Source organism: Gordonia liuliyuniae (genome assembly GCF_021739025.1).
GTDB lineage: Bacteria > Actinomycetota > Actinomycetes > Mycobacteriales > Mycobacteriaceae > Gordonia > Gordonia liuliyuniae.
This window is the reverse complement of sequence record NZ_JAKKOT010000003.1, coordinates 56,717-172,059: the sequence shown is the minus strand read 5'-3', so window position 1 is coordinate 172,059 and position 115,343 is coordinate 56,717. Positions and strand designations below refer to the sequence as shown.

At 67.9% G+C, this 115,343-nt stretch carries 95 protein-coding genes and 1 tRNA gene (2 of these 96 running past the window's edge); 45 read left to right on the top strand and 51 right to left on the bottom strand.

Features of this window, described 5'->3' with window-relative positions:
- The 5 genes from L5G28_RS05645 to purL all read right to left on the bottom strand — a co-directional run.
- Window positions 1-641, bottom strand: the 5' portion of a protein-coding gene (locus L5G28_RS05645) for a CD225/dispanin family protein (protein WP_237000682.1). Its footprint begins 49 nt before the window's first position; only the first 641 of its 690 coding nucleotides appear in the window; it begins with the start codon at window positions 639-641; the stop codon falls past the left edge of the window.
- Between the two features lie 6 nt (window positions 642-647).
- Window positions 648-1,106 (bottom strand): DUF2752 domain-containing protein, encoded by a 459-nt coding sequence (locus L5G28_RS05640; RefSeq protein WP_237000681.1) that lies wholly within the window; start codon window positions 1,104-1,106, stop codon window positions 648-650.
- Between the two features lie 4 nt (window positions 1,107-1,110).
- Window positions 1,111-1,536, bottom strand: a complete 426-nt coding sequence (locus tag L5G28_RS05635) for a CD225/dispanin family protein (protein ID WP_237000680.1) — start codon at window positions 1,534-1,536, stop codon at window positions 1,111-1,113.
- 56 nt (window positions 1,537-1,592) lie between these two features.
- Window positions 1,593-2,195, bottom strand: coding sequence for a CD225/dispanin family protein (locus L5G28_RS05630; protein ID WP_237000679.1), 603 nt, complete (start codon window positions 2,193-2,195; stop codon window positions 1,593-1,595).
- Between the two features lie 133 nt (window positions 2,196-2,328).
- Window positions 2,329-4,614 (bottom strand): phosphoribosylformylglycinamidine synthase subunit PurL, encoded by a 2,286-nt coding sequence (purL, locus tag L5G28_RS05625; RefSeq protein WP_237000678.1) that lies wholly within the window; start codon window positions 4,612-4,614, stop codon window positions 2,329-2,331.
- Window positions 4,615-4,751: 137 nt separating this feature from the next.
- Between purL and eccA the strand changes: the two genes are divergently transcribed.
- Window positions 4,752-6,449, top strand: coding sequence for a type VII secretion AAA-ATPase EccA (gene eccA, locus L5G28_RS05620; protein WP_237000677.1), 1,698 nt, complete (start codon window positions 4,752-4,754; stop codon window positions 6,447-6,449).
- 51 nt (window positions 6,450-6,500) lie between these two features.
- Here eccA and cysC read toward each other — a convergent pair whose 3' ends face one another.
- Both cysC and cysD read right to left on the bottom strand, forming a co-directional pair.
- Window positions 6,501-8,339: an adenylyl-sulfate kinase gene (cysC, locus tag L5G28_RS05615; RefSeq protein ID WP_237000676.1), complete on the bottom strand. Its 1,839-nt coding sequence runs from the start codon at window positions 8,337-8,339 to the stop codon at window positions 6,501-6,503.
- On the bottom strand, window positions 8,339-9,256 hold the full coding sequence (cysD, locus tag L5G28_RS05610) for a sulfate adenylyltransferase subunit CysD (RefSeq protein WP_308191960.1): 918 nt from the start codon (window positions 9,254-9,256) through the stop codon (window positions 8,339-8,341). The genes cysC and cysD overlap by 1 nt, the downstream gene beginning before the upstream one ends.
- A 21-nt stretch (window positions 9,257-9,277) precedes the next feature.
- Here cysD and L5G28_RS19395 point away from each other — a divergent pair, with 21 nt between their 5' ends.
- The 8 genes from L5G28_RS19395 to L5G28_RS05570 all read left to right on the top strand — a co-directional run bounded on the left by L5G28_RS19395 (window position 9,278) and on the right by L5G28_RS05570 (window position 16,047).
- Entirely contained in the window at window positions 9,278-10,171 is an 894-nt protein-coding gene (locus L5G28_RS19395; protein WP_237000674.1) for an IclR family transcriptional regulator, read from the top strand.
- Window positions 10,172-10,304: 133 nt separating this feature from the next.
- Window positions 10,305-10,913 (top strand): DUF2249 domain-containing protein, encoded by a 609-nt coding sequence (locus tag L5G28_RS05600; RefSeq protein ID WP_237000673.1) that lies wholly within the window; start codon window positions 10,305-10,307, stop codon window positions 10,911-10,913.
- On the top strand, window positions 10,910-11,257 hold the full coding sequence (gene fdxA / locus L5G28_RS05595) for a ferredoxin (RefSeq protein WP_237000672.1): 348 nt from the start codon (window positions 10,910-10,912) through the stop codon (window positions 11,255-11,257). Before L5G28_RS05600 ends, fdxA begins: the two co-directional genes overlap by 4 nt.
- Window positions 11,254-11,862, top strand: a complete 609-nt coding sequence (locus L5G28_RS05590; RefSeq protein ID WP_237000671.1) for a helix-turn-helix transcriptional regulator — start codon at window positions 11,254-11,256, stop codon at window positions 11,860-11,862. Before fdxA ends, L5G28_RS05590 begins: the two co-directional genes overlap by 4 nt.
- Before the next feature lie 57 nt (window positions 11,863-11,919).
- Entirely contained in the window at window positions 11,920-12,837 is a 918-nt protein-coding gene (locus L5G28_RS05585) for an enoyl-CoA hydratase (protein ID WP_237000670.1), read from the top strand.
- Entirely contained in the window at window positions 12,837-13,994 is a 1,158-nt protein-coding gene (locus L5G28_RS05580) for an acyl-CoA dehydrogenase family protein (RefSeq protein WP_237000669.1), read from the top strand. The genes L5G28_RS05585 and L5G28_RS05580 overlap by 1 nt, the downstream gene beginning before the upstream one ends.
- Before the next feature lie 2 nt (window positions 13,995-13,996).
- Window positions 13,997-14,965 (top strand): acyl-CoA dehydrogenase family protein, encoded by a 969-nt coding sequence (locus L5G28_RS05575; protein WP_237000668.1) that lies wholly within the window; start codon window positions 13,997-13,999, stop codon window positions 14,963-14,965.
- Window positions 14,962-16,047 carry an acyl-CoA dehydrogenase family protein gene (locus L5G28_RS05570; RefSeq protein ID WP_237000666.1) on the top strand — a complete coding sequence of 362 codons (1,086 nt, stop codon included), beginning with the start codon at window positions 14,962-14,964 and terminating at the stop codon, window positions 16,045-16,047. The genes L5G28_RS05575 and L5G28_RS05570 overlap by 4 nt, the downstream gene beginning before the upstream one ends.
- A gap of 30 nt (window positions 16,048-16,077) precedes the next feature.
- On the opposite strand, the gene L5G28_RS05565 is transcribed toward L5G28_RS05570, so the two are convergent.
- The 7 genes from L5G28_RS05565 to hsaA form a co-directional block, all read right to left on the bottom strand.
- Window positions 16,078-17,313 carry an Nramp family divalent metal transporter gene (locus tag L5G28_RS05565; RefSeq protein WP_265743843.1) on the bottom strand — a complete coding sequence of 412 codons (1,236 nt, stop codon included), beginning with the start codon at window positions 17,311-17,313 and terminating at the stop codon, window positions 16,078-16,080.
- 125 nt (window positions 17,314-17,438) lie between these two features.
- Window positions 17,439-18,578, bottom strand: coding sequence for a sulfotransferase family protein (locus L5G28_RS05560; protein WP_237000664.1), 1,140 nt, complete (start codon window positions 18,576-18,578; stop codon window positions 17,439-17,441).
- Window positions 18,571-19,350, bottom strand: a complete 780-nt coding sequence (locus tag L5G28_RS05555; protein ID WP_237000663.1) for an SDR family oxidoreductase — start codon at window positions 19,348-19,350, stop codon at window positions 18,571-18,573. Before L5G28_RS05555 ends, L5G28_RS05560 begins: the two co-directional genes overlap by 8 nt.
- 57 nt (window positions 19,351-19,407) lie before the next feature.
- Window positions 19,408-20,685, bottom strand: coding sequence for a hypothetical protein (locus L5G28_RS05550; protein WP_237000662.1), 1,278 nt, complete (start codon window positions 20,683-20,685; stop codon window positions 19,408-19,410).
- A complete protein-coding gene (gene hsaB, locus L5G28_RS05545; RefSeq protein WP_237001262.1) occupies window positions 20,676-21,191 on the bottom strand; it encodes a 3-hydroxy-9,10-secoandrosta-1,3,5(10)-triene-9,17-dione monooxygenase reductase subunit in 516 nt (171 codons plus the stop codon). Before hsaB ends, L5G28_RS05550 begins: the two co-directional genes overlap by 10 nt.
- Window positions 21,192-21,255: 64 nt before the next feature.
- Window positions 21,256-22,173, bottom strand: a complete 918-nt coding sequence (gene hsaC, locus L5G28_RS05540; protein ID WP_237000661.1) for an iron-dependent extradiol dioxygenase HsaC — start codon at window positions 22,171-22,173, stop codon at window positions 21,256-21,258.
- 48 nt (window positions 22,174-22,221) lie between these two features.
- Entirely contained in the window at window positions 22,222-23,406 is a 1,185-nt protein-coding gene (gene hsaA, locus L5G28_RS05535) for a 3-hydroxy-9,10-secoandrosta-1,3,5(10)-triene-9,17-dione monooxygenase oxygenase subunit (protein WP_236997730.1), read from the bottom strand.
- 142 nt (window positions 23,407-23,548) lie between these two features.
- On the opposite strand from hsaA, the gene L5G28_RS05530 reads away from it, so the two are divergent.
- The 11 genes from L5G28_RS05530 to L5G28_RS05480 all read left to right on the top strand — a co-directional run bounded on the left by L5G28_RS05530 (window position 23,549) and on the right by L5G28_RS05480 (window position 45,946).
- On the top strand, window positions 23,549-24,712 hold the full coding sequence (locus L5G28_RS05530) for a 3-ketosteroid-9-alpha-monooxygenase, oxygenase component (RefSeq protein ID WP_237000660.1): 1,164 nt from the start codon (window positions 23,549-23,551) through the stop codon (window positions 24,710-24,712).
- The gene (locus tag L5G28_RS05525; protein ID WP_372477178.1) at window positions 24,712-25,089 is read left to right on the top strand and encodes a hypothetical protein; all 378 of its coding nucleotides are present in this window, start codon (window positions 24,712-24,714) and stop codon (window positions 25,087-25,089) included. Before L5G28_RS05530 ends, L5G28_RS05525 begins: the two co-directional genes overlap by 1 nt.
- Before the next feature lie 434 nt (window positions 25,090-25,523).
- Window positions 25,524-39,212, top strand: coding sequence for a non-ribosomal peptide synthetase (locus tag L5G28_RS05520; protein ID WP_237000658.1), 13,689 nt, complete (start codon window positions 25,524-25,526; stop codon window positions 39,210-39,212).
- Entirely contained in the window at window positions 39,212-39,457 is a 246-nt protein-coding gene (locus tag L5G28_RS05515) for an MbtH family protein (RefSeq protein WP_236997735.1), read from the top strand. Before L5G28_RS05520 ends, L5G28_RS05515 begins: the two co-directional genes overlap by 1 nt.
- Window positions 39,458-39,563: 106 nt before the next feature.
- A complete protein-coding gene (locus L5G28_RS05510) occupies window positions 39,564-40,670 on the top strand; it encodes an ABC transporter ATP-binding protein (RefSeq protein WP_372477200.1) in 1,107 nt (368 codons plus the stop codon).
- Entirely contained in the window at window positions 40,660-41,442 is a 783-nt protein-coding gene (locus tag L5G28_RS05505; RefSeq protein WP_237000657.1) for an ABC transporter permease, read from the top strand. The genes L5G28_RS05510 and L5G28_RS05505 overlap by 11 nt, the downstream gene beginning before the upstream one ends.
- 13 nt (window positions 41,443-41,455) lie before the next feature.
- The gene (locus L5G28_RS05500; protein ID WP_237000656.1) at window positions 41,456-42,025 is read left to right on the top strand and encodes a sigma-70 family RNA polymerase sigma factor; all 570 of its coding nucleotides are present in this window, start codon (window positions 41,456-41,458) and stop codon (window positions 42,023-42,025) included.
- A gap of 12 nt (window positions 42,026-42,037) precedes the next feature.
- Complete coding sequence (locus L5G28_RS05495) at window positions 42,038-42,796, top strand: anti-sigma factor (RefSeq protein ID WP_237000655.1); 759 nt, start codon at window positions 42,038-42,040, stop codon at window positions 42,794-42,796.
- Window positions 42,797-42,940: 144 nt separating this feature from the next.
- Window positions 42,941-44,638: a 3-oxosteroid 1-dehydrogenase gene (kstD, locus tag L5G28_RS05490; RefSeq protein ID WP_237001260.1), complete on the top strand. Its 1,698-nt coding sequence runs from the start codon at window positions 42,941-42,943 to the stop codon at window positions 44,636-44,638.
- A 1-nt stretch (window position 44,639) separates the two neighbouring features.
- A complete protein-coding gene (gene chsH3 / locus L5G28_RS05485) occupies window positions 44,640-45,500 on the top strand; it encodes an enoyl-CoA hydratase ChsH3 (RefSeq protein ID WP_237000654.1) in 861 nt (286 codons plus the stop codon).
- 14 nt (window positions 45,501-45,514) lie between these two features.
- Complete coding sequence (locus L5G28_RS05480; RefSeq protein ID WP_237000653.1) at window positions 45,515-45,946, top strand: DUF6918 family protein; 432 nt, start codon at window positions 45,515-45,517, stop codon at window positions 45,944-45,946.
- A 102-nt stretch (window positions 45,947-46,048) separates the two neighbouring features.
- Here L5G28_RS05480 and L5G28_RS19285 read toward each other — a convergent pair whose 3' ends face one another.
- On the bottom strand, window positions 46,049-46,183 hold the full coding sequence (locus tag L5G28_RS19285) for a hypothetical protein (RefSeq protein ID WP_265743841.1): 135 nt from the start codon (window positions 46,181-46,183) through the stop codon (window positions 46,049-46,051).
- 86 nt (window positions 46,184-46,269) lie between these two features.
- Here L5G28_RS19285 and L5G28_RS05475 point away from each other — a divergent pair, with 86 nt between their 5' ends.
- From L5G28_RS05475 to L5G28_RS05465, 3 genes are all read left to right on the top strand, one after another.
- Window positions 46,270-47,859, top strand: a complete 1,590-nt coding sequence (locus tag L5G28_RS05475; protein WP_237000652.1) for an MFS transporter — start codon at window positions 46,270-46,272, stop codon at window positions 47,857-47,859.
- An 83-nt stretch (window positions 47,860-47,942) separates the two neighbouring features.
- On the top strand, window positions 47,943-48,803 hold the full coding sequence (locus L5G28_RS05470; RefSeq protein ID WP_237000651.1) for an SDR family oxidoreductase: 861 nt from the start codon (window positions 47,943-47,945) through the stop codon (window positions 48,801-48,803).
- Window positions 48,804-48,955: 152 nt separating this feature from the next.
- Window positions 48,956-50,566, top strand: coding sequence for a VWA domain-containing protein (locus L5G28_RS05465; RefSeq protein WP_237000650.1), 1,611 nt, complete (start codon window positions 48,956-48,958; stop codon window positions 50,564-50,566).
- Between the two features lie 87 nt (window positions 50,567-50,653).
- On the opposite strand, the gene L5G28_RS05460 is transcribed toward L5G28_RS05465, so the two are convergent.
- Complete coding sequence (locus L5G28_RS05460; RefSeq protein ID WP_237000649.1) at window positions 50,654-51,781, bottom strand: serine hydrolase domain-containing protein; 1,128 nt, start codon at window positions 51,779-51,781, stop codon at window positions 50,654-50,656.
- Window positions 51,778-53,106: a flavin-containing monooxygenase gene (locus tag L5G28_RS05455; protein WP_237000648.1), complete on the bottom strand. Its 1,329-nt coding sequence runs from the start codon at window positions 53,104-53,106 to the stop codon at window positions 51,778-51,780. The genes L5G28_RS05460 and L5G28_RS05455 overlap by 4 nt, the downstream gene beginning before the upstream one ends.
- Window positions 53,107-53,288: 182 nt before the next feature.
- Between L5G28_RS05455 and L5G28_RS05450 the strand changes: the two genes are divergently transcribed.
- On the top strand, window positions 53,289-54,896 hold the full coding sequence (locus L5G28_RS05450) for an ABC-F family ATP-binding cassette domain-containing protein (RefSeq protein WP_237000647.1): 1,608 nt from the start codon (window positions 53,289-53,291) through the stop codon (window positions 54,894-54,896).
- 116 nt (window positions 54,897-55,012) lie between these two features.
- Here L5G28_RS05450 and L5G28_RS05445 read toward each other — a convergent pair whose 3' ends face one another.
- From L5G28_RS05445 to L5G28_RS05405, 9 genes are all read right to left on the bottom strand, one after another.
- Entirely contained in the window at window positions 55,013-55,393 is a 381-nt protein-coding gene (locus L5G28_RS05445; protein ID WP_236997747.1) for a DUF732 domain-containing protein, read from the bottom strand.
- Between the two features lie 61 nt (window positions 55,394-55,454).
- Complete coding sequence (locus tag L5G28_RS05440) at window positions 55,455-55,955, bottom strand: DUF732 domain-containing protein (protein WP_237000646.1); 501 nt, start codon at window positions 55,953-55,955, stop codon at window positions 55,455-55,457.
- Window positions 55,956-56,059: 104 nt separating this feature from the next.
- On the bottom strand, window positions 56,060-57,688 hold the full coding sequence (locus L5G28_RS05435; protein WP_237000645.1) for an AMP-binding protein: 1,629 nt from the start codon (window positions 57,686-57,688) through the stop codon (window positions 56,060-56,062).
- Window positions 57,689-57,738: 50 nt separating this feature from the next.
- Entirely contained in the window at window positions 57,739-58,917 is a 1,179-nt protein-coding gene (locus tag L5G28_RS05430; protein WP_237000644.1) for a lipid-transfer protein, read from the bottom strand.
- The gene (locus tag L5G28_RS05425) at window positions 58,917-59,336 is read right to left on the bottom strand and encodes a MaoC family dehydratase (RefSeq protein ID WP_308191553.1); all 420 of its coding nucleotides are present in this window, start codon (window positions 59,334-59,336) and stop codon (window positions 58,917-58,919) included. Before L5G28_RS05425 ends, L5G28_RS05430 begins: the two co-directional genes overlap by 1 nt.
- The gene (locus L5G28_RS05420) at window positions 59,333-60,397 is read right to left on the bottom strand and encodes a bifunctional MaoC family dehydratase N-terminal/OB-fold nucleic acid binding domain-containing protein (RefSeq protein ID WP_237000642.1); all 1,065 of its coding nucleotides are present in this window, start codon (window positions 60,395-60,397) and stop codon (window positions 59,333-59,335) included. The genes L5G28_RS05425 and L5G28_RS05420 overlap by 4 nt, the downstream gene beginning before the upstream one ends.
- A gap of 4 nt (window positions 60,398-60,401) precedes the next feature.
- A complete protein-coding gene (locus L5G28_RS05415) occupies window positions 60,402-61,553 on the bottom strand; it encodes an acyl-CoA dehydrogenase family protein (RefSeq protein WP_236997751.1) in 1,152 nt (383 codons plus the stop codon).
- Window positions 61,544-62,539: an acyl-CoA dehydrogenase family protein gene (locus L5G28_RS05410; protein WP_237000641.1), complete on the bottom strand. Its 996-nt coding sequence runs from the start codon at window positions 62,537-62,539 to the stop codon at window positions 61,544-61,546. Before L5G28_RS05410 ends, L5G28_RS05415 begins: the two co-directional genes overlap by 10 nt.
- A 71-nt stretch (window positions 62,540-62,610) precedes the next feature.
- On the bottom strand, window positions 62,611-64,755 hold the full coding sequence (locus L5G28_RS05405; RefSeq protein WP_237000640.1) for an acyl-CoA dehydrogenase family protein: 2,145 nt from the start codon (window positions 64,753-64,755) through the stop codon (window positions 62,611-62,613).
- 126 nt (window positions 64,756-64,881) lie between these two features.
- Here L5G28_RS05405 and kstR point away from each other — a divergent pair, with 126 nt between their 5' ends.
- The gene (gene kstR / locus L5G28_RS05400; RefSeq protein WP_237000639.1) at window positions 64,882-65,541 is read left to right on the top strand and encodes a cholesterol catabolism transcriptional regulator KstR; all 660 of its coding nucleotides are present in this window, start codon (window positions 64,882-64,884) and stop codon (window positions 65,539-65,541) included.
- A 73-nt stretch (window positions 65,542-65,614) separates the two neighbouring features.
- Here the strand turns inward: kstR and L5G28_RS05395 are convergent, their stop codons facing one another.
- On the bottom strand, window positions 65,615-66,658 hold the full coding sequence (locus L5G28_RS05395) for an alpha/beta hydrolase (protein ID WP_237000638.1): 1,044 nt from the start codon (window positions 66,656-66,658) through the stop codon (window positions 65,615-65,617).
- Window positions 66,659-66,867: 209 nt separating this feature from the next.
- On the opposite strand from L5G28_RS05395, the gene L5G28_RS05390 reads away from it, so the two are divergent.
- A complete protein-coding gene (locus tag L5G28_RS05390; RefSeq protein ID WP_237000637.1) occupies window positions 66,868-68,403 on the top strand; it encodes an acyltransferase in 1,536 nt (511 codons plus the stop codon).
- Window positions 68,404-68,487: 84 nt separating this feature from the next.
- On the opposite strand, the gene L5G28_RS05385 is transcribed toward L5G28_RS05390, so the two are convergent.
- The 3 genes from L5G28_RS05385 to L5G28_RS05375 all read right to left on the bottom strand — a co-directional run bounded on the left by L5G28_RS05385 (window position 68,488) and on the right by L5G28_RS05375 (window position 73,228).
- A complete protein-coding gene (locus tag L5G28_RS05385; RefSeq protein WP_237000636.1) occupies window positions 68,488-69,393 on the bottom strand; it encodes an SGNH/GDSL hydrolase family protein in 906 nt (301 codons plus the stop codon).
- A gap of 170 nt (window positions 69,394-69,563) precedes the next feature.
- Entirely contained in the window at window positions 69,564-70,481 is a 918-nt protein-coding gene (locus L5G28_RS05380) for a hypothetical protein (protein ID WP_237001287.1), read from the bottom strand.
- A 203-nt stretch (window positions 70,482-70,684) separates the two neighbouring features.
- The gene (locus L5G28_RS05375) at window positions 70,685-73,228 is read right to left on the bottom strand and encodes an ATP-dependent Clp protease ATP-binding subunit (protein ID WP_237000635.1); all 2,544 of its coding nucleotides are present in this window, start codon (window positions 73,226-73,228) and stop codon (window positions 70,685-70,687) included.
- Between the two features lie 321 nt (window positions 73,229-73,549).
- Between L5G28_RS05375 and L5G28_RS05370 the strand changes: the two genes are divergently transcribed.
- The 3 genes from L5G28_RS05370 to L5G28_RS05360 are packed head-to-tail and all read left to right on the top strand — an operon-like array spanning window position 73,550 to window position 77,040.
- Entirely contained in the window at window positions 73,550-75,103 is a 1,554-nt protein-coding gene (locus tag L5G28_RS05370) for an LVIVD repeat-containing protein (RefSeq protein ID WP_237000634.1), read from the top strand.
- A complete protein-coding gene (locus tag L5G28_RS05365) occupies window positions 75,100-75,735 on the top strand; it encodes a DUF305 domain-containing protein (RefSeq protein ID WP_237000633.1) in 636 nt (211 codons plus the stop codon). The genes L5G28_RS05370 and L5G28_RS05365 overlap by 4 nt, the downstream gene beginning before the upstream one ends.
- A gap of 12 nt (window positions 75,736-75,747) precedes the next feature.
- Window positions 75,748-77,040 carry an outer membrane protein assembly factor BamB family protein gene (locus L5G28_RS05360; protein WP_237000632.1) on the top strand — a complete coding sequence of 431 codons (1,293 nt, stop codon included), beginning with the start codon at window positions 75,748-75,750 and terminating at the stop codon, window positions 77,038-77,040.
- Here L5G28_RS05360 and L5G28_RS05355 read toward each other — a convergent pair.
- Complete coding sequence (locus tag L5G28_RS05355) at window positions 77,033-77,896, bottom strand: NAD(P)H-binding protein (protein WP_237000631.1); 864 nt, start codon at window positions 77,894-77,896, stop codon at window positions 77,033-77,035. The genes L5G28_RS05360 and L5G28_RS05355 overlap by 8 nt on opposite strands.
- A 109-nt stretch (window positions 77,897-78,005) precedes the next feature.
- Here L5G28_RS05355 and L5G28_RS05350 point away from each other — a divergent pair, with 109 nt between their 5' ends.
- Entirely contained in the window at window positions 78,006-78,398 is a 393-nt protein-coding gene (locus L5G28_RS05350; RefSeq protein WP_372476875.1) for a winged helix-turn-helix transcriptional regulator, read from the top strand.
- A gap of 19 nt (window positions 78,399-78,417) precedes the next feature.
- Here the strand turns inward: L5G28_RS05350 and L5G28_RS05345 are convergent, their stop codons facing one another.
- The 4 genes from L5G28_RS05345 to L5G28_RS05330 form a co-directional block, all read right to left on the bottom strand.
- Entirely contained in the window at window positions 78,418-79,704 is a 1,287-nt protein-coding gene (locus L5G28_RS05345; RefSeq protein WP_237000630.1) for a M18 family aminopeptidase, read from the bottom strand.
- Window positions 79,705-79,709: 5 nt separating this feature from the next.
- Complete coding sequence (gene purQ / locus L5G28_RS05340; RefSeq protein ID WP_237000629.1) at window positions 79,710-80,390, bottom strand: phosphoribosylformylglycinamidine synthase subunit PurQ; 681 nt, start codon at window positions 80,388-80,390, stop codon at window positions 79,710-79,712.
- 8 nt (window positions 80,391-80,398) lie between these two features.
- Window positions 80,399-80,638: a phosphoribosylformylglycinamidine synthase subunit PurS gene (gene purS, locus L5G28_RS05335; RefSeq protein WP_237000628.1), complete on the bottom strand. Its 240-nt coding sequence runs from the start codon at window positions 80,636-80,638 to the stop codon at window positions 80,399-80,401.
- A gap of 82 nt (window positions 80,639-80,720) precedes the next feature.
- Window positions 80,721-81,209 (bottom strand): glutathione peroxidase, encoded by a 489-nt coding sequence (locus tag L5G28_RS05330; RefSeq protein ID WP_237000627.1) that lies wholly within the window; start codon window positions 81,207-81,209, stop codon window positions 80,721-80,723.
- Window positions 81,210-81,289: 80 nt separating this feature from the next.
- Here L5G28_RS05330 and L5G28_RS05325 point away from each other — a divergent pair, with 80 nt between their 5' ends.
- The 4 genes from L5G28_RS05325 to L5G28_RS05310 all read left to right on the top strand — a co-directional run bounded on the left by L5G28_RS05325 (window position 81,290) and on the right by L5G28_RS05310 (window position 87,312).
- Window positions 81,290-81,763, top strand: a complete 474-nt coding sequence (locus L5G28_RS05325; RefSeq protein WP_237000626.1) for a MarR family winged helix-turn-helix transcriptional regulator — start codon at window positions 81,290-81,292, stop codon at window positions 81,761-81,763.
- Window positions 81,760-83,295 carry a DHA2 family efflux MFS transporter permease subunit gene (locus L5G28_RS05320; protein ID WP_237000625.1) on the top strand — a complete coding sequence of 512 codons (1,536 nt, stop codon included), beginning with the start codon at window positions 81,760-81,762 and terminating at the stop codon, window positions 83,293-83,295. The genes L5G28_RS05325 and L5G28_RS05320 overlap by 4 nt, the downstream gene beginning before the upstream one ends.
- A gap of 134 nt (window positions 83,296-83,429) precedes the next feature.
- Window positions 83,430-84,806, top strand: coding sequence for a 3' terminal RNA ribose 2'-O-methyltransferase Hen1 (locus L5G28_RS05315; RefSeq protein ID WP_237000624.1), 1,377 nt, complete (start codon window positions 83,430-83,432; stop codon window positions 84,804-84,806).
- On the top strand, window positions 84,799-87,312 hold the full coding sequence (locus tag L5G28_RS05310) for a polynucleotide kinase-phosphatase (RefSeq protein ID WP_237000623.1): 2,514 nt from the start codon (window positions 84,799-84,801) through the stop codon (window positions 87,310-87,312). The genes L5G28_RS05315 and L5G28_RS05310 overlap by 8 nt, the downstream gene beginning before the upstream one ends.
- A 96-nt stretch (window positions 87,313-87,408) precedes the next feature.
- Here the strand turns inward: L5G28_RS05310 and L5G28_RS05305 are convergent, their stop codons facing one another.
- Genes L5G28_RS05305 through purB form a run of 3 tightly spaced genes read right to left on the bottom strand, consistent with a single transcriptional unit; the run spans window position 87,409 to window position 91,905 of the window.
- Window positions 87,409-89,535 (bottom strand): S9 family peptidase, encoded by a 2,127-nt coding sequence (locus L5G28_RS05305; RefSeq protein ID WP_237000622.1) that lies wholly within the window; start codon window positions 89,533-89,535, stop codon window positions 87,409-87,411.
- On the bottom strand, window positions 89,535-90,425 hold the full coding sequence (locus L5G28_RS05300) for a phosphoribosylaminoimidazolesuccinocarboxamide synthase (RefSeq protein ID WP_237000621.1): 891 nt from the start codon (window positions 90,423-90,425) through the stop codon (window positions 89,535-89,537). The genes L5G28_RS05305 and L5G28_RS05300 overlap by 1 nt, the downstream gene beginning before the upstream one ends.
- 52 nt (window positions 90,426-90,477) lie before the next feature.
- The gene (gene purB, locus L5G28_RS05295) at window positions 90,478-91,905 is read right to left on the bottom strand and encodes an adenylosuccinate lyase (protein WP_237000620.1); all 1,428 of its coding nucleotides are present in this window, start codon (window positions 91,903-91,905) and stop codon (window positions 90,478-90,480) included.
- Between the two features lie 117 nt (window positions 91,906-92,022).
- Between purB and L5G28_RS19570 the strand changes: the two genes are divergently transcribed.
- Window positions 92,023-92,142, top strand: a complete 120-nt coding sequence (locus tag L5G28_RS19570; protein ID WP_504864848.1) for a DUF8730 family Cys-rich protein — start codon at window positions 92,023-92,025, stop codon at window positions 92,140-92,142.
- Window positions 92,143-92,184: 42 nt separating this feature from the next.
- A complete protein-coding gene (locus tag L5G28_RS05290; protein WP_237000619.1) occupies window positions 92,185-93,162 on the top strand; it encodes an alpha/beta hydrolase in 978 nt (325 codons plus the stop codon).
- Between the two features lie 108 nt (window positions 93,163-93,270).
- Here the strand turns inward: L5G28_RS05290 and purD are convergent, their stop codons facing one another.
- Together purD and L5G28_RS05280 are read right to left on the bottom strand one after the other, a co-directional pair.
- The gene (purD, locus tag L5G28_RS05285) at window positions 93,271-94,524 is read right to left on the bottom strand and encodes a phosphoribosylamine--glycine ligase (RefSeq protein WP_237000618.1); all 1,254 of its coding nucleotides are present in this window, start codon (window positions 94,522-94,524) and stop codon (window positions 93,271-93,273) included.
- 3 nt (window positions 94,525-94,527) lie between these two features.
- Window positions 94,528-95,730, bottom strand: coding sequence for a low temperature requirement protein A (locus L5G28_RS05280; RefSeq protein WP_237001259.1), 1,203 nt, complete (start codon window positions 95,728-95,730; stop codon window positions 94,528-94,530).
- A gap of 241 nt (window positions 95,731-95,971) precedes the next feature.
- Here L5G28_RS05280 and L5G28_RS05275 point away from each other — a divergent pair, with 241 nt between their 5' ends.
- Window positions 95,972-98,107 (top strand): RecQ family ATP-dependent DNA helicase, encoded by a 2,136-nt coding sequence (locus L5G28_RS05275; protein WP_237000617.1) that lies wholly within the window; start codon window positions 95,972-95,974, stop codon window positions 98,105-98,107.
- A 14-nt stretch (window positions 98,108-98,121) separates the two neighbouring features.
- Here L5G28_RS05275 and L5G28_RS05270 read toward each other — a convergent pair whose 3' ends face one another.
- From L5G28_RS05270 to L5G28_RS05245, 6 genes are read right to left on the bottom strand one after another with little or no spacing between them, the layout of a single operon-like run.
- The gene (locus tag L5G28_RS05270) at window positions 98,122-98,547 is read right to left on the bottom strand and encodes an HIT family protein (protein ID WP_236997781.1); all 426 of its coding nucleotides are present in this window, start codon (window positions 98,545-98,547) and stop codon (window positions 98,122-98,124) included.
- Between the two features lie 9 nt (window positions 98,548-98,556).
- Window positions 98,557-99,984 carry a sensor histidine kinase gene (locus tag L5G28_RS05265; protein WP_237001258.1) on the bottom strand — a complete coding sequence of 476 codons (1,428 nt, stop codon included), beginning with the start codon at window positions 99,982-99,984 and terminating at the stop codon, window positions 98,557-98,559.
- 26 nt (window positions 99,985-100,010) lie between these two features.
- A complete protein-coding gene (locus L5G28_RS05260; RefSeq protein ID WP_237000616.1) occupies window positions 100,011-100,715 on the bottom strand; it encodes a response regulator transcription factor in 705 nt (234 codons plus the stop codon).
- A 24-nt stretch (window positions 100,716-100,739) separates the two neighbouring features.
- On the bottom strand, window positions 100,740-101,978 hold the full coding sequence (locus tag L5G28_RS05255; protein ID WP_237000615.1) for a winged helix DNA-binding domain-containing protein: 1,239 nt from the start codon (window positions 101,976-101,978) through the stop codon (window positions 100,740-100,742).
- Window positions 101,975-102,376, bottom strand: a complete 402-nt coding sequence (locus L5G28_RS05250; protein WP_237000614.1) for a RidA family protein — start codon at window positions 102,374-102,376, stop codon at window positions 101,975-101,977. The genes L5G28_RS05255 and L5G28_RS05250 overlap by 4 nt, the downstream gene beginning before the upstream one ends.
- Window positions 102,373-103,944: a carboxylesterase/lipase family protein gene (locus tag L5G28_RS05245; RefSeq protein WP_237000613.1), complete on the bottom strand. Its 1,572-nt coding sequence runs from the start codon at window positions 103,942-103,944 to the stop codon at window positions 102,373-102,375. The genes L5G28_RS05250 and L5G28_RS05245 overlap by 4 nt, the downstream gene beginning before the upstream one ends.
- Before the next feature lie 71 nt (window positions 103,945-104,015).
- On the opposite strand from L5G28_RS05245, the gene L5G28_RS05240 reads away from it, so the two are divergent.
- Complete coding sequence (locus tag L5G28_RS05240) at window positions 104,016-104,513, top strand: GyrI-like domain-containing protein (RefSeq protein ID WP_236997786.1); 498 nt, start codon at window positions 104,016-104,018, stop codon at window positions 104,511-104,513.
- Window positions 104,514-104,622: 109 nt separating this feature from the next.
- Here L5G28_RS05240 and dprE1 read toward each other — a convergent pair whose 3' ends face one another.
- Together dprE1 and L5G28_RS05230 are read right to left on the bottom strand one after the other, a co-directional pair.
- Window positions 104,623-106,041, bottom strand: coding sequence for a decaprenylphosphoryl-beta-D-ribose oxidase (dprE1, locus tag L5G28_RS05235; protein WP_237000612.1), 1,419 nt, complete (start codon window positions 106,039-106,041; stop codon window positions 104,623-104,625).
- Between the two features lie 149 nt (window positions 106,042-106,190).
- A tRNA-Thr gene (locus L5G28_RS05230) sits at window positions 106,191-106,265 on the bottom strand.
- A gap of 116 nt (window positions 106,266-106,381) precedes the next feature.
- On the opposite strand from L5G28_RS05230, the gene L5G28_RS05225 reads away from it, so the two are divergent.
- From L5G28_RS05225 to otsB, 5 genes are read left to right on the top strand one after another with little or no spacing between them, the layout of a single operon-like run.
- Window positions 106,382-107,848 carry a threonine/serine exporter family protein gene (locus L5G28_RS05225; RefSeq protein ID WP_237000611.1) on the top strand — a complete coding sequence of 489 codons (1,467 nt, stop codon included), beginning with the start codon at window positions 106,382-106,384 and terminating at the stop codon, window positions 107,846-107,848.
- A gap of 40 nt (window positions 107,849-107,888) precedes the next feature.
- Entirely contained in the window at window positions 107,889-108,659 is a 771-nt protein-coding gene (locus L5G28_RS05220) for a MerR family transcriptional regulator (protein ID WP_237000610.1), read from the top strand.
- Window positions 108,660-108,683: 24 nt separating this feature from the next.
- Window positions 108,684-108,851, top strand: a complete 168-nt coding sequence (locus tag L5G28_RS05215; protein WP_236997790.1) for a hypothetical protein — start codon at window positions 108,684-108,686, stop codon at window positions 108,849-108,851.
- A gap of 6 nt (window positions 108,852-108,857) precedes the next feature.
- Window positions 108,858-110,279 carry an alpha,alpha-trehalose-phosphate synthase (UDP-forming) gene (locus L5G28_RS05210; protein WP_237000609.1) on the top strand — a complete coding sequence of 474 codons (1,422 nt, stop codon included), beginning with the start codon at window positions 108,858-108,860 and terminating at the stop codon, window positions 110,277-110,279.
- Window positions 110,276-111,058: a trehalose-phosphatase gene (gene otsB / locus L5G28_RS05205; RefSeq protein ID WP_237000608.1), complete on the top strand. Its 783-nt coding sequence runs from the start codon at window positions 110,276-110,278 to the stop codon at window positions 111,056-111,058. Before L5G28_RS05210 ends, otsB begins: the two co-directional genes overlap by 4 nt.
- A 46-nt stretch (window positions 111,059-111,104) precedes the next feature.
- Here otsB and L5G28_RS05200 read toward each other — a convergent pair whose 3' ends face one another.
- Window positions 111,105-111,869 (bottom strand): SDR family oxidoreductase, encoded by a 765-nt coding sequence (locus tag L5G28_RS05200; RefSeq protein WP_237000607.1) that lies wholly within the window; start codon window positions 111,867-111,869, stop codon window positions 111,105-111,107.
- A gap of 56 nt (window positions 111,870-111,925) precedes the next feature.
- On the opposite strand from L5G28_RS05200, the gene L5G28_RS05195 reads away from it, so the two are divergent.
- A complete protein-coding gene (locus tag L5G28_RS05195) occupies window positions 111,926-113,026 on the top strand; it encodes an ROK family transcriptional regulator (RefSeq protein WP_237000606.1) in 1,101 nt (366 codons plus the stop codon).
- Between the two features lie 30 nt (window positions 113,027-113,056).
- Here the strand turns inward: L5G28_RS05195 and deoC are convergent, their stop codons facing one another.
- Window positions 113,057-113,755 carry a deoxyribose-phosphate aldolase gene (gene deoC, locus L5G28_RS05190; RefSeq protein WP_237000605.1) on the bottom strand — a complete coding sequence of 233 codons (699 nt, stop codon included), beginning with the start codon at window positions 113,753-113,755 and terminating at the stop codon, window positions 113,057-113,059.
- 28 nt (window positions 113,756-113,783) lie between these two features.
- Between deoC and purU the strand changes: the two genes are divergently transcribed.
- Window positions 113,784-114,701: a formyltetrahydrofolate deformylase gene (purU, locus tag L5G28_RS05185; protein ID WP_308191554.1), complete on the top strand. Its 918-nt coding sequence runs from the start codon at window positions 113,784-113,786 to the stop codon at window positions 114,699-114,701.
- 55 nt (window positions 114,702-114,756) lie between these two features.
- On the opposite strand, the gene L5G28_RS05180 is transcribed toward purU, so the two are convergent.
- A protein-coding gene (locus L5G28_RS05180; protein ID WP_237000604.1) for an LmeA family phospholipid-binding protein crosses the window boundary here: on the bottom strand, window positions 114,757-115,343 show its 3' portion. It continues 559 nt past the right edge of the window; only the last 587 of its 1,146 coding nucleotides appear in the window; its start codon lies beyond the right edge, outside the window; the stop codon is at window positions 114,757-114,759.

The window sequence follows — 115,343 nt, the reverse complement described above, 5'->3', positions numbered from 1 at the left end:
GCCCACACGACGAGAATGATGACCACGATGATCGCGAGGACCACGCCGATGCCCAGGCTGATCCACGCCCACATCGCGGCCTTCTTCGACGACTCCGCGGCCTGCGACGCTTCGGCAGTCTGCCCCGCGAACCAGAGACGACCGACGGAGTTCGCTTTCGTCAGGCCGATGATGCCCAGCACGAGAGGTGCGATACCGATCAGCGTGCCGTAACAGCTGACGGTCAGAAGGCCGCCGAACACGAGCGCGACGATCGACGAGATCTGCCCGGTCTGCGGCGCGGGCCCCGGCTGGCCAGCCCCGAACTGCTGTCCTGGATACGGGTACGCCGCACCGTACGGCCCCGGCGCGACAACCGGCGGCAACGGCGGCTGAGCATAAGCCTGCTCCGAGTACCCCGGCTGGGCATATCCTGACTGGGCATACCCTGACTGGGCATACCCTGGCTCGGGCAGCGGCGGCGGCGTCGGAGTGGTCTGCGTCGGCTCGTACGCGGGCGGTCCGTTCGTCGCCGGATCGGTGGACGTCGGAACGTCGCGCTTGGTCAGATCGGGTTTCGGGGTGCCGACCTGTGTCGGCTCGTACGCGGTCCAGTCGTCGTCGTTCGACGGCTGGCCGGACGGATCATCAGGGGTAGTCAAGACGGGTCACACTTTCAGACTGTCGAACGGTGAGATCGGAATATTTCGGATGAGGAACCAGACGAGCGTCACCACGAGCACTGTCACCGGCGTGTATCGCCACTGCTGCCAGCCGCGGACCCGGCGTCCACGCCACAGCCCGACGGTGTACGTGACGAAAGCGACGGCCAGGAACGCGAGGGCGACGACGCCGACCGCGTTGTAGTGCAATGCGCCGCCGAGATCGCCGTGCAGCAGGCAGTACACCGCGCGCGAGGCCCCGCACCCCGGACAGTTGATGTGCAGCAGTGCGTTCGTCGGACACGGCGGAATGATGCCGCCCGGCGTGGTCGGATCAGCGAACCAGACGAGGGTCCCCGCCGCCGCCACGCCGACGAAAACCGACGCGGGACCGGCGACCCGGTGCCGGGAGACCGTTTGCACGGTTCCCAGCACACGGTCGGCGGTCCCTACGGCGACGCTCATGTCGCTACGCAGTGTTCGAGACAGCAGCTGCGATGACCACGGCGTAGAAGATCACGAAGATCACCCACCACGCGACGGCGGCGATCGCACTCCACATGGCGAACTTCTTGGCGTCGTCGGCCGCCTGCTGGGCGCCGGCGTAGTCGCCCATCGCCCACAATTTGCCGACGGACGTCGACTTGACGATCGAGACGATGCCCAACGGCAAGCAGCACAGCACGGTGCTCAGGATGGCCCACACCAGGTTGTTGTCGGGCTCCATACCGGGGGCTCCACCCTGATACGGGTTCTGCCCGTACTGGGGTTGGCCGTATTGGGGCTGACCGTATTGGGGCTGACCGTATTGGGGTTGGCCGTATTGGGGCTGGCCCGAGTCGGACTTGTTGAACGGGTCCTGCCCGAAACCGTCCGGGTTCTGCGGGGTGGTCATAGGAGTCTTTCGTCGTGCGCCGAGTGCGGCGAGGTCGTTAGATGGTCGGTCCGCGATCAGCTGAAGTCGTAGTAGCCGGCAGAAGTGTGGGTGGCCATCAACACGATCATCATGATGACCCAGAGCGCGATGGACACGCCGATCGCGATCCACCCATAGGTCGAGTACTTCTTCGCTTCGTCGGCCGACCGCTGAGCGCCGAGCGTGTCACCCCGCTGCCATTGACCGGCCACCGCATTGGCCTTCACGATTGCGACGATGCCGAAGATGCCGGCCACCAGACTCAAGCAGGTGAAACAGGTTCCGACGAAACCGATGACGGTCACGAGGATCGCCGAGACGAGACTGTTCGCCGGCGCCGGTCCCGCGTTGCCCGTCGGGCCGGCCGGATACGGGTTCGTCGGATACGGGTTCGTCGGATAGGGATTACCCGGGGTTTGAGACGCTGCATCGAAATGCTGCTGCCCGGGCTCCGACTGTCCGAAGCCCGGCTGCGGTGTCTCCGGCTGCGGTGTCTCCGGCTGCTGTGTCTCCGGCTCCTGGGGCTCCTTCTTGAAGTTGGGCGTCTGCCCGAACTGCGTCTCGGCAAACGGGTCCGGCTCGGCGTTCGGGTCGTCCCCCGATGTGGGGTCGCCGTGGTCTCCGGGCGGGTTCGTCATGTCTTCCCCTCGTCGTCTGACCACCGGGTGCGGTCAACGTCGACTGATCGTAACCGCCGACACCACCCACGATCGAGAGCCGTACGTTCGAACGACAGACGTGTCGACTGCCCGGCCCTCGATCGTCGTCGGATCAGCCGAATAGTCTCGGCAGCGTCCCCTCGTGGACGTCGCGGATCTCGTCGAGCTTCACCGCGAACTGGTCCTGGACCTCGAGCTCGTCGCTGCCCTGGTCGACGACGCCGATACGGGTCCACGGCATCGAACGCGCGGTCAGCATGCCGGTGAACCGCGACTCCTCGGTCCGCGGCACCGCGACGAGGACGCGTCCCGTCGACTCGGAGAACAGCCACACGAACGGGTCGACCCCCTCGGGCAACAGGATCCGGCAGCCGGTCTCGCCCGCGAGCGCCGCTTCGGCGACGGCCTGGATCAGACCACCCTCGGAGAGATCGTGCGCCGCGGAGACCAGACCGTCGCGCGACGCGGCGATCAAGATGTCGCTGAGCAGCCGCTCACGCTTGAGGTCGACCTTCGGCGGGACGCCGCCGAGATGATCGTGCTCCACCTGCGCCCAGATCGAGCCGTCGAACTCGTCGAGCGTGTCGCCCATCAGAATGAGCGTCTCCCCCGGTTCGGTGCCGATGCCGGTCGGGATGCGACGTCGCACGTCATCGATGACGCCGAGCACACCGACCACCGGCGTCGGCAGGATCGCGGTGCTGCCGGTCTGGTTGTAGAAGCTGACGTTGCCACCGGTCACCGGGATGCCGAGTTCGGCGCATCCGTCGGCGAGGCCACGCACGGCCTGGCTGAACTGCCACATGACGGCGGGATCCTCCGGCGAGCCGAAGTTGAGGCAGTTGGTGACCGCCGCGGGCGCCGCGCCGGACACCGCGACGTTGCGGAAAGCCTCGGCGAGCGCGAGCTGCGCGCCCGTGTACGGATCGAGGTAGGTGTAGCGGCCCGACGCGTCGGTCGAGATCGCGACGCCTCGGCCGGTCTGTTCGTCGATGCGGATCATGCCCGAGTCGGCATGTTCGGCGAGAACCGTGTTGCCGCGGACATAGCGGTCGTACTGCTCGGTGATGAACTTGCGGCTGCACAGCGCCGGGCTGGCCAGCATCTTCAGGAACGTCGCGCCCAGTTCATCGCCGGACTCGGGACGAGTGAGTCCGACCGTGGTCGACGCGACGACCTCGTCCTGCCAGTCCGGGCGGGCCAGCGGACGGTCGTACACCGGTCCGTCGTGGGCGACGGTGCGCGGCGGCACATCGACGACGGTCTCGCCGTGCCACCTGATCTCAAGGTTGTCACCGTCGGTGACCTCACCGATCACCGTGGCCAGCGCGTCCCACTTGCGGCACACGTCCATGAACTTGTCGACGTTCTCCGGAGTCACGACCGCACACATGCGCTCCTGCGACTCGCTGGAGAGGACCTCGGCGGGCGTCATGCCCTCGGCGCGCATCGGCACCTGCTCGAGGTCGATGCGCATGCCGCCGTCGCCCGCAGCCGCGAGCTCGCTCGTGGCACACGACAGACCGGCGCCGCCGAGATCCTGGATGCCGACGACGAGGCCTTCGCGGTACAGATCCAGACAGCACTCGATGAGGACCTTCTCGGTGAACGGGTCGCCGACCTGGACGCTCGGCAGCTTCTTACGCGACGGCCCCGCGTCATCGGAGTCGTCGAACGTCTCGGATGCGAGCACCGATACTCCGCCGATGCCGTCGAGACCGGTGCGAGCGCCGAACAGGATGATCTTGTTGCCCGTGCCCGACGCGAACGCCAGGTGCAGGTCTTCGGTGCGGAGGACGCCCGCGCACAGCGCGTTGACGAGAGGGTTGCCCTGGTAGCTGGCGTCGAAGACGGTCTCGCCGCCGATGTTCGGCAGGCCGAGCGAGTTGCCGTAGCCGCCGACGCCGCGCACCACGCCATCCACGACGCGCCGCGTGTCCGGCGCGTCGGCAGCGCCGAAGCGCAGCTGGTCCATCACCGCGATCGGCCGTGCGCCCATCGCCATGATGTCGCGCACGATGCCGCCGACGCCGGTCGCCGCGCCCTGGTAGGGCTCCACGTAACTCGGGTGGTTGTGCGACTCGACCTTGAACGTGACGGCCCAGCCGTCGCCCACGTCGACGACGCCTGCGTTCTCGCCGATGCCCGCGAGCATCCCGGCCCGCATCTCGTCGGTGGTGGTCTCGCCGAAGTACCGCAGATGCTTCTTCGACGACTTGTAGCTGCAGTGCTCGGACCACATCACCGAGTACATCGCCAGCTCGGCGTCGGTCGGGCGGCGGCCCAGGATCTCGCGAATACGTGCGTACTCGTCGTCCTTCAGACCCAGCTCGGCGTACGGCTGCGCGGTGTCGGGGGATTCGGCGGCGTGGGAAACGGTATCTACCTGGGCGCTCACACCGGACAGTCTATGCGAGGGCGCGGAGTGCTCGGCCCGTCCCCCGGGTCGAGTCCGGCAATACTCGTGAAAATCTGATATCGGCGTGCTCCGGAGGGTTAGAGTCGCTGCACCGTGTCGAGGTTCGGGGGGACCAGATGACAAGCACGAGGCAGCGCATCGCAGTCGGTGACGCCCGACGACTCTTCGACGCAGGCATGGCGGCGCTCGGCCACCTGGTCTGCGACGATCCACCCGACCAGGACCGTGCGCTCGCCGCGTTCACGCGCGCCAGCGAGATCGATCCGACGATGGGCGACGCCTGGTTGGGGCGGCTCGCCGCGGGCGACCGCTCCGGCTCCACCCTCTTCGGCCTGCATCGCGCCCACGACAGCATCGGGGTGCAGCAGCGGCGGGTCGGCCTGCCGCGCGGAGCACTCGCCGGGCTGGCGCCTGTCGGCCTGTTCGTCGACTACCCGATCACGACGGCCGACCGTGCCGCCGCCGCATACGCCTCGTCGCTGATCGACGGCGGCGACCTCGACGGCGCGCGACGGATCCTGGACTCGACCGCCGACGAACCGGTGGTCGGCTACTGCCGCGGTGTGCTGCATCTCAGGGCCGGAGAGTGGCGGGCCGCGCTCGGCGCGCTGGCCGCCCGAGACGCGTGGGCCGACCCGGTGCTGACGGCCGCGGCCGAGTATGTGGCGGGGACGGCGTGCATCCAGCTCGGCATGTTCGACGAGGGCGTCCGCCTCCTGTCGGCGACCCGGGACAGTGGTCTCGACAACGCGCGCGCGGCGGCCACGTTCGCGATCGGGATGGCCCAGCGAACGCGGGGCGACGAAGCTGCGGCGAGGGCGTGCTTTCAGGAGGCGTACGCGCTCGATCCTCGTCTATCCGATGCACGGCGCGCACTGGACGACCCGTCGTACCGTTTGGTGATCGACGTTCCAGACGAGGAGTCCGCACCTGCGGCCGTCGATCGGCACGCAGACCTTGCGGCCGCCGACACCGAGCTCGCATCCCAGGTGGGTTTGGCTGCAGTCAAAGAACAGGTGGAACGCCTGCGCTCGTCTGTGCTGCTCGCCGATCTGCGTGCTTCGAAAGGGCTGCGGACCGCACCGCGCAGCCTGCATCTCACCTTCACCGGCCCGCCGGGAACGGGGAAGACGACAGTCGCACGCATCGTCGCGCGCATGTATCGCGGCCTCGGGATCCTCGCCACCGACACCGTCGTCGAAGTCAGCCGAGGCGATCTCGTCGGCGAGCATCTCGGGTCGACGGCGCCGAAGACGTCGGCAGTGATCGACTCGGCATTGGACGGTGTCTTGTTCATCGACGAGGCGTACACCCTGATCCAGGAGGGGCTCTCCGGCGGCGACGCGTTCGGCCGCGAAGCCCTCGACACCCTGCTCGCCCGAATGGAGAACGACCGGGATCGGCTCGTCGTGGTGATCGCCGGCTACGACGACGAGATCGATCGACTGCTGGCCGCCAATGAGGGTCTGGCGTCCCGGTTCGCGCGCCGGATCCGGTTCGACTCGTACTCGCCGAGCGAACTGGTGCGGATCGCCGAATCGATGGCGGGCGGCCGCGACTCCCGGCTGGCCGCCGATGCCTGCCAGGTGTTGGAAGCATCGTTCGAGAGGCTGTGCACCACGTCGATCGGCACCCGCCGCGCCATCGACGTCGCAGGCAACGGCCGCCACGTACGGAACCTGATCGAGGCCGCCGAGGAGGAGCGCGAACACCGTCTCGCCACGTCGGACGACATCGACGCACTGTCGGAGGCCGACCTGATGACGCTCACCGCGGCCGATGTGCGCGCCGCGCTCTCTCGGCGAGCCGACTAGTGTTGCACAACGGTCGCTGAGCGACCGTTGTGCAACAGGATTCACGGCGGCTCACATCCCCAGACGCTGCAGGATCATCTCGGCGATATCCGCGGGGGCGCCGTCGGACGGGCGGATCACGAACTCGGGGGTCACGGGGCGCTCGTACGGCGAGTCGATACCGGTGAACTGTGCGATCTCGCCCGCGCGAGCCTTCGCGTACAGCCCCTTCGGGTCGCGGGCCTCGCAGTCGTCGAGGGGTGTGTCGACGAAGACCTCGAAGAACGGGAGGTCGCGAGCCGCATGGATCTCTCGCGCACGCTGGCGTTCGGCGGCGAACGGGCTGATCAACGACACGAGGGCGAAGGCTCCCGAGTCGGTGAACAACGACGCGACCTCGGCGGTGCGCCGGATGTTCTCGCGACGGTCGTCGTCGCTGAACCCGAGGTCGGCGTTCAGCCCATGTCGCAGATTGTCGCCGTCGAGCAGGTATGCGGGTCTGCCTTCGGCGACGAGTCGTCGTTCGAGTTCGGTGGCGATCGTCGACTTCCCCGACCCGGACAGCCCGGTGAGCCAGATGGTCGCACCGCGGTACGCGCGGTGTTCGCGCGTGACCTTCCCGGCCTCCCAGACGACGTTCGAATCGTGGGCGACGGGTGCACCGATCATGCCCGCCGCGACGGTCGCGTTGGTCGCCTCGTCGATCAGGATGAAACTGCCGGTCTGCCGGTTGCGGCGATACTCGTCGAACATCATCGGCTGCTGACAGTGCAGCGTCATCCGGCCGATCTCGTTGAGCTCCAACTCGTCTGCGGCGCCGTCACGGTGCAGTGTGTTGACGTCGAGCCGATAGTTCATGCCGGTCACCGACACCCGCGTCTCACGGGTGCCGCACAGCATCGAGAACGTGTCACCCTCCGACAGCGAGCGCGTCTCGGAGAACCAGCAGACCATCGCGTCGAGGTCGCGGCCGACGTGCGGACGGTTGCCGGGCCGCACGATCATGTCGCCGCGGACGATGTCGATCTCATCGGCCAACTCGACCGACACGGCGTCGCCTGCCGACGCCTCCGACCGCTCCGCGCCGCCCGGCCCCCAGATCTTGACGACCTCGGTGCCGAAGCCGCCGGGCAGCGCGACGACCTTGTCGCCCACCGAGAGCCCACCGCCCGCGACCGTGCCAGCGAACGCCCGATGGTCGAGACCGTCGGCGCGTTGCGGCCGGATCACGTATTGGACGGGGAAGCGCGCGTCGATGAGGTTCTTGTCGGACGCGATGTGCACGGTCTCCAGATGTCCGAGCAGCGAGCGGCCCGTGTACCAGTCCATCGTCTCGGACCGGTCGACGACGTTGTCGCCGCGCAGCGCCGAGATCGGAATGAACATCACGTCGGTCACGTTCAGTTTGGCCGCGAACGCCGTGAACTCGGCGACGATCTCGTCGTAGCGTTCCTCCGAGTAGTCGACCAGGTCCATCTTGTTGACACACACCGTCAGGTGCGGGATGCCCAGCAGCGAGGACAGGAACGCGTGCCGCCGCGTCTGCTCCAGCACACCTTTGCGCGCGTCGACGAGAATGATCGCGAGGTCCGCCGTCGACGCACCGGTCACCATGTTCCGCGTGTACTGCACGTGCCCGGGCGAGTCGGCGACGATGAACTTGCGTTCCGGCGTGGAGAAGTACCGGTAGGCGACGTCGATCGTGATGCCCTGTTCACGTTCGGCGCGCAACCCGTCGGTGAGGAGCGCGAGGTCCGCACTCTCGTCGCCGCGCTGTGAACTGGTGCGTTCGATCGCTTCGAGTTGGTCGGTGAAGATCGACTTCGAGTCGTAGAGCAGCCGACCGATGAGCGTCGACTTCCCGTCGTCGACGCTGCCTGCGGTCGCGATGCGGAGCATGTCGCCGGTCATCAGAAGTAGCCTTCCTTCTTGCGGTCTTCCATCCCGGCTTCGGATATCCGGTCGTCGGCGCGCGTCGCACCGCGTTCGGTGACTCGGGTGGCGGCGACTTCGGCGATCACCTTCGCCGGGGTGTCGGCATCACTCTCGACACATCCGGTGCAGGTCGCGTCGCCGACGGTGCGGAAGCGGACCCGCTCGAGGTGCGCGGTCTCGCCGGGATACTTCTCGAGGAACCGGGTGTCGGCGAGAAGCATCCCGTCGCGCGGGACCACCGGGCGCTCGTGCGCGTAGTAGATCGACGGCAGGTCGATCTGTTCGGCGGCGATGTACTCCCAGATGTCGTGTTCGGTCCAGTTGCTCAGCGGGAACACGCGGATGTGTTCGCCGCGCGCGTGCCGCCCGTTGTAGAGGTTCCACAGTTCGGGCCGCTGGTTGCGAGGATCCCAGGCGCCGAACGAGTCGCGAAAGCTGAAGACGCGCTCCTTGGCGCGGGCCTTCTCCTCGTCGCGGCGCGCGCCGCCGAACACCGCGTCGTACTTGCCGTCGCGGATGCCGCGGAGCAGCGCCGCGGTCTGCAACCGATTCCGCGAAGTGCCGGGGCCGGTCTGTTCGACGACACGCCCCGCGTCGATGTCGTCCTGCACGCTGCTGACGACGAGGCGAGCACCGGTCTGTTCGACGATGCGGTCCCGGAACTCGATCACCTCGTCGAAGTTGTGTCCGGTGTCGACGTGCATGAGCGGGAACGGGGCAGGCGCAGGCCAGAACGCTTTGCGCGCGAGATGAAACATCACGACGGAGTCCTTGCCGCCGGAGAACAGCATCACGGGGCGTTCGAAGGTGGCCGCGACTTCTCGGAAGATGTGCACCGATTCGGCTTCGAGTTCCTCGATCACGACCAGAGGCCTCCTTGACGTGTCGAATATTCGACACTTAGTGTTGCAAATGTGTCACAGACATTAGGGGCAAGATCACCGCGTCGTCAACCGTCGCCGCCGACGCGACGAGTCGCCGTCGTTCTCGACTGCGTCATCTCGTTCGCCGGTCATCCTCCCACTCTGGCCGACATCGTCCGCGAGACGGCGTTGCCGCGCGCAACGGTGCACGCAATAGTGGCCGAACTCGCCGATCTCGGATGGCTCACCCGCCACGACGACCTGACGATCACCGTCGGCCCGGCGTTCCTGTCGACGGCGCGCACGGCGATCGGCGACGACTCCCTCGCCGTCGCCGCACGCCCCGCGCTGACCCGACTCGTGGCCGACACCGGCGTGATCGCGTTTCTCGCCCGCCCCGTGGACGATCGCACGATCACCGTCGTCGAGTACGCCACGCCGGAGGGCACTGCGGCGCCGGCCACCGACAGTTGGGCCCAGCCCGGGCGTCCCATTCGACTGCACCCGCCGATCTGTCGCGAGTTCGTCGCGTGGGCGGACGGCACAGTACGAGACGAATGGCTCGCCCGCGCACCGGAAGGCGACCGCGCCCGGCTGCGCGATGTGCTCGCCGAGATCGCCGATCGCGGTTACTCGATCGAACGGATCACCGACGGACACCGCACCGTGATCGACACTCTCGCCGGCCTCGACACCGTGCCGGCGGAACTTCGCGGTCGCGTCCGCGACTTGCTCGGCGAACTGTCGACGATCGACTACCTCGCAGGCGAACTGACCGACGACGCCGAGGTCGGCGCGGTCACCATCGGAGCGCCCATCACCGACGGGACGGGCCGCGTGGTCGGTGCGCTCGTCTCGTGCCCGCACACGACGATGGACGGGCGCGAGCTGAAGCGATGGGGCGAACTGGTCGCGGACGCCGCGCGGTCCGCGTCCCACCGCTGAACATCCGGATCCGCCTGCCGCGGGCTTCCCGCCGCACCTCGATGAGCCAGACCCTGGCCATCCTCGACGCCCGGGTGTATTTTTACAACTAGGTCTTGTATTAATTCCCGGCAGCCCACAGGAGACGCTAGTCATGCCCGACATCACGCTCGACGTCCGCGAGATCCCCAAGCCCCAGCGTCATCCGAAGATCTTCGCGATCTTCGACGACCTCGACGTCGGCGAAGCACTAATCCTCGTGAACGATCACGACCCGCGCCATCTGCACGACGAGTTCGAGGCCGATCGGGCCGGCGGCTACTCGTGGGAGTACCTCGTGCGCGAGAAGCGCGACTACCGGATCCGCATCGGCAAGGCCACCGCGACGACACCGCCCCGCAAGCTCGGCAACACCGCAGAGCTGACGAACGCTGCCGTCGACGCCGCGGACGTCGCATGGAAGCTGCAGTCGGCCGACCGACACCTGGATTCGAATCTGATCCGGCTCGCGGGCGACGGCGAGATCGCCGAGCACGCAGGCGGCGAGGTGGACGTCCTCGTCCACGTGGTGGCCGGGTCCGGAACGCTCGGCACCGAGGCCGACGACATCCCGGTGGCCGCGGGCGACCTCCTCTGGCTGCCGCGACGCTCGCAACGAGCGTTCCGCGCCGGACCGGACGGGCTCAGCTACCTCACGGTCCACACGCACCGCGAGCCGACATTGACCATCGATCCGATCGTGCCGAGAGCAGCCCGGCCATGACGTACGTCATCGCACTCCCCTGCGTCGATGTGATGGATCGCGCCTGCGTCGAGGAATGCCCCGTCGACTGCATCTACGAGGGCGGCCGCAGCCTGTACATCCACCCGGACGAATGCGTCGACTGCGGCGCGTGCGAACCCGTGTGCCCGGTGGAGGCGATCTTCTACGAGGACGACGTCCCCGACGAGTGGGAGCCGTACATCAACGACAACGCGGAGTTCTTCACTGAGACGCTCCCCGGCCGCGACGCTCCACTCGGGTCGCCGGGCGGCGCCGCAAAACTCGGGCCGACGGAGTCGGACGCTCCGCTGGTGACGTCGCTGGAACCGCAGGCGCAACCATGACCGCGCGCGCGGACGTCCTGGGCGCGCTGCGCGACGCGGGCTCACCGGTCACGGTGGCAGACCTGGCCGAGACTCTCGGCGTGCCCGCGACGACCGTTCGCTTCCACCTACGAGCACTCACCGACGACGGGCTCGCCGACGCACAGACCGAGTCCGCAGTGGGCCCCGGCCGACCGCGCATCCGCTACCGCGCGCGGCCCGGCATGGACCCGTCCGGCTCCCGCGAGTACGGGACCCTGGCACGAGCACTGGTGACCGCGCTCGCCGTGACCCCAGACGGGCCGCGACGCGCCGCCGACGCCGGACGAGCTCTCGGCGCCGACCGCGCCCACCGCACGGACGACGCCACGTCCGACCTGCTGCACATGCTCGCCTCGATGGGCTTCGACCCGGTCGTCGCGCCGCCGTCGCAGATCCGGCTGCGCCGATGCCCGTTTCTGGAGACGGCCCGCGAGAGTCCCGAGATCACCTGTTCGGTCCACCGCGGACTGATGCAGGGCGTCCTCGACGCCCACGGGTCGGATACCCGAGTGGGGCTGGATCCGTTCGTCGACGGCGATCACTGCGTGGCGCACATCGACGCCGCACTGACGGCGACGCACTGACGGCGGATCTACCCGCCGTCTAACCAACCAAGCACTTGCTCGGTTATAGTCGAGGGTATGAGCGATGCCGTGATCCCTCCCGCACTGCGCCCCGACGACCTCGGGCCCGACACCAGCCCGGTCGCCTACGAAGTCGGCGGCCCCGACGACGCCGTCGCATACGTGACGCTGAACCGCCCCGACTACCGCAACGCACAGAACTCGGTGATGACGTATTCGCTGGACGCCGCCTTCCGCAAGGCCGTCGACGACGCAGCCGTCAAGGTGATCGTGTTGCGCGCCAACGGCAAGCACTTCTCGGCAGGCCACGACATCGGCACCCCGGAGCGCGACTTCGACACGTACTACGAGAACGCGGCGACCCTGCACTGGGACCACACCGACACCAGCGGCCGCAGCGGAACCGACATGACCGCCGATCAGCGGCTGGCGCGCGAGACCGAGGTGTACATGGGGATGTGCCGCCGGTGGCGCGACATGCCCAAGCCCGTCATCGCGCAGGTCCACGGCGCGTGCATCGCGGGCGGCCTGATGCTCGCCTGGTCGGCCGACTTCATCGTCGCGTCCGACGACGCCTTCTTCTCCGATCCCGTTGCCCGCATGGGAATCCCGGGTGTCGAATACTTCGCGCACGCCTTCGTTCTGGGACCGCGTCGCGCCAAAGAGATCCTGTTCACCGGCGACCGTTTCACGTCAGCGCAGGCACTCGACTGGGGCATGGTGAACCACGTGGTCCCCCGCGAGGAACTGGCGGCGAAGGTCGACGCGATCTGCGAGCGAATGGTCCAGATGCCGATGCAGGGACTGTTCTTGAGCAAGAAGGCCGTCAACATCTGCGAAGACCAGATGGGCATGCGCAACGCGATGGACTCGGTGTTCGGCTGGCATCACTACGCGCACGCCGCGAACGCCGAACAGGGCGACTCACTCGGCGGCATGGACGCCAAGTCGATGAAGAGTGCGGGAGAGCGCTGATGGACCTCTTGTTCGACGACGCAGCGCAGGAGTTCCGCGCCGAAGTCCGGTCGTGGTTGGCCGCCAACGTCCCCGCCGAGCCCCTCCCGTCGATGGACACGGCCGAGGGTTTCGAAGCCCATCGTCGCTGGGAGGCGACGATGGCCGACGCCCGCATGTCGGTGGTGAGCTGGCCCGAGGAGTTCGGCGGGCGCGACGTTCCGCTGCTCCACTGGGTGATCTTCGAGGAGGAGTACTACCGGTCAGGCGCACCCGGACGTGTCAGCCAGAACGGCATCTTCCTGCTCGCCCCCACCCTGTTCGAACACGCCAGCCCCGAACAGCTGGCGCGGATCATGCCGCGCATGGCCCGCGCCGACGATATCTGGGGGCAGGCGTGGAGCGAGCCCGAGGCGGGCTCGGACCTCGCGTCGCTCCGTTCGACGGCGACGCGCACCGAGGGCGGCTGGCTGCTCAACGGGCAGAAGACGTGGAGTTCGCGGTCCAGTTTCGCGGATCTGGGTTTCGGCCTGTTCCGGACCGACAAACAGGCCCAGCGGCATCGCGGCATCACCTACTTCATGTTCGACCTGCGCGCCGAGGGCGTGACCGTCCGGCCGATCGCCCAGCTCGACGGCGAGCCCGGGTTCGCGGAACTGTTCCTGGAGAACGTGTTCGTCCCCGACGACCCGACCGATCCGGGTGCATCCGGGGTGATCGGCGAGGTGAACAACGGGTGGAAGGTCGCGATGAGCACCGCGGCCAACGAGCGCGGGTTGTCGCTGCGCTCCCCCGGCCGCTTCCTCGCCGCGACTGATCGACTCATCACGCTGTGGAAGAGCCGCCGCGATGCGGTGTCCACGTCCGACGCGGCCGTCGCCGACGCCTGGATCGGTTCGCGCGCCTACGAGTTGTCGACGTACCGGACGGTCAGCCGTCTCGCGGCGGGCGGACAACTCGGCATGGAGTCGTCGATCAACAAGGTGTTCTGGTCGCAGTGGGACATCGCCACGCACGAGACCGCCCTCGACCTGCTCGGCGCCGACGCCGAACTCGACACCGGCTGGATGGACGGTTACCTCTTCTCGCTGTCGGGCCCGATATATGCGGGAACCAACGAGATCCAACGCAACGTGATCGCCGAGCGACTGCTCGGCCTGCCCCGCGGAGACCGATAATCATGGACTTCCTCCTCAGTGACATTCACACCGATCTCGCGCAGACGGTCGACGGCATCCTCGAACGGGCGGGCGGTGTCGCCGTCGCGCGCGCATGGGCCGAGGACGACGACCGGTCCGCGGCACTCGACGTGTACCGCCAGCTCGCCGAGGCGGGCATCACCGGCCTGCTCGTCCCCGACGAACTCGGCGGCAGCGGCGCGGGCGCCGTGGAGATGGTCGCCGCCGTCGAGCGACTCGGCTACGGCGCACTGCCGGGTCCGATCGCCGAGACCTTCGCCGTCGTACCGGCCGCGCTGGGTGCGGGCGACGACCTCGATGCTCTGCTCGGCGGCGCTCCGGCGACGTGCGCGCTGCCGCCGGTCTGTCCGCGCGCAGTCGACCCCGATGCGGCCACGCCCTACCTGATCACCGCCGACGGCGTATTCACCGCGACGGCGGGCGAACTCCTCGACACCGTCGATCCGACGCGGCGCGTGGCCGTGCTGTCGGCGGGCACACGCTCGACCGGGGCCTCCACCACGTCGATCGAGCGGAGTCGAGACCTCGGCGCCCTCGCGACCGCCGCCCAGCTCCTCGGGCTCGGCTCGGCGATGCTCGATCTGGCCGCCGAGTACGCGAAGTCGCGCAAGCAGTTCGGCCGTGAGATCGGTTCGTTCCAGGCGGTGAAGCACCACCTGGCAGACGTCGCGATCGCGATCGAGATGGCCCGCCCGCTGGTGCACGGCGCGGCGGCAGGCATCGACGGGCAGGTACCGGACGGGACCGACGTCAGCCGGGACGTCTCGGCCGCCAAGGTCGCGGCGGGCGAGGCCGCGTACCTGGCGTCGCGGCAGGGCCTGCAGGTACTCGGCGCGATCGGCTACACGGCCGAGCACGACTTGTCGCTGTATCTGACCAAGACGCGCGCGCTGTTGTCCGCGTGGGGCACGCCAGCCCATCATCGGGCCCTGATCCTGGAGTCGCTGTGAGTTCGGAGGTCGGCGCCGAGGAACGCGCTGCCCTCACCGACTCGATCCGTGACGTTCTGCGCAAACGGTCGACGTCCGAAGCCGTTCGCACGGCCATGCAGAGCGACGGCCGTGTGGACCGCGACCTCTGGGACACGCTGTGCGCCGAGATCGGTGTCTCCGCGCTGGCCGTGCCCGAGCAGTACGACGGCGCCGACGCCTCGTGGGCGGAGACCGCGCTCGCCGTCGAGGAGGTCGGCGCGACGTTGTCGCCGGTGCCGGTGTTCTCGTCGGCGGTTCTCGCGGTGGGGGCGGTCCTCGCGTCGGAGGACTCCGAGGCGGCCGCACGGCTACTCCCCGGCCTGGCGTCGGGCGAGACGATCGGCGCGCTCTGTTGGGCGGGGGCGACCGGATGGAACACACCGGGCGTCTCGGCCGATGCCGGACTGCTGTCCGGGACGGCGGAGTACGTGATCGACGGCGAATCCGCCGACGTCTTCCTCGTCCTCGCCCGAGCGGGCGACGACGGGCAGCACATCACCTTGCACGAGATCGACGCGTCCGCTCCCGGCATCACGGTGACCGCGCTCCCGGTACTCGATCCGACGCGCCCGCTGGCACGCGTCTCCTTCGACGAGGTGCCTGCGACCGCGGTCAGTTCGCCACCGGGAATCGCAGACCGGATCCGCACGTTGGCGTGGGCGATGCTCTCGGCCGAACAGGTCGGCGGCGCGGCACGAGCCTTGGCGCTCACCGTCGAGTACACGTCGGACCGCAAGCAGTTCGGTCGGACGCTCGGGTCGTTCCAGTCGCTCAAGCATCGGATGGCCGACATGTACGTGTCCGTCGAAGCGATGCGCTCGATGTCGGCGGCCGCAGTGGCCGCGGTCGTCGCCGGACGCGACGACGCGGCACAGCTCGCGGCTGTCGCGCACGTGCAGTGCTCCGAGGAGTACATGCGCGTGACGGGAGAGGCGATCCAGTTGCACGGCGGCATCGGCATCACCTGGGAACACGACATCGGCTTGTACTTCAAACGCGCGCAGGCCGACGCCCAGCTGTTCGGGCAGCCACATGAGGCCCTGCAGTCGGTGCCCCTCTAGTAGTTGCTCCTGTAGTACGCGCGGCGGGCGTCACCCCGATCCGGTCAGCGTCAATCCGATCAGCGCGATGTTGAGCACGACGACGGCGACGACCGCGGCCATGGACGCCCACCGCAGCCACGGACCGTCGGTGAACGAGCCCATCAGCGCACGGTCGGACGTGTAGCGGCGCAGCGGGATGATCGCGAACGGGATGCCGAAGCTCAAGACCACCTGGGAGATGATCAGCGCGGTCGTCGGGTCGATGCCCGCGCCGAGGATGACCAGCGCCGGGATCAGGGTCACCGCCCGCCGGACGACCATCGGGAACTGTCGGCGGAGCATGCCCGCCATGATCGCGCCGCCCGCATACGAACCGACCGACGTCGACGCGATGCCGGAGGCGAGGAGACCGACGGCGAACGCACCCGCGACGACCGGCCCCAACGCATCGCGGACCGCCGCGTGGGCGCCCTCGATGCTGTCGGTGCCCTCGTGGCCGTACAGGCTGGTCGCGGCCAGCACGAGCAGTGCGATGTTGACGGCGCCCGCGAGGACCAGCGCCACCCAGACGTCGACCTTCGTCGCGGACAGCAGCCGTCGTGTCCGCTGCGGACTCGTCGGCTCGCCGTGTCGGTCGATGACGAGTGACGAGTGCAGGTAGATCGCGTGCGGCATCACTGTCGCGCCGAGCATCGACGCGGCGAGCAACACCGTCTCGGTCCCGTCCAGGCGCGGAACCATCCCGCCCAGCATTCCGCCTGCATCGGGTGGGCTCACGACCAGCCCCGCTAGGAACCCGACGACGATCACGGCGAGCAGTCCGACGATGATCGTCTCGAACTGGCGCTGTCTGCGTCGGTTGGCGGTGACCAACAGGATCATGGCGATCACGCCGACGATCGCTCCGCCGACCGGCAGCGGCAGTCCGAACAGCAGGTGAAGGGCGACGGCCCCGCCGATCACTTCCGCGATGTCGGTGGCGCCCGCGACGAGTTCGGCCTGTGCCCAGTACATCAGGCGAGACTTGCCGGGGAGTCGGTCACCGAGCGTCTGAGGCAGCGTCCGACCGGTGACGACGCCGAGCTTCGCCGACTGATATTGCACCATCACTGCGATGCCGTTCGCCAACACGAGCACCCACACCAGCAGATATCCGTATTTCGCACCCGCTGTGATGTTGGCGGCGACATTGCCCGGATCGACGTACGCGATCGACGCGACGAACGCCGGACCGAGGAGAGCCCCCGTCCGCACGAACACACTGTTTCGACGACTCCGCAACATACGATTAGGGTAGCTGCCTAATTAAAGTTCGGTCAACCGAAACCATCTTCGCTGACGTCAGATTCCCCACTCAGCTCCGGGGTCTCACCCCTAAGCGATGCCGCCCCTGAGCGGGGAACTTGAGGTCAGCCCCCGAATGCGTCTCGCACCTGATCCGCGGTGAGACCGTAGTCCTCCAGCGAGTATTTGTGTGCGGGCTTGCGGTCGCCGGACTTCGACTCCGAGTCGAGCGCGACCATCGCGTCGCGCGCCTCCTCCGACAGCGGAGCACCGAGAGCGTCGTAGACCCGACCGACCGCAGCGAACGGGTCGGCCCGCAACTCGTCGAAGTCGACGTCGACGAACTGCGCGGGATCGTGCTTCGCTCGAGCGGCGGAGAACTCCCGCAGTCCGCGCGACCACAGGTCCAGTTGCGTCTGTCCGATCGTCGCCCCGGTGAACACCGTCGAATGGCCCTCGGTCGCGTGCTCGGCGAGACTGCACATCGACGGGATGATCGTCTCCGGCGCACGATGCGTCTGCACGACGATCGCATCCGGGTAAACCTCCAACAGCGCATCGAGCGCGAACAGATGGCTCGGATTCTTCAACACCCACCGCTTGCCCGGGTCGTTCGAGCCGATCAACTGCAGATTCTTCCGATGGCGACGGTAGGCGGGAGTCCAGTCCCGCTGTTGCAGCCACCGCGAGTACGTCGGCAGGTAGGCGAGGGACTCGTACGAGATCGACATGAGCGACTGGCGCAGCAACTGCCAACACTCTTCGACATCGCTCGCACTCATGTAGTGCAGGCCCATGAACTCGGGGTTCTCGACGTGGTGCTGGGCGATTCCCGCCTCGATCTGCGCGAACACCGGATTGTCGGCCCACGTCTCCCGCGGCGGACGCGGCTGCGGGAACTCCGTCAACCACATCTCGAGCCCCTGATGAGCGGGATCGGCCGCCAGCAGCCGATGCAGCGCCGTCGTCCCGGTCCGCGGCAGGCCCGTCACGAACACCGGCCGTTCCACCGCGACGTCGACACAGCCCGGATTGTTCTTCCAGCCCGCCTCGCTGAGGAGACGCGCGATCAGCGCACCCTTGAGGAAGTACCGGAACATCTTGCTGCCGAGCTCGGTGAGCCCCGCGTCGTTCCGATACGACTCGAGGAGCACCTCCAAGCCGTCGAGATAGTCGCGATCGCCGAAGTCGTCGAGCCCGACGGTCCGAGCCGCAGCAGCATGCAGGTCATCGACCGTGCCGACCGAAGTACGCAGTTCAGTCATGGTATTCACCGCAATTCACGTCGAGGGTGTGCCCCGTGATGGCCTTCGCCATCGGCGATGCCAGGAAAACGGCGGCGTCGGCGATCTCATCAGGCTCCGGCAGTCGCTTCAGATCACTCTTGGACGCAGTCTGCTCGTACACCTGTTCCGGCGTGATCTCATACTTCTTCGCGATCTCCCCGAAGTACCACTTGAGCTGGTCGTCCCAGATGTAGCCGGGCGCGACGCTGTTGACCCGGATACCCTGCCCGCCGAGCTCGGTCGCAAGCGACTGCGACATCGCCAGCAGCGCCGACTTCGCCAACTTGTAGCTTCCGTACCGCGGCTCCGAATGGCGGATCACCATCGAGTTGATGTTGACGATCGACCCTCGGCTCTCCGCGAGAGTCGACGTGAACGCCTTGATCACGCGCAGCGTGCCGAGCACCGTGAGATTCAGACTGGTTTCGATCTGCTCGAAGTCAGTCCGCCCGAGCGGCTTCATCGACGGCATCGCGAACGCATTGTTGACGAGAACGTCAGCGCGGCCGAACTCGTCGACCGTCCGGCGCACCAACCGCTCGACGGCGTCGTCGTCGGTGATGTCGGTGGGGACGACGAGAGCCTGCGCACCCAGGTCGCGGACCTGCGAAGCCACGTCGTTGAGGCGCGACTCGGTGCGCGCGGCGAGGACCACCTTGGCCCCGTTCGCCGCCGCCCGAAGGCAGAGGGATCGGCCGAGGCCGGGCCCGACGCCCGACACGACGACGACCTTGTCGGTCAAGAGTGTCATTGGTGTGCAGTCCTCTCGGTTAAGCGGGTAGGTCTCGCCCCCTCTCGACCAGCAGAGCTAGCCGAGCATGCGGTTCGCGAAGGCGCGTTGCCGGGCCGCGATACGCGCCGACCAGCCCGCGGCGTCGATCCGGTTGTCGTCGAAGAAGGGCAAGTGGGCGGGGACGTCGGCGTCGTCGACGACCACACACGTCGGGCCCGACTCCGGGCCGATCGGGTCGTCGACACGCTGCCACCGGAACTGCAGGATGCCGCGACGACGCCCCGTCGTCTCCACCCAGTTCGCGACGCCCGGATCGTTCGCCGAGATCACCATCCGGATCATTCCGTCCGGATCCGTCTGCGCCTGAGCCGAATTCAACGACGTCTGATGGTTGACGTAGTCGAGCGAGATGTACCAGAGACTGCCGAGTTGGAATCCCTGATAGGGCGCATTCGAACACGGAACCGTCACCACCATCGACTTCCCGGCCGGCAGATCGAAATGGCCGACCGACGAATACTGCGTCGACAGACCGCCAGGAGTGGTGCGCGGCGCCGTGAACGTGTTCACCGGCTCGTCGAGATAGAACCACTTCGGAAAGTTGAACCACGTGTTGACCCGCGTCTTCAACATCGACGCCGCGATCCGATACCGCCGCGCGAGGTTCGCCTCCGTCGGCTCCGGCGGCGCGGTACCCACCGAATCGACCCGCTCGATCGTCACCGACCCGCGACGCTCGGTATCCCAGTCGGAGTAGACCTCCCGCACCGCCAGCATCGACGCGCCCTCGCCGAGAGCGAAACAGTCGCTCCCGGCGCCCGGTTGATTGGGCCCGCTCACTCCGCTCCCGGCGCCCGTTTGATTGGGCCCGCTCACTCCGCTCCCGGCGCCCGTTTGATCGGGCCCGAACGTGATCTCGAATGACCCGTCGGCGGCGACGGTGATGCGCCGATCATCGAACGCATCGTCGCCGCCGGGCACATCGGTCGGCGTGTAGTCGCCGCGCAACACCTGAAAACTCAGGTCGGTCGTCGACCCGCGCACACCGCGCACAACGTACGTCGCGTCCGGTACCACGTTCGCGTGGTAGTAGATCGTGTCGGGGTTGTCCAACCCCATCTTCGAGTACGGCCCGGTGGACGTCACGAACGTCGGGTGCGTCTTGCTGTACGTGCCGGCCAAATGCAGGATCGACGAGATCCCGCCTGCCAGATAGTCGAGGCCCTCCGCGCGATCAGCATCAGTCTCGGCGAACTCGGCGGACGCGACGAGCGCCTCCGCTTCTGCGATCGCATCGGTGAACGGTTTCGTCACGCCGCCATCGGCTCGGGCCCCACCGTCAGTCACAGCCATGTGTCGCCCCCGTTCCAGGTGAGGAAATTGTCCAGTTCCTCCTGTGCGGGCGTCACGCGCGGATGCTCGGTCGACAGGTACCCGCCGCGGTAGAACAGCAGCGGCTTGTCTTGCAGTACGTCGCCGAGGATGTTCGCGCGACCGACGACGACGTAGTGATCGCCGCCGTCGGTGACCGTCTCGACCGTGCACTCCACCCAGGTGAGACTGTCGCGGATCACGGGCATGCCCGCGGGCGACGAATCCCAGCTGACGGACGAGAACTTGTCCTGGCCGGGCGCACCGAACACCGCGCTCACCGCCTGCTGCCGGTTCGACAGGATGTTCACCACGAACGTCCCGCGCTCGGCGATCGCAGGCCAGGTCCGCGAGGACTTCATCGGACAGAAGATCACCAGCGGCGGGTCCAACGACAGCGCGGCGAAACTCTGGCAGGCGAAGCCGACCGGCTCGTCGTCGGAGTTCTTCGACGTGATGACGGTGATGCCGGTGCAGAACTGTCCCATCGCGGTACGGAACTGCCGGGAGTCGAACTCGTCAGTGCCGAACGGTGAGCGCGCGACCACCGCCTCAGCCCTTCAATCCGATGGTGAAGTCATGGCCCCACAGGCTGACCGCCGTCGACTCGCGTGCGACCCACTCGTCGTCGTCCACCTGGCGTCCCTCGCAGCCGAACTCGACGTCGAACCCGCCGGGCGTCTTCATGTAGAACGAGAGCATCAGATCGTTGACGTGACGTCCGAGCGTCGCCGACATCGGCACCTTCTTGCGGAGGGCACGGTCGTGCGCGAGTCCGACGTCGTCGGTCTCTTCGACCTCCACCATCAGGTGGACGATGCCGGTGCTGTTCGGGATCGGCAGGAACGCCAGCGAGTGATGGCGCGGATTGCAGCCGAAGAAGCGCAGCCACGCCGACTCCTCGCCCTCGTCCCGGCCGACGACCTGCGGTGGCAGCCGCATCGAGTCGCGCAACCGGAAGCCGAGGACGTCGCGGTAGAACGCGAGAGCCTTCGCGTCGTCCGTGGTGGTCAGCACGACGTGGCCGAGTCCTTGCTCCCCCGTGACGAACGTGTGGCCGTAGGGGCTGACCACTCGGCGATGCTGCAGGGCGACGCCGTGGAACGCTTCGAGCACGTTGCCGTCGGGATCAGCGAAGACGATCAGTTCGGCGACGGCCCGGTCGACGAGCTCGTCCGCCGTACCTTCCCGGTAGTCGATGCCCGCCGCGGTGAGGCGGTCCCGAACATCCTGCAATCCGGCGGCTGTCGCACACTCCCAGCCCGAGCACGCGAGGTGGTCGCGGTCGGACGGGACGATCACCAAGCGCGCCGGAAAATCGTCCATCCGCAGGTAGAGGGCACCGGGAATGGTCCCTTTACCTTCCACCATGCCGAGGATCTTCAGTCCGTACTCACGCCACGCATCCATGTCGGTTGCGTCGATCCGCATGTAGCCCAGCGACCGGATGGGGCCCTGCTCGTCAGTCATTCTCATTCCTCAAAAGTTGGAGCGGCCGATCCCGTGAACCCGGAATCCTTAGACCATCGTGTCGCCGATGGGGAGCCCGAACTCCCCGTTGCCGTACGCGACGTAGGCCCGCTCGGGGTCGTTCGCCGCGTGGACGCGCCCGGCGTGGGCGTCACGCCAGAACCGCTGGATCGGCGTGCCGTTCTCCAGAGCGTGGGCTCCGGAGTTCTCGAAGAGCAGGTCGATGGCGTCGATCGCGCGACCGGTGGCGCGGACCTGGTCGCGTCGTGCGGCCAGACGCAGTTCCATCGGCACCTCTTCACCCGCGAGGATCAGGTCGTACTCGGCCTGCAGATTCCCCGACAGCTGACGCCAGGCGGCGTCGATGTCGCTGCTCGCCTCGGCGATCCGAACCTTGGCGAACGGATCGTCCTTCGCCTTCTCGCCTGCGTACGCGGCGCGGACTCGCTTGCCCTGATGTTCGACGTGGGCGGTGTAGGCGCCGTAGGCCATGCCGACGATGGGCGTCGAGATGGTCGACGGGTGGATGGTGCCCCACGGCATCTTGTAGACCGGTGCGGTGTTGCGCTCGAGGCCTTCGGCGGTGCCCATGCTCATCGCGCGGAAGCTCAGCATGCGGTGCGTGGGCACGAACGCGTCCTTGACCTCGATGGTGTTCGAACCCGTGCCGCGCAGACCGACGACGTTCCACACGTCCTTGATGTTGTAGTCACTGCGCGGGATCAGGTAGCTGACGAAGTCGACCGGCTTGCCGTTCTTCATGACCGGTCCGCCGACGACCACCCATTCGGCGATCTCACAACCCGACGACCAGGCCCACGAGCCGTTCACCTTGTAGCCGCCGTCGACGACCTCACCCACTCCCATCGGCGCGTACGACGAAGAGATGCGGACGGTCGGGTCGTCGCCCCACACGTCCTCCTGCGCCTGCTGCGGGAAGAGCGCCAGATGCCAGTTGTGGATGCCGACGATGCCTGCGACCCATCCGGTGGATCCGCAGGCGGTCGCGATCCGTCGAACCGCTTCGTAGTACGTGACCGGATCGGTCTCGTAGCCGCCCCACTGCGACGGCTGCATCAACTTGAAGAAGCCGGTGTCGGCCAGCATCTCGGCGACCTCGTCGGTGACACGACGTGCGTCTTCGGTCGACTGGGCCCGCTGTGCGAGCTCAGGCAGCAGCGCGTCGATCTTGTTCAGAACCCCCTGTGCGGCTTCGCTCCGCTGTGCTCCCATGGGCCTCTCCTAATCAGTGTTCGTGACGATCCTTCTAGACCAATATTAGAACACGTTCTCATTCTGACTGGAACCTGTTCTACTATTGATTCATACGAGCAGCACGACAGCCCGATCAACAACAGACATCGAGGAGCAACAGATGACTGACGTCGACATCCGCGAAATCGACACCGGAACCCCGCCGACCCGCTTCGCGCGTGGATGGCACTGCATCGGCCTCACCACCGACTACACCGACGGCAAGCCGCACTCCCTGGAGATCTTCGGCACCAAGCTTGTCGTGTGGGCCGATTCCGAAGGCAACGTGAAGGCCCTCGACGCCTACTGCAGGCACATGGGCGCCGACCTGTCGCAGGGCAAGGTCCGCGGCGACAACGTGGCCTGCCCGTTCCACGGCTGGCAGTGGAACGGCAAGGGACGATGCGCAGGCGTCCCGTACGCCAAACGCCACCCGAAGCTCGCCAAGACCCGCACCTGGCCGACGATGATCCGCAATGGGCAGGTGTTCATCTACAACGATCCGGAAGGCAACCCGCCGCCCGAGGACGTGATCATTCCGGAACTCGCCGAGTACGGCGGCGAAGGCTGGACCGACTGGACGTGGAACCGCCTCGTGATCAGCGGGTCCAACTGCCGGGAGATCATCGACAACGTCGTCGACATGGCGCACTTCTTCTACGTGCATTACGCCCTGCCCGACTACTTCAAGAACGTCTTCGAGGGCGAGACCGCCGCGCAGTACATGAACAGCCGCGGTCGCCCGGACATCAGCCTGACGTCGGCGTACGGCGACAGCCGACTCGAGTCGATTGCCGCCTATTACGGCCCGTCGTACATGCTGAACCCGATGGTGCAGTACTACGGCGAGTACGCGGTCGAGACCATCCTCACCAACTGCCACTACCCGATCGACTCGAACTCGTTCGTCCTGATGTTCGGTGTCATGGCGAAGATCCCCGAAGGCCTGTCGCCCGAGCAGGGCGCACGGATGGCGTCGAAGATCAGTTCTGGCGTGGAGGTCGGCTTCCTGCAGGACGTCGAGATCTGGAAGCACAAGACACGCATCGACAATCCCCTCCTCGTGGAGGAGGACGGCCCTGTCTACCAGCTGCGTCGCTGGTACGAGCAGTTCTACGTCGACGTCGACGATGTCACCGACGAGATGAGCGGACGCTTCGAGTACGAGATCGACACGGAGAAGGCCCTCGAGAACTGGGGCATCGAGATCGAGGAGAACCTGCGGGTGCAGGCCGAGGAGAAGGCCGCCGAGGAGGCTTCCGAAGACTCCGGCGCGTCGGTCTGATGACCGTGGATGCTTCTAGGGCGAGCGGCTGGGCCAAAGCGCCCGACTACTCGGCCGACCCGGAGCGTCTGTCGACGATCGCGGCCGCCACCGCCCGCGATCGTCGACACTATCTGGCGGGCGGTCTCACCGAGATCGAGTGTCGGACCTGCCACGCCTGCGTGATGGTCAAGAAGACGAGTCCGCATCACACGAGCGTCCAGTGGACCGACGACGCACTCGAGCGCTGCGACGAGATCTCGAAGATCCGCGCCGAAGGCGGCAATCCGGCGATGCTCCCGACCTGCCCACGTATGTCGGCAACCATCGACCACGGCGTCGCCGAGGGCATCGTCCCTCGCCAGTCGCCCGACGCCGACCCAGAAGGGTACTGGTGAGCGTGCGAGCGTGAGCGTGCGACGGCGGAGCTGAGGCTTCCGATACCGTCGACGCGCAGACCGCTGATCTGCGATCCCTCACCGAGAATCACGCCTTTCGACCGCATCGTGTCCCGATTCGGCGTCATGTTTCTTCGCCCATCCGGCGCCCGGCCCGGTCGCGTTCGCCGACCCGGGCCATCTGCGCGGCTCAGCTGAGTCGTCGCAACCTCAACGGCTGTATCGCAGCCTCACCTCCCCAAATGCACCATCAATGCGTCGTAGCAGCCTCCGCCCAGGCTGCTACGACGCATTGATGCTGTGACGAGGTAGGTGAGGCTGCGGCGCTTTCTCCGAGGCCGCAGTTCCAGAGTCGTTTCATCGATTTCAGATTCGACCCATCCGCGGCGGGTCCCCAGCCGAAGACCCTATGACAGCTGCCGAAGGAGGAACGCGTGAGCACAGACAATCTGATCCATTCCGTCCAGACCCGGGCGCAACTGCCGCTGACGGCCGCCCAGCGCGGCATCTACTACGCCCAGCAGATCGACCCGCACGTGCCGATGTCGGTCGCCGCGTACGTCGAATTCCACGGCGACGTCGACGCGGACCGCTTGGACCGCGCGGTCCGCGACGCCGTCGTCGAGACCGAGTCCGGTCTCCTGCGCCTCGTATGGAATGGGGAGGACGAACCGACCGCGTTCGTCGACGACCACCGAGACGTCACGCTCGGGCGACGAGACTTCTCCCGGCACGCCGACCCACTCCGGGCGGCGCAGCAGTGGATGGACGAGCACCGCTCGCACGTCCCGGACCTGTTCACCGACCCCCTCCTGGAGACCTACCTGCTGACGCTCGGGCCCGAGCACAGCATCTGGTACTGCTGGGGCCACCACCTGGCCTTCGACGGCTACGCCGCGATGTACATGATGCTGCGCGTCGCCCAGCGATACACGGCGGCCGACGGCAGTCCGCTCCCCGACGCCGACATCGCGTCGATGGCCGACGTTGCCGACCTCGACGCCAACTACCGCGGATCGGCGCAGTTCACCGCCGACCGCGACTTCTGGTCGGATCGACTCGGGCACGGCATGGACGCGTTGCCGAACACGTCGTTCTCGACCCGCAGCGACGAGGCAGCCCCCCTGGCGACCGTCGTGTCCACGGCCCTCGACGACGCCGTCGTCGAGAAGATCCGGTCGCGCGCAGCCGAGTTAGGTGTCCGGCCGGCGTCGGTGATCGCCGCGGCCCTCACCGTGTACCTCGCCCGGTTCAACAACACCGCGGACGCCATGCTGAGCCTTCCCGTCGCCGCGCGCGACACCGCGGCGCTGCGCACGTCGGCCGGTCTCACCTCCAACGTGGTGCCCGTCCTCGCCTGCGTCGACGACGCCGACCGTCCGCGCCTGGTGGACGAACTGATCCGCGAGGTGAACGGCGACATCAAGAACGCGGTCCGCCACCAGCACTTCCGGCACGAGGACATCACGTCCGACGTCCTCAGCGCCGCAGCCGGCCGCCGCGGGTTCTTCGGTCCGATGCTCAACGTGATGCTGTTCTTCAAGCACATCGATTTCGGGCCCCTCACCGGCGCACTGCACATCATGTCGACCGGTCCCGTCGAGGACGCGTCGGTGAACGTGTACGACTCGATCTCCGGCGGGATGCACCTCGACCTCGAAGCGAACCCGAACGTCTACGACGACGCCGAAGTCGATGCCCACCACCACAGGCTCGTCGACTTCGTCGCGCGCTTCGTCGCCGCCGACCCGCAGCTGCCCGTCACCGGCATCCCGGTGACGACCTCCGACGAGATCGCGATCGCCGACCGCTGCGCCGTCGGCCCGACCGCCGACTACGGCGACCTCACGGTGACCGACCTGCTCGCCGACGCGTATCGCAGCTTCGCCGACCGGCCCGCGCTCATCGATCCGGACGGCGACCGCCTCACCTACGACGACGTCCGCCGTCGAGTGACCACCGCGGCCGCGGGCCTGCGGGCTCGGGGCATCGGGCCCGAAGACGTCGTCGGCGTGATGCTTCCCCGCAGCATCGACCAGCACATCGCCCTGCACGCGATCCTCGCGGCCGGCGCCGTCTTCGTTCCGCTGGCCCCCGACGAGCCCGGGTCACGACGCGACCACATCCTCGACATCGCCTCGCCCGCGCTCGTGATCGTCGGCCACGACCACGACCACGGCCACGACCGGCCGATCTCCGCCTCGACGGCGCGTCTGGACGATCTCGCCACGAACGACGACGGCGACTCCGTCGTCGACTCCGCCACCGTGCGCGTGGCCCCCGACAACGGGGCCTACCTGCTGTTCACGTCGGGCTCGACCGGAACCCCGAAGGGCGTGCTGATCACCCACCGCGCCCTGGTGAACCGGTTGAAGTGGATGCAGGACCAGTACGCGCTGACCCCCGCGGACCGGGTGCTGCAGAAGACGCCCGCAAGCTTCGACGTGTCGGTGTGGGAGTACTTCTGGCCGCTGTCGGTCGGCGCCGCAGCCGTCGTCGCTGCGCCCGACGGCCATCGCGACCCGTGGTATCTGCGGCGGGTGGTCGAGCTGGCTGAGGTGAGCGCCCTGCACTTCGTGCCGTCCATGCTCGCCGTGTTCACCGAGACCCTGGCCGCCGACCCGGAGACCATCACCCGGACTCGAACCGCGCTCGCCTCGGTACGCGCAGTCTTCACCAGCGGCGAAGCCCTGACCCCCGGGGTCGTGGGCGCGACCGCCGCCCTCACCGCGGCGCCGATCCACAACCTGTACGGCCCAACCGAGGCCACCATCGACGTGACCCACCACGACGCCTGCGACCCGACCGATCCGACGGTCCCCATCGGCAGGCCCGTGCACAACACCACCGCGTACGTGCTCGACCGGCGTCTCGACCCGTCGCCGACCGGCGCGATCGGCGAGCTGTACCTCGGGGGCGTCCAGCTCGCACGCGGCTACCTCGGGCGCCCCGACCTGACCGCCGACCGGTTCGTCGCCGACCCGCACGGCGGCGGTCGGCTCTACCGCACCGGCGACCTCGTCCGTCGCCGCCCCGACGGCGAACTCGACTACGTGGGCCGCAGCGACACGCAGATCAAGATCCGCGGCCAGCGGGTGGAGCTCGGGGAGATCGAGAACGCGCTCGCCGCCCTGCCCGGTGTCCGCACGGCGGGCGCCGTCGCCCGCGACGACCTCCGGTCCGAGCGGATCGTCATCGGATACGTCAGCGGCGACGGACTCGACGAGCGAGACCTGCGCGATGAACTGTCGGCACACGTCCCCGCGCACATGATCCCCACCGCCGTCGTCGTATGCGACGCCCTGCCGACCACCGCGAACGGGAAACTCGACCGGCGTGCACTGCCCGATCCCGACCTGGGCGGCCACGGTCGCACCGCCGCAGCCGATGCGCCAGCCACCGACCTGGAACGACTCGTGCACCGCACCGTGTGCGCGGTACTCGGCGTCACCGAGACCTCCATGTCGGCGGGCTTCTTCGAACTCGGTGGCAACTCGCTGGCCGCGACTCGCATCGCCGCGCGATTGTCGACCGCGACGGGCCGACGTCTCGGAATCCGCACCGTGCTCGATCCCGCCGACGTCGCCGGGATCGTCGACGCCGTCCGCGCTCACGGCGTACCCGACGAACTCCCGGACACGGCGGGCACATCGAGGCACGTGACGATCGACGGTCCGGTCCCCCTCTCGCCCGCACAGCACCGGCTCTGGTTGGCCTCGCGTCTGGACCCCGAGTCGGCCGCCGGCTACAACATGCCGTTCACCGTCCGGTTCATCGGCGACCTCGACGCCGACGCGCTGGTCGCCGCGTGCAACGACGTCGTCGACCGGCATGAACCGCTGCGCACCACCGTCACCGATGTCGACGGCGTCGCCTGCCAGGACATCCGGCCCGCCGACGGCCGGCTCCTCGACGTGGAACGTCGGGACACCGTCTCGGCCGACAGTCTCAAAGCGTTCGCTGCCGAACCGTTCGATCTCGGTGTGGATCTCCCGATTCGAGCTCGTCTGATCGCTCACGGCGACCGCGACCACACGCTCGCCGTCGTGGTCCACCACCTCGCCGCGGACGGCTGGTCGTTCGGGCCGCTGGCCGACGACCTCGCCGACGCCTACCGTGCCCGCCGATCGGGCGCCGAGCCGGCATGGCCCGCTCTGCCGGTCACCTACCGGCAGGCAGCGGCGGACCGGCTGGCCTGGCTCGACGATCCGACGTCGAGCGCAGGCGCCCAGATCGAGCACTGGACGCAGACGTTGGCCGACGCACCCATCGGCACCGAACTGCCGTACGACCGGCCGCCGTCACGCGCCGCCGGACGCTCGGGCGCTTCGGTCCGCACACCGATCGACGCGGACACCCGCGCGCGGATCCTCGCACTGGCCGACGACCACGGCACCACACCGTTCATGGTGGTGCACGCCGCCGTCGCCGCACTGCTGCGCACCGTGTCCGGGACCGACGACATCCTCGTCGGGACGCCGGTCTCCGGACGCGGCGACGACGACCTCGATCCGCTGATCGGCATGTTCGTCAACACTCTCGCGTTGCGCACCCCGGTCGACAAGAACGCGTCGTTCGCCGACCTGCTCGCGGTGGTGCGCGACCGCGATCTCGCGGCGTTCGACAACGCCGACGTGCCGTTCGACCGCCTGGTGACCGAACTGAACCCGGCCCGCAGCAGCAGCGGTCAGCCCTACTTCGACGTGTCCGTCACGCTCGAGGACGCCGCGCAGGTGTCCCTCGACATCACTGGGCTCGCGGCCACCGCCACCAGGATCGACACCGCCACCAGCAAGTTCGATCTCGAGTTCACCGTCACCGACCGGTCGGGCGACGGCGGTGCAATGGAACTGAACCTCGGGTACGCCGACGAACTCTTCGATCACGCGACCGCAGCCGGGCTCGCGTCACGATATGTCCGGCTCCTGCAGACGGTGACCGCTGCCCCCGGCACGTCCGTCGGCGACGCGTGCACTCTCGACCCGGCCGACCGCCTCGACCTCGTGCCCGCGATGGGCGGCGGGTCCCGCCCGGTGGAGCATCTCACGCAGCTGCTGCACACCGCCGCGTCGGCGGAACCGTACCGTCCGGCGATCGTCGACGAGGCGAACCGCCACCGGCTCACCTATCGCGAGTTGGACGAGGCGTCTGATCGCCTCGCCCGCACTCTCATCGACGAGGGCGCCGGACCGGAACGCTATGTCGCAGTGTCGCTGCCGCGCGGCGCGAACTGGATGGTCGCACTGTGGGCCGTCACCAAGTCGGGCGCGGCGTGGGTGCCGGTCGACCCCGCCTACCCGCGGACCCGCACCGACTTCATGCTCGCGGACTCCGGTGCGGAGATCGTCGTCACCGACGCGGCGTCCGCGCCTCGGCTGTCGACGACCGACCACCGCGTGGTCCTGGTTGGCTCCGACGACGTTCGCGCGAACGGACGCGACGAGGACCGCTCGCCGGTCACCGACGCCGACCGCATCGCCCCGATCCACGTGGACCAGCCCGCCTACCTGATCTACACGTCGGGCACCACCGGCCGTCCCAAGGGCGTGGTCGTCAGCCATCGCGGCCTGGCCGACTTCGCCGCCGAACAGGTGTCCCGCCTGGCACTGGCCCGGACGAGCCGCACCCTGCACCTCGCGTCCCCGAGCTTCGACGCCTCGGTCCTCGAAGTGATCATGGCGGTCGGCTCGGCGGCGTGCATGCACATCGCCCCGGCGCACATCGTCGGCGGCAGCGAACTGTCCGACCTGATGGCCGACGCCGCGATCACCCACGCCTTCCTCACCCCGTCGCTCCTGTCGACCATGTCCCCGGACGACCTGCCCGCACTCGACACCCTGGTGATCGGCGGCGAACACCCCAACGCGGAATCTGTCCGCCTCTGGTCGGACGGCCGTCGCTTGATCAACGCGTACGGCCCCACCGAGGTCACCGTGGTCGCGACCATGTCGCCCAGCATCGAACCCACCGACTCGGTCACCATCGGCAGGCCCATCCGCGGCGTGTCGGCCCTCGTCCTCGACGAGCGGCTCCGGCCCGTGGCGCCCGGCGTGGTCGGCGAGCTGTACCTGTGCGGCTCGCATCTCGCCCGCGGCTACCACGGTGTGCGACCGCTGACGTCCAAACGCTTCGTGGCGAATCCGTTCGGCGAGCCCGGCGACCGCATGTACCGCACGGGCGACCTGGTTCGGTGGAGCGCCGCCCACGCTCTCGACTTCCGCGGCCGCGTCGACCACCAGACCAAGGTGCGCGGCCACCGGATCGAACTCGGCGAGATCGACGCCGCGCTCGTCGCGGACGCTGCGATCCGAAGCGCCGTCACCGTCGTGTCCGGTACCGACGACGCCGCGCACCTCGTCGCGTACGCCACTGCTCCGGCCGGTTCCTCGCTCGACGAGTCCGCCATCCGCGGCGTCCGCGATCGGCTGGCCGACCGGCTGCCGCGGCATATGCTGCCGTCCACGATCATCGCGCTCGACGAGATCCCGGTGACCCCGGCAGGCAAGATCGACACCCGCGCGCTCCCCGCTCCCGGGAGCACCGGACAGGCGCATCGGCACCGCCCGCTGCAGGGCCATGCCGAGCACACGGTGGCCGACGCGATCGCTCGGGTCATCGGCATCAGCGCCGATCGGCTCGGCCGCGAAGACGACTTCTTCGAGCTCGGCGGCAACTCGTTGCTGGCCACCCAGTTGGCGACCGCACTCGAGCAGCACACCCGTACCCGCGTCCCGGTCCGCGCACTGTTCGACAATTCGACCGTGGCGGCGATCAGCAGGCTGATCGGCGACGCGGACACCGACGCTCGGCCCGACGACGAGCAGGTCCGTTCTCCGCTCGTCCACGACGAGTCGGACGCCCCGGTCGCGCCCGGCCCGGCGCAGCAGCAACTGTGGTTCCTCAACCAGCTCGCAGGCCCGGACGGCGGCGCCGCGTACAACATCGCGTTCGCGCTCGACCTGGACGGCGACCTCGACGTGCGGGCACTCGAAGGCGCGGTGCGCCACACGATCGCCCGGCACGAGCCGCTCCGCACCCGGTATCCGGCACACGACGGCCGCCCGACGCTGGACGTCATGCCAGACGCGGACATCACGCTGTCTCCCGCCCCCGTCACGGACGACGAGTGGGAGCACCACGCCCGCGCGCTCGCGACACAACCGTTCGACCTGACCGTCGACCGACCGCTGCGTGCCGTCCTGCATCGTCTTCCCAGCGGCGGCGGCGAGCCCACTCGACACCGGCTCACCCTGGTCGTCCACCACATCGCCGCGGACGGTGCGTCGATGGCTCCGTTCGCAGGCGACATCGCCACGGCGTACGCCGACCTGCACGCCGACCGCGCGCCGCAACAGAGCCCGACGTCGTTCACCTACCGCGACTACCTGCGGTGGCAGGCCGCAGAACTCGCGGCCGAGTCCGGAGCGGGGACGACGCGGCTGGACGACCTCACGTCCTGGTGGCGCGAGAACCTCGACGGCATCAACCACACGGCCGTGCTGGCGTCCGACGTCGACCAACCGACCGCGACCGGCCGGGCGGGCGTCGTCGACGTCGAGTTCCCCGACGGCCTCCGATCCTCGGCGATCGGTGCCGTCGCGGGTGCCACCGAGTTCATGACGGTGCACGCCGTCCTCGCTACCCTGCTGCACCGGATGTCGGCCGATCCGTCCGCACACGTCGAGACCGGCGTCAGCGACCTCGTCATCGGCACCCCTGTCGCCGGTCGACCCGATCCGGGGCTGGCCGATCTCGTCGGAATGTTCGTCAACTCGGTCCCGCTGCGCACCCGAGTCGACTCCGCCGTCCCGTTCACCGACCTGCTCGCCGCCGTCCGGGACGCCGATCTCGACGCGATCTCGCACTCGGACATGCCGTTCGAGAAGCTGGTGGCCGCGCTCGCACCGCCACGCACCGGACGACATCCGCTGTTCGGTGTCGCACTCACCGTCGACGCCCCGTCCGACGACGTCGCGGTCCGGTTGGCCGACATGACTGCCACGGCCCGCGAGATCGGCACCGGCGGAGCCCGCTTCGACCTCGAGTTGCGGATCCGCGACGGTGTCGCCCGCTTCACCTACGATGTCGGGCTCTACAGCCGGCAGCGGATCACCGACCTCGCTCAACGGTTCGCCGCTCTCGCTCAGCAGATCGCGGACCACCCGGAACGCCGGATCGGCGACTTCGACGTGGCCCGGCCCGGCGACGGCCCCGCCGACCCGCATGCGACGGCCCCTGAGCCCCGCCACCTCGCGGACCTCCTCGATCGGGCAGTGCGGACGTGGCCGGACGACCTCGCGCTCGACGACGGTGTCCGACGACTCACCTACCGTGAAGCCGGCCGGATCACCGATCGGTGGGCGCGCACCCTGTCCGCGTACGGCGTCTGTTCCGACGACGTCGTCGCCGCGGCGATCGGCCGGTCGGCGGACTCGGTGCTGGCCGTATGGGCGATCACGAAGGCAGGCGCCGCCGTCCTACCCGTGGATCCGCGGCACCCGGTCGACCGCGTCCGCCACATGCTGACCGATTCCGGATCAGTCCTCGGCGTCACCACGCCGGAGGTTCTCGCGACGGCGCCCGACGACCTGCCGTGGCTGACCGTCGACGAGTTGACCGCCGATCTGCCCGGTGCACGAGGACGACTGCGGGACCGCCCGACACGCCGAATCGACGGATGCGCGTACGTGATCTACACCTCCGGCACCACCGGAGCCCCGAAGGGCACGTCGGTCACCCACCGCGGCCTCGCCGCGTTCGCGGCGACCCAGACGCGTCGCTACGGCGTCGACGGCGACAGCCGGACCCTCCACTTCGCGTCGCCCGGCTTCGACGCCTCGATGCTGGAACTGCTCCTCGCGGTCGATGCGGGCGCCACGATGGTGATCGCACCGCCCTCGATCTACGGCGGTGACGAACTCACCGAGTTCCTCGCCGATCACCGGATCACCCACGCCTTCGTCACCCCCGCAGCACTGGCGGCGGCAGCGCCGCGCGAACTGCCGGACCTGCGCTGCCTCGGTGTGGGAGGCGAGTCGTTCGGCCGCGAGATGGTCGCGCGGTGGGCTCCGGGCCGCACCTTCCTGAACTGCTACGGACCCACGGAGACCACCGTCGTGGCGATGATGTCGTCGCTCTCGCCCGACCGCCCGATCACCATCGGCGAGCCGGTCGACGGCGCCCGCGCGGTCGTCCTCGACGCACGGCTGAGGCCCGTCCCCCCATTCGCGCCCGGCGACCTGTATCTGATGGGTCCGGGGCTGGCGCGCGGATACCTGAACCGTCCGGCGCAGACCTGTGCGGCCTTCGTCAGCGCGATCGACGGTTCGGGCGAGCGCATGTACCGGACCGGCGACCTCGCCTCCACCGACCTGTCCGGGACCCTCACATTCCACGGACGCAACGACCGCCAGGTCAAGGTGCGCGGCTTCCGCATCGAACTCGACGAGATCGATGCGACGCTCGCCCGGCACCCGAACGTCGGAGCCGCGGTCACCCAGGTCGTCGGCTCCGGCGACACCGCGCACCTGGTCAGTTACGTGACCGGACTCGGCGACGCCCGCGTCACCGAGGACGAGCTCATCACCTTCTCCGCGCAGCGGCTTCCCCGCCAGATGGTCCCGTCGACCGTCGTCGAGATCGACACGATTCCGCTGACGGTGAACGGCAAGATCGACCATGCCGCTCTGCCCGCGCCGCGCCGCGCCGAACGCGTCCCGTCACGACGTCCCGCACCGGGAGCCGAGAGCGTGCTCGCCGACCTCGTGGCCGACGCGCTCGGGCTGCCCGCCGGCAGCGTCGGAGCCGACGACGACTTCTTTGCGCTCGGCGGAACGTCGCTGCAAGCGACGACGCTGGTCAGCCGGATCAACGCCGTCCATCGGGGTGAGCCGATCCGGGTCCGCACGATCTTCGACGACCCGAGCATCGCGCACCTGGCACGGCTGCTGGACGTCGGCACGCCGGACACGCGGACGCCCGCCGCCCGACCGCCTGGGGTCGCGACTGACGAAGCCGTGCCGGATCGCCCGACCCGCTTCCCGCTGGCCCCGATGCAGAAGCGGATCTGGTCGTTGCACCGCAGCGATCCGGACAGTGTCGACTACGCGATGCCGTTCGTCCTGCGTCTGCACGGCAGCCTCGACGCGGCGGCTCTCCGCGGCGCCCTGGTCGACGTGGTCACGCGGCACGCCGTGCTCCGCACGACGTACACCGACACCGACATCGGCCCCGTCGGCGTCGTATCCGACGATCCCGAACAGGTGGTCGGCGACATCGAAGTCGACGGTCACAGTTCAGGAACAGCGGGGGCCGGAACAGAGAGGACGGGCGCTGTGGTCACCGCCCTACTCGAACGTCCCTTCGACCTCACCCGAGACGCGCCGCTGCGCGCGGCGCTCACCGGCGACGGCGATTCGCACGCACTGATCATCGTGTTGCATCACATCGCCGCGGACGGCGGGTCCATGCCGATCGTCATCGGCGACCTCCTCGACGCGTATCGCACCCGGACCGGAGCCGCCGACCCGCAGATCGCCCACGCACCGGCGGTCCCCGACTATCGGGACTACGCTTCCGCGCACGACATCGCCCGCGAATCCGACGACCTGCGCTACTGGACGTCGGTCCTGACCGGAGCGCCTGCAGCCACGAGTGTCGACGCCGACCCCGCGGTCGCCGACCGGACCGGCGGCGCCCGCGTCGACCTGCCGATCGACGACGATTTGCGCGACGACGTCACCGCATTCGCTCGCAGCAACGCGACATCGCCGTTCACCGTTCTGCACACCGCCCTCGCGATGCTGCTCAACCGGCTCGGGACCGGCGACGACCTGGTGATCGGCACCCCGGTCGACACTCGTGCAGCGGTGAGCGGCGGCCGCGGCGACCCGGATTTCCGGGCGACCGTCGGCATGTTCGTCAACACCGTCGCGTTGCGCACGGAGATCGATCGGACCGCCAGCGCACAGTCGCTGCTCGAACGCGTCCGATCCCAGGACCTCGATGCTTGGGACCATCTCACCGCACCGTTCGACGACGTCGTCTCCGCGGTCAACCCGCCACGCGTCCCCGGTCGCGGCCCGCTGTTCCAGGTGGCCCTGTCGGTCCACGACTTCACCGACTCGATCGCAGGCGAGCAGATGCCGGTCTCCGCGGACCTGGTCGGCGAGATAGCCGAACTCGACACGCACACCGCGAAGTTCGACCTGCAGTTCACCGTCACCGGCATGAACGCCCAATCGCCTGCGCCGGGTCTGTCGCTGACGTACGCGCGGAACCGGTATAGCCGTGCGGGCGCGGCGGAACTGGGCGTGCGTCTACTGCGTGTCGTCCGCGCTCTCGTCGCCGATCCGCAGCGCTGCGTCGGCGACATCCGGATCACCGACCCCCTCGAAGTCGACCGCCTCGCTCCGGTGTCGGGCCCCGCGGCGACGACCGCGCGAACGTACGCCGACCTGCTCGACGACGCGGTCCGCCGCAACCCCGACGGCGTCGCGGTCAGCGCCGAGGACGCCGACGGCTCCACCGTGGACGTCACCTATCGCGACCTGTCCGAGCGGGCGAACCGTCTCGCCCGTCGTCTGCTCACGCAGGGCGTGGCGCGTCGACCCGAATCAGTCGTCGCCGTCGCCATCCCCCGATCACTCGAGGCGATCGTCACGATCTGGGCGGTGGTGCGCACCGGAGCCGCCTACGTCCCGGTAGACCCGACGTACCCGGCCGAGCGGATCGCGCACATGCTCGACGACTCCGGCGCCGACCTGATCGTCACAACCGCCGCGCACGCGGCCGCCCTGCCCGCCGACGGCGTCCTGCCGCTCGTGCTCGACGACCCGGACATGCGGCGGCGGTTGGCCGTGACTCCGGCCACGCCGATCGACGACGACGAACTGCCCCGACCGATCGACGTCGACCAGCTCGCGTACGTCATCTACACCTCGGGGTCAACGGGCACGCCCAAGGGAGTGCTCGTGCCGCACCGCGGTCTGGCCGCCGTCCACGACGAGCTCGCCGACCGCATGGCGCCCGACACGACGTCGCGAGTCCTGCACTTCGCATCGCCGAGCTTCGACGCCTCCGTGCTCGAGTTCCTGCTCGCGGCGGCCGGCGCGGCCACCCTCGTCGTGGCGCCGACGAGCGTCTACGGCGGAACAGACCTGCAGGACTTCCTCGCGCGCAGCGGGGTCACGCACGCCTTCATCACCCCGGCGGCGGTCGCCACCATGTCGGCGGACGCGGTGCCCTCACTCACCTCGCTCGCCGTCGGCGGCGAAGCCGTCGCACCCGACCTGGTGCGTGCCTGGTCGCCGGGCCGGACGCTGCTCAACGTGTACGGCCCGACAGAGACCACGATCATCACCACCGGCTCGGCACCGCTGTCCCCCGAGGCCCGGGTGACGATCGGAAGCCCGAACAACGGCGTGTCCGCGGTGGTCCTCGACGACCGTCTGCACCCGGTCCCCGCCGGCGTCGCGGGCGAACTCTATCTGCTCGGGCCACAAATCACGCGCGGCTATCACGGGCGCCGAGCGTTGACGTCGACCCGCTATCCAGCGGCTCCGATGGTCCTCGGTCCCGAGTTCGCCGGCCAGCGGATGTACCGGACCGGCGACCTCGTCCGGTGGAGCCGGGAGGACAGGAGCCTGGAGTACATCGGCCGCACCGACGGCCAGGTGCAGGTCCGCGGCTTCCGCGTCGAGCTCGGCGAGATCGACGACGCGTTGACCGCTGTCTCCCGGGTACGCGCCGCCGTCACGATCGCCGACACCACGTCCGGGCTGGCGGTTCTCCACAGCTATGTGACGCCCGAAGCCGACGCGGGGCCCCTCGACACGGCCGCGGTGCGCCGGGCGGTCGCTCGCCGACTGCCACGCCACATGGTGCCGAGCACCGTCACGGCCCTCGAGCATCTCCCGTTGACCGCCGTCGGAAAGGTCGACCGACGTGCACTCACGGCCCCGGCCGCACGGTCGGACGTCGGCGACGCACCCGTCGGGGAGACCGAGCAACGGGTCGCCGACGCGTTCGCCGCCGTCCTCGGCGTCGACCGAGTCGGCCGCGACGACAACTTCTTCGACGTCGGCGGCGACTCACTGCTCGCCACCACGCTCGCCACTCGGCTGAGGGAGGCAGGCTTCGCGCTCACCGTGCCGGATGTGTTCGCCGCACCGACGCCAGTCGAACTGGCGGCCGCCGTCACCGACCTCGACGACGGTGACCGTTCCGCGCCCTCCACATCCGCCCCGTCCACGTCCGCCTCGTCCACGTCCGCCTCGTCCATGTCCGCAGCTGTGTCGCCTGCGCTCGCGCCGCTGTTGACGCTCCGCCGGGGCGACCCGGGCACGACGAAGACCCCGCTGTTCGTCGTGCACCCGGCGATCGGACTCGCGTGGAGCTTCACCACCGTGCTGCCCCACGTCGACGACGGCCGCCCCGTCTACGGTCTACAGAGCCCAGCACTGTCGGGCGCCGACGCCGCCGAGTCGATCGACGAACTCGCCGCCGACTATGTGCGACGGATCCGCGAGGTCGCGCCGCACGGGCCGTACCGGCTCCTCGGGTGGTCGCTCGGCGGGATGATCGCGCACGAGATCGGCGTGGCCCTGCAGCAATCCGGTGAACGAGTGGAGCAGCTGGTGCTGCTCGACTCCTACGTGCTCGCCGAGCACGCGGATCTACCCCGCGAGTCCGTGAGCGACCTGCTCGGTGAGTTCGGCATCGACGCCCCCGCTCTGCCCGACGATTCCGAGACTCCCGATCCCTCCGCGCTGTCGGCGGCGGTCCGGGCGTCCGGCGGGCCGTTGGCGGAGCTGACACCCGACGACCTCGACGCGGTCCGGGCGACGTTCGAAGCCGCCGGCCCACTCGCCCGGCACTGGCGGCCGCGTGTCTTCACCGGCGACGCCGTGTTCGTGACCGCGACCCGCTCCGACACCGGGATCGATCCCCGCGCCGATTGGACCGACCGCGTCACGGGGACCCTCACCGATGTCCGCGCCGACTGCACCCACGCCCGCATGCTGTTGCCCGGCAACGTCGCACAGTTCGGGCACATCGTCGAGAACCGCCGACCGAACCGAGCAGCCGACGCCGGCCGCGCTGCCTCCCGAAAGGAGATCTGATGACCCCCAACCCGTTCGACGACGCCGACGGAACCTTCCTGGTGTTGGTCAACCACGAACGCCAGCACTCGCTGTGGCCCGAATTCGCTCCGGTGCCGCACGGCTGGACGAGAGTGTTCGGTCCCGACGGGCAGACCGAATGCCTCGACTACGTGGAGGCCAACTGGACGGACATGCGCCCGGCGAGCCTCATCGCGTCCATGGACCGAGCCGCGGCCGAGTCGACGCCGCGAAACGACCACTGAGAGGAAGTCCGTGGGACGCCACAGTGTATTTACCAGCGACGGGGTATCCACCAGCGACGGGGCAGGCACCATCGACGGGACAGACACCAGCGGCGGGACAGGCACCATCGATCGGGGCGCCTCAGCCGCTGACCGCGACGCTGAGGGGACGGCCGCCACATCGGTCACCCCAGCACCGGTCAGCCCCACTTCGGTCAGGCACGCCCTCGTCCTGCGAGGCGTCACGAAGACCTTCGCAAGCGGACCGTTCGGGCGGGGCACGAGGCACACCGCGGTCGATCACCTCGACCTCACCGTGCCCGCCGGGTCGATTCACGCGATCCTCGGGCCGAACGGTGCGGGCAAGACGACCACCGTCTCGATGGTGGCGACCCTCCTTCGCCCCGATTCGGGCGAGATCCTGATCGACGGCGTCGACGCGGTCGCCGACCCGTCCGCCGTCCGCGGACTCATCGGAGTGTCCGGCCAGTACGCTGCGGTCGACGGCAACCTCAGCGGGTTCGAGAACCTCCGCATGGTGGCCCAGCTGTACGGGATGTCGCGTCGTCAGGCGTCGGCCAGGGCGCGCGAGATGATCGACGAGCTCGATCTCACGGCGGCTGCCGACCGACCGATGCGGACGTACTCGGGCGGGATGCGGCGACGTCTCGACCTCGCGGGCGCCATCATCAACCGACCGAGCCTGGTGATCCTCGACGAGCCCACGACCGGTCTGGACCCGCGCGGTCGCCGACAGATCTGGCGTGCGATCGACGAGTTGACCCGGACGGGTGCCACGATCCTGCTCACCACGCAATATCTCGAGGAGGCCGACGAGTTGGCCGACGACATCACCGTCGTCCACGGCGGCGCCGTGCATGCCCGCGGCACACCCGAATCACTCAAACGCGAGTTCGGGGACGCCTGCCTCACCGTGGAACTCACGCGGACCGGCGCACTCCGACATGCGGTCGACGTGATGACGACGCTCGCCCACGTCGGCTCGGGAAACCCCGAACAACTCGACGAGGTGCGCTTCCGAGTCCGGGTCGACGGGGGCACCCGCAGCGCGGTGGCCGCGGTGCGGGCGCTGCACGGGATAGACGCCGACGTCGTCGACGCCTCCGTGACCGCTCCGACACTCGAGAACGTCTTCCTCGCTCTCACCGAACCGGACGAGCGAGCGGCAGGCGAACCCGGCGACGAAACAGAAGGAGTCGATGATGTTCGCTGACACCGCGGTACTGGTCGAACGCAACCTGATCACTGTTCGACGCATCCCGACGCTACTGCTGAGCGCGACCGTGCAGCCGTTGATGTTCGTGTTCCTGTTCGCATATGTCTTCGGGGCCACGCTCGGCGGCGGTGAGTACCGGGAGTTCCTGATGGCGGGTATCTTCGCCCAAACCGTCCTGTTCAACTCGGCGTTCACCACCGTCGGGCTCGCCAACGACCTGTCGGCAGGGATCGTCGACCGGTTGCGGTCGCTGCCCATGTCCAGACTCGCGGTGATCGCGGGCCGCGTCACGTCCGACATGGTGCTGGGCGCTGTCGGGCTCGTGGTGATGGTGGCGTGCGGCTTCGCCATCGGGTGGCGCATCCGTGGCAGCGCGGCCGACGCGGTGATCGCGTTCGTGCTGCTGTTGTTCTTCGCGCTCGCGATGGCGTGGGTCGGTGCGGTCACCGGCCTCGTCGCCCGGAACGTGGAGGTCGCACAGAGTGTCGGCTTCCTCTGGATGTTCCCGGTGACGTTCCTGTCGAGCGCGTTCATCTCGGCGGCCAGCCTGCCCGGACCGCTCCGCACGATCGCCGAATGGAATCCGGTGACCGCGGTCGCCACCGCATGCCGAGACCTGTTCGGAAACGCGTCCCCGCCCGACTTCCCAGACCCGACCGGCTGGCCCGCCGACCACGCACTGGTTTACGGACTGGCGTGGAGCGGAACCCTGTTGGTCATTTGCATTCCGCTCTCGCTCTGGCTGTATCGACGGTCGGCGAGCAGATGACGAAGAGGTGACCATGCACCCAAGTCCGACTGACGGCACGGAACTGTCGCGACTGCTGGCCGCGTCGGCCGACGGCGACCACTCGGCGTTCGCGCGGCTCTACGATCTGACCAATGCACGCGTGTACGGTCTCGCCCTGCGCGTGCTCAACGATCGAAGCCACGCCGAGGAGGTCGTCCAGGAGTCATACCTGCACTTCTGGCAGCAGGCGCATCGCTACAGTTCGGCACGCGGCAGCGTCGTGAACTGGATGTTGACGATCGCTCACCGCCGTTCGGTGGATCGGATCCGATCCGAGGAACTGTATCGACGGCGGGGTTCGGAATACACCAGCGCCAACACAGCCGTCCCGTCGACGCCGCTCGTCGAGGTTGTCGAACAGCACGAGGAGACGCTCACGCTGCGTCGCTGCCTCGGCAGGCTCACGAACCTTCAACGCGACAGCATCGAACTCTCGTACTTCGACGGGATGACGTACCCCGAGGTCGCCGCATACACGGCGACCCCACTGCCGACCATCAAGTCTCGTATCCGTGACGGACTGCGTAGTCTGCGCCACTGTGTGAAGACCGAAGAAGTGTAGACCGGAGAACCTATGACGAACGACGAGACGAGACACGAGGCGAACCGCGAGTGGCTCGACGACCACATCGAGCTCTACGCCATCGACGCGCTTCCCGTCGCCGAGAGCGACGAGGTCGACGTCCAGCTCGACCTGCTCGGCCCGACTGTGCGAGCCGAGTACGAGGCACGGATCACCGACGTCCGGAATCTCATGCACGACTACAGTCGGCGCTACACGCACGAGGCCCCCGACGCGCTGCGGGCGCGGGTGCTCGCCGACTTCGATGCGAATATCGGTCGCAGCGGCCCCATCCCCTTGCACACGCGTCGCCGACGCCGCATCGCCGTCGCGGTGGGTGCCGCAGCCGCCTCGATCGCTGTCCTGTTCGGAGCCGGTGTGCTCGTCGGCCGGACCACCGTTCCCGAGTCGTCGACGAACGTCCAGGCTGAGGCGGCCGCGGCCGTGTTCAGCGCGCAGGACGCGACGATCTCGGTCGGCGATCTGGACGGTGCGCGCGGCGTGTTGACGGTGGTGAGCTCCAAGTCCCGCAATCAGGCGGTGGCCACCCTGCGCGACGTGCGGAACCCGGTGCCCGACGACCGCGCGCTGCAGTTGTGGATGGTCGGCAAACAGGCGCAGCCCGTCTCCGCCGGTCTGTTCGCGGGCGACGACAGCACGCCGATCCTCATCGATGCGCTCGACTCCACCAGCGCGTTCGCGATCACCGTCGAACCGCGCGGCGGTTCCACCGGGCCCACCACTCCGCTGCTGACCCAAGTGAAGGTGTGACAGTAAACGTGTGATCACCGACACTCAATCACCGGACCGTGTCCTTCCGCCGTCCCCGCGACTGGTCTAACCTGTCCAGTAGCGAAATCTATAACTTGTTCTAGTTTTGTGGATCCGTCCACGCTGGAGGACGAAGGGAAGTACATGGCCAACGAAGAGTTCGACGTCATCGTCGTGGGTGCAGGCGGAGCGGGGCTGTCCGCAGCGCTGACCGCGAAGACCAAGGGCCTGAACACCGTCCTGATCGAGAAGTCACCGTACTGGGGCGGCTCGACGTCCCGGTCCGGCGGCGGCGTCTGGATCCCGAACAACAGCGTACTGCGCCGTGACGGCGTCGACGACACCGTCGACGAAGCCCGCAAGTATGTCCACGCGATCATCGGCGAGCACGCGCCCGCCGAACGGATCGACACCTACATCGATCGCGGCCCCGAAGCGCTCGACTACCTGATGGCGCACGCCCCGCTGGACCTCGAATGGGTCAACGGCTACTCCGACTACTACCCCGAGGCCCCCGGCGGCCGTGCGGGCGGACGCTCGGTGGAACCGAAGCCGTTCGACGCCGCCCGCCTCGGCGACGATCTGAAGACACTGCACCCGCAGTACACGAAGGCTCCGCTGAACATGGTGGTGCTGCAGTCCGACTACCGCTGGCTCAACATCGGCATGCGGCACTGGCGCGGAATCCAGCGGATGATGAAGGTCGGTCTTCGCTTCTTCTGGGCCCGTACCCGCGGCAAGAAGCTGATCGCGATGGGCGCGGCACTGGCCGCCGAACTGCTGCTCGGCTGCCGTGAGGCAGGCGTCGACATCCGGTTCGACACGCCGCTCGTCGATCTCCTCACCGAAGACGGCAAGGTCGTCGGCGTGGTCGTCGAGGTCGACGGCGTCCGGACTGAACTGCGTGCGCGGCGCGGCGTGATCCTCGCGTCCGGCGGCTTCGAGCACAACGAGAAGATGCGTGCGGAGCACCAGCGGGCGCCGATCGGCACCGAGTGGACGACCGGCGCGTCGTCGAACACCGGTGACGGCATCACCGCAGCACTCAAGACCGGCGCGGGCGTCTCGATCATGGACGATGCGTGGTGGGGTCCGACGATCCCGCTCCCCAAGGGTCCGTGGTTCGCGCTGTCCGAGCGGTCGGTGCCTGGCACGTTCATCGTCAATCTCCGCGGGGAACGCTTCATGAACGAGTCGCTTCCGTACGTCGAAGCCGTCCACCGGATGTACGGCGGCGAGTTCGGCCAGGGCGACGGCCCCGGCGACAACGTGCCGTCGTGGCTGATCTTCGACCAGCGTTGCCGCAACCGCTACATGTTCGCCGGTGTCACCGCACGCCAGCCGCTACCCAAGAGCTGGCTCAAGTCGGGCGTCGTGGTGAAGGCGAACACCCTCGCCGAGCTCGCCGAGAAGACCGGTCTGCCCGCCGATGAGCTGGCCGCCACCACGGCGCGTTTCAACGAGTTCGCTCGCGTGGGCAAGGACGACGACTTCCACCGCGGGGACAGCTCGTACGACCACTACTACGGCGACATCACGAACAAGCCGAACCCGAGCCTCGGCCCGGTCGACAAGGGTCCGTTCTATGCGGCCAAGATGGTGCCGGGCGACCTCGGCACTAAGGGCGGCATCGACACCGACGTCCACGGACGCGCCCTACGCGAGGACGGTTCGGTGATCGAGGGGCTGTACGCGGCGGGCAACACCAGCGCCCCCGTCATGGGGCACACGTATGCGGGCCCCGGCGCCACCATCGGTCCGGCTCTCGTGTTCGGCTACCTGGCTGCCCTCGACGCCGCCGCCAAGTCGCAGACGCAGGCCACTACCGCGGCGGAGGCCTGACATGCCCATCGATCCCGCCATCGCCGTCGGCGCCGACCTGGGCGAACAGACCTTCTCGTGGACGCCGCGCGAGATCGCGCTCTACAACCTCGCCGTCGGCGGCGCAGCCGACCCGATGGACGTCGTCGGCCTCCAGTACGTCGACGACGTCGAACCGAAGACGTTGCCGTCGTTCGCGACAGTCGCCGCGAACTTCCTTGCGACGCAGGCCCCCAAGGTCGAGTTCCCCGGCGTCGACATCGACCTCGCGAAGGTCGTCCACGGCAGCCAGCAGGTCCGCGTGCATCGACCGCTTCCCGCGACCGGCACCGCGACCATGCGCACCCGGATCGCCGAGGTCCAGGACAAGGGGTCGGCCGCCGTCATCATCCAGGAGTCGGAGACCGTCGACGAGGCAGGCGCCCCGCTGTGGACGGCTCGGTCGTCGATCTTCGCGAAGGGCGAAGGCGGGTTCGGCGGCGACCGCGGCGCATCGACACGCGTCGACCTCCCCGACCGCGCGCCCGACCACTCCATCGCGGTTCCGACGCTGCCGCAACAGGCGCTGCTGTACCGGTTGTGCGGCGACCGCAACCCCCTCCACAGCGATCCGGCGTTCGCCGAGCGCGCCGGATTCCCTCGACCCATCCTGCACGGGCTGTGCACCTACGGCTCGGTCTGCCGGGCCGTCGTCGACCAGATCTACGGCGGAGACGCGTCGAAGATCGTCGACTACTCCGTGAGTTTCGCCGGAATCGTGTTCCCCGGCGAGACGTTGCAGATCGAGGCCTGGGAAGATGGCGAGCGACTGCTCGCGGCGGTGAGCGTCGTCGAACGAGACGGCGCCGCAGCCCTGGGCAATGTCGTATTCAGCACTTCCTAGCCGAAAGGACCTGCATGTCCACGTCCCTGCTTCCCGTTCTCGACGCCAACCGAGAGGCGATGACGTCCGACTTCACCGACGTCATCGACGCGGAGGTGAAGAAGCAGTCGGGCCTGTCCGGCACCGCGGTCAAGGCCGCCTACTCGGCTGCCCAGAAGGTGAAGCCCGGCGTCGTCGCGAGCGCGACGAACAAGATGCTGCCGGACTTCCTGACCGCCCTGTCTCCGTTCTGGGACTCCAAGCCCACGGGCACGCCGTTCGGCAATCACCTGGCCGCGAACGGCGACGCCGCGGCCGAGGCACTGCTCGCCGTGACCGACGGCCGGGCGCAGTCTGCGCCGTCGGGTCTCACGAAGGCCTACAAGAGCCTGCGTGGCAAGGCGAAGGGTTACGTCATCGACGCGCTCGTCCCGGTGGGCGGCGTCATTGAGAAGTACGCTGCCTGACGATGCCCGGTTCTGACGCCGCTCGACGCGCTTCGCGTCGGGCGGCGTCTTGCCGTCAATCACGTAGTACCCGGTCAGGTGATACCGGGTACGCAATAGCAGTCAGGCGGCGGTGGTGACGATGAGGACGAGAAGGGCGATGATCCCGACCACCCCCGCCACCAACACCAGCAGTCGTCCGAGGTGGAGTCGGACCTCGCTCAGTTCGGAAGACCGCGCGACTCGATCTGCAGCCATGATCATCCACTTTCGCTCGTTCGGGGTGGTTATCTTCCCGTGTGACTACAGTTACACAAGTTGCTAGAGAAACAGGTGAACTGACGATGCGTGTTGGATATCGAACCGATGACAGAACGACGACCGTCCGGGCCGCGTGGCTCGTCCTCATCGCGTGCGCCGCGGTCAGCCTCGTCGTCGCGGCCATGGCCGCCCTCAATACTGCACTGCCCGATATCGCAGCCGACACCGGCGCCACCAACGCGCAGATGACGTGGATCCTCGACAGCTACACCCTCGCCCTCGCCGCGCTCCTACTCCCGGCCGGTGCGATCGGCGACCGCGTGGGCAGACGTGGCGTCCTCCTGGTGGGTCTCGTCGTGTTCGGCGCCGGATCAGTCGCCGCGATCTGGGTCGACGGACCGACCGAGCTGATCATCACGCGCGTCGTCGCGGGTGCGGGCGCCGCGCTGATCATGCCGACCACGCTGTCGCTGATTACCGCGGGCGTCCCGACGGACAAGCGCGCCGTGGCGATCAGTGTGTGGGCTGCCGTCGCAGGTGCGGGCGCGATCGCCGGGTTCTTCATCACCGGAGTCCTCCTCAACTATTTCCACTGGCATTCGGTCTTCATCACCTTCGCCGCGTCCACAGCCGTCGTGTTCGTGCTCGTGCTGACCGTCGGCTCGTCGAAGGACGAGAATCCGGGCAGGTTCGACGTCGGCGGGTCGCTCACGTCGATGACCGCCATCGCGGGCGTCGTCTTCGGTCTCCTGGAGGCGCCCCACCGCGGCTGGTCGGATCCGTTGATCCTGGTCTGCCTGATCGGCGGCATCGCGTTGATCGCGGCGTTCATCGTCATCGAGCGCAGGCGCGCCGATCCGCTGCTCGATGTCGACTTGTTCAGGAACCGCGCGTTCGCGTCCGGGTCGCTCGCGGTGGCGTTGCAGTTCCTCGCCTCGTTCGGCGCGTTCTTCTTGATCCTCCAGCAGTTGCAGCTCGTGTTCGGCTACTCCCCGCTCAAGTCGGCGGTCGCCCTGTTCCCGATGGTTGTCGGCGTCGGCGCCTTCGCCATGATCGGCAACTGGGTGGCCGTGCGGTTCGACTCCTTGCGGTTCGTGCTGGCGATCGGCATCGGCATAGCCGCCGTCGGCGTGATCGCGTTGGGCGTCTTCGAGATCGACGTGTACTGGAAGGTCGGCGTGCTGCTCGGTGTCTGCGCCGTCGGTATCGGCCTGTCGACGGCGCCGTCGACCACGGCCATCATGTCGAACACGCCGCTGGACAACCAGGGGGTCGGGTCGGCAGTCAACGACACAGCTCGCGAACTCGGCGCCGCGATCGGCATCGCCCTCGCCGGCAGCATCATGGCCGCAGGCTACGAGGACCGGATCGGCCCCACCGCCGACGAGGCGAGAACTCGACTGGAGAAGATCGACCCCGATGCGGCCGCGATCGCCGACGACGCGATCCGCGGCTCGATGGCCGGTGCGGTGAAGGTCAGCGACGAACTGCCTCCGGTGGCCTCACCGATCGCCGACCACATCACCGCCGGGGCGCGGTCCGCGTTCGAGGAACCGTTACAGACCGCGTTCGTGGTGCTCGGGGGCGTGCTGGCCGTCGGAGCCGTGTTCCTCGGCTGGTTCACTCCGCGCAAGGTCGTCGAGGACGCGCCCGCCACCTCCGACGCAACGTAGGACCGCGCGTTCATGGCCGCGCGCCGAACGACCCCGGCGAACCCTCACCGTCATGAAGGTCCCGGCCATGATTGGATGTGCGCATGGTGATCGGGCGCTCGAGGGACAAGCACAGTGGAGCCGTCGCAGGCTCGACGGTCGCAGTGACTGGTGCGGCCCGCGGCATCGGTCTCGCGATCGCCAGACGACTCGTCGACGAAGGCGCGCGCGTCGCGATCGGCGACGTGGACGCCGACGCGGCCCGCGAGGCTGCGACATCGCTGTCGACCGACGGCGGCACGGTCCGCGGCTATGCCCTCGACGTGACCGACGACCCGTCGTTCCAGTCGTTCCTCGACGCCGCCGCGACCGACCTCGGACCGATCGACGTCCTCGTCAACAACGCGGGCGTCATGCGGGTCGGTCCGTTCGACACCGAGCCCGCCCGAGCGTCCGAGGCAATGGTGTCGGTCAACCTACTCGGCGTCATCCGCGGCGTCCGACTCGCCGCACCCGCCATGCGTGCGCGCGGTGCAGGCCAGATCGTCACCGTCGCGTCGGCGGCGTCCCGCCTCGCACCGCCCGGCGAATCGACGTACGCGGCCACCAAGCACGGTGTGCTCGGCTATCTGACCGGCGTCCGCGAGGAGTTGCGCGGCAGCGGCGTTACCCTCTCCGTCGTGATGCCGACCGTCGTCGACACCGAACTCGCGGCCGGCACCTCGTCGGGCTCGGTGCGGACGCTTGCGCCTGCGGAGGTCGCGGACGCCGTGGTGAGCACGGTGGGACGTCGCCGCTTCCAGACCTGGGTGCCCGCGTACGTCGGCCCTCTCGTCGCCTTCTCGGGGGTTCTGCCGCAACCGGTGCGCGACCGCCTGATGCGCGTCATGGTCCCCGACCAGGTCTCGACTCTGAAGGGGTCCACGGTCCGAGCCGACTACGAGCGTCGGGCCACCGAGGACTGATTCGGCAAACATGTCGGCGCGTCTCGGCAAACACGCCGCGACACGCGGAGGATCGTCGAGTTCCACCACTCGGGCATACCGATGTGCCGCGTCTCACGTCCGTGCGCTAGCCTTCTTCGCGATCACGACATTCTCGCAAGGAGGCGCCCCCGATGGGTCGACACGACAACAACACCGACGGCGGCGCACCGCGCCGCGCCGGGCTGCGGGTCGGACTGTCCGTCGCACTCGTCGCAGTCCTCGCGGTCGGCGCCTACGTCGTCTGGGACAAGACTCGGTCAACCTGCGACGAGGTCCGACCCGTGTCGGTCATCGCCGAAGGCGACCTCGCCGACTACGTGACCGAGCTCGCCGACCAGGCAGAGAGCACATCCTGCTTCGACTACACCGTGGAAGCGGTGCCCGCCAGCCACGTCAGCGACCGGCTCGGAGGCGACGAGATCCCGGACATCTGGGTCGCCGAGTCACAGTCGCGCATCCGTCAGGTCGGGACGGCGCTCGGCCACTCGTGGACGGGTATCGGCCCGTCGATCGGGACGTCGCCGATCGTTGTCGCGGGGCGTGACCTGCCCGGCCTCCCGTCGTGGTCGAAGGTCCTCTCGATGCCCGCGCTCCGCGTCGATCCGCCCGCCGTCAGCGATGTCAGCAACGCCGCGGTCGTCGGTGCGCTCGCTGAGATGTCGCAGGGATCGATGACGCACACCGAGCTGGTTCAGACGCTGACCGGCCGCGCGCTGCGCATGAACGACGAGGACGGCGCACCGGACCTGAAGAAGATGGCCGACGACGACGCCCCGTCGCTCGCCCTCGTCTCCGAGCGGACCTATGCCGGGTTCACCGACGGGGACTCCGACTCTCCGCTGACCGCGGCCGTCCCGCAGACCGGCACGGTCGCCCTCGACTACCGCATCGCGAACGTCGCTCCCTCCGCCAGAGCGGTCATTTCCAATGGCGCGATCGGTGCGCTCGCGGAGACGGCGAAGACCGACGAAGGCGACCGGATCCGCGCGGCGCACCACATCCGGCCGGCCGACGGGGCGCCGCTCGCCGACGGCCAGGGCGTCGGCGACGTCACCATGATCGAGGCGCCCGAGCGGGCGTTCATCGACAACATCGAACGCAAGTGGGCGGCTTTGACCCGCCCGATCCGCGCGCTCGTCGTCCAGGACGTGTCGGGGTCGATGCGCCTCGACGCAGGCGGACGATCACGTGCGCAACTCCTGCGCGACGCCTCCATCTACGGCCTGGCCGAATTTCCCAAGAACACCGCGCTCGGCTACTGGGAGTTCAGCATCGACCGCGGCGGCCCGGGCGTCCCCTACCGCGAGGTCGCACCGATCGCACCGATCATGGCCAAGACCGGCGGCGTCCTCAACCGTGACGTCCTCGGCAAGGCCATCGATTCGAGTCTGAAGAACCTGCACGGCGGCACCGGCCTCTACGACACCGCATTGGCCGCGTTCAGGAAGGTCTACGACACGTACGATCCCGCCTATTCGAACAGCGTGATTCTGATGACCGACGGCCGCAACGAGGTGGCGCACAGCATCACGCTCAACCAGCTCGTCTCGGAGTTGAACATCATGAAGAACCCGGCGCGACGCATCCCGATCATCACCATCGGGATCTCCGACGACGCCGATGCCGACGCCCTCAAGCGAATCTCGGAGGCCACCGGCGGCAGCTCCTTCATCGCCCACGACCCGAAGGACATCGGCGACATCCTCCTCAAGGCCGTGTCGTTCCGAGTCCAAGACGCCTGAATGCACTTCGGCACTTTCTTTCGGCGTACGGCCGAAAGAAAGTGCCGAAGTTGTTTCCGGGCACCGCGCACAGCGACACCGGCCCGGTCAGAGCGACTCGTACACGGCGGCCAGATACCTGTTCGGACGTTCGGCGCCGATCAGCTGAGGCGACATCGCGTTCATGACGTAGGCGACGGTGATGCCGCGGCCGGCGTCGCAGGAGACGACGGAGCCGCCGAATCCCGTCCACCAGCACACCTGTCCGTCGGGCACGCCCGGCATCGCCGGACTCGACAGCGCCCACCCGAGACCGAAGCTGACCGGCACGCCGAGGACCCGATCGGTCCCGTCGGTTCTCGGTTCGAAGAGGCGGTCCGCTGTCTCCGAGGACAGAATCGCGCGACCGCGAGCCCGGCCGCGACCTGTGACGACCGATTGGACGAGCGCGACCGACCGTGCGTTCCCTTGCCCGTTCACTGCACCGAGTTCGGCGGCGACGAACGCCGGATCCGCCGTGACTGTCGGTGAGAACACCGGATTGCCCAGGGTTCGCCGGGGTTCGACGTCCGGGGCCAGCGAACCCAGGTCGAATCCGCTGGGAGGCGGTGGCACCAGTGGGGCGATCCGGTCGAGACCGCTGCGCATGCCGATGCGGAAGTCGGCTCCGAGCGGGCCGGCGATCTCGGCTTCGAGAAACTGTCCGAGCGTCGTACCGGTGACCCGCTGCACCACCTCGCCAAGGATCGTGCCGAAGGTGAGCGCGTGGTAGCCGGAGCCGTCGCCCGGCGTCCACCACGGCGCCTGGTCGGCGAGCGCGGCGGCCGCGTCGTGTTGTCGGTAGAGGTCGTCGATCGTCATCGGCTTCTCCCAACCGGAGACACCCGACGTATGGTCGAGGATCTGGCCGACGGTCACCTCGCTCTTGCCCGCCCGGCCGAACTCCGGCCAGTATCGGGCGACGGGCTGGTCGACGTCGAGAAGACCGCGGTCGGCCAGGGCCAGGATCACCAGGGCCGTCATCGTCTTGGTCACCGAGTAGGTGGTGGCGACGGTGTCCCGCTGCCACGGCCGGGCCGTTGCGATGTCGGCGACGCCGCCCCACAGGTCCACCGCCACGTCGTCGCCGACCATGACGCACAGCGAGGCCCCCACCTCGCGTCCGGCGTCGAACTCGGCTTCGAAAGCCGCACGCACCCCGGCGAACTCGGCGGCACAGGCACCGTCGACCGTCACCGCGTGCCCACCGGTTCGCGCCCCCGCTGCGCACCGGCCTCGATCTCGGCGAGGAGATCCCTGGTGTACCGGGCGAAGTCGATCTGGATGGTGTGACGCGGGGCGTTGTAGTACTGCCCGAGGTGTCGTCGTTCGTCCTGCGCGACGGCGGTCCGCATCTCGTCTTCCGTCGGCAGTCGGTAGTGCCCTGCGAGATGAGCGGCGATGAGCTTGCTCTGCTGTTCGGCGAGGTTGACGATGGTCGGCGACGACTGCGCGAGACCCGCGAAGTACAGGTCGTCGACACCGGGGCGCACGATCCGTTTGAACAGCGGGTACCGGTGGTCATCGCCGGGCAGCAGGGCCGGGTCGTCGAAGAACGGGAACGACATCCGGTAGCCGGTCGCCATCACGATCACGTCCACGTCGATCCGGCGTCCGTCGGTGAGGACGACGGCGTCGCCGTCGAACCGTTCGATCGCCGGCACACACGTCAGGTCGCCGGAGCCGGCTTTGGCGAGGAAGTCGATGCTGACCGACGGGTGCGCGGACAGGGGCTCGTGGTCGGGCTTGGGCAGCCCGTAATCCTCCATGCTGCCCAGCGACTTCTTGATCGCGCGCCGCGAGATCGCGAGACCGAGCTTCTTGGGCATCCACGGCGGCATCATCATCTTGTCGGCCGGCTTTCCGCCGCGGTACTTCGAGAGCACCCAGACTCCGCGCCGCGCCGACACCCAGACGTGCCCGGCGACGGTCCGATTGGACACCTCGGACGCGACGTCGAGTCCGGAATTGCCCATGCCGACCACCATCACGCGCTTGCCGTGCATGTCGACGGGGTCTACGGGTGTTCGATAGTCGTGGCTGTGGATGATCTCGCCGTCGAAATGCCCGGGGTAGTCGGGGACGAACGGATTCCAATGATGCCCGTTAGCCACGACCAATGCGTCGTAGAACTGTTCGTCACCGGAGCTGAGGGTCAGATTCCATCCGCCTCCGGCGCGGCGCGCGGCCCGTTCGACGGCGGTACCGAAGTGGATCGAGTCGCGGAGGCCGAAGTGGTCGACGTAGTCGCGGAAGTATTGGTGGATGAGCGTGTGGTGCGGGAAATGCGGCCAGTCCGACGGCGCGGGAAAGTCTTCGAACTCCAGCCTGGTTGTTGAGGTGTCGATGTGCAGCGACTGGTAGCAGGCCGACCGGCCGTTCGGGTTTCCGTAGTACCAGTTGCCGCCGACGTCGTCGGACATCTCGAAACAGTCGAAGTCGATACCGTGGTCTTTCAGCCGTTTCGCGGTCGTGAAGCCGGAGCACCCCGCTCCGATGATCGCAACCCTCTTGTCTGTCATGAGTCCACTCCTGTCCGAATCGTGCTGCCCCCGTCACGCGGTGGTCCGAGTCACACTCACCCACCATAAGAGTTTCACTGACGCTATGTCTAGTGAGTTCCTCATCCGTCTCACAACCGGGCATATGTCGCAGGCGGAAATCAGGTGCGCGCCGCCGGGCGCCTCGGTAAGGTCGCCGCCACATGCCTACTTCCACGCACTCCTCCGTCGCATTGCGCGACGTCTCCTTCACCTGGCCGGACGGGTCAGTCGCTCTCGCGCACGTCGACGGCGCGTTCACCGAGGGGCGCACCGGTCTCGTCGGCCGCAACGGCTCGGGGAAGTCGACGCTCCTGCGCTTGATCGCCGGTGACCTCACCCCGACGAGTGGACACATCGACACCGCTGGCGAGGTCGGCTACCTGCCCCAGACCCTCACTCTGGACGCCGCCACCGACGTCGCTCGACTCCTCGGTGTCGATCATGTGCTCGCCGCCCTGCGCGCGATCGAGTCCGGCGACGTCGACGAAGCCCACTTCGAGACGGTCGGCGACGACTGGGACATCGAGTCCCGCGTCGAAGCGGCCCTCGACCGGATCGGCTTCTCCGCCGCACACCTCGATCGGAGCGTCGCCGACGTGTCCGGCGGGGAAGCCGTGCTCCTCGCCGTCACCGGCCTGTCCCTGCGCCGCACCCCGGTCACCCTGCTGGACGAGCCGACCAACAACCTCGATCGAGCCACCCGGGCCAGGCTCGCGGGCCTCGTCGACGACTGGCCCGGTACCCTGATCGTCGTCAGCCACGACCTCGAACTCCTCGAACGCATGGACGTGACGGCCGAACTGTACGGCGGTTCGATCACGACGTTCGGCGGACCCTACAGCGCGTGGCGCGAGTCCGTCGAAGCCGAGCAGTCGGCGGCGGTCCAGGCCGCGCGCACCGCCCAGCAGACGTTGAAGGCCGAGAAGCGCCAGCGCGTCGACGCCGAGACCCGGCTCGCGCACCGCGCCCGCGCGGGCAAGAAGGCGCAAGCCGACGGCGGGCTGCCCAAGATCCTGGCCGGGGCGCGCAAACGTCGAGCACAGGAGTCGGCGGGATCTCTGCGCGGCACTCTCGACAGCAAGGTCGATGCGGCGCAGGCGGCAGTCGACGCCGCCGACGCCCGTATCCGCGACGACGACCACATCAGCCTCGACCTGCCCGCACCCGACCTGCCGCGCAGCCGACGTCTGGTTGAGTTCACCACCGCGCACGGCGTCGTCGTCGTTCAAGGTCCGGAACGAGTCGCGGTCGTCGGGCCGAACGGATCGGGCAAGTCGACGCTGCTGACTCAGCTCGTGACGGGCGCCGATCCAGTCACCGGGCGGGTGGCGGGGCGACTGCTCACCGACTCCTACGGCTATCTCCCCCAGCGACTCGACGGGCTCGACGACGCGGCGAGTGCTCTCGCCAACGTGCAGGCAGCCGCCCCCGGCGCCGAGCCCGGCGACATCCGGAACCGCCTCGCGCGGTTACTGATTCGCGGAGCGGCCGTCGACCGTCCAGTGTCCACACTGTCCGGCGGCGAACGTTTTCGCGTCGTCCTCGCCAAGCTGTTGTTCGCGGAACCGCCGACCCAGCTGCTCATCCTGGACGAGCCGACCAACAACCTGGACGTCACGAGCGTGCAGCAACTCGCCGAGGCGCTCGACGCCTATCGCGGCGCACTCGTCGTCGTCAGCCACGACTACCCGTTCCTGCAGCGGATCGGCATCGACACCGTGCTCGAAATCGACGCGAGCGGATCGATGCGGCAGCGTCCGGAACTCTAGCGTCCCGAACTCTAGCCCGGCAGGTCGATGCTCGGCATGGTCGGGAGGTCGCCCGAACTCTAGCCCGGCAGATCGATGCTCGGCATGGTCGGCATGGTCGGGAGGTCGCCCGAACTCTAGCCCGGCAGATCGATGCTCGGCATGGTCGGGAGGTCGGACGAGTCCGGCAGCATCTCGCTCGCCGCGCCGGGACACAACGACCCGATCGCGGCGCCGACGACCGCGGCGCCCTGCGCGGTGTTGGACGCCTGACTCACGCTCTTCGCGGCGTCGGACATGCTCGTGCCGCTCTTGACGTCTTCGCAGATCTTGCGGCCCACCGAGATCGCTTCGTCGTCGTCGGCGAATGTGACGCCGCTCAGTTTCACGGCGGACAAGTAGGCCTGTCGTTGCGTCGAGTTCGTGTCCGAGTCGGAGTCGGAGTCGGACCCGCAGGCAACGGACAGTAGCGCGACACTCGCGATGAGCGGGGTGATGAGCAGGGTACGCACACGCATGGATGGACTCCGATCTGGAAGGGTCATCTCACTCTAACCGCGCTACCGTCCGACCCGAGCCCTAGCTGCTGATCTTGTCTGTCTGATCGGGGCACATCGCACCGACCGCCCCGCCGACGATGCGTGCGCCCTTGCTGATGTCGCCCTTGGCGACTTCGACGTCGTCCACGACATCGAGGAACTTCTTGCCCGAACGCAGATCCGCGCAGGCCTTCTCGCCCTGCTCGATCAGGTCGCTGTCGCTCACATCTGAGAAGTCGCCGCCCTGTCGGACGACTTTCAGATAGATTCCCGCATCCGACGCACTGTCCGTCGAGGACGGTTGGTCACGGCTGGTCGGCGAACTGCTCCCCGGGATGTCGTCCGACGGGCCGTCTTGGCCAGCCGTGGTCGACGTCGACGTCGACGTCGACGTCGACATGCCCGCCCGCTCGGAGTCGGCGACGGTCGGCGTGCCGTCGACGGACGAGCACCCAGACAGGATCAGAGCAGATAGTGCCAGGGCGGCGGGAATGAGGGCTGCGGGGGCCAGACCGGAGCCGGCGACAGCACGGAAACGCATGAGACGGACCCCGTCCATTCAGAAGATGTACGTCGTACATCTTAGAACGGGCGGGGTCCGCTGTCGGTCGGTCGGTCGACCTGTCGACCTGTCGGCCGGTCCGATCAGACGGTCTCGGCGGTCACGGCCGCCGCCGACTTCGCCCATCGGTAGTCGGCCTTGCCGGCCGGCGTGCGCTTCACCTCGTCGACGAACACGATGCTCCGCGGCACTTTGTAGCCTGCGATCGTCTCCCGACAGTGCACCTGGATCTCCTCCAACGACGGCTCGTCCGCACCCTCCTTGAGGCTGGCGACGGCGCCGACACGCTGCCCGTACCGCTCGTCGGGAACCGGCACGACGAGTGCGTCGGCGATCGCGGGATGACCGTGCAGCGCAGCCTCGACCTCTTCGGCGTACACCTTCTCGCCGCCCGAGTTGATGCACTGGCTGCCGCGGCCGAGGAACACGATGTGCTTGTCCTCGGTCACGTAGCCCATGTCGCCGAGCACCGAGATCCGACGGCCGTCGGGCAGCGTCGGGAAGGTGCGCGCCGACTTCTCCGGATCCTTGTAGTAGCCGACTGGGACGTTGCCGATGCGGGCGAGCAGGCCCGGCTCGTTCGGTGTGGTGATCTCGTTGAAACTCTCGTCGACGATCATCATCTTGTCCGACGGCGGCACCGACAGGTTGCCCTTCTCGTCCATCATGATCTCGCCGTCGTTGCCCGACTCCGACGCACCGAAGTTGTCGCGCATCAGCAGTTCCGGCTTCACCGCCACCATCCGATCACGGACGCTCCTGCTCCAGATCGCGCCACCGGACGTGATCGAGAACAGCGACGACATGTCGGTGGTGTCCTTCTGCTTCTCCATCTCCTCGACCAGCGGGATGCCCATCGCGTCGCCGACGATCAGGATGATCTGCGTCTGGTCGCGAGGGATGTTCTCGATGATCTGCTTGGCGTTGAAGTCGCGCTCGACGATCAGTCGGCTGCCGAGCGCGATGAAAGTGAACATCAGGTACGACGCCGCACCGTGCATGAGGGGCGCCGCGATGAGTGCCGCGATCGACGGGAAGTTCTTGACCTCCCGCGTGATCTCGTCGAGGTCCTCGCGCGGATCGCCGTACGGGTTCCCGCCGGAGATCGGCTTGCGGAAGAAGTCGTCGTGACGCCACACGACGCCCTTCGGGTAGCCGGTCGTGCCGCCCGTGTAGAGCACATAGCGCTCCTCGCCGGTGCGCGGCTCGAAATCGCGGTCCGTCGAAGCGCTCGTGTGCTCGGCGAAGTCAACGATCTCGACCGCCCGACCATCGCCGAGGCCGGCGACCGTCGCCGACAGTTCGTCGTCGACGTCGCCGATCACGAAGACGCTCTTCACCAACGGAAGCTTCGGCAGCAGCCGGGCGACCGCCTGCTGGTGTTCGGGCAGCTCCACGATGATCGCCGACGAATCCGAGTTCTCGAAGATGTACTCGAGCTCGGCGTCGGTGTACCGGTAGTTGACGTTGATCGGGGCGGCCCGCACCTTGATCAGCCCGAGCAGACTGGTGACGTGTTCGACGCTGTTCTTGAGGAACAACGCGACGTGGTCGTCGAGCCCGATCCCGTGCGCAGCGAACATGTGGCCGACCTGCGTGGTGAGGGCGTCCATCTCCGCGTACGTGTAGTTGGTTCCCTCGTAACTCAGAACGACGCGTTCGGGCACGGAGTCGGCGACGGTCTCGAACACATCGGCGAGGTTGAACTTCATCTCGGTGTCTCCTTGATGGTGGCAGTGAAGTGGGATCAGCGGGGAGGGGGTCAGAGGGTGAGGACCAGGCCCGACGTCGGAACGCCGGTTCCTGCGGTGACGATGGCTTTCGACGCTCCGTCGACCTGGTTGACGGAATCGCCGCGCAGCTGGCGCACGGCTTCGGCGATGCCGTTCATCCCGTGGATGTAGGCTTCGCCGAGCTGTCCGCCGTGTGTGTTCAACGGCAGCCGTCCGCCTACTTCGAGGGCGCCGGGTTCGGACACGAAGTCTTTCGCCTCCCCGCGACCGCAGAAGCCGAGCTCCTCCAATTGGATGAGCGTGTACGGGGTGAAGTGGTCGTAGAGGACGGCCAGGTCCATGTCGTCCGGGCGCAGGCCCGACTGCTCCCACAGCTGGCGGCCGACGAGGCCCATCTCCTCGAGAGCCGGCAGCTCGTCTCGGTAATAGCTGGTCATCATGAACTGGTCGCTGCCGCTGCCCGCGGCGGCGCCCGCGATCGACACCGGCGTCCGACGCAGGTCCTTGGCGCGTTCGGCCGAGACCACGACGATCGCGACACCACCGTCGGACTCCTGGCAGCAGTCGAGCAGGTGCAGCGGTTCGGCGATGTACCGCGACTTCTGGTGGTCCTCCATCGTGATGGGCTTCTCGTAGAAGAAGGCCTTCGGGTTGGTCGCCGCGTGTTTGCGGTCGACGACGGCGATCTGACCGAAGTCTTCGCTGGTCGCCCCGTATTCGTGCATGTAGCGGGTGGCGGTCATCGCGACGAATGCGGCGGGCGTCGACAGGCCGTGCGGATAGGAGAACGCGTTGTCGGTGCCCGACGAGTTCTCCTGGTTGGCGACGGCCGCGTTGACCTGGCCGAACCTGTTGCCCGAGCGTTCGTTGAACGCACGGTAGGCCACCGCGACGTCGCAGACACCGGTCGCGACCGCCATCGCCGCCTGCTGCACCGTGGAACACGCTGCCCCGCCGCCGTAGTGGATGCGGGAGAAGTACGTGAGCTGCGGGATCCCGACGGCGCGGGCGACGGCGATCTCCATGTTGGTGTCCATGGTGAACGTGACGAGACCGTCGACGTCCGCTGCGGTGAGCCCGGCGTCGTCGAGGGCGGCGGTGATGGCTTCAGCGGCCAGTCGCAGTTCGCTGCGACCCGAGTTCTTGGAGAAGTCAGTCGCGCCGATGCCGACGATCGACGCCTTCCCCGACAGTGCGCGGTCAGTCATCACGCGGCATCCTTCCTGGTGAAGACCACAGTGGAGATCACATGCTTACCGAGTGAGTTGGTGCCGGTCACGGCAACCGTCACACGTTCGCCGTCCACGCCCGCGGACTCGATCTCGGTCACCTCACCGGTGAACGTCAACGTGTCGTAGGCGTACCAGGGGACCCCGAGTTTCAATGCGATCGACGCGATCCTCGCCGTCGGCCCGGCCCAGTCGGTGACGAAACGCTCCACCAGCCCGGTGTCGGTGAGGATGTTGACGAAGATGTCCTTGGACCCCTTCTGGTGTGCGAGATCCCGGTCGTGGTGGACGTCCTGGAAGTCGCGTGTGGCGATCGCCGTCGACACCACGAACGTCGGGGTCGCCTCGATCGTCAAGGGTGTGAGTGCTGCGCCCACCGCGATCGTCGGTGCGGTCACTGGCCGTCTCCCTCGCTCGGCGTGAACGCATACAGCGTCCACGCGGGTTCGTCACCGTCTGCCGGGAAGTCGAGGAACGTGACATCGACGGGCAGCCCGATCCGCACGTCGGCGGGGTCGACGCCGCGCAGCTCGCCGAGCATGCGGACGCCCTCCTCGAGTTCGACGAGTGCGACGACGAACGGCAACGACCGTCCGGGCACCTTGGGCGCGTGATGGACGACGTGGCTGTACACGGTTCCGCGACCGGATGCGACACGGTAGTCGGTGGTCCCGAACTCGCCGTCGTCACCGCGCGGCTTCCAGGTGGCGGGAATCGGCGGGTGTCGCAGCGAACCGTCCGCGAGCTCCTGGATGCGCAGTTCGTGGGCGGCCACGCCCTCCCAGAAGAACGCGGTGTCCCGCGAGGTGGTCGGACGGATCAGCTTCGACGGGTCGAGGTCGGGCGCCGGGTTCTCGGCTTTCGATGGACCGGGCGCGAACTTGAGGATTCGGAAGTTCATCTCCGCGACGATCTCGCCGCCCCCGTCGCCGTCCGGCCCGTTCGTCCGTCTCCACGTGTTCTTCGTGGTGAAGAACCAGCCGTCGCCGAGGGCGGTGTGCTTGGGGCCGACGATGTCGATGAGCTCTGCCGAGAGGGTCACCTCGTCGCCGGGCGAAACGTACCGGTGGTAGACGGTGTCGCAGTTCGTGGCGACGACGGAGGTGTAACCGGCCGCATCGAACAGCGCGGTCGCCCGCCCCAACGGGTCGTCGTCGGTGCGGGCGCCGCGGAGTCCGCGCATCGTCCACACCTGAGCCATGGCAGGCGGTGCGACGATCCCGTCGAGTCCGGCGGCACGTGCCGCATCGTCGTCGACGTAGATCGGGTTCGTATCGCCCATCGCCTCGACCCAGTTGTGGATCATCGGCCGGTTGACCGGGTCGCGCCCCGCGGTGGGTGCGCTCGCACCCGCCGCCTTGATGGCGTCGGCCGCCGCGCGGATCTCGTCGTCCGTCGAGTCGGGCGTGATCGTCCCGAACGCAGTCGTGTTCGCATTCGTCACAGTCACATTCGTCATGGGGTCACCTCTTCACTCGCGGCAGGCCGAGACCGGCGGTGCCGATCATGTCTCGCATCACCTCGTTGACGCCGCCGCCGAATGTGATGACCGCGTTGCGCTTGGCCATCATGTCGAGCCAGTCGGCGAGGTCGGCGGTGGCCGGATCGGTCAAGTCGCCGTGACGGCCGACGATCTCGTCGACCATCCGGTGGATGGTCTGCACGCGCTCGGTGGAGAACACTTTGGTCGCGGCCGCCGACGCCATCGAGATCTCGCCGCTGGAAGCGACCTGCCAGTTGAGCAACTCGTTGAGCCGTTCGTAGGCGTCGATCTTCGCGAGGGTCCGACGCACGTCCGGTTCGCCGTCGACGTCGTGGGCCTGCGCCCACTGGCGGACCTTGTCCGAGATCCCGCTGATCCGACCCGACGGGCCGAGCATGACCCGCTCGTGGTTGAGCTGGGTGGTGATCAGCTTCCAACCGTCGCCCTCGTCACCGACCCGCATCGACACCGGGACTTTGACTCCGCTGTAGTAGGTGGCGTTCACGTGGTGGGCGCCGTCGGCGGTGATGATCGGCGTCCACGAGAAACCCGGATCACGAGTGTCCAGGATGAGGATGGTGATCCCTTTGTGCTTGGGCAGATCCGGGTTGGTGCGGCAGGCGAGCCAGATGTAGTCGGCGTCGTGGCCGCCGGTCGTGAATATCTTCTGACCGTCGACGATGTAGTTCTCGCCGGTCTCGTCGAGCACTGCTCTCGTGGTCAGCGACGCGAGGTCGGTTCCGGCGTCCGGCTCGGTGTAGCCGATCGCGAAATGCACGTCGCCTGCCAGGATCCGCGGCAGGAACATGTCCTTCTGTTCGGCGGTCCCGTATTTCTGCAGCGTGGGGCCGACGGTCTGCAGGGTGACCGACGGCAGCGGCACGTCCGCGCGGACCGCTTCGTTGGTGAAGATCTGCTGTTCGATCTCGCCGAATCCGCGGCCGCCGAACTCCGTCGGCCAGCCGACGCCGAGCCACCCGTCGGAGCCCATCTGTTTGATCACCTTGCGGTACGTGGGCCCGTGGCGTTCGGTCCTCATCGTCCGAGCGTCGTCGTCGCTGATGAGGGTCGAGAAGTAGGTGCGCAGCTCGTCACGGAGCGCGAGTTGATCGTCGGTGAGCGCTATGAACATGCGAGCACCCCCAGAGTGCGGTCTGCGCCGCCGACCAGTCGGGCGAGGTCTTTGGCGATGGAGAAGTAGCGGTGCAGCGGGTACGTCACGTCGACGCCGATTCCGCCGTGCAGGTGTGTCATGGTTCGCATCGTGGCGGGCAGTTCGGAGGCGACGGTGTAGACCGCGGTGGCGAGGTCCGTCGCCGCGTCACGTCCCTGCGCGAGCTCCCATGCGGCCGCGGTCGCGACCAGGTCGAGCGTCGCCGACACCACGTAGACGTCGGCGAGCTGCTGTCCGACGGCCTGGAAGGCGGCGATCGGCTTGCCGAACTGGTTGCGCGTGCTGACGTGCTCGGCGGTGCGGGCGATAGCGCCCGCGAGCAGACCAGACGCGTACGCGGCGAGCAGCGAGCGGTAGACGTCGACGAGTCGCGGCACGTCGTCGGCGAGCACGCGATCGGCGCGGGCGCCGTCGAAACGGATCGTGCATTCACCCCACCCCGACGACGAGGTGGTCCGGGTGATCTGCACGCCGTCGGCGTCTGCCGCCACGACCGCGACGCCGCCGTCGGTCGTGACCAGGAGGGTGTCGGCCGCGTCGGCATGCAGGACGCCGGTCTTGACGCCGGTGACGACGCCGTCCGACAGGACGGTGGTCTGCCGGTCGCCGAGCGCCGAACCGGGCTCACCGATCGCGACCGCGACCGCACCGACGTCCGCGCGCACGATCAGTCCGGCGGCCAGTGTTCCGAGCAGCGGCGTGACGACGGCGTCGCGTCCGGCCCGTGTGACGAGCGGGCGCAACGAGTCGACATCGAGGTCGTCACCGCCGACGCTCTCCGGCAGCGGCATCACCGGAAAGCCTGCCTCCACGAACGCGCGCCACGCGTCCGCGTCGAATCCGTTCCCGGCGAATCTGCTCTCCCAATCGGGCTCGAGACGTCGCACGACCTCGTCCGCAGCCTCGCCGACGGCCGCAGCCGCGGGGTCCAGGGTGAAGTCCACCCGTGCCTCCAATCTGAATAACTAGAACTTGTTCTATTTGTATCAGATGGAGGGTGGCGCTGGTCACGAGATCAGCCTCGAGGCAGACCTAGAATCCGTTCAGCGGCCGCATTCTTGAGAATCTGCGTGGTACCGCCGGCGATCGACAGACAGCGGTTGAGCAGAAGCAGCTCCGTCGCCGTCGTCGACGCGAGCGCTTCGACGCCGAGCAGATCGGTCGCGAACTCCGGAACGGCTTGGCGATGAACGACGCCGATCAGCTTCCGAACGCTCGACGTGGCGCCCGGGTCGGTGCCCGAGAGACGTTGAACGACGGCGCGCGCGTCCAGCACGCGACCGATGTGGGCGTCGGCGACGATCCCGCCGAGTGCCCGAGTCTGGTCGTCGTCGAGGTCGACGCCGTCGATCTGCGTCAGCAGTGCGTCGACCTCCTTCCCGAGCCCGGATCCGCCCATCGCGACACGCTCGTTGGCGAGAGTCGTCCGGGCCAGTCGCCACCCGCCGTCGATCTCGCCGACGACCATCTCGTCGGGAACGAACACTCCGTCGAGGAACACCTCGTTGAACATCGCACGGCCGGTCAGTTCGCGCAGCGGGCGGATATCGATGCCCGAGGCTGCCATGTCGACGAGGAAGTAGGTGATGCCCTTGTGCTTGGGCGCGTCGGAGTCGGTGCGCGCCAAGCACACGGCCCACTGCGACATGTGCGCCTCCGACGTCCAGATCTTCTGCCCGGTGAGCAACCAGCCTCCGTCGGTCCGCACGGCCTTGGTGCGCAGCGACGCGAGGTCCGATCCGGCTTCGGGCTCGCTGAAGAGCTGGCACCAACGGATGTCGCCCGCGAGCGTCGGTGCCACGAACTTCTCGCGCTGCGCGTCGGTCCCGTGCTCGAGGATCGTGGGCAACGCCCACCCGGCGATGACGAGATCGGGCCGGACGACGCCGACGCGGTCCAGCTCGGCGTCGATCAGCAGCTGCAGAGCCGGCCCCGCGCCGAAGCCGTAGGGCTCCGGCCAGTGCGGGGCCAGCAGTGCGGTCCGCGCGAGCGCCGCCCGCTGCTCCGCTTCGGGGACCGCGGCCACCTCGTCTGCGGCCGCCGCGATCTCCGCTCGACGGGATTCCACGGAGTCGAGGTCGAGCGAGAACTCGCGGCGCGCGCCGTCTCGTCCCAGCTGCGCGAGCTCGGTCCGCGCCGCCTTCCCCTGCCCGAGGATCATGCGTGCCGCCAGCGCCGACCGCAGGTACAGGTGGGCGTCGTGCTCGAAGGTGAATCCGATGCCGCCGAGGACCTGAATCGCGTCCTTCGTGTTGGCGGGGGACAGGTCGGCGACGAGGACCGCTGCGGCGAGCCGACTCAGCCGAACCTGTTCGCGGTCACCGGAGTCCAGCGCGGACGCCAGGTCCCAGGTGGCTGCGGCGAGCTGCTCGCTGCGGCACAGCATGTCGGCACAAATCTGTTTGATCGCCTGGAACGACCCGATCGGCGCGCCGAACTGGGTCCGCACCTTCGCGTAGTCGACCGCGACGTCGAGCGCATGACGGGAGACGCCGGCCTGATAGGCGGCGATGCCGAGCGTGAGCACCGCAACGAAGGACTGACCGTCGACCAGTTCGACGATGGTCGCGTCGTCGACGCCCGAGAGCCGCACGCGACGCGGGACAGCCGTCCCATCGAGCGGACCGGCCATTTCGGCGACATCGGCCGTCACCGTCGCAGCGTCGATCAGACACCAACGAGACCTGCCGTCGTCAGCGGTGAGCGGCGCCGCGATCCACGCGTCGTCCACCCATCCGGGCACCGGGCCGAGGTCGACGACGCCGTCGACGGGCGTGAACGGTCGTCCCGAGGCGATCGCGGCGGCCGGAGCCACCACGGGCCGCTCGCCCGCGAGCAGTGACTGCGCGTGGGGCGACTCCTGCTGGGCGGCGGCGTACGCCGCCGCGACCGACACCGCGAGCGGCCCCGGCACGAGCGACGAACCGCAGGCCTCCAACATCACCGCGACGTCGACGAGAGTCCCGCCTGCGCCACCGCGAGAATCGTCGACGGCAGCCGCGAAGATCCCTAGTTCGCCGAGCTCGACGAAGAGCCCGCGCCACGACGGGCCCGCCCCGTCGACGTCGGCCCGCACCGCGTCGACCACGGCTTTCGCTTTCGCCCACTCGGTTACACTCTCGTACACAGCAAGTTGGTCGGATGAGGTGGCGATTGTCACGGGTGTTTCCTCTGCGTTTCTGTTGGTGCGGCCAATTAGAACCTGTTCTAATGACACCTAGGGTGTACACCATCCAAGTGCCGCTGCCAACCAGCGACCACCCGACATCCGAGGAGGACGCCGCACATGGCAGGTACGGCCAGCACCACGAGCGAGAACGACGCACCGGCGGCGCCGCCGCCGGTCGCCACCCCGACTTCGGGCGCCGAGGTCGGCTCGGCCGCCCAGCGGGAGCGACGCCGTCGCATCCTCGACGCGACGCTCGCGCTCGCATCGAAGGGCGGCTACGACGCGGTTCAGATGCGGGCCGTCGCCGAGAAGGCCGATGTGGCCGTCGGAACGCTCTACCGCTACTTCCCGTCCAAGGTCCACCTTCTGGTGACCGCGTTGGCTCGCGAGTTCGAGCGCGTCGAGGGACGCGTCGACCGAACCCAGCTGCCGGGCGACGACGCGATGGAACGTCTGCGTCATGTGCTCAGCATGATCACCTACTCGATGCAGCGGGACCCGTTGTTGACCGAGGCCATGACGCGCGCATTCATGTTCGCCGACGCCTCGGCCACGGCCGAGGTCGACCGCGTCGCGGGCACGATCGACCGGCTCCTCGCCGGCGCGATCCTCGACCCGTCCGACCCCGGCGAGCCGTCGGAGCAGGACTTGGCGATCGCCCGTGTCATCTCGGACGTGTGGATGTCGAACCTCGTCCAATGGCTCACCCGCCGCGTCTCGGCGACCGACGTCACGAACCGGATGGAACTGACCGTCCGGCTGCTCCTCGACAAGTAGCCGACATTCCAGCAGGCGGCGCCCAGCTGACGGCTTCCGAGCTGACCGCACCCACGTGACCGGCCCCAGAGCGTCAGGCAGGCGCGCTGAGGTCCTTCGCGATCGACGGCCACGTCGTGTGCAGGTCACGCTGCCAGTACTCCCACGAGTGAGTGCCGGTCGGTCGAGTGGTCACCGTCGAGTCGACGCCTGACCTGTCGAGAGCCTGCTTCATCTGCTGGGTGCAGCTGTTGACCACGGCCTCGATAGCCCCTCCCATGAGGACCTGATCGAGGAGGACGGCGGGGTCGCCGTCGATCAGTCGCGCACTCGGCACGTCGTACCGGCCGGGCAGCCCGGTGCCGCTGGTCATGTAGACCTTGACGCCTTTGAGCTTGTCGGCGTGCAGGTAAGGGTCGTTCTCTTTCCAGCCCGGGCCGTCGAGCGGACCCCACATGTTGGTGACGTCGCCGCGGCCGCGGTCGCCGACCACGGTCCGGATGTACGCCTGCCCCAGCGGGTCACTCGTGCGGGCGCACCCGCTGTACGCGGCGACGGAGCGGTAGAGCTCGGGCGCGGCGATCGCGAGGTTGAGCACCGACGTGCCCGACATCGAAATGCCCGCGATCGCGTTGGCGCCGGTCGTGTCGAACGCCTTGTCGACCAGCGGCGGCAGCTCCTGGGTGAGGAACGTCTGCCACTTGTTGCGGCCGAGCACCGGATCGTCCTTCTGCCAGTCGGTGTAGTACGAGAACGCACCGCTGTTCGGCGTGACGACGTTGACGTGCTTGTCGGCGAAGAACGCCTTGTAGTCGGTCTTGGCCTTCCACGTGGCCGAGTCCTCACCGCCGCCCGCTCCGTTGAGGAGATACAGCACCGGGGCCGGGCGCGCCCGGTCGGTCGGTCGCAGCACAGTGAGCGAGATGTTGCGCCCCATCGACGCCGAGTACACCTCGAGAAGCGCCTCGCGCGGCGTGACGGCGGTGGTCGAGATGATGCGGGACGGCAGCTGCGCCGTCGCCGGAACGCGCGGCGTCGTCGTCGACGACGGCGCGGCGAACGCGGTGCCCGCTCCCGAGCACGCCGCGACAGCAACAGAGAGTGCGGCGACCCCACGCACGACAGACACTCGCATCATTTACCCCACCAGCCTCATTAGAAACATCTGTCCCAGCAGCATAGCGCGCCCGGACGTGATTCGGGAATCGGAAGCAGCGTCCCAATCCCGGCAACACGCCGTCCTCCGGCCATCGCGATGCGGGAAGTCACCCGCCGGGCGAGTAGCCTGCCTACAGTCACCAAACGCGCCCGCGCGCGCCCCGAAGGACGAGACGGACCGCTACACCTATGTCAGATAAAGCAGGCGACCTCACCGAAGAGAAGGTCGAGGCCCCGGTACAGGCCAAGCCCGCCAAGAAGGACCGGCACCTCTACCAGATCGACTTCGTCCGTCTGGTCACGTTCGCCGGAGTGATTCTCGACCACGTGATCTTGGGCATGGTCCCGTACACGGCGGTCGTCGCGCAGGGCGTCGGTCTGATGCTCCGGTACACGCGCTACTGCTTCTTCGCGCTCACCGGCTTCGTGCTGACCTACCAGTACCGCAACCGCGAACTGCACGCTCCGACGTTCTGGCGCAAGCGGTACAAGCTGATCGGTCTGCCGTTCCTGGTCTGGTCGCTCTTCTACTGGTTGAAGAAGCACTACGACCACGGCGGTATCGACGGGGTCACCCAGATCTTCTCGAGTGCCCACGACATCGGGCTCGCAGTGAAGAGCATCGGCTACGACCTCATCACCGGCCATGCCGCGTATCACCTGTACTTCATGTCGGTGAGCATGCAGATCTACCTGGTGTTCCCGGCCGTCCTGTGGATGATCAAACGGACGTGGGGCTACCACCGCTACCTGCTGGCGCTCAGCGCGCTCATCCAGGCGTGGTTCATGTACCAGATGGTGCGCGGCGCTCCGACGGCGTTGTTCGAGTCGGGCGTCCTGGGTGCGCTGTGGCGCTACCTGCCGGTGACGATCCTGCCGTACCAGTTCTTCATCTTCGCCGGCTGTCTCGCCGCCTACCACTTCGACGCGTTCACCGACTTCATGAAGCGGTGGCGCTGGTTCATCGTGGGCGCAGGCCTCGCCACGATCATCACCACGCTGGTCTACTTCGCCCGCAAGGCGAACATCGCGACCGGTATGGAAGATCCGGCCGCCGGCACCGAGGAGATGTTCCGTGCGACGAACGTCTTCATGCTGCACAACGCGTTCGCGCTGCTGTCGATCATCTGCATCCTGTACATCCTGGGCACCGTATGGCAGTCGCGCCGGACTCCGGGCTCCGTTCCGGACACGATCCTGCGCAAGGGCTCGGATCGGTCGTACGGCATCTATCTGGCGCACGTCTTCGTGCTGTCGGAGGTCATGAGCACGACGCGTCAGTGGATCAACCTCAGCCAGTTCTGGATGATCTTCTTCACGTATCTGATCACCATCGTCCTGACAGTGGCACTGGTGGAGACGTTGCGCCGCAGCCCGGTCAGCCTCATCACGACGGGCCGCGAGCGTGAGGACTGGCGCCAGCAGCGTCCCTTCGAGTCGGCTCTCGTCGCTTGCGGCGGTATCGCGTTCGGTCTCGCCCTGCGCTTCTGGGGCAACACATCGATCGGCTCGCTCATCGCCGCGATCAGCGCGCTGCTCCTCGTGTCGGCTGCGGTCGTCGCCTACCGCCAGTTGTCGGAGACGCGCGAACAGCGTGCCGCCGACGTCGCGACGGCCCTCGCTGCGGACGCACCGTCCCAGGTCAACGAACTCGACGACCCGGTCACCGACGCACCGATCGACCAGGACGCGGAGTCGTCGGTGGACCCCAGTCCGCGGGTCTGACGGCGCATACGTCTCGTCCGCCGATCTGTTCCACTATGTGGTCCAGATCGGCGGACGAAGTTCTTTCCAGGATCGTTCGACGTCTCAGCGCATCGCGTTGATGACGAGATCCGCGACGCCGTCCTTGCCCGACTCGGTCGGATGGTAGGGCGGAGCGCCGGGGAAACCTTGCAGCCAGGGATCGGCCGAGCACACGGTGTGCGCCTTGCCCGCCTGGGACGGCTGGACTAGCGCGGACCCGGTCGCGTGCGCGGCTTTCGCGGTGGCTGCGGCCAACGAGTCTGCGACGAGTCCCGCTTCGACGATCTCCCACGGCGCCAGCGGCAGCTTCGGGCAGGCGACGTCAGCGACGGACACGACCGGCGGGTAGTCGACGAAGACGACCTTGGCCTTGGGCGCACGGGCTTTCACCGCGCGCACCATCTTCTCCATACGACGCTCGACGGAGACGAACGATTCGGTGACCGGGGCGGGCGAGGGCACCCGGTTGGCGTTGCAGCGCAACGGACGCTTGCCGGTCATCGCCAGGTTCACACAGCTCTGCACGCCGAGCCGACCTATGTAGCCGACGTCATTGCCGCCAGTGGTGATGGTGACGACGTCCGTGTCGGATGTGACGGCGTCGATCTGCGCGGGCTTGTGATACCTCTTGGACGGCCCGAGGATCTCCGACGTCGTGGACCCCGCGCAGGTGACGTCGACGAGCCGGTAACCGAGGGCGTCGGCGACCCGATTGGGGTAGTTGTCTTGACTGCGGCCACAGTTGTTGGGACCGCGTTTGTTCGATTCCGGGCCGGACGCGAACGAACTACCCATCGCGACGTATCGGGGCTTGTCGGCCGGTGAGTTCTTGGCCGCCATCAACGGTTCGGCGACGGCGGCGCCGCCGGCGTCCCGCGCAGTCGCGATCGCCACACCGAGGCCCGCCACGATCGCCATCGTGATGACGACGATCAGGACGCGCGACAATGGGATTCGAGACGAAGACATGAGTTGTAGTTTCACATAGGAACCTGTGAACATCACGAATCTGCTGGACCTCTCGCGTGTGATGTTCGACCAGCACTCGAGACCACACACACACTTTCGTCCGAGAGTTGAGACCACAGAGTGGTCCGAACTCTCGGACGAAAAGAGAATCAGTGGCGTCGCGCCGAACGTCAGCCCTGGGGAGGACCGTAGTTCGGCGGCTGCTGACCGTAGTTCGGGCCCTGCGGCGGCACCGGCGGGAAGCCGCCCTGCGGCTGGCCCGGAGCAGGCTGACCCGGCTGCGGCTGGCCGAAGCCCGGCCGCTGGGGTGCGCCGAACTGATGCGGAGCGCCGACGCCCGGCCCGGCAGGCCGCGATGCGGTGCCGAACTTCTCGGGGGCCACCGTCATGAGCACAGCGAGCGCCCCCACTACGAGAGCGACCAGGGAGAACACCAGCGTCAGCCACAAGCCGTAACCGGCGCCGGCTTCAGCTCCGCCGCCGTCCATGTCGCCCATGTCTCCGCCGAACGCGCCGAGCGGGTCGGCGACGAACACGATGGTCGCGAGCGTCGTCGCCAGACCCGCGACGGCGACGATGATCGACCCGATACCGGGGAACCGACGAGCCGCGATCAACGCACCACCGATGATGAGCAGGACGCCGAAGACGATCGTCCAGACAGCGGGCGAGCCCGGTCCATCGTCTGCGCCTTCCGCGAATCCTTCGTCGGCACTCGTCCTCACGTCGTCCGCGAGGGAGTCCGGTATGCCATCGGGCAGGTCGACGTCGACGTCGGTCGCATAGCCGCCGACACCGTTGACCGACAATTCCATGTTCATCGACATCGTGCCCGCGCCCGGAATCGACTGCGACGACGAGACGTTCACCGATAACCAGTTCAGGAAGCTGAAGACGATCAGCAGAGCGCCGACGACTGCGGCGCCGACACCGACCAGCAGACTCTTCTTGTTCGGCGGGGCCGTCGGGGCGAGGATCGCCCGTTGCACGGACGGCTTCCCGTTCTGTCCCGCCGTCACAGGCGCACCGGGGAACTGCGGCTGCTGCCCGAAGGTGGGCGGCGGCTGGTTCGGCGGTCCGTATGTCATGGTTCGTCTCCCGACTCGTTGATCACGATCGGCCGATTTGGCCGGATCTTTCGTGAATGAATCCTAAACATACGAACGGTCGTCCACACAGATCGCCGTCATTTGTTCGGGGCACTGCCGGCCACGTCGGCCCGGACACGACGAACGGCCGACGGGAGGTACCCGTCGGCCGTTCGTCGTAGATCGCTGCCGCGTCAGATCGCCTAGGCGTCGTCGCCGGAGCCGACCGACTTGGTCAGCTCGACCGCGTCGTCCGGGATGTCGCGCGGCTTCTCCGAACCGGTGAAGGTGAAGTTGGCGTCCTCGCCGTCCCCTTCCCCGTCCCAGTTCTCGACGTCGACCAGGATGATCTGGCCCGCCTTGACCTCCTCGAACAGGATCTTCTCGGAGAGCTGGTCCTCGATCTCGCGCTGGATGGTGCGACGCAGCGGACGCGCACCCAACACCGGATCGAAACCACGCTTGGCGAGCAGACTCTTGGCCTTCTCGGTCACCTCGATCGCCATGTCCTTGTTCTTCAGCTGCGTCTCGACACGGGCGATCATCAGATCGACCATCTGCAGGATCTCGTCCCGCTTCAGCTGGTGGAACACGATCACGTCGTCGATGCGGTTGAGGAACTCGGGGCGGAAGTGCTTCTTCAGCTCGTCGTTGACCTTCTGCTTCATCCGCTCGTAGTTGTTGCCGCTGCCGTCGTCGTTGCTGAAGCCCATGCCGACGGCCTTCGAGATGTCGCCGGTGCCGAGGTTGGACGTGAAGATCAGCACCGTGTTCTTGAAGTCGACCGTGCGCCCCTGGCCGTCGGTGAGACGACCGTCCTCGAGAACCTGCAACAGCGTGTTGTAGATCTCCGGGTGCGCCTTCTCGATCTCGTCGAACAGGACCACCGAGAACGGCTTGCGGCGCACCTTCTCGGTCAGCTGCCCGCCCTCGTCGTAGCCGACGTATCCCGGAGGGGCGCCGAACAGACGCGACGCGGTGAACCGGTCGTGGAACTCGCCCATGTCGATCTGGATGAGCGCGTCGTCGTCGCCGAACAGGAAGTTCGCCAGCGCCTTCGACAGCTCGGTCTTACCGACACCCGACGGGCCGGCGAAGATGAACGAGCCCGACGGACGCTTCGGGTCCTTCAGACCGGCGCGCGTGCGACGGATCGCCTTCGAGACGGCCTTGACGGCGTCCTCCTGGCCGATGATCCGCTTGTGCACCTCGTCCTCCATGCGGAGCAGACGCTTGGTCTCCTCCTCGGTGAGTTTGAAGACGGGGATACCGGTCCAGTTACCCAGGACCTCGGCGATCTGCTCGTCGTCGACCTCCGCGACGACGTCGAGATCGCCCGCACGCCACTGCTTCTCGCGCTCGGCGCGCTCGGCGACGAGCTTCTTCTCCTTGTCGCGGAGGCTGGCGGCCTGCTCGAAGTCCTGCGCGTCGATCGCCGACTCCTTCTCCTTGCGCGCGTCGGCGATGCGATCGTCGAACTCGCGCAGGTCTGGCGGAGCGGTCATCCGACGGATGCGCATGCGCGCGCCCGCCTCGTCGATGAGGTCGATCGCCTTGTCCGGCAGGAACCGGTCGTTGATGTACCGGTCGGCCAGCGATGCGGCAGCGGCGAGCGCACCGTCGGTGATGGACACCTTGTGGTGCTGCTCGTAGCGGTCACGGAGACCCTTGAGGATCTCGATGGTGTGCTCGACCGACGGTTCGCCGACCTGGACCGGCTGGAAACGACGCTCCAGCGCCGCATCCTTCTCGATGTACTTGCGGTACTCGTCGAGCGTGGTGGCTCCGATGGTCTGCAGTTCGCCGCGAGCCAGCTTCGGCTTCAAGATGCTGGCGGCGTCGATCGCGCCCTCGGCCGCGCCCGCACCGACGAGCTGATGCAGCTCGTCGATGAACAGGATGATGTCGCCGCGGGTGTTGATCTCCTTGAGGACCTTCTTGAGGCGCTCCTCGAAGTCGCCGCGGTACCGGCTGCCCGCGACGAGGGAACCCAGGTCGAGCGTGTACAGCTGCTTGTCCTTGAGCGTCTCCGGGACGTTGCCCGCGACGATCGCCTGCGCGAGGCCTTCGACGACGGCGGTCTTGCCGACGCCCGGCTCACCGATGAGGACCGGGTTGTTCTTGGTGCGACGCGAGAGGACCTGCATGATCCGCTCGACCTCTTTCTCGCGCCCGATGACGGGGTCGAGCTTGCCCTCCGACGCCGCGGTCGTGAGGTTTCGGCCGAACTGATCGAGGACCAGCGACGTCGACGGAGCGCCCGAGTCGGACGAACGTCCGCCGGTGCCCGCCGTCTCCGGCTCCTTGCCCTGGTATCCCGACAGCAACTGGATGACCTGCTGACGGACCCGGTTGAGGTCGGCGCCCAGCTTGACGAGCACCTGCGCGGCGACGCCTTCGCCCTCGCGGATCAGGCCGAGCAGGATGTGCTCGGTGCCGATGTAGTTGTGGCCCAACTGCAGCGCTTCACGCAGGCTCAGCTCGAGGACCTTCTTGGCGCGCGGGGTGAACGGGATGTGACCGGACGGAGCCTGCTGGCCCTGGCCGATGATCTCCTCCACCTGACTGCGCACGGCCTCGAGCGAGATGCCGAGCGACTCGAGCGCCTTCGCTGCCACGCCTTCACCCTCATGGATGAGGCCCAACAGGATGTGCTCGGTGCCGATGTAGTTGTGGTTGAGCATCCGCGCTTCTTCTTGCGCCAGGACGACAACCCGGCGTGCGCGGTCGGTGAACCGTTCGAACATTGTTCTCCCTCGATAGCTTGCGCCCCGGTCGTTGCCGCGCAGCCGCGGCAGAGTATGACGACCAGCCCTACGTCCACTCTAGTGGTCGCAGCGAGCCGACCGCGCATTACTCCGGTCTCGGGCGGATGCCGTCGACCACGATGGGGGTCTGAGGTTGACAACGCTGCACGCAGGAATGATGTTCCCGGCCGTCTACGCCGTGAGCGAACGTCACTCAACGCAGCGTCAGCGCGACCGGATTTCCCTGAACAGGCCGCGGACCACGAGTGCTGCGTGTTACCTTGCGGCACACCATAAGCATCGGGACTGCGGGGACTGGCCATGGCGCGTGCACGGACTTCCACATGGCGTTTCGCCGCCGTCGTCGCGATCGGATCAGTGATCGCATTAGTCGGTTCGACGGCGGTCGCGCCCGCCGCGAACGCCGCCAACCACGTCTTCGGAGACATCTCGGACGTCGCCGTTCCGCGGGCCGAGTGCGGCGCGGGATCGCGCCCCGAACGCGCCCTGCAGGGCCAGGTCACCGCGGAGGACCGCAACTCTGGCCGCTCGCGACGTGGGTACGACTGCAACCTCACTCAGGTCGGCAACGTGCGCGGTGCGGGCGGCGGGATCGTGTCCGCGACATACGACCACTGCAGCTACACCGGCAGCCTGTTCCCGGGGAACAACCTCGTCCGCCAGCCCGGCGTGCAGGTGGTCGACGTCGCCGATCCGAGTGCGCCGAAGGTCGTCGACTCCCTGACTGCGCCCGCGATGCGCGGCGGCACGTGGGAGACACTCAAGGTCAACAAGAAGCGGAAGCTCCTCGCCGCAACCTCGGTTCCACTGCTGTGGGGCGGCGGGTACTTCGCCGTCTACGACATCTCCGACTGTGAACACCCCCGCCTGCTGAACCACGGCGCGGGGACGGCGACACCGCTGCCGTTCACCTCACACGAGGGCGGCTGGTCGCCCGACGGCCGCACCTACTGGGCGTCCGGGGTCTTCCCCGGGCATCTCAGCGCCATCGACGTCTCCAACCCGTCGTCGCCGCGCGTCATCTGGCAGGGATTGCACAGTTTCCTCGGCCACGGTTTCGGCATCTCGCCGGACGGGAACCGGATGTACCTGTCCAACATGGCGGGCGTGACGGTCCTCGACATCAGCTCCGTGCAACGCCGTGCACGCTTCCCGCAGGTCAGACATCTGGCGGCGTATCTGTGGCCGGACGGCCAGCTCAATCAGCATTCGATTCCGGTGACGTACGACGGTCGGCCGCACATCATCACCGCGGACGAAGGCGGGTCGGGCGGCGTCAAGGTGTTCGACGTGACGAAGGTGAACAAACCGAAGTACGTCGCGCAGATCAAACTGGAGATCAACCTGCCGGAGAATCTCGACACCAATCTTCGCGACTCGATGGGCAACAGCCTCTTCAGCAGCAACCCGCATTACTGCGCGGCCGACCGCCCCGACGACCCGACGACGCTCGCCTGCTCGTGGGAGTCGTCGGGGATCCGCGTCTTCGACATCCGCGATCTGACGAAGATCCGAGAGATCGCCTACTTCAACCCGCCCGCACAGAAGAACTCGACCATCGCAGACCTGCCGAACTCGGCGCATGTCCTCGGCTCGATCATCGGCGTCCCCGCGATCGAATTCCTGAGTCTGGGCATGTCGATCGTCAACGGCAAGGCGAAGCTCAACGACGCGCTCGGGCCGCGCTCGGGCATGGTCGTCGGCGGCGACATGTCCACCGACTGGTGCTTCTCGCCGCCCGAGTTCCACGGCAGCCAACTGTGGACCACGTGCTCCGACGGCGGGTTCTACGCGTTGCAGTTGAGTCCGTCCGTGTACACCCCGCCCGCAGATCAAGAGTCCGTCTCGGGATGACACGTGCGACCACGATCGCGTGCGCCGTTCTGCTGGCGCTCGTCATGGCAGCGGCAGGCTTCTTCGGCGGCATCGCCTGGGAGAACCATCGCGCCGAAGAGAACTCCCACGAACCGAACGCCGTCGACATCGGGTTCGCCCAGGACATGAGCGTGCACCACGATCAGGCGATCCTGATCGCGAACACGGTCAACGCCGACGTCGCACCGGAGGTCAAGGGGCTCGCCGACCGGATCGCCGCGACGCAGGCCGCCGAAGCGGCGACCATGCGCGGATGGCTCGACTGGTTCGGTCTGCCGCCAACGTCGGACCGGCCCATGGCGTGGATGCATCCCGGCGACCACGATCACGAGCAGACGACCGTCGACGACGACGAGCCGCCGATGCCGGGACTGGCGAGCACCGACGAGCTAGCGCGACTGTCGGATGCGCGGGGCGCCGCCGCGGAGGTCCTGTTTCTGCAACTGATGGTGCGGCATCACCGTGGCGGCATCGAGATGGCGACGGCCGCCCAGAACTCCGATACCGCGTCGGCGCCGACCCGACGGCTGGCGCTGGCGATGATCACCGAGCAGGGCGACGAGGTCGGACAGATGACGCTTCTCCTGCGCGCCCGCGGCGCGACCGCGTGATTGACTGACCGTATGCCGATCCAGACCCGTTCCCGCCGCCTCCCGCTCGGCATGGGCGCCGTCGCCGCCCTCGGCTCGGCCGCTCTCGTGATCACTGCGGGCCTCGTCCTGGGCCAATCGGCCGAGGACGAGATCGCCGGAGGTCACGGCGTTCTGCACGGCTACACATCGGCGCCGGAGACGGCATGGACCCTCGACGAGCAATCGCTGCCCGGGCTCACCGGCGACGGGGACATCGAGGTCGCCGACACCTCGGGCGACGACTGGCTCGTCTCCTACACTGCGGGCATCCGCCGGGTGTATGTGCTCGTCGACGCCGACACCGGCGCGTCCCGGTGGGACGCCCCCGTCAACGCCGGATTCGGCGCGTGCGCGTTCGACGAGTCGGGGGACATCGGCTGCGCGGTGCGGACCCGGACCGACGGACCCGACAACGGCTTCTTCCTCGTCGACCGCGAATCCGGACATTTGGAGCCGGCGTCGCGTGGCTCGGACACAGCCGACCTCGTCGGCATCGGCGCCGACTACATCCACGTGAACGACAGCGGGTACGGGGTGTCCCGCCGCTCCCCGTCGGGCGACGAACGATGGAGCCGCACCTTCGCATCGTCGGCGACGCCGACCGTCTCCGACGGCGTCCTCGTCGTCACGACCTCGGACGGGGCTCGGTTCGTGCTCGACCCGGAGACCGGCGAGGACGTCGTCGCCTGCCAGGACTGCGAGGTGACGACATATCCGACCGGCCTCGTCGTCTCGCGCAGCCACGACGGCACCACCACCCTCGACTTCTATCGCGTCTCCGACGGTGTCGTCGACCCCGATCGGACCCGGAGCGCCGACGGCCTGCAGGTGGTGCCCGGCCCGTCGACGCTGCCCGTGGTGACCGCGGCGGGCGACACCGTCCTCGAGTCGCACGGCCGCTACCAGATCCTCGACCCGGGAACCGGCCGCGCCGTCTGGGAGGTGGCGGACGCCGAACTGTCGAAGGTCCACACCCGCCCGTGCGGTCCACAGGTGTCGTTCGCCCGGAAGGACCGCTCGCGCGTGTTCTTCACGCTCGCCGACGGCGCGCGGGTCGGCGAACTCCCCGAGCCCGCGCTGGGCCATCCGGAGGTCGATATCGACATGCTGTCGTGCGTCGGAGCCTCCGACGAGGTCGCGGTCTTCGGCAACGGAAGTCAGCTGACGGCATTCCGTCCGTCCACCGGCGACCAGGCGTGGACATTCCCGATCAACGGTGACGCGTCCGTCGTCGACGGCCGCATCGTCCTCGTCCAGGGCTCGACGCTCAGCGTGCTCAGATAGCGCTCGCCGCCCGGATCACGTCGGCGAACGGCGTCTGCGCTGCTCCGCCCCGCAGATCGTCCAGTTCGGTCGACGACGAGTCGAGTGCGCCTGCGGCCGCGCCCGCGTCCGAATCAGACACGATCTCCGCCGCCTCCTCGGGAAGGCCTGCGGCGAGTAACGCCGCCTTGTAGTCGGCGACCGGAAGGTCCTGGTAGCGGACCGTCGTGCCGGCGATCTCGCCGAACACCACGGCGATGTCGGCGTATGTCAGATGCCGGGATCCGGCGAGCTCGTACACGCGGCCGGGCTCCGGCGCGATGACGGCTGCGGCGGCCGCGTCCGCAAAGTCGGCACGCGCGGCGGGCGCCACTGTCGCTGTGCCCGCCGATCCGTAGAAGACGCCGCTCTCGACCGCTGCTGCAGCGGACGCCGCATAGTTCTCCGAGTACCAGCCGTTGCGCAGGATCGCATGATCGACACCGCTCTCGGCGAGGTACGCCTCGGTGTCCCGGTGCTCGTCGGCCAGGAGCAGCGGCGACGTATCCGCGCCGAGCAGGCTCGTGTACGCGATGAAACCGACTCCTGCCGTCTTCGCCGCGTCGACGAGGTTGCGGTGCTGCGGGGTGCGCCGCCCCACCTCCGACCCTGAGACGAGAAGGACCCGGTCCACTCCGGTCAGGGCCGCGACCAGGGTCTCAGGCTGCTCGTAGTCGGCGATGCGGACGGTGACGCCGGACTCCGCGAGCGGAGCCGCCTTCGCCTCGTCGCGTGCGAGCGCGACAAGGTCGCTCGGGGCGACGCCGCGGGCGATGAGTGCGGCGATCGCCGCACCGCCGAGGCCGCCCGTGGCGCCGGTGACTGCATACGTGGTCATGAGGTTCTCCTTCGATCAGTTGATCTGCCCCACCATCATGCACTTACCATTTGTATAGTGCAACCGATTTTGTCAGCACACGCACAACCGTTGGTATAGGATGGCGGACATGACCGCCTCAGCCCCGTCCGACGACGTCGACCCGACGTTGGAGCCGGACGTGTTCTCACGCGCCTGCGCGTCGCGGGGTGTGTTGCAGGACGCGACGAGCAGGTGGGGCCTGCTCGCCCTGGTGGCACTGCGTGAGGGCGAGCTTCGTTTCAGCGCGCTCCGGCGTCGCGTCGACGGTGTCAGCGAACGAATGCTGTCGTCGACCCTGCAGTCACTCGAACGGGACGGCTTCGTCGTTCGCGAAGTGCTGCAAGCTATTCCGCCGCGCGTCGAATACTCGCTCACTGAGCTCGGAGCCGATGTCGCGGAGCGACTGGACGGACTGATCGACCTCGTCGAAGGTCGCCTCCCCGACGTCGAGAAGGCGCGCGAAGCCTACGACGCGAGATAGGTCGATCAGCGCAGGCCGATCAGCGAGACGGGCGCTCGAAGAAGGCGCGCAGGGCCTGCGAGTACATGACGACGTCGTCGACGCCCATGAGTTCACGGCAACTGTGCATGGCGAGTTGCGGAGCGCCGACGTCGACGGTCAGCAGTCCGGTGCGCGTCGCGGTGAGCGGACCGATCGTCGAACCGCACGGCAGGTCGGCGCGGTGCACGTACCGCTGCAGCGGGACGTCGGCGTCACGGCACGCCATCGCGAACTCGGCTTCGCCCGTCGCATCCGAGGCGTACCGAAGATTCTGATTCACCTTGAGGACCGGTCCGCCGTTCACGGCGATGCGGTGACCGTGCTCGTGCCGGTCCGGATAGTTGGGGTGGGTGGCGTGCGCCATGTCGCCGGACGCGCAGACACTGGCGGCCATGACCTGCAGGAACTCATCCCGACCGCCGCCGTTCACGGCCACGAGGCGTTCCAACACGGTGACGAGGAAATCGCTGGAGGCCCCACGCTCGGAGCCCGACCCGACTTCTTCATGGTCGAACAGCGCGAGCACGGCGACGCTGCCGCCCTGCTGTGCGTCGAGGAGCGCCCGCAGGCCCGAATAGCAGGTGCCCTGATTGTCCAGGCGAGGCGCGCTGAGGAACTCGCCTGCACCGCCGATGATGCGCGACGGTGTCACGTCGTGCGCCATGAGCTCCCAGCCCAGGACGGCGGCCGGATCGACTCCTGCGCGCTCGGCGACGACCGTCATGATCGAGGCCGTCTCGTCCAGGCTCCACAGCGCGTCGACGTGCCGCTGCGGGTCGAGATGTACGCCTTTGCGGTCGTCGGACAAGTGGATCGCGAGCTGCGGAACACGCAGGATCGGTTCGTCGATCTCGACGAGCGTGTGCGCGACGGACGCGCCGTCGGCGTAGGCGATCCGCCCGGAGAGTCCGAGGTCGCGGTCGAGCCACGAGTTCAGCCAGGCTCCCCCGTACGGCTCCAACGCGACTGTCGACAGTCCGGCGGCACGACGGTCCGGATGCTGCTTGAGACGAAGATTGGGACTGTCGGTGTGACCGCCGACGATACGGAACGGCACGTTTCCCGGCTGCCGGAACGAGTCGACGACGGACGCATCCCACGCGATGATCGATCCGCCGCGCACCACATAGCCGCGCCGAGCGTCGCCGGACCACGGACGGTCCTCGAAGACTCGCGTGTAGCCGGCGTCGTCGAGCGTCGCCGCGACCGTCGCACACACATGGAACGGCGACGGCGAGGAGTCGATGAACTCGCCGAGGCCGACCGCACTCGCCGTCGTCGTCATACCGGTCAGACGGCTGCGACGACCGCGTCGAGTGCCGAGTAGAAGAGCCCGAGACCGTCGTCGGACGGCCCGGTCAGCGCCTCGATCGAATGCTCCGGGTGCGGCATGAGGCCGACGACGCGACCGTTTGCGCTGGAGATTCCGGCGATGTCGAGTTGCGAGCCGTTCGGGTTGTCGCCCGCGTAGGTGAACACGATGCGCCCCTCGTCCTGCAGTTCCGTGAGGGTCTCGTCGGACGCGACATAGCGCCCCTCCCCCGACTTGAGCGGAATCAGGATCTCGGCGCCCGCGTCGAAGCGGCTCGTCCATGCGGTCACGTTCGACTCGACGCGCAGCCACTGGTCGCGGCACACGAAGTGCAGTCCCTGGTTACGGGTGAGCGCGCCCGGCAGCAGGCCGGCTTCGCACAGGATCTGGAAGCCGTTGCAGATCCCGAGGACCGGCATGCCGTTCGTGGCGGCGGCGACGACTTCACCCATCACGGGGGCGAACTTGGCGATGGCCCCGGTTCGCAGGTAGTCGCCGTACGAGAAGCCGCCGGGGACGACGATGGCGTCGACGCCCTTCAGGTCGGCGTCGCCGTGCCACAGTTCGACGGGTTCGCCGCCCGCGAGGCGAACCGCGCGCACCGCGTCGACGTCGTCGAGGGTGCCGGGAAAGGTGATGACTCCGATACGTGCGGTCATATCCGCCGTCACTCCGCCGCGCGGGAGACGGTGAAGTTCTCGATGACCGTGTTGGTCAGGAGATCTTCGGCGATGCGCTCGAGGTCGGTGTCGCTGACCGAGTCGTCGACCTCCAACTCGAACCGCTTACCCTGCCGGACGTCTGCGACGCCGGCGAATCCGAGACGCCCCAGCGCGCCGACGATCGCCTGCCCCTGCGGATCCAGGATCTCGGCCTTGGGCATGACATCGACCACTACACGTGCCATCAGGCAACCGCTCCTTCGGTGAGAAAGTCCTACGGCCGTATCGTACCCGGCCGCAGGCCTTTCACCGGCCGTGGGCGGCGAGTCAGAGCGCGGCTTCGATCGCCGACACCACTTCGGGTGCGTCGGGCTCGGTGCGCGGGCGGAACCGAGCGATGGCCCCGCCGTCGGAGGAGACGAGGAACTTCTCGAAGTTCCACTGGATGTCGCCTGCCTCGCCGTCGGTGTCGGGCGTCTCGGTGAGGGCCGCGTACAGCGGGTGCCGGTGCTCGCCGTTGACGTCGGCCTTCTCCAGCAGCGGGAAGCTGACTCCGTACGTGGTGGAGCAGAAGGTGGCGATCTCGTCGGCCGTTCCGGGTTCCTGGCCCATGAACTGGTTGCACGGCATGCCGACGACGGTGAGCCCCTTCGGGCCGTAGTCCTTCTGCAGCTGCTCGAGCGCGGTGTACTGCGGAGTGAGCCCGCACTTGGACGCGACATTGACGACGAGGAGCGGTCCGGGCAGGTCGCTGAGGTTCAACGGAGTTCCGTCGAGAGCGTTGACCGGGATGGACTTGATGTTGGAGTGACTCATACCCCACACAGTAATCAGCGTGAGTAACCTCACGGCTAATTGTGTTGCAGCAATAGTTGCGTGCCCGTAAGTTCTCTCAGGTGCCTGCGATCAATGACATCGACGAATCAGTGAGTGCGACGAGCGCTGTCCTGTTTCGTTTCCTCGACACCCTCGCATGCCAACAGAGCGCCCGCACTGCGGATTCGCTCGCGGCGACGGACATGACCCTGTCCCAGCTGCGCATGCTCTTCGTCCTGCATCGGGAGAACGAAGCCGTCTCGGTGAACACGCTGGCCGACGCCGTCGGACTGTCGCTCGCGGCGGCCGGTCGGGGCGCCGACCGGCTGGTCGGGCTCGAACTCGTCGATCGGCGAGAAGACCAGGAGGATCGACGAGTGAAGCGCCTGTCACTCACCGACCAGGGCCGCGCGCTGTTGGACGAACAGTTCACCCAGCACGCGGACGATCTGACCGACGTGGTCGCCACACTGCCAGAGGATCTGCGCAACACCTTCCGCAACACTCTGTCCGACGTTCTCACCCACCTCTCACCAGAGAAAGTGACCTCATGACTTCATCCGTCTCGGCCCCTGCGCCGGACAAACTCGGCCGCGATGTGTTCATCGTCGCCGGTGTGGTCGTCCTCGGCGCGATCATGTCGATCCTCGACGTGACCGTCGTCGGTGTCGCACAGAACACCTTCGCGGAGGAGTTCTCGTCCTCGCCCGCCAGCGTCGCATGGTCGATGACCGGATACACCCTGGCGCTGGCCGCGGTGATTCCGATCGCGAGCTGGGCTGCATCCAGATTCGGCACCCGCAACGTCTACCTGGTGTCGCTGGTCCTGTTCCTGATCGGCTCGGTGCTGTGCGCGATGGCCACCAGCATCGGCACCCTGGTCACTTTCCGAGTCATCCAGGGTCTCGGCGGCGGCCTGCTCATGCCGATCGGCATGATGATCATGACCAAGGCCGCGGGTCCCGCCCGTGTCGGCTCGGTCATGGCCGTTCTCGGCATCCCGATGCTCCTCGGCCCGATCGCCGGCCCGATCCTCGGCGGCTGGCTCATCGAGATCGCCTCGTGGCACTGGGTCTTCCTGATCAACATCCCGATCGGCATCATCGCCATCGTCTACGCGTGGTTCGCTCTGCCGACCGACAAGGACACCGTCCGCCCGTCGATCGACGGCATCGGTCTGCTGCTGCTGTCGCCCGGCCTCGCCCTGTTCCTGTTCGGTGTCTCCTCGAGCGCTGAGGAGCAGACGTTCGGCGCACCCAAGGTGTACATCCCGATGATCATCGGCGCCCTGCTCATCATCGCCTTCGTCTTCCACGCGCTGCGCTCCAAGAACCCGTTGCTCGACCTGCGCCTGTTCAAGAACCGCACCATGCTGGTCTCCGTGCTCACGATGGTCACGTTCATGATCGCGTTCTTCGGGTCGTCGCTGCTCTACCCGCAGTACTTCATCGGCGTCCGCGGCGAGACCACCCTGATCGCCGGCCTGCTGCTGGCGCCGCAGGGGCTCGGCGCCATCCTGACCATGCCGATCGCGGGCAAGATGACCGACAAGATGGGTCCGGGCAAGTTCGTGCTCGGCGGCCTGGTGCTGCTCGTGATCGGTGTCGGCGCGTTCGTCTTCCTCGGCCCCGACACGTCGTACCTGTACCTGTGCGGCGCGCTGTTCATCCAGGGACTCGGTATGGGCATGACGATGATGCCGATCATGTCGGCTGCCCTCGCCACGCTGAAGCCCGAGCAGGTCAACGACGGCTCCACCCTGGTGAACGTCGTCCAGCAGACCGCGTCGTCGATCGGTTCGTCGGTGATCACCGTCATCTACACCGGACTGCTGTCGGCAGGCGCCGGCTTGGCGATCACCTCCCACGTCGCACCCGACCGGGTTCCTGCGAACATCCCGCAGGGCGTGCTCGACCTCGGCTTCGACGACGCCGCGTCGGCGTTCGCCACGACGTTCATCGTCAGCACCGTCCTCGTCGCGCTGACGATCATCCCGGCGATCTTCCTGCCCCGCAAGAAGATCGCACCTACCGAGGGTGTCGAGGGCGCCGAAAGCGTTGAGACCGCTCCGGTCGTCATGCACTGACCTCAGTTCGCGCAACACTGTGCCCCGCAGCAACCGCTGCGGGGCACAGTGCTGCGCCGGGCCGTGTCACGTGAGTACTCCTCCACGGCCGAAACCGCGTGGACGTCAGGCACGTTCGATGTTTGACTGATCCCGTGTTCCTGACCGTATCGACCACGCACCGTCCCGCCACAGATCTCGGGTACCTGTTGCACAAGCATCCCGACCGTATCCAAGAGTTCTCGGAACCCACGAGCACGGCGACGGTGTTCTACCCCGAGGCGACAGCGGAGCGGTGCACCGCCGCACTCCTGGTCGAGGTCGACCCGATCGCCCTCGCCCGCTCACGGGGAAAGCGGTCACCGGACTTCGCTCTCGGCCAGTACGTGAACGATCGCCCGTACGCGGCGTCGTCACTGTTGGCGGTGGCTCTCGGCAAGATCTTCAGCACCGCCCGCACCGGACGCTGCGACTCCCGCCAGGAGCTCGCCGACTCGGCGATCGACCTCGAGATCACCATCCGCGCGATGGGCTGCCGAGACGGCCGCAAATTCATCGACCGGCTCTTCACTCCCCTCGGCTGGCAGGTCGATGCCACCCCGATTCCGCTGGACGATGCGTTTCCCGAGTGGGGAGACTCCCGGTACTTCGACGTGACGCTCCGCGGTGAGCTGCGACTGGCCGACGCCCTCAACCAGCTGTATGTGCTGCTTCCGGTATTCGACTCGGCTAAGCACTACTGGCAGACCACGGCGGAGGTGGACAAGCTCATCTCGGCCGGCGGCGACTGGCTCCAGACTCACCCCTACCGGGACACGATCGTCGACCGCTATCTGGCGCGCACGGGCGGCCTCGATGCGGTCGCTCGTGCGCGGCTCGCCGAACTCGACGACGTCGACGCGACCACCCGGGACGACGATGCAGCTCCGCGGAATCCGACGTTGAACGTTCGACGCCACGAAGCCGTGCTCGCCGAGATCGAGAACCTGCGTCCGACGTCGGTGATCGACCTCGGGTGCGGTTCGGGCCAGTTCCTGTCGAAGGTGGTTCGCAGCACCGGCATCGGACGCATCGCAGGATGCGACGTCTCGACTCGTGAGCTCCGCCGAGCAGCGGACCGACTCCACGTCGACGAGATGACCGAGCACCAGTCGGCGCGATTGGAGTTGTTCCAGTCGGCGCTCACCTACCTCGATCCGCGGATCGAGGGGTTCGACGTGGCCGTCCTCATGGAGGTAATCGAACACCTGGACACCGCGCGCCTGGAGGCACTCGAGCACGTCGTGTTCGCTCAGGCGCGCCCCGGCGTCGTGCTCGTGACGACACCGAACAGCGAATACAACGTGCTGTACCCCGACCTCGTCGGCATGCGGCACCCCGATCACCGATTCGAGTGGACGCGTACGGAGTTCGCGTCGTGGGCAGACCGAGTCGCGGACGACCACGGCTACCGGACACGTTTCGTCGGAGTCGGGGACGCCGACGAAACGTACGGCTCGCCGACGCAGATGGCGGTGTTCACTCGTGGCTGACACATTTCAGATCGGTGTTCCGGAGACAGGGCTCGTCCTTCTCGTCGGGACGTCCGGCGCGGGCAAGTCGACGTTCGCACGACGGTTGTTCGAACCGACACAGGTCGTGTCGAGCGACACCTGCCGTGCGATGGTCGCCGACGACGAGAACGACCTCGCGGCGACCCCGGACGCGTTCGATCTTCTGCACCACCTCGTCGGCATCCGACTGCGACGGGGACTGCTGACCGTCGTCGACGCGACGAACGTTCAGCGGGCCGCGCGCGCATCGTTGATCAAGGTCGCGAAGGACAACGACGTCCTCGTCGATGCCGTGGTCCTCGACGTGCCGCACGAGATCGCAGTCGAGCGCACCCTGGCTCGGGACGACCGCGACTTCGGCGCAGCGGTGATCCGGCGTCAGCATGCGGACCTGCAGCGGTCGTTGAAGAAGCTGCGCAAAGAGGGATTCCGGAAGGTTCATCACCTGCGCGGCGTGGATGCGATCGACGCGGCGACGGTGCGCACCGAGCGTTCGTGGAGCGACCGGACCGATCTGACCGGGCCGTTCGACGTGATCGGCGACGTCCACGGCTGCGCCAGTGAACTCCGGACGCTGCTCGTGGACCTCGGTTACACGATCGCCTATGACGATGCCGGGCGGGCGATCAACGCAACCCACCCCGATGGCCGCACGGCCGTCTTCGTCGGCGATCTCGTCGACCGAGGCCCCGACACCCCCGGCGTGGTCGCGCTGGTGATGGGGATGGTGGAGGCGGGCAACGCACTGTGCGTTGCAGGCAATCACGACGACAAGCTGGCGCGTGCGCTCCGCGGACGGCAGGTGACCGTATCGCACGGGCTCGCCGAGTCGTTGGCTCAGTTCGACGCGCTGGGCGACCCTGAGTTCCGTTCCCGTGCACAGACATTCCTTGAGAAGTTGATCAGTCACTACGTACTGGACGACGGACGACTCGTGGTGGCGCACGCCGGATTGGCGCAGGCCTATCACGGCCGTTCGTCGGCCCGCGTTCGCGCATTCGCGCTCTACGGCGACACCACCGGTGAGACCGACGAGTTCGGGCTGCCGGTGCGGTATCCGTGGGCCGACGAGTACCGCGGTTCGGCCGTCGTCGTCTACGGGCACACTCCGACGCCGACTCCGGAGTGGATCAACGACACCATCTGCATCGACACCGGAGTCGTCTTCGGCGGCTCATTGACGGCCCTGCGCTATCCGGAGCGCGAGCTGGTCTCGGCGCCCGCCGAGCGGGAATGGTATGCGCCGACGCGCCCACTCGCACCGGTGGAACGGTCGCGCGACCCGTCGGTGCTGCGGCTCGACGACGTCGCAGGCACCCAGTGGATCGACAGCCTGCATGCCGGGAAGATCAAGATCCCCGAGGAGAACGCGGCGGCGGCGCTCGAGGTGATGAGCCGGTTCGCCGTCGACCCCCGCTGGCTTGCCTACCTGCCGCCGACGATGTCGCCTGCGTCGACATCGACGGTCGACGGTTTCCTGGAGCATCCCGAGAAGGCGTTCGACGACTACCTCGGGTGGGGTGTCGATCGGGCGATCTGCGAAGAGAAGCACATGGGGTCGCGGGCTGTCGCCGTCCTCGCCACGGACAGCGACGTCGCCCGACGCCGCTTCGGCGTCTCCGACGGGTCGTCCGGTGCGATCTACACGAGGACCGGTCGACCGTTCTTCACCGAGTCGACGGATCTCGTGGACCGGCTGAGGACTGCGATGTCCCCACTGTTCACCGCCTTGGACACCGATTGGCTGGTCGTCGACTGCGAACTGCTGCCCTGGTCGGCGAAGGCCTTGCCGCTCATCACCGCGCAGTACGCGTCGGTCGGTGCGGCGGCGAGGGCGACGCTGCCCGCCGCGCACGCCGCGCTGGCGCAGGCAGCCGACCGTGGGCTCGACGTCGCCGCGCTGTCCGCGCGTACCTCTCGGCGGTTCGACCACGTCCGCGCCTTCCGCGACGCGTACGCCGCATACTGCGAACCGGGAGAGTCGCAGGCGGTGCGGGTGGCACCGTTCGCGATCCTCGCCGCAGAGGGGCGACTGCTCGCGACGTCGCAGTCGCACGAATGGCAGATGGCGACGCTCGGTGCGCTCGACGACCCGTTGTTGACGCGGACTCGGCACCGAAGCGTCGACCTGACGTCGACGGACGAGCGCGCCGCGGCCACCCGGTGGTGGCTCGACCTGACCGCTGCGGGCGGCGAAGGCATGGTCGTCAAACCGGCCGACGTCGTATCGCCTCGGATCCAGCCGGGTCTCAAGGTTCGCGGACGCGAGTATCTCCGCATCATCTACGGTCCGGACTACACCGATTCACTCGACACCCTTCGATCACGCAGCCTCGGGCGCAAACGGTCGATGGCGACTCGAGAACACGGCCTCGGTCTCGATGCGCTCGCCGCTCTCGTCGACCGCAAACCCCTGTGGGAGATGCATCGGAGCGTCTTCGCCGTCCTCGCCCTCGAGTCCGAACCGGTGGATCCACGGCTGTGAGGACAGCGGGCTAGAAGACCACTCCGCCGTTCTGTGCCGCTATGCGGTCCAGAACGGCGGAGTTGTCTGGGCTGGTCGGCCTCGGTTGGACGATCGTCAGACAGTCACGGCACCGGACTCGCGGAGAATCCAGGCGAGTTCGTAGGCCGTCTCCTCCCACTGCTTGTACCGGCCGCTGACACCGCCGTGCCCCGCGGACATCTCGGTCTTGAGTAGGACGTGGTGGCCCGACGTGGTCGACTCTTGGAGCCTCGCAACCCATTTGGCGGCCTCGGTGAAGAGCACGCGGGTGTCGTTGAGGGAAGCGAGCGCCAAGATCGCCGGGTAGTCGCGCGGGGCGACGTTCTCGTACGGCGAGTACGACTTCATGTATGCGTACACGTCGGCGTCGTGGTACGGGTCGCCCCACTCGTCCCATTCGGTGACGGTCAACGGCAGGCTCGAATCGAGCATCGATGTCAGCGCATCGACGAACGGGACCGCCGCGAGGACGCCGCGGAACAGTTCGGGCGCCATGTTCGCGACCGCGCCCATCAGGAGTCCGCCCGCCGAGCCGCCGTCGGCGATCAACTGCTGCGGCGACGTACGGCCCGAGTCGATCAGGTGCCGCGCGACCGCGATGTAGTCGGTGAACGTGTTGCGCTTGCGCATGAGTCGACCGTCCTCGTACCACGGTCGACCGAGTTCACCTCCGCCGCGGATGTGCGCGTACGCCATGACGACGCCACGGTCTAGCAGTGACAGCCGGGGCACGGCGAAACCGGGATCGATCGGCGTCTCGTACGCGCCGTAGCCGACCAGTAGCACCGGGGCCGGACCGTCGGCGAGGTCCCGCCGTCGTACCAGGGACACCGGGACGCGAGTGCCGTCGTCGGCCGTCGCCCAGTCGCGGGTCGCGACATAGTCGGACGGGTCGTAGTGGCCGAGGACGGTCTGGCGCCGCAGCAGCGTCCGCTGCCCCGTCGCGACGTCGAGATCGAGGGCTTCCACCGGGTCGACGAAGCTCGTGTAGACGATCCGCAGCCGGGGCGTGCCCCATTCGGGATTCGATCCCAGTCCCGGCGAACACAAGTCTTGATCGAACGTCACTTCGACGAAGTCGTCGACAGTCGGAATGCCCGCTACCGCACGCAGATCGGCGACGGCGAGTTTCGGCAGGGCGTCCGACCGGTACGACAGCACCAGGTAGTCGCGGAAGCTGTCGACATCCTCGATGCGGCGAGCCGGATCGTGCGGAATGAAGGGTCGACGCGCCGCGATGTCGTCGACGGGGGCGATGTCCACCGCATAGTTGACGGCTTTGACGCCGTCGACCTCACCGTTGTGCACGATCAGGAAGTAGTCGTCGCCGTCGATGCGTGCGTGGTCGACTCCGTACTCGGTACCCGGCGTCCGGCCGGCGACGGAGACGAACTCACCGGTCGGGTCGTCGGCGGCCAGCACGAACATCTCCGACGTCAGCTTCGAGTCGGCGCCGATCAACAGATACTCGTCGCTCGGCGTCGATCCGACACCCACCCAGAAGTGCTCGTCGGGCTCGTGGAACACCTTCACGTCGTCGGCGCCCGCGCCGACCTCGTGCCGCCACACCGTGTCGGGACGCCATGCGTCGTCGACGGTCAGATAGAAGACGAACCGGCCGTCCTTCGACCAGGTGGCGCCGCCCGCGGTGTCGCGGACCTCGCCCGGCAGGTCCTTCCCGGTCCCCAGGTCGCGGAACCGCAGCGTGTACCGCTCATTGCCTTCGGTGTCGACGCTGTACGCGAGCCGAGTGCCGTCGTGGGACACCGACAGCGCGCCCATGCTGAAGAACTCGGTGCCCGCCGCTTCGTCGTTGGCGTCGAAGAAGACTTCCTCACCGGGCAGGTCGGCGTCGACCGACACTTCTGGGGGCGTCCAGTCGTCGTCACCGCGGATCGGGCACCGGCAGTATGTGGCGTAGCTCTGCCCTTCGGTGGTGCGCGCGAAGTACCAGTAGCCTTCGCTGCGCGTGGGCAGCCCCATGTCGGTCTCTTTGGTGCGCGCTTTGATCTCGCCGAAGATCGTCGCCCGCAGGTCCGCGAGGTCCGCGGTCTGCTCCTCGGTGTGCGCGTTCTGACCTTCGAGGTACGCGATCACCTCGGGGTCGGACTTGTCGCGCAGCCACTCGTACTGATCGGCGAAGACGTCTCCGTGGTGGATCCGCTCGGAGTGGACCTTCTTCGCCACTGGCGCCGCCGGCATCAGAGTCGGTCCGCCCAGTCGGCGAAAGACAGTTGCGAAATGCGTTCGTAGGCTTCGATGTAGCGCTGTCGGGTCCGCTCGACGATGTCCGCGGGCAGCGCGGGCGGCTGCTGCTCAGAGGCTTTGTCCCACGCCGAGTCGGGACCGGTGAGCCAGTTGCGCACGATCTGCTTGTCGAAGCTCGGCTGGACCCGCCCGGGCGTGTACGCCTGCGCGTCCCAATACCTGGACGAGTCGGATGTCAGCACCTCGTCGGCGAGGACCAGTGACCCGTCGGCCGCCTGTCCGAACTCGAACTTGGTGTCGGCCAGGATGATTCCGCGGTCAGCGGCCAGGTCGGCACCGCGCCGGTAGATGTCGAGTGTCGCGTGCCGCAAAGCTTGCGCCAGGTCATCGCCGACGGTGGCTGCGACCTGTTCGAACGAGACGTTCTCGTCGTGGTCACCGACCGCGGCTTTGGTGGCTGGCGTGAAGATCGGCTCCGGCAGCTTGTCCGACTCGCCGAGCCCGTCGGGCAGAGGCACCCCGCACACTGAGCCGGTCGCCCGGTAGTCGACGAGCCCGGACCCCGTCAGGTAGCCGCGTGCGACGCACTCGACGGGAACCATCGGAAGCTTCTCGACGACCATCGAGCGTCCGACGAGGTCTGCGGGGATCCGCTCGTCGTCTGGGCCGCCCACGAGATGGTTCGGCACGCCGAGCGCATCGAACCAGAAGAAGCTGGCCGCGGTGAGGATCCGCCCCTTGTCCGGGATCGGCGTCGACAGGACGAAGTCGTACGCCGAGATCCGGTCGGAGGTGACCAGCAACAGCGTCTGTTCGTCGATCTCGTAGATGTCGCGGACCTTGCCGGACGCGATGTGTCGGTAGGACTCGAGTGCTGGACGCATGGGGTGAGTGAACCTTCGGGTCGGAGACGTCGTGGCGGGATCGGCGCGGGCGCTACAGGATCGGCGCGGGCGTGTAGGCGGCGGCGTTGGGGTAGGCGTCCATCCATTTCTGTGCTTGTTCGACGACCGATGTGACCTGCGCCTCGGCCGCCCCGGTGAACGCCGACTTGTCGGCGATCAGGTCGTCGAGCTGTGCCCGGTCGAGCGGAATGCGGCTGTCGGCGGCGAGCCGGTCGAGGAGATCCGGTTCGCGGCCCTCTTCACGCATCGCGAGGGCGACGGAGACGGCGTTCTCCTTGATGGCCTCGTGCGCCGTCTCGCGTCCGACGCCTGCGCGCACCGATGCCATCAACACCTTGGTGGTGGCGAGGAACGGCAGGTAGCGGTCGAGTTCGTTAGCGATGACGGCCGGATAGGCGCCGAATTCGGCGAGGACCGTCAGGAATGTCTCCATGAGTCCGTCGATCGCGAAGAAGGCGTCGGGTAGCGCGACACGTCGCACCACCGAGCAGAACACGTCGCCCTCGTTCCACTGGGCTCCGGCGAGTTCGCCGGTCATCGACGCATAGCCGCGGAGAATGACGGCGAGGCCGTTGACCCGCTCACAGCTGCGGGTGTTCATCTTGTGCGGCATCGCCGAACTGCCGACCTGGCCGGGCTGGAAGCCTTCGGTGACGAGTTCGTGACCCGCCATCAAACGGATCGTGGTGGCCAGCGACGACGGCCCGGCCGCGACCTGCACGAGCGCGGAGACGACGTCGTAGTCGAGGGAACGCGGGTACACCTGGCCGACGGAGGTCAGACCGGTCGCGAAGCCGAGGTGCTGCGCGACCTTGCCTTCGAGCTCGTCGAGCTTGCCCGCGTCGCCGTCGAGTAGGTCGAGCATGTCCTGGCTGGTGCCCATGGGGCCTTTGACGCCGCGGAGCGGGTAGCGCGCGATCAGTTCATCGACGCGGGTCAGCGCGATCATCAGTTCGTCCGCCGCGGACGCGAACCGCTTGCCGAGGGTCGTCGACTGGGCTGCCACGTTGTGGCTGCGACCCGCCATCACGACGGTCGCGTACTGCGCCGCACGGTCGGTGACGCGGGCGAGTACGGCGACGCCGTGTGCGCGCACGTGCTGCAGGGACAGCAGGACCTGCAGTTGCTCGACGTTCTCGGTGAGGTCCCGGCTCGTCATGCCCTTGTGGATCTGTTCATGCCCGGCGAGCGCGTTGAACTCTTCGATTCGAGCCTTCACGTCGTGGCGGGTGACCCGCTCACGGTCGGCGATCGACTCGAGGTCGATCTGGTCGACGACCCGCTCGTAGTCGACGATGGCGTCGGCCGGGACGTCGATCCCGAGGTCGCGCTGCGCTTTCATCACGGCGATCCAGAGTTGACGCTCCAACGCGATCTTGTGCTGCGGCGACCAGATCTGTGCCAGGTCGGCGGACGCGTATCGATTGGCAAGGACATTGCTGATAGCAGGTTTACCCACGTTGTGCAGTCTAGTGGTGTCCAGTGCACGTGCCGAATCCCTACCCTTCTGGGGAACCCTTCTGGGGAGTCGGAGTCGGGATCGGTCGCGTGCGCGGCGCCCCGTATCCTTGGGCTCATGTGTTATCCCGTCACGTGCAAGGCTTGCGGCAAGATCACTTGGGACGGCTGCGGCGCCCATGTCGACGAAGTCATGTCTCAGGTACCGGAAGACCAGCGCTGCACCTGCCCGCGCTGACGGGTCGGATTACGGCCGCCGTCCCGGTAGAATTCGCGGGCGATGCCCGACGACCGTTCCACTCCCGTTGAAACGACACCTCACCTCGGCGACCTCTCGAGTTCGCTGACGTCCGGTGGCGCACGTCCGCGTGCGATCTCACGGCGCGGACTCCTCGCGGGCGGCGCCGGTCTGGCGGTGCTCGGGCTGGGGGCCTGTGCGTCGAACGATCCGTTGACCCCGCACGGCGCGGCGCACGTCGGCGCCGACGACGAGCTGGCGATCGAGACGACCCCTGCGTCGATCCCGAACGATCCGCCGGTCGTCACCGGTGAGTTCGTGTCGGCGAAGATGGCCGGACGACCGACGCGCTGGGCTGTGGCCCGCCCGCGCGGCGTGACCGGCGAACTGCCGGTCGTGGTTGTCGCGCACGCGCTCAACACCAACGAGAAGACGATCTTCAGTCACGGTCTGAACATTCAGGGCTTCGTCCAGCAACACGTCGACGCCGGGAACCCGCCGTTCGCGGTCGCCTGCGCCGATGTCGGCGACAACTACTTCCACCTGCGGACCGACGGTGCCGACGGCGCGGCGATGATCATCGACGAGTTCGTTCCGATGCTGGAGCAGAGTCCCGAACTGGACCTTCGCACCGACAAGATCGGCCTGTTCGGCTGGTCGATGGGCGGGTACGGCGCGCTGCGGATCGGCGCGATTCTCGGGCCGCAGCGTGTCGCCGCGATCGCCGTCAGTTCTCCTGCGATGTGGGCTGATCCCGCACAGTTCCCGCCGCGCGCGTTCGATTCGTACGGCGACTACCGGGCGAACTCGATGTTCGGGCAGCAGCATGTGTTCGCGAACATCCCGTTGATGATCAGTGTCGGGACATCGGACCAGTTCTACATGTACGCGCGGCAGTGGGCAGCTGACTTGCACCCGCCCGCGGCGTTCTCGACGTCGCCGGGCGGCCACACCAACCGTTATTGGCGGTCGGCGCTCCCCGATCAGATCGCGTTCCTCGGTCGCTCGCTGGCCGCCTGACGGCGCGACATCGTGGTGTCGCGGGGCTAGAAGAACTTCGGCACTTTCTTTCGGCCTGACGCCGAAAGAAAGTGCCGAAGTACGTCGTCCTCCACCCGGCGCTCAGCGTTAGAGCTTGATCCGACCGTCTTCGGCCGCTTTGCCGATGTCGGTGCGGAAGTGCGAACCGTCGAGGGTCACGTCGGACAGGCGGGCGTAGGCCTGAGCGCGTGCCTGCGCGAGGTCGGCGCCGCGGCCGACGACGGACAGCACACGTCCCCCCGAGGAGACGATGTCGCCGGAATCGTCGATCTTGGTGCCCGCGTGCAGGACTCCTTCAGTGTCGGCTCCGGTGATCGCGTCGCCGGTGCGCGGGCTGCCCGGATAGTTCTGGGCGGCGAGCACCACGACGACGGCGCTGCCGTCGTACCAGCGCAGCGCGGGGAGATCGGCGAGCGTGCCGTTAGCGACGGCGCCGAGCACCTCGCCGAGCGGGGACTCGAGTAGGTCGAGAACGGCTTGCGTCTCGGGATCGCCGAAGCGACAGTTGAATTCGACGACGGACGGACCGTCCGACCCGATGGCCAGACCCGCGTACAGCAGACCGGAGAAGCCGACGCCGCGCTCGACCATCTCGGCGGCGACGGGACGGACCACCTCGTCGACGATGCGATCGACCATGCCGTCGGGAAGCCACGGCAGCGGCGTGTAGGCGCCCATGCCGCCGGTATTGGGGCCCTCGTCGCCGTCGCCGACACGCTTGTGGTCTTGCGCCGGCAGCAGCGGGACGACTGTCTCGCCGTCGACGAGACAGAACAGGGAGACTTCGGGCCCGTCGAGGAAGCTCTCGAGGAGCACCGGGTGTCCGTTCTCGATGACGTCGACGGCGTGAGCACGAGCGGTGGCCCGATCGGGGGTGACGACGACGCCCTTACCCGCTGCCAATCCGTCGTCTTTGACGACCCACGTCGGCCCGAAACGATCGAGTGCCGCGTCGATGTCGGCGGCCGCCGTGACGCTCTCCGCGCGCGCGGTGTTGACACCCGCCGCAGCCATCACGTCTTTGGCGAACGCCTTCGACCCTTCGATCTGCGCGGCCTGCGCGCTTGGGCCGAACACTGCGATGCCCGCGGTGCGGAGCGCGTCGGCGACACCATGCACCAGCGGTACCTCGGGTCCGACGACGACGAGGTCGGCGCCGATCTCGCGAGCGAGCGCGACTACTGCGTCACCGGAGTTCGCATCGACCGCGTGGTTGGTCGCAACCGCTGCGGTGCCTGCGTTGCCGGGTGCAGCGTGAAGCTCCGTCACCGACGGGTCCCGACCGAGTCCGAGGAGGAGGGCGTGTTCGCGGCCGCCCGAGCCGATCACCAGTGCGCGCACGCATCACAGCGTAGCGGGTTCGAACCGCTCGCTGAATTCGATGATGAGGACGGGCAGGACGGGCGCGAGAGCGCCGACGACGACAGCCACCAGGAGTGGCACCCCGACCGCGACCAGCACGAGTCCGACGATGATCGGAATCAGAGCGGTGACGATCAACATCAGTTCCATGCCGGACGGGCCGATGAGGTAGTAGTGGGCGACGATCACACCGATGGTGAAGACAGCCAACGGGATGGCGACGGCGGCCATCACCATGAGAGAAGAGTCGTGCGTCTCGCCTTCGATCCATTTGGCGATCAAGTCCATGCCCGCGCCGACTGCCGCACACGCCATGAAGACTGGGATCATCCCGTAACCCCAGAGGAAGCACCGACTGCGATGTTCGGCGAGGCCCTTACCGTTCGGCATCGCCGCGTACAGCCACCACATGGAGAACGTGACGCCGAGTGCGGTGGCGCCCAGAACAGCGGTCTGCGCGGTCCAGCCACCCCGCCCAATCTGTGCCTGCAGGACGGCTACCGTTCCGACGACGCCTTCGCCGAGGGTGATGACGATCAGCGTCGAGAACCGCTCGGTGATGTGGAACGGATTCCAGGGCGTCGCCTTCCGCTTCTCGGCAACGAATGGGCCGAGGAACTCGATGACGACACAGATCAGGATCGCGACCAGCGTCATCCGCAACCCCATGGGGGCGAGCGCGACGATGGTCCACCCGATTTGAGCGACGATGCAGGCCACCGCGTACGTCAGACACGTCTGCCGGTATCTCACGGACTGGTAAGCGGCACGCAGCCACTGCGGAACCAATCCGAGCCGCATCACCATGTAGCCGAACACGATGACTTTCACGTCGACGTGAGCGTCGGCGTGGATCGACGAGAACACCGGCGGGATACCGACCGCCATGATCGATACCCCGATCATCTGGACAAGGACCGATAGGCGGAACCACGGATCGTCTGTGTCGAAAGCCGACGCGAACCAGGCGAAGTTGATCCACGCCCAGATGGCGGCGAACGCGACGAGGAGGTAGCCGACGACCGCGACGAAGACCTCACCCTCTGCCAGGTAGTCGGCGAGCTGGACGCCGGCGACCGAGAACAGGACGACGAAGATCAGGTCGTAGAAGACTTCCAGGCCGCTCCCCGCCCGTTCGCCCTCGTCCGGGTCCCGCCCGATCATCCGCTGCAACTGAGTTCGCATTGGCACGCCGTCACACTAGACTGCGTCCCGTCGATCGGGTGGGCAACAAGCGCCGGAGGTCAGTCCGTGGCGCCGCTCAGGTCGTACATCGTCGCGCCGTCGACCGTCGTCGAGGTGAACGTGGATTCAACCCAATCCGTGATCTCGGACGCACTTACCTGGTGACACCGACGAGAGGGTCGGTGGCGCTCCTGTGGATAACGCATTCGATCTCGTCACCGGTCGCCTATACCTTGGTCGCATGAGCACACCCACGGTTCTGACTGATGCCCAGCGCTCTGTGGCTGACCGCGTGATCACCGCACTCGCGGGGCCCGATGCCCGGCTCCGCGATGACCAGGAGGCTGCGGTCGCGACGCTCGCGACTCCCGGTTCGCGCGCGCTCGTCGTGCAGGCCACCGGCTGGGGTAAGTCCGCCGTCTACTGGGCGGCGACCGCGGTGATCCGGGAGGCGGGCGGCGGCCCGACCCTGATCGTCTCGCCGCTCCTGTCGCTGATGCGCGACCAGGTGGCCGCCGCGGGCCGCGCCGGTCTGAGCGCTGCGACGCTCAACTCCAGCAATGTCGACCAGTGGGCCGCCGTCGAGGGCGATCTGCTGGCCGGGAGCCTCGACGTCCTGTTGGTCTCGCCGGAGCGGCTCGCGAATCCCGGTTTCGGCGCTCGCGTCCTCCACGCGCTCGCGGGCCGGCTCGGTCTCGTCGTCATCGACGAAGCGCACGCCATCTCCGACTGGGGACACGACTTCCGGCCCGACTACCGCCGAGTGTCCGATGTGCTGCAGAACTTGAATCCGCAGACGTCGGTGCTCGCGACGACGGCGACCGCGAACCAGCGCGTGACCGATGACATCGCCGCTCAACTCGGCGCCGGGAGCGAAGCGAGCGGGCCGGATCAGCTCGGCGCCGGGGCCACGCTCGTTCTGCGCGGCCCGCTGGCGCGGAAGTCGTTGCACCTCAACGTCGTCGATGGACTCTCACCGATTCAGCGGTACGGCTGGGTGGCGCAGGAGCTGCCGTTCCTGCCGGGTTCCGGCATCATCTACGTGTTGACGGTCGCCGACGCCGACCGGCTGGTCACCGCGATCCGAACGGTGTGGGGCGACGAACCCCGGGTGGCCGCGTACACCGGACAGCTGCCGGCCGATGAGCGTCACGAGCTCGAAGACGCCCTCTTGGACAACCGGGTGAAAGCGCTCGTCGCGACGTCCGCGCTCGGGATGGGTTTCGACAAGCCCGACCTCGGGTTCGTCGTCCACGTCGGGGCTCCGCCGTCACCGGTGTCGTACTACCAGCAGGTGGGTCGTGCGGGACGCGCCCTCGACGAGGCGGTGGTCGTTCTCCTCGCATCGCGGCTCGACGACTCGATCTGGGAGTATTTCGCGACGGCGACCATCCCCGACCCGAAGCGGATGAATCGGATCCTCGACGCGATGAACGAGGCGGGTGGGCCGGTGAGCGTGCCTAATCTGGAGTCGGCGACCGGTGTCCGGCGCGGCAAGGTCGAGTTGGCGGTGAAGCAGTTGGCCGTCGACGGCGTGGTCGAGCGGACGCCGGACGGGTGGGCGGCGACCGGCCGACCGTACGTGTACGACGCACCGCACTACGAGGGTGTCGTCGCGGTGCGCCAACGCGAAGCCGACATCATGCGGGCCTTCGTCCGCGGCGAACGCTGCCTGATGCGACTGCTCACCGAGTCGCTCGATGATCCGGCCGCCGACGACTGCGGCCGCTGCTCGGTGTGCCGAGGCGAACTCACTCCGGGGCTCAACGAGCGCCCCGACGACGAGACGGTCGCGACTCTGTCGGCCGTCCTCCGTCGCGACGCGCAGATCCTGGCGCCGCGCAAGATGTGGCCGGGCGGGTCGTTCGGTCGACGCGGCCGGATCCCCGCCGAACTCGCGGCGGAGGCCGGGCGGGTCCTGGCCTTCGCTGACGCGCCGCAGTGGGGCGATGTGCTCGACGCCGCCAAGAACGGGGACGCGACGGCGCGGGACCGACTGTCGGAGTCCGCGGTCGCTGTCCTCGCGGATTGGGGACGGCGCGGTGGGATCCGCCCCGAGACGATCGTGTCCCTCGATCTGCGCGGCGGAGATCTGGCAGCCGATCTCGCCGAACGTCTCCGCAGCGTCGGACGACGCCCGGGCACGGCGTATCCGGTCGTCGCTGGTCCGGTCCCGAGCCGGGACGCCACGAGCGCGACGGAAGCAGCCTATTGGCGCGACCATCTGGGGTCGGCGCCGCCCGAGGTCGCTGGGCTGGCCGTGCTGCTCGTCGTCGACGAGACCTCGTCGGGGTGGGCGATCACGTTGGCCGCGGCGTCACTGCGCGAAGCGGGCGCCTCGGCCGTCTCCCCGATGCTCGTGCATCAGACTGCGTAGGTCGTGGAAAGGGGTCAGTCGGCGACGTATTCGCCGTAGCCGAGGCTGTGGAGGCTGGCCCGGATCTTGGTCGCCGCGTCGTCGAGCGACTCGGGCGACGGATCCTGGTCGGCTTTCGACAGGTCGAAGCTCTCCAGCGAGTGAGCCGGGAACACGTGGATGTGCAGGTGTGGCACCTCCAGTCCGGCGATGAGCAGGCCCATCCGCGGTGCGTCGAACGCGTCTTTCACTGCGCGACCGACTTTCTGCGACACGTCCATGAGATGCGTGAACGTGGGCGTGTCGATCTGCTCCCAATGGTCGATCTCTTTGCGCGGCACCACGAGCACGTGTCCGGGTGTGACCGGGTTTATCGTCATGAACGCGACGGACTGGCCGTCCTTCCAGACGAAACGCCCGGGCAGATCTCCGTTGATGATGTGCGTGAATACCGAAGCCATGCCCCGACCTTACTGCCGTCCGCCCGTGCCCGCGGACTCGTCGGTGTCTGCGGCCGACTCCCTGGTGTGCGCGAGCGCGAACCAGAAGCAGGCGCCCTCCCCCGGCTCGGAACGCACGCCCACGCGGCCTCCGTGCGCGTGCACGAGGGCCGCCACGATCGACAGTCCCAGTCCGCTGCCCGATCCGGCCTCCTCGCGGTGGCGTGACGGGTCGCCGCGGTAGAAGCGTTCGAAGATGTGGTCGCGTTCGACCGCGGTGAGTCCTGGACCGTGGTCTAGGACGGCGACGACGACGTCGGGGCCGTCGACCTTCGCCGACACGGTGATGGAGCCACCGGTGTGTGCGATCGCGTTCCCGACGAGGTTTCCGAGGACCTGCCGCAGTCGCAACCGGTCGCCCGCCACCGTCGTCGCCGGGTCTAACCCGACGATGTCGAGGTCGATGTCCCGCCCCGGAGCGGACACTCGCGCCGCCTCGACCGAGTCGACGAGTACCGGAAGCACTTCGACCGGTTCGATGGCCAGTGGCCGCTGCGCGTCGAGTCGGGCGAGCACGAGGAGGTCTTCGACGAGCATCGTCATCCGGTCGGCTTCGCCGGAGATTCGACGGACCGCGTCGTCGGGATCCGGTGCGGCGCCGATCGACATGAGGTCGGCGAACCCCTTGATCGAGGTCAGCGGCGTCCGCAGTTCGTGTGAGGCGTCCGCGACGAATCGGCGCATCTTCTCTTCCGAGGCACGAGCCTGCTGTTCGGAGGCCTCGGTCGCCGCGAACGCTCCCTGGATCTGGGCGAGCATCGCGTTGACCGACTCGCCGAGGCTTCCCACCTCGGTGTTCACTGGGCGCGCCGGGACACGTTGGTGAAGGTCGCCTCCTGCGATGGCGTGCGCGGTCTCCTCGACGCGACGCAGCGGCCGCAGGCTGGTCCGCACCAGGAGATAGCTGAGGACGCCGATCACGGTCAGGACGATGCAGCCGACCCCGACCTGCAGCCAGATCAGCCGGGTCATCGTCGCGTCGATGTCGGTCAACGGCATCGCGACGACGCTGGACGTCCCGTTCAAGACACGTTTGACGACCCGCCAGTTGGGGCCGGGCCCCTCCGAGCCGACGGTGCGCGGTGTCGCGTCGCCGTCGGGCAGGGACGACAGGTCGGGGGCCGAGCCGTAGTCGTTGAAGGTGATCTGGAACCCGTTCGGGAGGGAGGCCGCGACGAAGTACTGCGACGGCGGGCGCCGCAGGCCGGGCGGCCCCGGAGAGTCGTCCTCACGGGGCCCGTGCGGCTGCGCCCAGCCGTTGACCGCGTCGATCAGCTCCCCGTCGGCACGGGAGGTGAGGTCGCTGCGCATCGCCGAGGTGACGGCGATGCCGGACGCGCCGAGACCGACGAGCGCCAGGATCACCGTCAACAGAACGAGAGTCACCCGCAACGGCATCGCCCGCAGGCGTGCTGCGAGCGCGTTCACGTGCGTGGCTCGCGCATCACGTACCCGACGCCGCGAAGGGTGTGGATGAGCCGTTGCGGGCCCGTGTCGATCTTGCGTCGCAGGTACGAGACATACGATTCGACGACGTTCACGTCGCCGCCGAAATCGTAGTTCCACACGTGGTCGAGGATGCGCGGCTTGGACAGCACTGTCCCCGCGTTCACCATGAAGTAGCGCAGCAGCGTGAACTCGGTCGGCGACAGCGCGACGAGATCCCCGTCCTTGAACACTTCGTGGGTGTCCTCGTCCAACTCGATGTCGGCGAAGACGATGCGTGACGGTTCGGTCGCCTTGTCGCCGTGGCCGTTGCGTCGCAGCAGGACGCCGATCCGTGCGACGACTTCTTCCAGGCTGAACGGTTTGGTCACGTAGTCGTCGCCGCCGATGGTGAGGCCGTTGATCTTGTCTTCGACGGAGTCGCGGGCCGACAGGAACAGCGCGGGCGCCGCGACGCCGTCCGCGCGTAGCCTGCGCAGCAGGCCGAATCCGTCCATTCCCGGCATCATCACGTCGAGGATGAGGACGTCGGGTGTGTAGGTGCGTGCGATGTCGATGGCCGCTGGCCCGTTCGCCGCTGTCCGCACCTCGTGTCCCTGGAACTTCAACGACACGGACAGCAGTTCTCGGATGTTCTCCTCGTCGTCGACGACAAGGATCTTGGCGGCAGGGGTCTCGCTCATACCAACCGATGATGCCCCTGCCGCCTACTCTCCCGCTTGCCGAACTCTGGGAGCTTCCTGTGAACGCGACTCGCTGGTGTCGCGTGTCGAGGTCTTTCTCATCAGCGGCGATGCGAACGCCCCCTGAGCGAGGCGGACTCCCCCCAACCACTGCTCCAACTCGTCGGCGCGCGCTGTCAACGCCCGCACCGCTTCGACCGGAACCTCTTCCAGCAGTTGGACGCGGACCCGGCCGTCCTCCTGCACCCACCCTCCGACGATCCGCCCGTCCCACCATGCCGTCTGACCGCCGTTGCCGTTGCTGTCGAACAGGTGCGGGACGTGGGCGTCGTCGAGGTAGAAGCGCCGCTGTTTGTACCCCATCGTCGTCGGATCGAGTCCCGGAAGCAGCAGTGCCCGCGGAGCCACCTGCTCGACGGGGCCGGCGTCGTCGGCGAGCAGGTATCCGACGTCACCGGACTGCAGATCCACTTCGATGACGTCGAGTGCGGCGAGCGCTGCCCGGACGGCGGACTTGGTTGACCCGAGCCACCAGACGAGGTCGGTCTCGGTGCCAGGCCCGAACGCTCGCAGCCAGCGCGCGATCAGATCGCGGTGGCCGTCGACCGGGGTCACCTCGGCGAGCGGCTCACCGAGCCACGATGTCATCGACGTCCACCCCGGTCGGGACACGAACCATTCGGCTCGGTTGGTTCCGCGGACGACGTCGCCCGCGGCGGCCATGTGGTTGAGCAGCCGCGGCAGCATCGGCGACGGTCCGCCGTACTTCTTGCCGACGTCCCGCAGAATCGATAGGTCGTAGTCGGGCAACGCCTGCCGCACCTGCGCAGCGGCCAGTTCGGTGCCGTCCAACAGTGCGAGGACGGCCGATCGCGCGTCGGCGATCCACTGTTCCGGGTCGGCGGGGCCGTCGTCCCGCCGAAGGTCGCGCAGCAGGCTGGTCCGCTCGGACGCGGCCACTCGGCTCCCGACTGCGCCGACGGCGTCGGCCAGGACCGGCCGACTCATCACGAACAGCGTCCGGCGCATGGCGAGTTGTTTGACGACGGTGCGGGCGTCGTAGAGCGCGGTGTCGACCGTTCCGGGCAGAGTCTGCGGGCTGCGCGCCCACACCGACAGGTGCACGGTCGACGCGGTGGTCGCGTGGAGCCCGACGACGGCGTCGGCCACGTCGACGACGTCGCGCGTCGTATCGTCGGCCAACAACTGCCGTCGCTGGAGGCGGCTGCGACGTTGAGCGTCGTCGACGAACGGGCGACTCATCGGACTGCGGCCACGGCGTCGAGTTCGACGCGCTGCCCGGGATACGGCAGCACGGTGACCGCCACCATGACGGCGGGCGGGATGTCGGCACCGAATTCCGGGGCGAGCGCCTGCCAGACTGCGGCGAGGTCCGTCCGATCGGAGGTGGCGACGTAGACGGTCAGTTTGACGATGTCGCCGATCGTCGCGCCGCGCTCGGCGAGCAGCTTCGTCAGCAGCGCGACGGTGTGTCCGGTCTGCGCCACGGGATTGTCGGGAGCGACGACCTCGCCGCCCCGATCCAACGGCGACACCCCGGCGGTGAAGAGCACCGAACCGTCGAGAACCTCTGCGCTGTAGGCGAATCCGCCGTCGAACAATGCCTGTGAACCGTGCCTGCGCACGTGTGGGTAAGTCATCGGAAACTCAGTACCTCCTCACCCCATGCTTGCAGCAATGCGTCGTCGAGACCGACTGATGCCGTGTCGTGCGCGCCGATGCGTAACGACGCGTGCCGGTCGTCGGTGTACGGCTCCCACCGGGCTTCATCACTGCCGTCGCCGATTCGGGGGTCGCCGGACGCCGCGAAGTTGAGCCAGCGACGCTGTACGCGGCGACACACGTCGTCGCCGGTCTGGCGGCCGCCGAGTCGATACATCGGGTCGCGTTTGGTGGATGTCGGATTGCCCCACACGTACGGTAGTTCGGTGGCGTGCGCCGCGCCGAAGCCGATGAAGCGGAGCAACGGAGTCGCCCAGTCGAACCGGTACAGGTGCACCGGTGCCTGTCGGTGGTGGGCTTCGGTGATCCACAGCGCGGGCATTCGGAACCCGATGTCGCGCGAGATGGCCATGCTCCGCACCCGCGTCTTCACATGCTGATACGAGTCGTCGAGGTGGTCGGGTTCGGGCAGCGGGAGCTCCGGCTGTTCGGTGCCGATGTGCGCGAACATCGCGTCGACGTGCTCGGACTTGACCGGCATCAGCGGCGACGACATCCATTTGAACAGGGATGTCTCGTGCCGGTTGGTACCGATCAGCAGAGGCACCGGCAGCGCACCGTCGCTGTCGTAGACTCGCAGCGGATCGTCGGGTATCAGATCGCCGTCGATCACCGGCGTGTGCGCGATGGTCCCTGGGAAGTCTCGCGGGACGTCGAGGAACGCGCGCTGCGATCCGGCGACGAGCGCGCCGACCGGGACGCTGCGCAGCATGCCCGGCCGTACCCGGTCCGGTGGCATGGGCGCGAGCATCAACTCGGCGTACTTCTCCGCTCGTTCGCGTCCGTACACGCTGGTGGCGGGCGAACTCTGCGCTATCGCCCGGTGGATCAGGCCGTCGGCCGCGGGCATGGTGAGGAGGGTGGTGACGATGCCGCCGCCCGCCGACTCGCCGAACACGGTGACGTTCGACGGATCGCCCCCGAACCCGGCGATGTTCCGGTTCACCCATCCCAATGCGGCCAGGACGTCGGACATCCCACAGTTGGCCTCGTACGTCTGGTCGGCCGTCGACCACGCCGACAGGTCGGTGAAGCCGAACGCGCCCAGCCGATAGTTGACGGTCACGATCACGGTGGGGGTGCCCGCGCTGTTGCCGGTCGTGATCAACGAGACCGGGTTGTACATCGGCTGGGAGCCTGCGCCGCACAGATAGGCTCCGCCGTGGATCCACACCATGACGGGGAGTTCCGCGTCGCTCGCCGCCGCCCCGCGCGGCGTCGCGACGTTCAGGTAGAGGCAGTCCTCTTCTTGCCGAGTGCCTGCCGCGAGCTCGACCACCTGCATCACGGGTTGTGGGCAGACGGGACCGAACGTGTCTGCGGGGATGACGTCGGCGTGGTACGCGGGTTCGACGGCGTGCCGCCACCGCAGTTCGCCGACCGGTGGCCGCGCGTAGGCGATCCCCTTCCAGACGTCGACGGATTCGCTGGCGATGCCTCGGATCGGTCCGTTGGACGTGTCGACGACCAGATCATCGGAGTTCACAGTCCCATTGTGCCGTCACCGGCACCGGCCCGCAGTGCGAGCGCGTCGGGGCGTCCGTACGCTCTGTTGGCATGAGCATCCCGCTGTTCTTTCGTGACGACTCGTTCCTGCAGCCCATGGAAGTGACGCTGCCCGACGGGATCGCCGTCGTCACTCAGAAGTTCTACGACGTCCGGCTCGAGGACCTGCGGGAGATTTTCGACGAGTCGTTCCACACGCTCGCGCAGACGCGGCCCGCGGGCCCCGGCTACGCGATGTATGAGGGCGACCCGACCGACGTGTTCGACCTGACGCTCGGCTTCCCGGTTGACGCGCCGGTCGACACCGTCGACTTCGGCGACCCCGATAACCCGCACGACATCGCCAACGAGGTGTTCCCGTCCGGCAAGGCGTTGATCATGAGCCACATCGGCGGCTTCGACGGTCTCGGCTCGGCGTGGGAGGCGCTGATGGAGGTGCACGAGGCCAACGGCGGGTCGACGCCCCGCGCGACGATCGAGATCTACGTAAACGATCCGTCTTCGACCCCGCAGGAGGATCTGCGGACCGACCTGATCGCCCTGTATTAGGCCATCTCACCCTGTACTAGGCCATCTCACCCTGCACTAGGCCGTCTCACCCTGTACTAGGCCGTCTCACCCCGTATTAGGCCGCCGCACCCTGCATTGAGGCCTCCTCTCACACGAGGTTCAACCGTTTCGCCATGTCGGAGACGAACACCCCCGTCGGGTCAATGCGGCGGCGCACCGCGATCCACTCGTCCAACCGCGGATACATCGCGCGGAAGGTGGCGGGCGATGTCGCCGAGTCCTTCGCCGAGTAGAGACGTCCGCCCGCGTCGAGGACGCGGCGGTCCAGGTCGGCGACGAGGCGGTCGAGTCCGCGGCTGATTGCGAAGTCGAACGTCGCGGTCATGCCGGCTGTCGGAAACGACAGCGGCGCGCGGTTGCCGTCGCCGAACATCTTGAGGACGTTGAGGAAGCTCGCGTGCCCGGAGCGGCGCACGGCGCGCAGCAGCGGACCGAACGCGTCGAGGTTCTCCGGCGGAATCACGAACTGGTACTGCAGGAATCCTTTCCGACCGTAGAAGCGATTCCACTCCCCCATGATGTCGAGCGGGTGCAGGAACCCGGTGATGTTGTGGATTTTGTCGGTGAACGTCGAACCGGTGCGGAAGTACGCTTCACTCATCAGACCGAACGTGTACCGGTTGCCGAGCCCGCTCGGGAAGACGTCGGGCACCGTCAGATATTGCGGGGCGTCGAACGTCAGCGGATTCTTCCGCAGCTTCGCGGGCAGTTCTTCGACGGTCGCGAGCCGACCGCGCGTGAAGAAGCCGCGACCGAGCCTGGGTTCCTTGCTGACCGCGTCGAACCAGCCCGCACTGTAGTCCGCGGAGTCGCCCCACCCGTTGCGATGCAGGTCGATCGTCTCTTCCACGCTGGTGGTGACGACACCGTCAGCGAGAAAGTACGCGCTGTCGGTGCGCTGCATCCGCAGACGCGCACGCAGGATGATGCCGGTGAGGCCTAGTCCGGCGACCGTCGCCCAGAACAGCGATCCGTCGGGGTCGTCGGGCGATCCGTCCGGCGTCAGGGTGAGGATGCGGCCGTCGGCGACCAGTAGATCGACGTCGACAACCTGGTCGCCGAAGCTGCCGGTGCTGTGGTGGCTCTTGCCGTGGATGTCGTGGGCGATCGCCCCGCCGACAGTGACCTGCCGGGTCCCCGGCAGCACCGGCAGCCACAACCCGAGCGGGACGAGCGTCCGCAGCAGCCGGTCGAGACTCACGCCTGCGTCGACGTCGACCACCAGTTCCTCACCGTCGATCCGGTGGATCCGATCGAGTGCGGTCATGTCGATCGTGAGGCCCGCTCGATTCTGCGCCGACTCGTTGTACGAGCGCCCCAGCCCTCGCGCGATCACTCCGTGCCGCAGATATCGCGGCGCATCGGGGCGCTCGTCGGCCACCCGTTCGACGGCCCGCGCGATGGTGTCCACGTCGCGGGTCGCGAGCACCGCAGCGTGGACCCCGTTCGTCCTGGACCAACCGTCGATGAATCGGGTCTGCACGAAGTTGTCAGCTGATGAACTCATGCGGCGAATCTACGGACGGCCGCTGAGAGAACCGTGCGAATCCGGTGTGAGCAGAGTGGGTTCTGCACGAGAGACCTCGGCGATATGACACGTCCATCACAGTGCGCAACGCACACGTTCCCTCCGGCGAACAACCGAAGGGAACGTGGTGGAGCCCCCTGTCAGGATTGAACTGACGACCGCTCGCTTACAAGGCGAGTGCTCTACCACTGAGCTAAGGAGGCGTGCGGGGTAAAAGTATAACCGTCGCCCGCCGCCCGGCCGGGACTAGCATCGTTTGCATAGCCGCGACACCACGCACCCACCCGTCTACCTACCGGACCGAGAGGAGGCCACGCACGTGCGTGCGTTCATCCGTCGAGGACTCAACCGCGTCCTCGGAACAGCCCAGGCCACGATCGACACGATCGAGCCGGGCAGCATCGTCGTCGCGCCACGCAAGCCGATCGCGATCGACGACGAAGCCGCGATCACCGAGGTCCTCGACCTCGCTGCGAAGATCGGCGCGGTTCTCCTCGACTCGGGGACCGGCGCGATCGACACTCGACGCCAGATCGAGTTCGTCGCGGGCATCTACGGCCTCGACGACGTCGACATCGACGTCACGTTCAACACGATCCTCGTGTGCGCGCAGCGCGGGAACAACCTGCCGCCGGTGACGTGTGTGCGCACCGTGTACGCGAGGTCGCTCGACTTCACCCGACTCGCACACGTCGACCGACTGGTCCGTCGCATCCGGCAACTCGCGATCACCCCTGCGACGGCGCACGGCATCGTCGATGAGATCACCCGGGCCCCGCACCCCTACCCGTACTGGATAGCGAACACGGGGTGGGGAGTGATGGCGTCGGGCATCTCGATCCTGCTCGGCGGCACCTGGATCGTCGGCGTCACCGCACTCATCACGACAATCGTCATCGTCACTCTCAACCGACGTCTCGCCCGAGTCGGGACCCCGATGTTCTTCCAGCAGTTCGCGGGCGGGTTCATCGCCATCGTGCCCGCGGCGTTGCTGTTCCATTGGCGGGACGCGCTCGGGCTCGACGACACGTTCGTGCCGTCCCAGATCATCGCGGCGGGCATCGTGGTGCTCCTGTCCGGGCTGTCGCTCGTCGGTTCGGTGCAGGACGCGATCACCGGAGCTCCGATCACCGGGACAGCGCGATTCTGCGAAGTCGTCCTGTTGACCGGCGGGATACTCGCAGGCGTCGCGTTGGGTCTGCGGATGACTGAAAGCTTCGGCGTCATCCTGCCGGGCCTCGGCACCCAGATGCCGTTCGGCCCAACCGACCTAGCCGCGCGCATCGTCGGCGGCGCGATCGCGGCGGGAGCGTTCGCCGTCGGTAGCTACGCCGAACGACGTGCCATCCCGGTCGCGTTCGGGGCGGGCGCCGTCGCGGCGGCGGTCGCGTTCGGTCTCGCCCTCACCGACTCCGGCACCATTCTCAGCTCGGCCGCGGCTGCGATCGTGGTCGGTCTCGTCGGTGGTCTCGCCGCCCGCCGTGCGCTCACCCCGCCGCTCGTCGTCGCCGTCGCAGGCATCACCCCGCTCCTGCCCGGCCTCTCGATCTACCGCGGCCTCTACGGGATCATGAGCGGCCAGTCGCTGATCGGGTTCGGTGAGGTCGCCGCCGCGTTGACGACCGGGTGCGCGCTCGCCGCCGGAGTCACCCTCGGCGAGTTCCTCGCCCGCTCCCTGCGGCGCCCGCATCTTCCCAATGGCCTCATCCGCATACCGCAGCGACCTGACCTGCTTAAACCGGTGATGCGGCGACCCGGCCGGCACGGCACCGACATGAAGGCTTGACTCTCACGCGACGTGAGAGTCGACGATCGAAGGCGTGACGATGACACGCAAGAACGCCACCTGGACGGTGGGTCGGCTCGCCGACCGTTCCGGCGTGACGGTGCGGACCCTGCACCATTACGACGAGATCGGTTTGCTGCGCCCCACCGCACGGAGCAGCGCCGGATACCGCCTCTACACCGAGACGGATCTGGTGCGGCTGCAACAGATCGTGGTGTACCGGCGGCTGGAGCTGCCGCTCGACGAGATCGCCGACCTGCTCGACGGTCCGGACGGGACCGTCGAGCATCTCCGCCGTCAGCGTGACGTCGTCGCCGCCAGGCGTGACGAGCTCGAGGTGCTCGTCGACGCGATCGATCAAGCATTGGAGCGAGAGATGAACAACCGACCGGCCACCGACGAAGATATGCGCGAACTGTTCGGGCACGGGTTCTCCGACGAATACCAGGCCGAAGCCCAGGAGCGGTGGGGCGACACCGACAGGTGGGCCCAGTCGCAGGCCCGGACGGCCCGCTACACGAAGGCCGACTGGGCGCAGATCAAAGAGGAGCAGGACGCGACGAACGACGCGTTCATCGCGGCCAAGCGTGCGGGCGAACCGGCCGACGGCGACGTCGCGGTGGCCGTCGCCGAACGCGCGCGAGTGCAGATGGACGAGCGGTTCTACGACTGCGACCACGAATTTCACCGCTGTCTGGGCGAGATGTACGTCACCGACCCGCGGTTCGCGGCGACGTACAACGATCTCGAACCGGGGTTGGCGCAGTACGTGCGCGATGCGATCGTCGCGAACGCGGACCGGAGCAGTTGAGCGGGGAAGGGTAGAATCTGCACCATGCCTGCTAAGACAACTGATATCGCCGCAGACGACGAACTGGTGCCCGTGGCCGACGAGACCGCCCTGTCCGCGCGGCGGGTCGTCGCCGCATACGCGACGGACGCCGACGAATGCCGGATGCTCCTCTCGATGCTCGGAATCGCACCGGACGAGCCGGCTGCCTGAACCGGCATGGCTGACTTCGTCGTAGTCGCCAACCGCCTCCCGGTCGACAAACGTGTCGAGCCCGACGGGACCACCACGTGGAAGCGTGCGCCCGGCGGGCTCGTCACTGCATTGACTCCGACCCTGGCTTCGCGGTCGGGCGCGTGGGTGGGCTGGAGCGGCGTCCCTGACTCGTCGGACGACCCCCGGATCGACGGAATCGACGTTCGATCGGTTCCGCTGTCGAGCGATGAGATCGCCGACTATTACGAGGGTTTCGCCAATTCGACCCTCTGGCCGCTCTACCACGATCTGCTCGTGGAGCCGGTGTTCGACCACGACTGGTGGACGACGTACGTGGCCGTCAACCGCAAGTTCGCCGAAGCTGCGTCGGAGGCGGCTGACGAGGGCGCAACCGTATGGGTGCATGACTACCAGCTGCAGCTCGTCCCGTCGATGCTCCGCGAACTTCGCCCCGATCTGCGCATCGGCTTCTTCCTGCACATCCCGTTCCCCTCGTTCGAACTGTTCGCGCGCCTCCCGTGGCGTGAGGAGTTGCTCCGCGGCCTGCTCGGGGCCGACCTCGTCGGATTCCATCTGCCGGGCGGCGCCGAGAACTTCCTGACTCTGGTCCGCCGTGTCCTGGACTTGGACGCCTCGCGGGACCCCGTCGGCGTCCGCGACGGACTCGGCACCGTCCGAGACGGCTCACGCACCATCCGGGTCGGGTCGTTCCCGATCTCGATCGATGCGTCCGCGGTAGCCGAACAGGCTGCGGCGATGACCGACCGCGCCGCAGCGATCCGCGCCGAACTCGGCAACCCGTCGACGGTCCTGCTGGGGGTCGACCGACTCGACTACACGAAGGGCATCGACGTCCGGCTCGACGCGCTCGACGGTCTGTTCCGCGAAGGTCGGCTCGACCCGGCCGACACCGTCCTGGTGCAACTGGCCAGCCCGAGCCGGGAGCACGTCGACAGCTACATCGCGGTCCGCGACCGCATCGAGCGCTCGGTGGCGCACATCAACGGAACCCATGGCACGGTGAGCAGCCCACCGGTCCGGTATCTACTCCAGCCCGTGCCGCGCGACGAACTGCTGGCGTACTTCCTCGCCGCCGACGTCATGCTCGTGACCCCGCTGCGGGACGGCATGAACCTGGTCGCGAAAGAGTATGCGGCGGCCCGCGCTGACCTCGGCGGAGCCCTCGTGCTCAGCGAGTTCACCGGGGCCGCAGCCGAAATGGAGCAGGCGTACCTGGTGAACCCGTACGACGGACGGAACGTGCGCGACGTCGTGGTCCGCGCGGTGACCGACTCCCCGGAGGACCGTCGCGAGCGGATGGCCGCCCTGCACCAGCAGGTCATCGACTTCGACGTCGACTTGTGGTCGCAGAGCTTCTTACAGTGTCTGTCGGGCGCCGCCGCCGCCAACGAAGCCGCCCGGTGAGTCCGACGTCTCGGGCGACGCCCCTCGGCGACGCACTCGCCGAGTTCGCGTCGCTCGATCGGGTGCTCATCGCATCCGACTACGACGGCTGCGTGTCGCCGATCGTGTCGCGTCCGGAGGACGCGGTGCCCGACCCGGCGTCTGCGGCAGCCCTGACTGCGGCCGCCGAACTCCCGAACACGTGGGCGGCACTCGTGTCCGGGCGGGCCCGAGCCGACCTCGCAGCACTGTCCGGGCTCGGCGACCCGGTGACGCTCGTCGGCAGCCACGGAGCCGAGTTCGAATCCGGCTTCGACGAGCCGCTCACCGACGAGAAGCGGTCGCTTCTGGCATCGATAGTCGCCGAATTCGAGGCGATCACCGCTCGTTTCCCCGGCACCACTGTCGAGACGAAACCGGCGAGCGCCACGCTGCACGTCCGCAACGCGTCCGACGAGGACGCCCGGGCCGCGCTCGCGCTCGCCGTCGAAGGCCCCGCCTCATGGAAGGGCGTGGACGTCACTCACGGTAAGGCCGTCGTCGAACTCGCCGTCATCGAAACCAGCAAAGGGCATGCGTTGGACCGGCTTCGCGACCGCGTCCACGCTCAAGGCGTCCTGTACCTGGGTGACGACATCACCGATGAGAAGGCGTTCGCGCACCTCAATTTGCCCGGCGATGTCAGCGTCAAGGTCGGCGGCGGCGCGACCGCAGCCAAATTCCGAATCGCCGACACCGTCGAGGTGGCGCAGGTCCTGGCAGCGGTCGTCGAGCTCCGTGCCGGGTTCGCCCGGTCGTAAGGCGACAGTGCCGGGTTCGCCCGGCCGTGAAGCGACAGTGCCGGGTTCACCCGGTCTTGACGTTGCGGCGGGCGCTCGCCTGATCACGCGGCATGAGGACGATCTGGTCGAGGTTCACGTGCGGCGGGCGGGAGGCCGCGAACGCGATCACGTCGGCGACGTCGCCCGCCGTCAACGGGGTGAGTCCGCGGTAGACGGCGTCCGCTCGTTCGGCGTCTCCGTCGAATCGGACGAGTGAGAACTCGGTCTCGACCATGCCCGGCAGGATCTCGGTGAGCCGGATCGGCTTGCCCAACAGTTCCGGTCGCAACGTCCGGTGCAGCACTGACTGGCCGTGCTTGGCCGAGGTGTAGCCGGAGCCGTTGTCGTACGTCTCGATCGCCGCGATCGATGTGATGGTGACGATGAGTCCGTCGCCCGACGCCTCCAACAGCGGCAGCATGCCCTTCGTGACGCGCAGGGTGCCGATGACGTTCGTCTCCCACATCCACCGCCAGTCGTCGAGGTCTGCGTCCGCGACCGACGCCAAGCCCTTCGCTCCGCCCGCGTTGTTGACCAGGACGTCCACCCGGTCGAGGGAGGCGATGAACTGCTCGACCGACTCGGCGTCCGTGACGTCGAGATGGTGTGCGCGACCGCCGATCTCGGCGGCCAGCGCCTCGATCCGCTCCGTGCGGCGGGCACCGACGACGACGTGGTAGCCGTCGTGAGCCAATGCCCGCGCCGTCGCCTCGCCGATGCCCGAACTGGCGCCGGTCACCACCGCGACCTTGCGTTCGGACCCGTCTGCCGCCTGTGTTGAGATACCCATGAATCTAAAGTCTAAGAGACGGCCCGCCGCGGCGCCCGGCTGCTAGATTCGACGCCATGATCGGTAGCGGAGTGGTTCCGGCAAGTCTGCGCGTCGGAACCGGACCGACTGCGGCCGTTCTGCACGCGGTACGCGTCCACGGGCCCGTCACTCGCGACCAGATCGTCGCCGCCGTCGACTTGTCGCCTGCGACCGTCAACCGGCAGGTCAACGCGCTCCTCGACGCGAAGCTCGTCAGCGAGCGGCCCGACCTCGTCGACCCCGGAGCCATCGGACGCCCCAAGCTGCCGTTGACGATCGATCGCGACCACTTCTGTGTGGCAGGCATGCACGTCGGCGCTCGGCGCACCGCGCTCGTCATCGCCGACCTGCGTGGCCGGACTCTGTATTCGCACGCTGTGCGGACCACCGACATCACCGATCTGTGCAGCCAGTTGAGTGCGCTCGCCGACCGCTTCTCCGGGCGGCGCGTGCTGTGGGGCGGTGTCGCGATCGGCGGCGCCGTCGACAGCGAGTCCGGCGTCGTCGACCATCCGATCCTCCGGTGGCGGCGCCAACCGCTCGGCGACGAACTGACCACGGCACTCGGCGTGCCGGTGTCGGTGTCCGAACACGTGCAGGCGATGGCCGCCGCCGAACTGATCCTGTCCGGTGCCATGGTCCGCGGCCCCTCCGGACTGTTCTTCTACGCCCGCGAGACCGTCGGCATGGCGATGACCTTCGACGGCCAGGTGTATCAGCCCGCACGCGGGGCCGGCACGATCGCCGGCCTGACCGTGGTTCCTGGAGCTCTCGCCGAGACAGCCGTCGCCCCGCTTCAATCGGTGATCGGCACCCAGTCGCTGGTCGACGCGGCCGTCCGCCTCGGCATCGAACCCGGTGCCAATCGGCTCGCCGACGAACGTGCCCGCGTCCTCGGGCAGGCGGTCGCTGCGATGCGCGACGTGGTGAACCCCGACGAGATCGTCGTGGCGGGCGACGCGTTCGCCGCCCACCCGCAGGGTCTCGCGCCGGTGCAGGCCGCATTCGACGAGGCGACCAGGATCGACCGACCGCTCGAGATCGTCCCGACGTGTTTCGGTGTGCACGTCCCTGAGGCGGCAGCCGTCGCCGTCGCGCTGTCGGCCGTCTACGTCGATCCGTTGGCCGTGGTCTGAGAGTTCTGCTCGCTCGCCTGGCGACTGTCGCTACTCGGCGAACCCCTCCAGCACCGCACGTGATCCGGACAGCCCGAGGCGGGTGGCCCCCGCCGCGATGAGCTCGGCCGCGAACTCGGCAGTCCGGATGCCTCCGCTCGCCTTGACCCCGATCGATCCGCCGACGGCTGCACGCATCACCCGTACCGCGTGGACGCTTGCTCCGCCTGCCGGGTGGAATCCGGTCGACGTCTTCACGAAGTCGGCTCCGCCTTCGACGGCTTTGCGGCAGACGGCCGCCAGTCCGTCGTCGCCGATCGCCTCCAACAGGACGGCCGACTCGACGATCACTTTCAGCACGGTGTCGGCCCCCACGCCTTCACGGACGGTGAGGACGTCGGCGAGGATCTCGTCGTATCGACCGTCGACCGCGGAGCCGACGTCGATCACCATGTCGACCTCCTGTGCGCCGTTCTCGACCGCGAAGCGTGCCTCGGCAGCCTTGACCAGTGAGTGATGCTTGCCCGACGGGAACCCGGCGACGACACAGGCACTCAGGGGGCCGGTCTCGATGGGCAGCATCGACGGCGACAGGCACACGGAGTAGACGCCGAGGTCGAGGGCTTCGGCGACGGCCGCTTCGGCGTCGGCTCGGGTCGCTTCGGGTTTGAGGAGCGTGTGGTCGACGAGGGCCGCGACGGCCGCCCGATTCGGGTTGTCGTGGGGTCCGGTCAGGTTGCTGTTCGTCACAACATACGAGCTTGGCACACTTGACAGGGTGAGCACCTCCCCGACCTCGTCGCCCTCCCCCGCAAGTGCCTCTCCCGTCGCTGCAGACGAACGCCGTCTCGTCTTGACACTCGGCTGCCCCGACCGCACCGGCATCGTCGCGGCCATCTCCGGTTTCATCGCTGAGATCGGCGGATGGATCACCGAGGCCGCCTACCATTCGGACCCGCAGTCCGGCTGGTTCTTCACCCGGCAGGCGGTCCGTGCCGACAGCGTCGACCTCGACGTCGACGATCTGCGACGACGGTTCGGCGAGGTGGCCGCACAGATCGGTCCCGACACCGAATGGACTCTCACCGACACGGGTGTGGAGAAGTCCGTCGTCTTACTGGTCAGCCGGGACAGCCACTGCCTCATCGACCTCCTCGGCCGGGCCGAGCGCGGCGAGTTCCCCGCGACTATCCGCGCGGTCGTCGGCAACCATCCCGACCTCGAAGATCTGACGACTCGGTTCGGTGTGCCGTTCCACCATGTGCCGTTTCCCGCCGACGGCAAGCCCGCGGCGTTCGCTGCTCTGCAGAAGCTCGTCGACGGGTACACGCCGGACGCGATCGTCCTCGCACGGTTCATGCAGATCCTGCCCGCCGACCTGTGTCAGGAATGGGCGGGCCGCGCCATCAACATCCACCACAGCTTCCTGCCGAGCTTCGTCGGCGCACGGCCCTACCACCAGGCGTTCGACCGCGGCGTCAAACTCATCGGAGCCACCTGTCACTACGTGACCGCGGATCTCGACGCGGGCCCGATCATCGAGCAGGACGTCAGCCGCATCAACCACGACTACTCGACGGCCGACATGGTCCGGCAAGGTCGGGACATCGAGACTCTGGTCCTGTCGCGCGGCGTCCGGTGGCATCTCGAAGACCGTGTCCTCGTCCACGGCCGCAAGACCGTCGTGTTCGCCTAGTTGTGTCGGGGAAGTAGAACTAGTTGTGTCGGGGAGGTAGAACTAGTCCGCGAAATCAGATCGAGCAGCCGCCCGACGACTCGCCCGACGTGTCCGGGCTCTCGGCGGCTTCTTTCATGTTCACGTCGTCGCCCGCGAAGCTGAAGTTGATCCCGGTCTTGGTGACCGTGAACTCGTCGACCTTGATCTGTTTGAACAGCGGACCGAACATCGAGTCAGTCACCTGGTCGACGATCGGCTGAGCGAAGTCGGACGGCAGACCGAACATCAGTGCGGTCGCATCGGTCACCTGGAAGTCGACGGCTCCGTTGGTCAGCTTCGGCTTCAGGGTGACGGTCGCGGGCACCGAGATGATCGCGATCGGCACCTCGGTGCTGATCTTGATGGTCCCAGCCTTGTCGTCTGCGGTGATGTCGGTGATCTTGGCGCCGCCCTGGGTGCCCGAGTCGTTGCTCAGCTCGGTGATCCGTTTGTACGGCAGGTACCCGGTGCCGTCGAGGTGGTCCACCGTGCCGCCGTCGGTGCTGATGCCTTCGGCTCGCGCGTGCAGGCGCATATCGGTGGGTTCGCCGTCGCTGGTGTCGACCTGCACCCACGGCACACTGCTTCCGAACACGGACAGCAGCATCGGCTTACGGGAGA

Bases quoted from the DNA above. Each gene is read 5' to 3' on its own strand.
- L5G28_RS05440 (WP_237000646.1), bottom strand. From the start codon at position 55,955: ATGCGTTTCCGTGCTGTCGCCGGCTCCGGTCTGGCCCCCGCAGCCCTC.
- L5G28_RS05415 (WP_236997751.1), bottom strand. From the start codon at position 61,553: ATGTTCATAGCGCTCACCGACGATCAACTCGCGCTCCGTGACGAGCTG.
- L5G28_RS05505 (WP_237000657.1), top strand. From the start codon at position 40,660: ATGTTCGCTGACACCGCGGTACTGGTCGAACGCAACCTGATCACTGTT.
- L5G28_RS05215 (WP_236997790.1), top strand. From the start codon at position 108,684: ATGCCTGCTAAGACAACTGATATCGCCGCAGACGACGAACTGGTGCCC.
- L5G28_RS05525 (WP_372477178.1), top strand. From the start codon at position 24,712: ATGACCGTGGATGCTTCTAGGGCGAGCGGCTGGGCCAAAGCGCCCGAC.
- L5G28_RS05300 (WP_237000621.1), bottom strand. From the start codon at position 90,425: ATGCGTCCAGCACTCGAGTCCTACCGACACATCGCGTCCGGCAAGGTC.
- L5G28_RS05250 (WP_237000614.1), bottom strand. From the start codon at position 102,376: ATGACTTACCCACACGTGCGCAGGCACGGTTCACAGGCATTGTTCGAC.
- L5G28_RS05580 (WP_237000669.1), top strand. From the start codon at position 12,837: ATGGACCTCTTGTTCGACGACGCAGCGCAGGAGTTCCGCGCCGAAGTC.
- L5G28_RS05470 (WP_237000651.1), top strand. From the start codon at position 47,943: ATGGTGATCGGGCGCTCGAGGGACAAGCACAGTGGAGCCGTCGCAGGC.
- L5G28_RS05345 (WP_237000630.1), bottom strand. From the start codon at position 79,704: ATGACGACGACGGCGAGTGCGGTCGGCCTCGGCGAGTTCATCGACTCC.
- L5G28_RS05195 (WP_237000606.1), top strand. From the start codon at position 111,926: ATGATCGGTAGCGGAGTGGTTCCGGCAAGTCTGCGCGTCGGAACCGGA.
- purS (WP_237000628.1), bottom strand. From the start codon at position 80,638: ATGGCACGTGTAGTGGTCGATGTCATGCCCAAGGCCGAGATCCTGGAT.
- L5G28_RS05495 (WP_237000655.1), top strand. From the start codon at position 42,038: ATGACGAACGACGAGACGAGACACGAGGCGAACCGCGAGTGGCTCGAC.
- L5G28_RS05330 (WP_237000627.1), bottom strand. From the start codon at position 81,209: ATGAGTCACTCCAACATCAAGTCCATCCCGGTCAACGCTCTCGACGGA.
- L5G28_RS05555 (WP_237000663.1), bottom strand. From the start codon at position 19,350: ATGACACTCTTGACCGACAAGGTCGTCGTCGTGTCGGGCGTCGGGCCC.
- L5G28_RS05450 (WP_237000647.1), top strand. From the start codon at position 53,289: ATGCCTACTTCCACGCACTCCTCCGTCGCATTGCGCGACGTCTCCTTC.
- L5G28_RS05305 (WP_237000622.1), bottom strand. From the start codon at position 89,535: ATGCCGGCGGCGCCAGTGGCGAAGAAGGTCCACTCCGAGCGGATCCAC.
- L5G28_RS05500 (WP_237000656.1), top strand. From the start codon at position 41,456: ATGCACCCAAGTCCGACTGACGGCACGGAACTGTCGCGACTGCTGGCC.
- eccA (WP_237000677.1), top strand. From the start codon at position 4,752: ATGACAAGCACGAGGCAGCGCATCGCAGTCGGTGACGCCCGACGACTC.
- L5G28_RS05365 (WP_237000633.1), top strand. From the start codon at position 75,100: ATGACACGTGCGACCACGATCGCGTGCGCCGTTCTGCTGGCGCTCGTC.
- L5G28_RS05640 (WP_237000681.1), bottom strand. From the start codon at position 1,106: ATGAGCGTCGCCGTAGGGACCGCCGACCGTGTGCTGGGAACCGTGCAA.
- hsaA (WP_236997730.1), bottom strand. From the start codon at position 23,406: ATGGGAGCACAGCGGAGCGAAGCCGCACAGGGGGTTCTGAACAAGATC.
- L5G28_RS05565 (WP_265743843.1), bottom strand. From the start codon at position 17,313: ATGTTGCGGAGTCGTCGAAACAGTGTGTTCGTGCGGACGGGGGCTCTC.
- L5G28_RS05280 (WP_237001259.1), bottom strand. From the start codon at position 95,730: ATGCGAACTCAGTTGCAGCGGATGATCGGGCGGGACCCGGACGAGGGC.
- L5G28_RS05455 (WP_237000648.1), bottom strand. From the start codon at position 53,106: ATGACAGACAAGAGGGTTGCGATCATCGGAGCGGGGTGCTCCGGCTTC.
- L5G28_RS05355 (WP_237000631.1), bottom strand. From the start codon at position 77,896: ATGACCACGTATGCAGTCACCGGCGCCACGGGCGGCCTCGGCGGTGCG.
- L5G28_RS19285 (WP_265743841.1), bottom strand. From the start codon at position 46,183: ATGGCTGCAGATCGAGTCGCGCGGTCTTCCGAACTGAGCGAGGTCCGA.
- L5G28_RS05220 (WP_237000610.1), top strand. From the start codon at position 107,889: ATGACACGCAAGAACGCCACCTGGACGGTGGGTCGGCTCGCCGACCGT.
- L5G28_RS05360 (WP_237000632.1), top strand. From the start codon at position 75,748: ATGCCGATCCAGACCCGTTCCCGCCGCCTCCCGCTCGGCATGGGCGCC.
- L5G28_RS05480 (WP_237000653.1), top strand. From the start codon at position 45,515: ATGTCCACGTCCCTGCTTCCCGTTCTCGACGCCAACCGAGAGGCGATG.
- L5G28_RS05350 (WP_372476875.1), top strand. From the start codon at position 78,006: ATGACCGCCTCAGCCCCGTCCGACGACGTCGACCCGACGTTGGAGCCG.
- L5G28_RS05260 (WP_237000616.1), bottom strand. From the start codon at position 100,715: ATGAGCGAGACCCCTGCCGCCAAGATCCTTGTCGTCGACGACGAGGAG.
- chsH3 (WP_237000654.1), top strand. From the start codon at position 44,640: ATGCCCATCGATCCCGCCATCGCCGTCGGCGCCGACCTGGGCGAACAG.
- purQ (WP_237000629.1), bottom strand. From the start codon at position 80,390: ATGACCGCACGTATCGGAGTCATCACCTTTCCCGGCACCCTCGACGAC.
- L5G28_RS05585 (WP_237000670.1), top strand. From the start codon at position 11,920: ATGAGCGATGCCGTGATCCCTCCCGCACTGCGCCCCGACGACCTCGGG.
- L5G28_RS05200 (WP_237000607.1), bottom strand. From the start codon at position 111,869: ATGGGTATCTCAACACAGGCGGCAGACGGGTCCGAACGCAAGGTCGCG.
- L5G28_RS05385 (WP_237000636.1), bottom strand. From the start codon at position 69,393: ATGTCTTCGTCTCGAATCCCATTGTCGCGCGTCCTGATCGTCGTCATC.
- L5G28_RS05575 (WP_237000668.1), top strand. From the start codon at position 13,997: ATGGACTTCCTCCTCAGTGACATTCACACCGATCTCGCGCAGACGGTC.
- hsaB (WP_237001262.1), bottom strand. From the start codon at position 21,191: ATGGGACAGTTCTGCACCGGCATCACCGTCATCACGTCGAAGAACTCC.
- L5G28_RS05550 (WP_237000662.1), bottom strand. From the start codon at position 20,685: ATGGCTGTGACTGACGGTGGGGCCCGAGCCGATGGCGGCGTGACGAAA.
- fdxA (WP_237000672.1), top strand. From the start codon at position 10,910: ATGACGTACGTCATCGCACTCCCCTGCGTCGATGTGATGGATCGCGCC.
- L5G28_RS05395 (WP_237000638.1), bottom strand. From the start codon at position 66,658: ATGATGCGAGTGTCTGTCGTGCGTGGGGTCGCCGCACTCTCTGTTGCT.
- L5G28_RS05290 (WP_237000619.1), top strand. From the start codon at position 92,185: ATGCCCGACGACCGTTCCACTCCCGTTGAAACGACACCTCACCTCGGC.
- L5G28_RS05210 (WP_237000609.1), top strand. From the start codon at position 108,858: ATGGCTGACTTCGTCGTAGTCGCCAACCGCCTCCCGGTCGACAAACGT.
- L5G28_RS05465 (WP_237000650.1), top strand. From the start codon at position 48,956: ATGGGTCGACACGACAACAACACCGACGGCGGCGCACCGCGCCGCGCC.
- hsaC (WP_237000661.1), bottom strand. From the start codon at position 22,173: ATGACTGACGAGCAGGGCCCCATCCGGTCGCTGGGCTACATGCGGATC.
- L5G28_RS05560 (WP_237000664.1), bottom strand. From the start codon at position 18,578: ATGACTGAACTGCGTACTTCGGTCGGCACGGTCGATGACCTGCATGCT.
- L5G28_RS05270 (WP_236997781.1), bottom strand. From the start codon at position 98,547: ATGGCTTCGGTATTCACGCACATCATCAACGGAGATCTGCCCGGGCGT.
- kstR (WP_237000639.1), top strand. From the start codon at position 64,882: ATGGCAGGTACGGCCAGCACCACGAGCGAGAACGACGCACCGGCGGCG.
- L5G28_RS19570 (WP_504864848.1), top strand. From the start codon at position 92,023: ATGTGTTATCCCGTCACGTGCAAGGCTTGCGGCAAGATCACTTGGGAC.
- L5G28_RS05370 (WP_237000634.1), top strand. From the start codon at position 73,550: ATGGCGCGTGCACGGACTTCCACATGGCGTTTCGCCGCCGTCGTCGCG.
- L5G28_RS05240 (WP_236997786.1), top strand. From the start codon at position 104,016: ATGAGCATCCCGCTGTTCTTTCGTGACGACTCGTTCCTGCAGCCCATG.
- L5G28_RS05515 (WP_236997735.1), top strand. From the start codon at position 39,212: ATGACCCCCAACCCGTTCGACGACGCCGACGGAACCTTCCTGGTGTTG.
- L5G28_RS05380 (WP_237001287.1), bottom strand. From the start codon at position 70,481: ATGACATACGGACCGCCGAACCAGCCGCCGCCCACCTTCGGGCAGCAG.
- L5G28_RS05635 (WP_237000680.1), bottom strand. From the start codon at position 1,536: ATGACCACCCCGCAGAACCCGGACGGTTTCGGGCAGGACCCGTTCAAC.
- L5G28_RS05600 (WP_237000673.1), top strand. From the start codon at position 10,305: ATGCCCGACATCACGCTCGACGTCCGCGAGATCCCCAAGCCCCAGCGT.
- L5G28_RS05530 (WP_237000660.1), top strand. From the start codon at position 23,549: ATGACTGACGTCGACATCCGCGAAATCGACACCGGAACCCCGCCGACC.
- L5G28_RS05420 (WP_237000642.1), bottom strand. From the start codon at position 60,397: ATGACGAATGTGACTGTGACGAATGCGAACACGACTGCGTTCGGGACG.
- L5G28_RS05390 (WP_237000637.1), top strand. From the start codon at position 66,868: ATGTCAGATAAAGCAGGCGACCTCACCGAAGAGAAGGTCGAGGCCCCG.
- L5G28_RS05475 (WP_237000652.1), top strand. From the start codon at position 46,270: ATGCGTGTTGGATATCGAACCGATGACAGAACGACGACCGTCCGGGCC.
- cysC (WP_237000676.1), bottom strand. From the start codon at position 8,339: ATGACCGGCGACATGCTCCGCATCGCGACCGCAGGCAGCGTCGACGAC.
- kstD (WP_237001260.1), top strand. From the start codon at position 42,941: ATGGCCAACGAAGAGTTCGACGTCATCGTCGTGGGTGCAGGCGGAGCG.
- L5G28_RS05265 (WP_237001258.1), bottom strand. From the start codon at position 99,984: ATGCCGTTGCGGGTGACTCTCGTTCTGTTGACGGTGATCCTGGCGCTC.
- L5G28_RS05430 (WP_237000644.1), bottom strand. From the start codon at position 58,917: ATGACTGACCGCGCACTGTCGGGGAAGGCGTCGATCGTCGGCATCGGC.
- L5G28_RS05255 (WP_237000615.1), bottom strand. From the start codon at position 101,978: ATGAGTCGCCCGTTCGTCGACGACGCTCAACGTCGCAGCCGCCTCCAG.
- L5G28_RS05590 (WP_237000671.1), top strand. From the start codon at position 11,254: ATGACCGCGCGCGCGGACGTCCTGGGCGCGCTGCGCGACGCGGGCTCA.
- L5G28_RS05275 (WP_237000617.1), top strand. From the start codon at position 95,972: ATGAGCACACCCACGGTTCTGACTGATGCCCAGCGCTCTGTGGCTGAC.
- dprE1 (WP_237000612.1), bottom strand. From the start codon at position 106,041: ATGAGTTCATCAGCTGACAACTTCGTGCAGACCCGATTCATCGACGGT.
- L5G28_RS05320 (WP_237000625.1), top strand. From the start codon at position 81,760: ATGACTTCATCCGTCTCGGCCCCTGCGCCGGACAAACTCGGCCGCGAT.
- L5G28_RS05435 (WP_237000645.1), bottom strand. From the start codon at position 57,688: ATGAAGTTCAACCTCGCCGATGTGTTCGAGACCGTCGCCGACTCCGTG.
- L5G28_RS05375 (WP_237000635.1), bottom strand. From the start codon at position 73,228: ATGTTCGAACGGTTCACCGACCGCGCACGCCGGGTTGTCGTCCTGGCG.
- L5G28_RS05445 (WP_236997747.1), bottom strand. From the start codon at position 55,393: ATGCGTGTGCGTACCCTGCTCATCACCCCGCTCATCGCGAGTGTCGCG.
- L5G28_RS05630 (WP_237000679.1), bottom strand. From the start codon at position 2,195: ATGACGAACCCGCCCGGAGACCACGGCGACCCCACATCGGGGGACGAC.